General features: G+C 70.1%; 109 protein-coding genes, 2 pseudogenes and 2 riboswitches (2 of these 113 cut by a window edge). Of the genes and pseudogenes, 52 read left to right on the forward strand and 59 right to left on the reverse strand.

The window, feature by feature from the left end:
* On the reverse strand, positions 1-308 hold the 5' portion of the coding sequence (locus tag ACIPC1_RS11040; protein ID WP_402515515.1) for a nuclear transport factor 2 family protein. The gene continues 58 nt to the left of window position 1, outside the view; 308 of the gene's 366 nt are visible here — the first part of the coding sequence; the start codon lies at positions 306-308; its stop codon lies beyond the left edge, outside the window.
* 171 nt (positions 309-479) lie between these two features.
* Here ACIPC1_RS11040 and ACIPC1_RS11045 point away from each other — a divergent pair, with 171 nt between their 5' ends.
* Positions 480-773 carry a hypothetical protein gene (locus ACIPC1_RS11045; protein ID WP_402515517.1) on the forward strand — a complete coding sequence of 98 codons (294 nt, stop codon included), beginning with the start codon at positions 480-482 and terminating at the stop codon, positions 771-773.
* Between the two features lie 215 nt (positions 774-988).
* Positions 989-2,449 carry an aldehyde dehydrogenase family protein gene (locus ACIPC1_RS11050; RefSeq protein ID WP_402515520.1) on the forward strand — a complete coding sequence of 487 codons (1,461 nt, stop codon included), beginning with the start codon at positions 989-991 and terminating at the stop codon, positions 2,447-2,449.
* A gap of 49 nt (positions 2,450-2,498) precedes the next feature.
* Here ACIPC1_RS11050 and ACIPC1_RS11055 read toward each other — a convergent pair whose 3' ends face one another.
* The gene (locus ACIPC1_RS11055) at positions 2,499-4,253 is read right to left on the reverse strand and encodes an ABC transporter ATP-binding protein (RefSeq protein WP_402515523.1); all 1,755 of its coding nucleotides are present in this window, start codon (positions 4,251-4,253) and stop codon (positions 2,499-2,501) included.
* 276 nt (positions 4,254-4,529) lie between these two features.
* Between ACIPC1_RS11055 and ACIPC1_RS11060 the strand changes: the two genes are divergently transcribed.
* The 11 genes from ACIPC1_RS11060 (at position 4,530) to ACIPC1_RS11110 (ending at position 15,779) form a co-directional block, all read left to right on the forward strand.
* Positions 4,530-5,837, forward strand: a complete 1,308-nt coding sequence (locus tag ACIPC1_RS11060; RefSeq protein WP_402515525.1) for an MSMEG_0569 family flavin-dependent oxidoreductase — start codon at positions 4,530-4,532, stop codon at positions 5,835-5,837.
* A 10-nt stretch (positions 5,838-5,847) separates the two neighbouring features.
* The gene (locus tag ACIPC1_RS11065; protein WP_402515528.1) at positions 5,848-6,663 is read left to right on the forward strand and encodes an amidohydrolase family protein; all 816 of its coding nucleotides are present in this window, start codon (positions 5,848-5,850) and stop codon (positions 6,661-6,663) included.
* 79 nt (positions 6,664-6,742) lie between these two features.
* Positions 6,743-7,264, forward strand: a complete 522-nt coding sequence (locus tag ACIPC1_RS11070) for an MSMEG_0572/Sll0783 family nitrogen starvation response protein (protein WP_384379298.1) — start codon at positions 6,743-6,745, stop codon at positions 7,262-7,264.
* A 10-nt stretch (positions 7,265-7,274) separates the two neighbouring features.
* Positions 7,275-8,375 (forward strand): MSMEG_0568 family radical SAM protein, encoded by a 1,101-nt coding sequence (locus ACIPC1_RS11075; RefSeq protein WP_402515530.1) that lies wholly within the window; start codon positions 7,275-7,277, stop codon positions 8,373-8,375.
* A 3-nt stretch (positions 8,376-8,378) separates the two neighbouring features.
* Complete coding sequence (locus ACIPC1_RS11080) at positions 8,379-9,818, forward strand: MSMEG_0567/sll0787 family protein (protein WP_402515532.1); 1,440 nt, start codon at positions 8,379-8,381, stop codon at positions 9,816-9,818.
* Complete coding sequence (locus ACIPC1_RS11085; RefSeq protein ID WP_402515534.1) at positions 9,815-10,930, forward strand: nitrilase-related carbon-nitrogen hydrolase; 1,116 nt, start codon at positions 9,815-9,817, stop codon at positions 10,928-10,930. The genes ACIPC1_RS11080 and ACIPC1_RS11085 overlap by 4 nt, the downstream gene beginning before the upstream one ends.
* On the forward strand, positions 10,927-11,763 hold the full coding sequence (locus ACIPC1_RS11090; RefSeq protein WP_402515537.1) for a carbon-nitrogen hydrolase family protein: 837 nt from the start codon (positions 10,927-10,929) through the stop codon (positions 11,761-11,763). Before ACIPC1_RS11085 ends, ACIPC1_RS11090 begins: the two co-directional genes overlap by 4 nt.
* A 100-nt stretch (positions 11,764-11,863) precedes the next feature.
* On the forward strand, positions 11,864-12,943 hold the full coding sequence (locus ACIPC1_RS11095; protein WP_402515538.1) for an MSMEG_0565 family glycosyltransferase: 1,080 nt from the start codon (positions 11,864-11,866) through the stop codon (positions 12,941-12,943).
* 85 nt (positions 12,944-13,028) lie between these two features.
* Complete coding sequence (locus ACIPC1_RS11100) at positions 13,029-14,114, forward strand: S-(hydroxymethyl)mycothiol dehydrogenase (RefSeq protein ID WP_402515540.1); 1,086 nt, start codon at positions 13,029-13,031, stop codon at positions 14,112-14,114.
* The gene (locus ACIPC1_RS11105; RefSeq protein ID WP_384379318.1) at positions 14,114-14,743 is read left to right on the forward strand and encodes an MBL fold metallo-hydrolase; all 630 of its coding nucleotides are present in this window, start codon (positions 14,114-14,116) and stop codon (positions 14,741-14,743) included. The genes ACIPC1_RS11100 and ACIPC1_RS11105 overlap by 1 nt, the downstream gene beginning before the upstream one ends.
* Before the next feature lie 109 nt (positions 14,744-14,852).
* Positions 14,853-15,779: an SDR family oxidoreductase gene (locus ACIPC1_RS11110; protein WP_402515543.1), complete on the forward strand. Its 927-nt coding sequence runs from the start codon at positions 14,853-14,855 to the stop codon at positions 15,777-15,779.
* A gap of 2 nt (positions 15,780-15,781) precedes the next feature.
* Here ACIPC1_RS11110 and ACIPC1_RS11115 read toward each other — a convergent pair whose 3' ends face one another.
* Entirely contained in the window at positions 15,782-16,321 is a 540-nt protein-coding gene (locus tag ACIPC1_RS11115; RefSeq protein WP_402515544.1) for a hypothetical protein, read from the reverse strand.
* A 30-nt stretch (positions 16,322-16,351) separates the two neighbouring features.
* On the opposite strand from ACIPC1_RS11115, the gene ACIPC1_RS11120 reads away from it, so the two are divergent.
* Positions 16,352-16,474: a hypothetical protein gene (locus ACIPC1_RS11120; RefSeq protein WP_402515547.1), complete on the forward strand. Its 123-nt coding sequence runs from the start codon at positions 16,352-16,354 to the stop codon at positions 16,472-16,474.
* Between the two features lie 105 nt (positions 16,475-16,579).
* Here ACIPC1_RS11120 and ACIPC1_RS11125 read toward each other — a convergent pair whose 3' ends face one another.
* Positions 16,580-18,058: a pyridoxal phosphate-dependent decarboxylase family protein gene (locus tag ACIPC1_RS11125; RefSeq protein ID WP_402515549.1), complete on the reverse strand. Its 1,479-nt coding sequence runs from the start codon at positions 18,056-18,058 to the stop codon at positions 16,580-16,582.
* Between the two features lie 231 nt (positions 18,059-18,289).
* On the opposite strand from ACIPC1_RS11125, the gene ACIPC1_RS11130 reads away from it, so the two are divergent.
* Positions 18,290-18,985, forward strand: coding sequence for a L,D-transpeptidase family protein (locus ACIPC1_RS11130; protein WP_402515552.1), 696 nt, complete (start codon positions 18,290-18,292; stop codon positions 18,983-18,985).
* A gap of 94 nt (positions 18,986-19,079) precedes the next feature.
* Here the strand turns inward: ACIPC1_RS11130 and ACIPC1_RS11135 are convergent, their stop codons facing one another.
* Positions 19,080-20,279, reverse strand: coding sequence for a Gfo/Idh/MocA family protein (locus ACIPC1_RS11135; RefSeq protein ID WP_402515555.1), 1,200 nt, complete (start codon positions 20,277-20,279; stop codon positions 19,080-19,082).
* A gap of 218 nt (positions 20,280-20,497) precedes the next feature.
* Between ACIPC1_RS11135 and ACIPC1_RS11140 the strand changes: the two genes are divergently transcribed.
* Both ACIPC1_RS11140 and ACIPC1_RS11145 read left to right on the forward strand, forming a co-directional pair.
* Entirely contained in the window at positions 20,498-21,658 is a 1,161-nt protein-coding gene (locus tag ACIPC1_RS11140; protein WP_402515556.1) for an ROK family protein, read from the forward strand.
* 71 nt (positions 21,659-21,729) lie between these two features.
* Positions 21,730-21,918: a hypothetical protein gene (locus ACIPC1_RS11145; RefSeq protein ID WP_402515557.1), complete on the forward strand. Its 189-nt coding sequence runs from the start codon at positions 21,730-21,732 to the stop codon at positions 21,916-21,918.
* A gap of 129 nt (positions 21,919-22,047) precedes the next feature.
* On the opposite strand, the gene ACIPC1_RS11150 is transcribed toward ACIPC1_RS11145, so the two are convergent.
* Together ACIPC1_RS11150 and ACIPC1_RS11155 are read right to left on the reverse strand one after the other, a co-directional pair.
* Entirely contained in the window at positions 22,048-23,427 is a 1,380-nt protein-coding gene (locus tag ACIPC1_RS11150) for a S1 family peptidase (RefSeq protein WP_402515559.1), read from the reverse strand.
* Between the two features lie 130 nt (positions 23,428-23,557).
* The gene (locus ACIPC1_RS11155; protein WP_402515561.1) at positions 23,558-24,904 is read right to left on the reverse strand and encodes an NAD(P)/FAD-dependent oxidoreductase; all 1,347 of its coding nucleotides are present in this window, start codon (positions 24,902-24,904) and stop codon (positions 23,558-23,560) included.
* 268 nt (positions 24,905-25,172) lie between these two features.
* Here ACIPC1_RS11155 and ACIPC1_RS11160 point away from each other — a divergent pair, with 268 nt between their 5' ends.
* Complete coding sequence (locus tag ACIPC1_RS11160; protein ID WP_402515563.1) at positions 25,173-25,811, forward strand: HAD family acid phosphatase; 639 nt, start codon at positions 25,173-25,175, stop codon at positions 25,809-25,811.
* 56 nt (positions 25,812-25,867) lie between these two features.
* Entirely contained in the window at positions 25,868-26,254 is a 387-nt protein-coding gene (locus ACIPC1_RS11165) for a PPOX class F420-dependent oxidoreductase (protein ID WP_384379348.1), read from the forward strand.
* Between the two features lie 68 nt (positions 26,255-26,322).
* Here ACIPC1_RS11165 and ACIPC1_RS11170 read toward each other — a convergent pair whose 3' ends face one another.
* Positions 26,323-26,709, reverse strand: a complete 387-nt coding sequence (locus tag ACIPC1_RS11170; protein ID WP_402515564.1) for a Zn-ribbon domain-containing OB-fold protein — start codon at positions 26,707-26,709, stop codon at positions 26,323-26,325.
* 113 nt (positions 26,710-26,822) lie between these two features.
* Complete coding sequence (locus ACIPC1_RS11175) at positions 26,823-27,491, reverse strand: TetR family transcriptional regulator (protein WP_402516280.1); 669 nt, start codon at positions 27,489-27,491, stop codon at positions 26,823-26,825.
* 415 nt (positions 27,492-27,906) lie between these two features.
* On the opposite strand from ACIPC1_RS11175, the gene ACIPC1_RS11180 reads away from it, so the two are divergent.
* Both ACIPC1_RS11180 and ACIPC1_RS11185 read left to right on the forward strand, forming a co-directional pair.
* The gene (locus ACIPC1_RS11180) at positions 27,907-28,839 is read left to right on the forward strand and encodes an LAETG motif-containing sortase-dependent surface protein (RefSeq protein WP_402515565.1); all 933 of its coding nucleotides are present in this window, start codon (positions 27,907-27,909) and stop codon (positions 28,837-28,839) included.
* 237 nt (positions 28,840-29,076) lie between these two features.
* Positions 29,077-29,799 carry a transporter substrate-binding domain-containing protein gene (locus ACIPC1_RS11185; RefSeq protein ID WP_402515568.1) on the forward strand — a complete coding sequence of 241 codons (723 nt, stop codon included), beginning with the start codon at positions 29,077-29,079 and terminating at the stop codon, positions 29,797-29,799.
* Here the strand turns inward: ACIPC1_RS11185 and ACIPC1_RS11190 are convergent.
* Both ACIPC1_RS11190 and ACIPC1_RS11195 read right to left on the reverse strand, forming a co-directional pair.
* Positions 29,794-30,171, reverse strand: a complete 378-nt coding sequence (locus ACIPC1_RS11190; RefSeq protein ID WP_402515569.1) for a luciferase family protein — start codon at positions 30,169-30,171, stop codon at positions 29,794-29,796. The genes ACIPC1_RS11185 and ACIPC1_RS11190 overlap by 6 nt on opposite strands.
* A 146-nt stretch (positions 30,172-30,317) precedes the next feature.
* Positions 30,318-30,998: a DUF6445 family protein gene (locus tag ACIPC1_RS11195; RefSeq protein WP_402515570.1), complete on the reverse strand. Its 681-nt coding sequence runs from the start codon at positions 30,996-30,998 to the stop codon at positions 30,318-30,320.
* Positions 30,999-31,190: 192 nt separating this feature from the next.
* Here ACIPC1_RS11195 and rpmF point away from each other — a divergent pair, with 192 nt between their 5' ends.
* The 3 genes from rpmF to ACIPC1_RS11210 all read left to right on the forward strand — a co-directional run bounded on the left by rpmF (position 31,191) and on the right by ACIPC1_RS11210 (position 32,849).
* The gene (gene rpmF, locus ACIPC1_RS11200; protein ID WP_365443787.1) at positions 31,191-31,361 is read left to right on the forward strand and encodes a 50S ribosomal protein L32; all 171 of its coding nucleotides are present in this window, start codon (positions 31,191-31,193) and stop codon (positions 31,359-31,361) included.
* A 1-nt stretch (position 31,362) separates the two neighbouring features.
* Positions 31,363-32,325 (forward strand): ATP-binding protein, encoded by a 963-nt coding sequence (locus tag ACIPC1_RS11205; protein ID WP_402515572.1) that lies wholly within the window; start codon positions 31,363-31,365, stop codon positions 32,323-32,325.
* A gap of 131 nt (positions 32,326-32,456) precedes the next feature.
* Positions 32,457-32,849, forward strand: a complete 393-nt coding sequence (locus ACIPC1_RS11210) for an SCO5389 family protein (protein WP_384379371.1) — start codon at positions 32,457-32,459, stop codon at positions 32,847-32,849.
* 54 nt (positions 32,850-32,903) lie between these two features.
* Here the strand turns inward: ACIPC1_RS11210 and ACIPC1_RS11215 are convergent, their stop codons facing one another.
* Positions 32,904-35,318, reverse strand: coding sequence for a SpoIIE family protein phosphatase (locus ACIPC1_RS11215; RefSeq protein ID WP_402516281.1), 2,415 nt, complete (start codon positions 35,316-35,318; stop codon positions 32,904-32,906).
* Positions 35,319-35,649: 331 nt separating this feature from the next.
* Here ACIPC1_RS11215 and ACIPC1_RS11220 point away from each other — a divergent pair, with 331 nt between their 5' ends.
* Positions 35,650-36,330, forward strand: coding sequence for a peptidoglycan-binding protein (locus tag ACIPC1_RS11220; RefSeq protein WP_402515573.1), 681 nt, complete (start codon positions 35,650-35,652; stop codon positions 36,328-36,330).
* Between the two features lie 14 nt (positions 36,331-36,344).
* Here the strand turns inward: ACIPC1_RS11220 and ACIPC1_RS11225 are convergent, their stop codons facing one another.
* Together ACIPC1_RS11225 and ACIPC1_RS11230 are read right to left on the reverse strand one after the other, a co-directional pair.
* Positions 36,345-37,124: a glutathione S-transferase C-terminal domain-containing protein gene (locus ACIPC1_RS11225; RefSeq protein WP_402515574.1), complete on the reverse strand. Its 780-nt coding sequence runs from the start codon at positions 37,122-37,124 to the stop codon at positions 36,345-36,347.
* Positions 37,125-37,216: 92 nt separating this feature from the next.
* Complete coding sequence (locus tag ACIPC1_RS11230) at positions 37,217-37,282, reverse strand: putative leader peptide (protein ID WP_365443830.1); 66 nt, start codon at positions 37,280-37,282, stop codon at positions 37,217-37,219.
* A gap of 36 nt (positions 37,283-37,318) precedes the next feature.
* A riboswitch (SAM riboswitch) is annotated at positions 37,319-37,463 on the reverse strand.
* Positions 37,464-37,679: 216 nt separating this feature from the next.
* Positions 37,680-37,793, forward strand: a riboswitch (SAM riboswitch).
* 96 nt (positions 37,794-37,889) lie between these two features.
* Here ACIPC1_RS11230 and ACIPC1_RS11235 point away from each other — a divergent pair.
* From ACIPC1_RS11235 to ACIPC1_RS11255, 5 genes are all read left to right on the forward strand, one after another.
* Complete coding sequence (locus tag ACIPC1_RS11235; RefSeq protein WP_384379464.1) at positions 37,890-37,955, forward strand: putative leader peptide; 66 nt, start codon at positions 37,890-37,892, stop codon at positions 37,953-37,955.
* Positions 37,956-38,031: 76 nt separating this feature from the next.
* Positions 38,032-39,276 carry an LLM class flavin-dependent oxidoreductase gene (locus ACIPC1_RS11240; protein WP_402515576.1) on the forward strand — a complete coding sequence of 415 codons (1,245 nt, stop codon included), beginning with the start codon at positions 38,032-38,034 and terminating at the stop codon, positions 39,274-39,276.
* A gap of 18 nt (positions 39,277-39,294) precedes the next feature.
* Positions 39,295-40,683 (forward strand): NtaA/DmoA family FMN-dependent monooxygenase, encoded by a 1,389-nt coding sequence (locus ACIPC1_RS11245; protein ID WP_402515578.1) that lies wholly within the window; start codon positions 39,295-39,297, stop codon positions 40,681-40,683.
* On the forward strand, positions 40,680-41,876 hold the full coding sequence (locus ACIPC1_RS11250) for an LLM class flavin-dependent oxidoreductase (protein WP_402515579.1): 1,197 nt from the start codon (positions 40,680-40,682) through the stop codon (positions 41,874-41,876). The genes ACIPC1_RS11245 and ACIPC1_RS11250 overlap by 4 nt, the downstream gene beginning before the upstream one ends.
* A 15-nt stretch (positions 41,877-41,891) precedes the next feature.
* Complete coding sequence (locus tag ACIPC1_RS11255; RefSeq protein ID WP_402515581.1) at positions 41,892-43,019, forward strand: LLM class flavin-dependent oxidoreductase; 1,128 nt, start codon at positions 41,892-41,894, stop codon at positions 43,017-43,019.
* 61 nt (positions 43,020-43,080) lie between these two features.
* Here the strand turns inward: ACIPC1_RS11255 and ACIPC1_RS11260 are convergent, their stop codons facing one another.
* The 3 genes and pseudogenes from ACIPC1_RS11260 to ACIPC1_RS11270 all read right to left on the reverse strand — a co-directional run.
* Entirely contained in the window at positions 43,081-44,097 is a 1,017-nt protein-coding gene (locus tag ACIPC1_RS11260) for a hypothetical protein (protein WP_402515582.1), read from the reverse strand.
* A 171-nt stretch (positions 44,098-44,268) separates the two neighbouring features.
* Positions 44,269-44,553 (reverse strand): hypothetical protein, encoded by a 285-nt coding sequence (locus ACIPC1_RS11265; protein WP_402515583.1) that lies wholly within the window; start codon positions 44,551-44,553, stop codon positions 44,269-44,271.
* Positions 44,554-44,770: 217 nt separating this feature from the next.
* Positions 44,771-45,259: pseudogene (locus ACIPC1_RS11270) on the reverse strand (alpha/beta fold hydrolase); the annotation flags it as partial.
* Between ACIPC1_RS11270 and ACIPC1_RS11275 the strand changes: the two are divergent.
* Positions 45,247-45,462, forward strand: a pseudogene (locus ACIPC1_RS11275) (hypothetical protein); the annotation flags it as partial. The pseudogenes ACIPC1_RS11270 and ACIPC1_RS11275 sit on opposite strands and share 13 nt — an antisense overlap.
* On the opposite strand, the gene ACIPC1_RS11280 reads toward ACIPC1_RS11275, so the two are convergent.
* The 7 genes from ACIPC1_RS11280 to ACIPC1_RS11310 all read right to left on the reverse strand — a co-directional run bounded on the left by ACIPC1_RS11280 (position 45,429) and on the right by ACIPC1_RS11310 (position 51,853).
* A complete protein-coding gene (locus ACIPC1_RS11280; RefSeq protein WP_402515584.1) occupies positions 45,429-45,917 on the reverse strand; it encodes a GNAT family N-acetyltransferase in 489 nt (162 codons plus the stop codon). The pseudogene ACIPC1_RS11275 and the gene ACIPC1_RS11280 sit on opposite strands and share 34 nt — an antisense overlap.
* Positions 45,914-47,380 carry an MFS transporter gene (locus ACIPC1_RS11285; protein WP_402515586.1) on the reverse strand — a complete coding sequence of 489 codons (1,467 nt, stop codon included), beginning with the start codon at positions 47,378-47,380 and terminating at the stop codon, positions 45,914-45,916. The genes ACIPC1_RS11280 and ACIPC1_RS11285 overlap by 4 nt, the downstream gene beginning before the upstream one ends.
* Before the next feature lie 120 nt (positions 47,381-47,500).
* On the reverse strand, positions 47,501-48,235 hold the full coding sequence (locus ACIPC1_RS11290; RefSeq protein ID WP_402515588.1) for a 2OG-Fe(II) oxygenase: 735 nt from the start codon (positions 48,233-48,235) through the stop codon (positions 47,501-47,503).
* On the reverse strand, positions 48,232-48,750 hold the full coding sequence (locus ACIPC1_RS11295; RefSeq protein WP_384379401.1) for a methylated-DNA--[protein]-cysteine S-methyltransferase: 519 nt from the start codon (positions 48,748-48,750) through the stop codon (positions 48,232-48,234). The genes ACIPC1_RS11290 and ACIPC1_RS11295 overlap by 4 nt, the downstream gene beginning before the upstream one ends.
* An 88-nt stretch (positions 48,751-48,838) precedes the next feature.
* A complete protein-coding gene (locus ACIPC1_RS11300) occupies positions 48,839-50,329 on the reverse strand; it encodes an AlkA N-terminal domain-containing protein (RefSeq protein WP_402515590.1) in 1,491 nt (496 codons plus the stop codon).
* A 646-nt stretch (positions 50,330-50,975) separates the two neighbouring features.
* Positions 50,976-51,671 (reverse strand): nucleoside/nucleotide kinase family protein, encoded by a 696-nt coding sequence (locus ACIPC1_RS11305; protein WP_402515591.1) that lies wholly within the window; start codon positions 51,669-51,671, stop codon positions 50,976-50,978.
* Entirely contained in the window at positions 51,668-51,853 is a 186-nt protein-coding gene (locus ACIPC1_RS11310; RefSeq protein WP_402515593.1) for a hypothetical protein, read from the reverse strand. The genes ACIPC1_RS11305 and ACIPC1_RS11310 overlap by 4 nt, the downstream gene beginning before the upstream one ends.
* A gap of 146 nt (positions 51,854-51,999) precedes the next feature.
* Here ACIPC1_RS11310 and ACIPC1_RS11315 point away from each other — a divergent pair, with 146 nt between their 5' ends.
* The 3 genes from ACIPC1_RS11315 (at position 52,000) to ACIPC1_RS11325 (ending at position 55,376) form a co-directional block, all read left to right on the forward strand.
* Positions 52,000-52,152, forward strand: coding sequence for a hypothetical protein (locus ACIPC1_RS11315; RefSeq protein WP_402515594.1), 153 nt, complete (start codon positions 52,000-52,002; stop codon positions 52,150-52,152).
* Between the two features lie 141 nt (positions 52,153-52,293).
* Positions 52,294-53,034: an HAD family hydrolase gene (locus tag ACIPC1_RS11320; RefSeq protein ID WP_402515596.1), complete on the forward strand. Its 741-nt coding sequence runs from the start codon at positions 52,294-52,296 to the stop codon at positions 53,032-53,034.
* Complete coding sequence (locus tag ACIPC1_RS11325) at positions 53,031-55,376, forward strand: glycoside hydrolase family 65 protein (RefSeq protein WP_402515598.1); 2,346 nt, start codon at positions 53,031-53,033, stop codon at positions 55,374-55,376. The genes ACIPC1_RS11320 and ACIPC1_RS11325 overlap by 4 nt, the downstream gene beginning before the upstream one ends.
* Before the next feature lie 16 nt (positions 55,377-55,392).
* On the opposite strand, the gene ACIPC1_RS11330 is transcribed toward ACIPC1_RS11325, so the two are convergent.
* The 5 genes from ACIPC1_RS11330 to ACIPC1_RS11350 form a co-directional block, all read right to left on the reverse strand.
* Complete coding sequence (locus tag ACIPC1_RS11330) at positions 55,393-56,637, reverse strand: serine hydrolase domain-containing protein (RefSeq protein WP_402515601.1); 1,245 nt, start codon at positions 56,635-56,637, stop codon at positions 55,393-55,395.
* A 171-nt stretch (positions 56,638-56,808) separates the two neighbouring features.
* On the reverse strand, positions 56,809-58,185 hold the full coding sequence (locus ACIPC1_RS11335) for a CAP domain-containing protein (protein ID WP_402515604.1): 1,377 nt from the start codon (positions 58,183-58,185) through the stop codon (positions 56,809-56,811).
* Between the two features lie 74 nt (positions 58,186-58,259).
* Positions 58,260-58,571, reverse strand: coding sequence for a YkvA family protein (locus ACIPC1_RS11340; protein ID WP_402515605.1), 312 nt, complete (start codon positions 58,569-58,571; stop codon positions 58,260-58,262).
* An 85-nt stretch (positions 58,572-58,656) separates the two neighbouring features.
* Positions 58,657-59,037, reverse strand: a complete 381-nt coding sequence (locus tag ACIPC1_RS11345) for a hypothetical protein (protein ID WP_384379467.1) — start codon at positions 59,035-59,037, stop codon at positions 58,657-58,659.
* A gap of 307 nt (positions 59,038-59,344) precedes the next feature.
* Complete coding sequence (locus ACIPC1_RS11350; RefSeq protein ID WP_402515607.1) at positions 59,345-60,268, reverse strand: MurR/RpiR family transcriptional regulator; 924 nt, start codon at positions 60,266-60,268, stop codon at positions 59,345-59,347.
* Between the two features lie 275 nt (positions 60,269-60,543).
* Between ACIPC1_RS11350 and ACIPC1_RS11355 the strand changes: the two genes are divergently transcribed.
* Positions 60,544-61,689: a glycoside hydrolase family 88 protein gene (locus ACIPC1_RS11355; protein ID WP_402515609.1), complete on the forward strand. Its 1,146-nt coding sequence runs from the start codon at positions 60,544-60,546 to the stop codon at positions 61,687-61,689.
* 56 nt (positions 61,690-61,745) lie between these two features.
* Here the strand turns inward: ACIPC1_RS11355 and ACIPC1_RS11360 are convergent, their stop codons facing one another.
* The 3 genes from ACIPC1_RS11360 to ACIPC1_RS11370 form a co-directional block, all read right to left on the reverse strand.
* Complete coding sequence (locus ACIPC1_RS11360) at positions 61,746-63,056, reverse strand: RICIN domain-containing protein (protein WP_402515611.1); 1,311 nt, start codon at positions 63,054-63,056, stop codon at positions 61,746-61,748.
* Positions 63,057-63,077: 21 nt separating this feature from the next.
* Positions 63,078-65,225 (reverse strand): RICIN domain-containing protein, encoded by a 2,148-nt coding sequence (locus ACIPC1_RS11365; protein WP_402516284.1) that lies wholly within the window; start codon positions 65,223-65,225, stop codon positions 63,078-63,080.
* Between the two features lie 130 nt (positions 65,226-65,355).
* Positions 65,356-66,753: a ricin-type beta-trefoil lectin domain protein gene (locus ACIPC1_RS11370; protein WP_402515614.1), complete on the reverse strand. Its 1,398-nt coding sequence runs from the start codon at positions 66,751-66,753 to the stop codon at positions 65,356-65,358.
* A 304-nt stretch (positions 66,754-67,057) separates the two neighbouring features.
* Between ACIPC1_RS11370 and ACIPC1_RS11375 the strand changes: the two genes are divergently transcribed.
* Positions 67,058-67,702 (forward strand): TMEM175 family protein, encoded by a 645-nt coding sequence (locus ACIPC1_RS11375; protein ID WP_402515615.1) that lies wholly within the window; start codon positions 67,058-67,060, stop codon positions 67,700-67,702.
* 282 nt (positions 67,703-67,984) lie between these two features.
* Entirely contained in the window at positions 67,985-68,968 is a 984-nt protein-coding gene (locus ACIPC1_RS11380) for an aldo/keto reductase (protein WP_402515617.1), read from the forward strand.
* A gap of 176 nt (positions 68,969-69,144) precedes the next feature.
* On the opposite strand, the gene ACIPC1_RS11385 is transcribed toward ACIPC1_RS11380, so the two are convergent.
* Positions 69,145-70,176 carry a hypothetical protein gene (locus ACIPC1_RS11385; RefSeq protein ID WP_402515618.1) on the reverse strand — a complete coding sequence of 344 codons (1,032 nt, stop codon included), beginning with the start codon at positions 70,174-70,176 and terminating at the stop codon, positions 69,145-69,147.
* Positions 70,177-70,432: 256 nt separating this feature from the next.
* Here ACIPC1_RS11385 and tgmA point away from each other — a divergent pair, with 256 nt between their 5' ends.
* Both tgmA and tgmB read left to right on the forward strand, forming a co-directional pair.
* Complete coding sequence (gene tgmA, locus ACIPC1_RS11390) at positions 70,433-70,624, forward strand: putative ATP-grasp-modified RiPP (RefSeq protein ID WP_402515619.1); 192 nt, start codon at positions 70,433-70,435, stop codon at positions 70,622-70,624.
* Positions 70,625-70,639: 15 nt separating this feature from the next.
* Positions 70,640-71,596, forward strand: a complete 957-nt coding sequence (tgmB, locus tag ACIPC1_RS11395; protein WP_402515621.1) for an ATP-grasp ribosomal peptide maturase — start codon at positions 70,640-70,642, stop codon at positions 71,594-71,596.
* A 25-nt stretch (positions 71,597-71,621) separates the two neighbouring features.
* On the opposite strand, the gene ACIPC1_RS11400 is transcribed toward tgmB, so the two are convergent.
* The 3 genes from ACIPC1_RS11400 to ACIPC1_RS11410 all read right to left on the reverse strand — a co-directional run bounded on the left by ACIPC1_RS11400 (position 71,622) and on the right by ACIPC1_RS11410 (position 74,874).
* Entirely contained in the window at positions 71,622-73,232 is a 1,611-nt protein-coding gene (locus ACIPC1_RS11400) for a serine/threonine protein kinase (RefSeq protein WP_402515623.1), read from the reverse strand.
* Positions 73,233-73,343: 111 nt separating this feature from the next.
* A complete protein-coding gene (locus ACIPC1_RS11405) occupies positions 73,344-74,555 on the reverse strand; it encodes a 4-hydroxybenzoate 3-monooxygenase (RefSeq protein ID WP_402515625.1) in 1,212 nt (403 codons plus the stop codon).
* Positions 74,556-74,562: 7 nt separating this feature from the next.
* Positions 74,563-74,874, reverse strand: coding sequence for a hypothetical protein (locus ACIPC1_RS11410; protein ID WP_402515626.1), 312 nt, complete (start codon positions 74,872-74,874; stop codon positions 74,563-74,565).
* Positions 74,875-74,957: 83 nt separating this feature from the next.
* On the opposite strand from ACIPC1_RS11410, the gene ACIPC1_RS11415 reads away from it, so the two are divergent.
* Positions 74,958-75,752: an SDR family NAD(P)-dependent oxidoreductase gene (locus ACIPC1_RS11415; protein ID WP_402515628.1), complete on the forward strand. Its 795-nt coding sequence runs from the start codon at positions 74,958-74,960 to the stop codon at positions 75,750-75,752.
* A 26-nt stretch (positions 75,753-75,778) separates the two neighbouring features.
* Here the strand turns inward: ACIPC1_RS11415 and ACIPC1_RS11420 are convergent, their stop codons facing one another.
* From ACIPC1_RS11420 to ACIPC1_RS11465, 10 genes are all read right to left on the reverse strand, one after another.
* A complete protein-coding gene (locus ACIPC1_RS11420; protein WP_402515631.1) occupies positions 75,779-75,964 on the reverse strand; it encodes a hypothetical protein in 186 nt (61 codons plus the stop codon).
* Between the two features lie 235 nt (positions 75,965-76,199).
* Positions 76,200-76,550: a UBP-type zinc finger domain-containing protein gene (locus ACIPC1_RS11425; protein WP_402515632.1), complete on the reverse strand. Its 351-nt coding sequence runs from the start codon at positions 76,548-76,550 to the stop codon at positions 76,200-76,202.
* On the reverse strand, positions 76,547-78,034 hold the full coding sequence (locus tag ACIPC1_RS11430; RefSeq protein WP_402515633.1) for an ATP-binding protein: 1,488 nt from the start codon (positions 78,032-78,034) through the stop codon (positions 76,547-76,549). The genes ACIPC1_RS11425 and ACIPC1_RS11430 overlap by 4 nt, the downstream gene beginning before the upstream one ends.
* 19 nt (positions 78,035-78,053) lie before the next feature.
* On the reverse strand, positions 78,054-79,730 hold the full coding sequence (locus ACIPC1_RS11435; protein WP_402515634.1) for an FAD-dependent oxidoreductase: 1,677 nt from the start codon (positions 79,728-79,730) through the stop codon (positions 78,054-78,056).
* A gap of 127 nt (positions 79,731-79,857) precedes the next feature.
* Positions 79,858-81,108, reverse strand: a complete 1,251-nt coding sequence (locus tag ACIPC1_RS11440; protein ID WP_402515635.1) for a DUF4032 domain-containing protein — start codon at positions 81,106-81,108, stop codon at positions 79,858-79,860.
* 55 nt (positions 81,109-81,163) lie between these two features.
* Entirely contained in the window at positions 81,164-81,646 is a 483-nt protein-coding gene (locus ACIPC1_RS11445; protein WP_402515636.1) for an amidohydrolase family protein, read from the reverse strand.
* Positions 81,647-81,712: 66 nt separating this feature from the next.
* A complete protein-coding gene (locus ACIPC1_RS11450; RefSeq protein ID WP_402515639.1) occupies positions 81,713-82,510 on the reverse strand; it encodes an N-formylglutamate amidohydrolase in 798 nt (265 codons plus the stop codon).
* Positions 82,511-82,555: 45 nt separating this feature from the next.
* The gene (locus ACIPC1_RS11455; protein ID WP_384384723.1) at positions 82,556-83,008 is read right to left on the reverse strand and encodes a cyclic nucleotide-binding domain-containing protein; all 453 of its coding nucleotides are present in this window, start codon (positions 83,006-83,008) and stop codon (positions 82,556-82,558) included.
* A 214-nt stretch (positions 83,009-83,222) separates the two neighbouring features.
* Complete coding sequence (locus tag ACIPC1_RS11460) at positions 83,223-84,023, reverse strand: VOC family protein (RefSeq protein ID WP_402515641.1); 801 nt, start codon at positions 84,021-84,023, stop codon at positions 83,223-83,225.
* Between the two features lie 155 nt (positions 84,024-84,178).
* Positions 84,179-84,394, reverse strand: coding sequence for a DUF4177 domain-containing protein (locus ACIPC1_RS11465; protein WP_384384718.1), 216 nt, complete (start codon positions 84,392-84,394; stop codon positions 84,179-84,181).
* 218 nt (positions 84,395-84,612) lie between these two features.
* Here ACIPC1_RS11465 and ACIPC1_RS11470 point away from each other — a divergent pair, with 218 nt between their 5' ends.
* The 3 genes from ACIPC1_RS11470 to ACIPC1_RS11480 all read left to right on the forward strand — a co-directional run bounded on the left by ACIPC1_RS11470 (position 84,613) and on the right by ACIPC1_RS11480 (position 87,195).
* Positions 84,613-85,269, forward strand: coding sequence for a DUF6629 family protein (locus ACIPC1_RS11470; RefSeq protein WP_402515642.1), 657 nt, complete (start codon positions 84,613-84,615; stop codon positions 85,267-85,269).
* A gap of 274 nt (positions 85,270-85,543) precedes the next feature.
* Positions 85,544-86,215, forward strand: a complete 672-nt coding sequence (locus tag ACIPC1_RS11475; RefSeq protein ID WP_402515643.1) for a GntR family transcriptional regulator — start codon at positions 85,544-85,546, stop codon at positions 86,213-86,215.
* A 41-nt stretch (positions 86,216-86,256) separates the two neighbouring features.
* Entirely contained in the window at positions 86,257-87,195 is a 939-nt protein-coding gene (locus tag ACIPC1_RS11480) for an NADP-dependent oxidoreductase (protein WP_402515646.1), read from the forward strand.
* A gap of 48 nt (positions 87,196-87,243) precedes the next feature.
* Here the strand turns inward: ACIPC1_RS11480 and ACIPC1_RS11485 are convergent, their stop codons facing one another.
* Both ACIPC1_RS11485 and ACIPC1_RS11490 read right to left on the reverse strand, forming a co-directional pair.
* Positions 87,244-87,744 carry a DUF6174 domain-containing protein gene (locus tag ACIPC1_RS11485; protein ID WP_402515647.1) on the reverse strand — a complete coding sequence of 167 codons (501 nt, stop codon included), beginning with the start codon at positions 87,742-87,744 and terminating at the stop codon, positions 87,244-87,246.
* 296 nt (positions 87,745-88,040) lie between these two features.
* On the reverse strand, positions 88,041-89,942 hold the full coding sequence (locus ACIPC1_RS11490; RefSeq protein ID WP_402515648.1) for an AMP-dependent synthetase/ligase: 1,902 nt from the start codon (positions 89,940-89,942) through the stop codon (positions 88,041-88,043).
* A gap of 378 nt (positions 89,943-90,320) precedes the next feature.
* Between ACIPC1_RS11490 and sthA the strand changes: the two genes are divergently transcribed.
* Together sthA and ACIPC1_RS11500 are read left to right on the forward strand one after the other, a co-directional pair.
* The gene (sthA, locus tag ACIPC1_RS11495) at positions 90,321-91,724 is read left to right on the forward strand and encodes a Si-specific NAD(P)(+) transhydrogenase (RefSeq protein WP_402515651.1); all 1,404 of its coding nucleotides are present in this window, start codon (positions 90,321-90,323) and stop codon (positions 91,722-91,724) included.
* A gap of 49 nt (positions 91,725-91,773) precedes the next feature.
* On the forward strand, positions 91,774-92,529 hold the full coding sequence (locus ACIPC1_RS11500) for an SDR family NAD(P)-dependent oxidoreductase (protein ID WP_402515652.1): 756 nt from the start codon (positions 91,774-91,776) through the stop codon (positions 92,527-92,529).
* Positions 92,530-93,480: 951 nt separating this feature from the next.
* Here the strand turns inward: ACIPC1_RS11500 and ACIPC1_RS11505 are convergent.
* A complete protein-coding gene (locus ACIPC1_RS11505) occupies positions 93,481-93,954 on the reverse strand; it encodes a DUF5990 family protein (protein ID WP_402515654.1) in 474 nt (157 codons plus the stop codon).
* Between the two features lie 269 nt (positions 93,955-94,223).
* On the opposite strand from ACIPC1_RS11505, the gene ACIPC1_RS11510 reads away from it, so the two are divergent.
* Positions 94,224-97,610 carry a S8 family peptidase gene (locus ACIPC1_RS11510; protein ID WP_402515656.1) on the forward strand — a complete coding sequence of 1,129 codons (3,387 nt, stop codon included), beginning with the start codon at positions 94,224-94,226 and terminating at the stop codon, positions 97,608-97,610.
* Here ACIPC1_RS11510 and ACIPC1_RS11515 read toward each other — a convergent pair.
* The 6 genes from ACIPC1_RS11515 to ACIPC1_RS11540 form a co-directional block, all read right to left on the reverse strand.
* A complete protein-coding gene (locus ACIPC1_RS11515; RefSeq protein WP_402515659.1) occupies positions 97,577-97,909 on the reverse strand; it encodes a hypothetical protein in 333 nt (110 codons plus the stop codon). The two genes, ACIPC1_RS11510 and ACIPC1_RS11515, sit on opposite strands and share 34 nt — an antisense overlap.
* Positions 97,910-98,037: 128 nt before the next feature.
* Complete coding sequence (locus ACIPC1_RS11520) at positions 98,038-98,268, reverse strand: hypothetical protein (protein ID WP_402515661.1); 231 nt, start codon at positions 98,266-98,268, stop codon at positions 98,038-98,040.
* Between the two features lie 66 nt (positions 98,269-98,334).
* A complete protein-coding gene (locus tag ACIPC1_RS11525) occupies positions 98,335-98,883 on the reverse strand; it encodes an ATP/GTP-binding protein (RefSeq protein WP_384384768.1) in 549 nt (182 codons plus the stop codon).
* Between the two features lie 58 nt (positions 98,884-98,941).
* Entirely contained in the window at positions 98,942-99,334 is a 393-nt protein-coding gene (locus tag ACIPC1_RS11530; protein WP_384384677.1) for a DUF742 domain-containing protein, read from the reverse strand.
* On the reverse strand, positions 99,331-99,801 hold the full coding sequence (locus ACIPC1_RS11535) for a roadblock/LC7 domain-containing protein (RefSeq protein WP_402515663.1): 471 nt from the start codon (positions 99,799-99,801) through the stop codon (positions 99,331-99,333). The genes ACIPC1_RS11530 and ACIPC1_RS11535 overlap by 4 nt, the downstream gene beginning before the upstream one ends.
* Complete coding sequence (locus ACIPC1_RS11540; RefSeq protein ID WP_402515665.1) at positions 99,798-102,194, reverse strand: nitrate- and nitrite sensing domain-containing protein; 2,397 nt, start codon at positions 102,192-102,194, stop codon at positions 99,798-99,800. Before ACIPC1_RS11540 ends, ACIPC1_RS11535 begins: the two co-directional genes overlap by 4 nt.
* A gap of 347 nt (positions 102,195-102,541) precedes the next feature.
* Between ACIPC1_RS11540 and ACIPC1_RS11545 the strand changes: the two genes are divergently transcribed.
* Positions 102,542-102,724, forward strand: coding sequence for a hypothetical protein (locus tag ACIPC1_RS11545; protein WP_402515667.1), 183 nt, complete (start codon positions 102,542-102,544; stop codon positions 102,722-102,724).
* A 37-nt stretch (positions 102,725-102,761) separates the two neighbouring features.
* On the opposite strand, the gene ACIPC1_RS11550 is transcribed toward ACIPC1_RS11545, so the two are convergent.
* Complete coding sequence (locus ACIPC1_RS11550) at positions 102,762-103,571, reverse strand: SAM-dependent methyltransferase (RefSeq protein WP_402515669.1); 810 nt, start codon at positions 103,569-103,571, stop codon at positions 102,762-102,764.
* Between the two features lie 152 nt (positions 103,572-103,723).
* Between ACIPC1_RS11550 and ACIPC1_RS11555 the strand changes: the two genes are divergently transcribed.
* Positions 103,724-104,179 (forward strand): RpiB/LacA/LacB family sugar-phosphate isomerase, encoded by a 456-nt coding sequence (locus tag ACIPC1_RS11555; protein ID WP_402515670.1) that lies wholly within the window; start codon positions 103,724-103,726, stop codon positions 104,177-104,179.
* 36 nt (positions 104,180-104,215) lie between these two features.
* On the opposite strand, the gene ACIPC1_RS11560 is transcribed toward ACIPC1_RS11555, so the two are convergent.
* The gene (locus tag ACIPC1_RS11560; protein ID WP_402515672.1) at positions 104,216-104,902 is read right to left on the reverse strand and encodes a DUF2848 domain-containing protein; all 687 of its coding nucleotides are present in this window, start codon (positions 104,900-104,902) and stop codon (positions 104,216-104,218) included.
* 121 nt (positions 104,903-105,023) lie between these two features.
* Here ACIPC1_RS11560 and ACIPC1_RS11565 point away from each other — a divergent pair, with 121 nt between their 5' ends.
* From ACIPC1_RS11565 to ACIPC1_RS11575, 3 genes are read left to right on the forward strand one after another with little or no spacing between them, the layout of a single operon-like run.
* Complete coding sequence (locus ACIPC1_RS11565; RefSeq protein ID WP_402515674.1) at positions 105,024-106,379, forward strand: MFS transporter; 1,356 nt, start codon at positions 105,024-105,026, stop codon at positions 106,377-106,379.
* A 49-nt stretch (positions 106,380-106,428) separates the two neighbouring features.
* Entirely contained in the window at positions 106,429-107,232 is an 804-nt protein-coding gene (locus ACIPC1_RS11570) for a carbon-nitrogen hydrolase family protein (RefSeq protein WP_402515676.1), read from the forward strand.
* Entirely contained in the window at positions 107,229-107,573 is a 345-nt protein-coding gene (locus tag ACIPC1_RS11575) for a cupin domain-containing protein (protein WP_402515677.1), read from the forward strand. The genes ACIPC1_RS11570 and ACIPC1_RS11575 overlap by 4 nt, the downstream gene beginning before the upstream one ends.
* 81 nt (positions 107,574-107,654) lie before the next feature.
* On the opposite strand, the gene ACIPC1_RS11580 is transcribed toward ACIPC1_RS11575, so the two are convergent.
* Entirely contained in the window at positions 107,655-108,302 is a 648-nt protein-coding gene (locus ACIPC1_RS11580) for a GntR family transcriptional regulator (RefSeq protein ID WP_402515679.1), read from the reverse strand.
* A gap of 92 nt (positions 108,303-108,394) precedes the next feature.
* Positions 108,395-109,408: an endonuclease/exonuclease/phosphatase family protein gene (locus tag ACIPC1_RS11585; protein WP_402515681.1), complete on the reverse strand. Its 1,014-nt coding sequence runs from the start codon at positions 109,406-109,408 to the stop codon at positions 108,395-108,397.
* Positions 109,409-109,651: 243 nt separating this feature from the next.
* Here ACIPC1_RS11585 and ACIPC1_RS11590 point away from each other — a divergent pair, with 243 nt between their 5' ends.
* On the forward strand, positions 109,652-110,370 hold the 5' portion of the coding sequence (locus ACIPC1_RS11590) for an aldo/keto reductase (RefSeq protein ID WP_402515683.1). 247 nt of this gene lie beyond the right edge of the window; only the first 719 of its 966 coding nucleotides appear in the window; the start codon lies at positions 109,652-109,654; its stop codon lies off the right edge, out of view.

A 110,370-nucleotide genomic window follows, 5' to 3' on the forward strand; every position in this document is an offset into this window, starting at 1 on the left:
ATCATCGAGCTGGCCAGCACCTTCACGCCGTCCGGGTACTGACAGGACTCGGTGAAGGCGACCTGATCGCCCTGGACGACGCACCGCTCCAGCTTGTGGGTCATGTCCCGGCTGTAGACGTCGTTGAGCATGTCGGCGATCTCGCCGCGACCGTGTTTGACCATCGGATGACTGGGCTGGGTGTTGTGGTCGACGACACGGACCTCCGCGTCGTCCGCGTAGAGCGACAGCAGATCTGCCGCGCTCCGTCCTTCTATGCCCCGGCGTAGCGCTTCGGTGTCGAAGGCGGGGCCTGCCGCGGTGCCCATGATGACCTCCTTGAAAGGCCGCGGCCCAGCGAGGAGTGGGCCGCGAAGGGCCTCTCCTTCGAGACTCCTCCGTCCGGGGGCGCGCGGCAAGCGCAGCAGCAACTGTGAGCCTCACGGGTGAGCGGAGCGGAACGGCCGTGTCCGCCCGGGCCCGCAGCCGTTGCTGAAAGCATGATCTCAACACGACGTATTGTCGCCGCCGTTGGTCTCGCCGTCGGTGTCACGGGCCTTGCCGCGCCGATGGCGAACGCCGCCGTCTCCGAGGCGCCGAAGCCGCTGAACCCCATCGCCGAGCTCGACAAGCTCGCTGTGAGCGAAATTCCCGCGGAGTACCAGGCCGCGCTCCCGAAGGTCTCCAGGCAGCTGGCCGGGCTCAACCGTCTGAACGAGGGCCTCGACGAGTTGCACCAGGTGACCGATCTGGCCGCGCCCGTCACCGGCGTGCTCCCCGCCATTGAGCCGTAGTCCTCCGGCGCTCGACAGCTTCCGCTGCCCCCGGCACCCTGGTGCCGGGGGCAGACGCGTCTGCCCTTGACTTTCACGGAGCCCGGTCCGAGCATCCTACCTAGTAGGTTGGTGAAGTAGGATTCACGTGGCGAACACGTGTTGCCGCTGTGAGCGCTCTACTGATGTTGTTGACAACTGCGTACCGCTGTCGCTACGTACCGGAGGAACCCGCCATGGCCATCACCCGTGAACTGTTCATCGGCGGCAAGGATGTGCCGGCCGCCTCGGGCCGCACCGCCGAGGACATCAACCCCTTCACCGGCGAGGTGTACGCGACCGTCGCCGCGGCCGGTCCCGAGGACGTCGCCCGTGCCGTGGACGCCGCCGACGCGGCCTTCGCCGACTGGGCCGCGCTCGCACCCTTCGCACGCCGGGCGATCTTCCTCAAGGCCGCCGACCTCCTCGACGCCAGGGGGGAGGAAGTGGCCGAGCTGATGGCGCACGAGGCGGGCGGCACCCGCCCGTGGGCGTACTTCAACGTGGGTCTCGCCGCGAACATCCTGCGCGAGGCGGCAGCCGCGATCACCGCTCCGCGCGGTGAGGTGCTCAGCTCCCAGGAGGCGGGTGCGCTGGGCCTCGCGATCCGCGAGCCGCTGGGTGTCGTCGCCGCCTTCGCGCCCTGGAACGCGCCCGTCATCCTCGGCGTGCGGGCCGTCGCGGCTCCTCTCGCCGCGGGCAACACCGTCGTCGTGAAGCCCAGCGAGGACGCGCCGATCGCGTGCGCGCTGCTCGTCGCCGACGTGCTGCGCGAGGCCGGGCTGCCGGACGGTGTGCTGAACGTGGTCACCAACGCCCGTGAGGACGCGGCCGAGATCGCCGAGGTGCTCATAGCCGACCCGCGGGTCCGCGCCGTCAACTTCACCGGCTCCACCGGAGTCGGCCGGATCATCGGCGCGCACGCCGCCTCGCATCTCAAGCCCGCCGTACTGGAGTTGGGGGGCAAGAACGCGGTCGTCGTGCTCGACGACGCCGACGTGGACTACGCGGTCGACGCGGTCACCTTCAGCGTGTTCATGAACTCCGGCCAGATCTGCATGTCCGGCGACCGGATCCTCGTACACGAGTCGCTTGCCGAGGAGTTCACGCAGAAGTTCGTCGCGAAGGTCGCCCAGCTCCAGGCCGGTGACCCCGCTCACCCGCACACGGTGGTCGGTCCGCTGGTCAGCGCCGCCGCCGCACAGCGGGTCGCGGGGCTCATCAAGGACGCGGTGGCCAAGGGCGCCACGGTCCTCACCGGTGGCGGGGAACCGGAGGGCGCGGTGCACCCGGCGACCGTCCTCACCGATGTCACCAAGGACGCGGACATCTACTACGCGGAGGCGTTCGGCCCGGTCTGCGTGATCGAGACCTTCGCCGACGACAGCGTCGCCGTCGCCGTGGCCAACGACACCGACAACGGTCTGACCTGCGGAGTCATCACCGAGAACGCGACGCACGGGCTGGCCGTCGCCCGCCGTATCCGCACCGGCATCGTGCACATCAACGACCAGTCCGTCGCGGATGAGCCGCACGCGCCCTTCGGCGGCGTCAAGGCCTCCGGCTACGGGCGCTTCGGCGGTCGCTGGGGCCTGGAGGCGTTCTCCAACACCCGCTGGGTGACCATTGCCACGCAGCAGGCGCACTACCCGTTCTAGACGGAGGGGAGCGCGAGCCCCCGGGGCAGGTGCGCCGGGGGCAGGCCGGTCAGCCGACGGTGGCGAGGAACTGCGTGGCCGCCAGTTCCGCGTAGAGCGGGTCCCCGGCCACGAGTTCGCGGTGGGTGCCGACCGCGCGGACCCGGCCCGCGTCCATGACGACGATCCGGTCGGCCATCGTGACGGTGGAGAGCCGGTGCGCGACCACGAGGACCGTCGTCGTACGGGCGACATCGGCGACGGTGTCGCGCAGCGCGGCCTCGTTCACCGCGTCGAGCTGAGACGTCGCCTCGTCGAGAAGCAGCAGGCGGGGGTGGCGCAGCAGGGCACGGGCGATGGCGACGCGCTGCCGCTCGCCGCCGGACAGCTTGGTGCCGCGGTGGCCGACCAGCGTGTCCAGGCCGAGCGGCAACCGGGCGACGAGTCCGTCCAGACGTGTCGTCTTCAGCACGCGGGTGACGTCGGCGTCGTCGGCGTCCGGGTTGCCGAGCAGCAGGTTGTCGAGGAGGGAGCCCGACAGGACGGGCGCGTCCTGCTCCACGTAACCGATCGAGGAACGGAGCTCGGGCAGATCCCAGTACTCCAGCTCACGGCCATCGAACGTGATGACGCCCGCCTCGGGGTCGTAGAACCGCTCGATGAGGGAGAAGACGGTCGTCTTGCCCGCGCCGGAGGGGCCGACGAACGCCGTCATGCCGCGGGCCGGGACGGCGAACGTCACGCCGTGGTGGACGTACGGCAGATCGTCGGCGTACCGGAAGCGCACGTCGTCGAAGGCGAGGGCGGCGGGTTCAGCGCTGGGGGACGGCAGTGGCGCGGGCAGGGCGGCGGGCTCGGCGGGGAGCCGCAGGGCCTCCTGGATACGGGCGAGCGCGCCGGCGCCGGTCTGGTACTGCGTGATCGCGCCGACGAGCTGCTGGATCGGTGACATCAGATAGAAGACGTAGAGGAGGAACGCGACGAGCGTGCCGACGTCGATGGCGCCGGTCGCGACGCGGGCGCCGCCCACCGCCAGCACCGTGATGAACGCGATCTGCATCGCCAGACCGGCCGTGTTGCCCGCGGCGGCCGACCACTTGGCGGCGTGCACGCTCTGCCGCCACGACTCCTCGGCGGCCGCGTGGATGGCCTGCTCCTCGCGGCTCTCGGCACCGGAGGCCTTGATCGTGCGGAGCGCGCCGAGGATCCGTTCCAGTGAGGCGCCCATCACGCCGACCGCGTCCTGCGCCCGCTTGCTCGCCCGGTTGATGCGCGGCACGATCACGCCGAGGACGGTGCCCGCGCACAGGATCACTGCCAGGGTGACGCCGAGGAGCACGGGGTCGACCAGGCCCATCATCACCACCGTCGCGACGAGGGTGAGCCCTCCGGTGCCGAAGCCGACCAGCGAATCGGTCGTGACCTCGCGCAGCAGTGTCGTGTCGGAGGTGATCCGGGCCATCAGGTCGCCCGGTTCGCTGCGGTCCACCGCCGGTATGCGCAGCCGCAGCAGATACGACGACAGGGCACGCCGCGCGCCGAGCACCACCGACTCGGCGGTGCGCCGCAGAACGTACGAGCCCGTCGCGCCCACGGCCGCGTTGGTCACCACCAGCGCCGCCATGCCGAACAGCGCCCCGGTGATGGGGCGGTCGTGCGACAGATCGTCGATGAGTCCGCGCGCCACCAGCGGCAGCACCAGCCCGGTGGCCCCGGTCGTGAGGGCCAGCAACCCGCCCGCAAGGAGCGCCCATCGATGCGGTCGTACGTACCCGAACAGCAGGCGCCACGCGGGTGCCTCGGGTTTGGCTGCGGCAGTGCTCACGGCGCTCCTTGTGCGGGGTCTGTGCGGAGCATTCAGGCTACGTCGGTGAGAGGGGTGGACGGTGCGTGCGGCATCTCGGCGCCGTCAGGGAAGCCGATGGCCTTCACAGGGAATCTTGCCTGCCAGGCAACGAGTGAGGTTTTGGTAACGCCGCTTTGTTCCGGATGACGTCATTCCGCAATAGGCCGTGGCTGAAGTGGTTCCCACAAGCAGCGGCGAGGTGCGAGACCGGCAACGGTCGTCCCCGACAACCTTGCCCCGCGCATGGAGGACTTCATGCCTGAGCTGTACGGAACCCACTATCCGGTGGCGGTCGTCGGTGGTGGCCAGGCGGGACTTTCCGTCAGCCACTGTCTGCGCGAACGCGGTATCGAGCATGTGGTGATCGAGGCGAACAGGGTCGGCCACGAGTGGCGCGAGCGGCGCTGGGACTCCTTCAGCCTGGTCACCCCCAACTGGCAGTGCAGACTGCCCGGTCACCCCTACACGGGGCCCGACCCGGACGGGTTCATGGTGCGCACGGAGATCGTGCGCTACTTGGAGGAGTACGTCGCCCGCTTCCAACCGCCGCTGGTCGAAGGTGTGTCCGTCACCGGGCTGCGCCGCTCCCCGAGCGGCGTCTTCGAACTGGCCACCAGTGCAGGGGAGTTCACCGCCGATCAGGTGGTGGTCGCCACCGGCCCGTACCACACTCCTGCCGTCCCGCGGATGGGCGAGCGGCTGCCCGGCAGGGTCGAGCAGATCCACTCCTCCCGCTACCGCAACCCGGACCAACTCCCCGAAGGCGCCGTCCTGGTGGTGGGCACCGGACAGTCCGGCTGCCAGATCGCCGAGGATCTGCACCTCGCGGGACGCCAGGTCCACCTGGCCGTGGGCAGCGCACCCCGGGTGGCCCGCTTCTACCGTGGCCGGGACTGTGTCGCCTGGCTCGACGAGATGGGCCACTACGCAAAAGCCATCGACCACTTCGACGACGCGGCCGCCGTCCGGATGCGCGTCAACCACTACGTCACCGGGCGCGACGGCGGCAGGGACATCGACCTCCGTGCCTTCGCCCGTGACGGAATGCGCCTGTACGGGCGGCTGACCGGCATCGACGGCGGGATCCTGGAGTTCGCCGACGACCTCAAGGTCAACCTCGACCGGGCGGACGCCGTGGCCGAGGGCATCAAGGACGCCATAGACGTACACATCACGGAGCGGGGCCTGTCGGCGCCGGACGAGGCCCGCTACGTACCCGTGTGGGAGCCGACCGAGCAGCCGGCCGCGCTCGACCTGGCCGAGGCACAGATCACCTCCGTCATCTGGTCCACCGGCTTCACCCGCGACCACCGGTGGATCGAGATACCCGTCTTCGACGGCCGCGGCTACCCCATGCACTGGAGAGGCGTCACCAGCACCCCCGGCCTGTACTTCCTGGGCCTGCCCTGGCAGTTCTCGTGGGGCTCGGGGCGCTTCGAAGCCGTCGGCCGGGACGCCGAGTTCCTCGCCGGCCACATCGACGCCTCGCGCCGCCTCGCCGACGTCTGCGGCACCCTCACCGGCGCCCCCACCGAGCTCGCCTCCGCACTCCCCGTCGGCTGAAAGCACGGACATGGTCTTCGACGCACACCGCCACATCGGTGTCCTCCCCGCGTACCCCTTCTACGGCGGACCGCCCGTCAACCCCGACACCACCGCCCGCGCCACCGTCAAGCAGCTCCTCGCCGACCTCGACGCCGAAGGCACCGAACGCGCCCTGGTCCTCCCCAACTACGGCGTCCCCGACCCCGACATCGCCTTCTCCTTCAACGAGTTGGCCATCGAAGCCGCCCAGACCGACGACCGCATCAGGGCGGGCCTGTGGGTCTCCCCGCGTCCCGCGGACGAGCACCGCACCGCGCACGCCCTCGCCCTGGCCCGCGAGGACGGCGTACGCGCCCTCAAGCTCAGCTTCCTGCTCGGCGGACGCCCCACCGACCCCGAGTGCCGCCCGCTCCTGGACCGGATCTTCCACGAGGCCGCGCGCCTGGACCTCGTGGTGCATGTGCACACCTCGCCCGGCGCCGCCTCCGACATCGACGAGGTGGGCCACCTCGTCGACTGGTACGCCGATCAAGTCGCCGTCCACCTCGTGCACTTCGGCGGCGGGATGAGCGGCCACATCAAACTCGTGGGCTCCCGCTTCTTCGACTGGATCGAGTCGGGCAAGCGCGTCTACACCGACCTCTCCTGGGCCATCGGCTTCGCCCCGTACTGGCTGGCCCGGGAGATCGAGCACCGCGGTATCGGCCACGACCGGGTGCTCTTCGCCAGCGACCAGCCCTGGGGCGACTTCGCCGGCGAGTACGCCCGGATGACCGCCGCGGCCGGCGGTGGCGAACTCGGCGAGCGGGTCTTCCGGGACACGTTCGCCACGCTCTACGACTGACCCGCCCACCCCTCACCCACGTACGACCTTCTCCGACCCCGTACAACCCTCGCTCACCAACACGCCCAAGGAGACAGCCATGCCGGAAACCGTCGAACTCAGCGAGATCGAGCAGAAGTCCCTCACCGAGATCCCGCACCCCTCCCTCCCCGAGGGCACCAGCATCTACGGCGACACCAAGGTCTTCCCCGACTACAAGGCCGAGGACGGCGAGACGTACTTCACCCTCGTCCACGGCATCGCCCACGAGTCCTCGGTCTCCTTCGTCGCCGTCCTCCAGGCGACCCGCGCCCTGCGCAAGGGCTTCGAGACCGCCATCTACTTCTACGGCCCCGGCTCGCTGAACTGCCTTGCCACACGCGGCTTTCCGACCGTCGGCAACTCCGCCTTCCCGGGCGAGCACAACATCAACAACCAGCTCAAGACCTTCCTCGGGGAGGGCGGCAAGGTCTACTGCTGCCGCTTCGGGCTCTCCCTGCACGGAGCCCGCGAGGAGGACCTGATCGAGGGCGTCATCCCGACCCACCCGCTCGACGTCCAGGACGCGCTGATCCACTACGCGCGCAAGGGCGCCATCATCAACTCGACCTACCAGCTCTGAGGGGCAAGCCATGAGCGTTGGCACCGGTACACAGACGAGGGGGACGGGTCCGGTCGACGTCCGGATCACGACCCGCGCCGAACTCGCCCTCCACGGAGTCCGGTTGGAGGCTCCCGTACGGCGTCCCGACGGCGCCGGACCCAGCGACGACGGGCACGTCCTCGTCGACGGTGCCAACGCGGCGCTGCCCCGCAACCCCGACAGCCCCTACTCCGTCCGGGACGGCCGCGTATGGCTCGGCGACGACGACACCGGCCTGACCCTGACCGCCGTACAGCGCCCCAGGTTCTACGACCTGACCACCGCCGACGGCACCCCGTACGAGCACATCGCCCGTCTCCACGGCGCCGACGTCCTCGCCACGACCGTCGTACAGACCTGTATCCGCTATGCCGAGTCCGACCGCTGCCGCTTCTGCACCATCGAGGAGTCCCTGCGCTCCGGTGCGACGGTCGCAGCCAAGACCCCGGCGCAACTCGCCGAAGTCGCCGAGGCGGCCGTCCGGTTGGACGGTGTACGCCAGATGGTCATGACCACCGGCACGACCACAGGGCCGGACCGGGGCGCCCGCAATCTCGTACGGTCCGTGCGCGCCGTCCTCGAAGCCGTGCCGGGACTGCCCGTCCAGGTGCAGTGCGAACCACCCGGCGACCTGGTGTGGATCCGTGAGCTGCACGACGCCGGAGCGACGGCCATCGGCATCCATGTCGAGTCCCTCGACGACGCGGTACGGCGGCGCTGGATGCCCGGCAAGTCAACCGTACCCCTGGAGGAGTACGAGGCCGCGTGGGACGAGGCGGTCCGGGTGTTCGGGACCAACCGTGTCTCCACGTACCTGCTCGTCGGTCTCGGCGAGGATCCCGACGAACTCATCGCGGGAGCAGGGAGGTTGATCGACCGAGGGGTGTACCCGTTCGTCGTTCCCTTCCGCCCGATGGGCGGCACGCTGGCCGCTCGCGACGGCGCCGAGGCTCCCATCGCCGCGCTGTTGCAGTACGTCACCGAGGGCGTCGCGGCGAAACTGCGCGCGGCGGACATGAACGGCGCGGACCAGCAGGCCGGTTGCGCGGCCTGCGGGGCGTGCAGTGTGCTCAGGACGGCGGGTGGGTGAGCCGTGTACCTCGACGGATCGACGACGACCGTGCCCGTGGTGGTGGAGAGCGCGGAGGACATCCTCGCGCTGCTCGGCGACCGCAGCACACTCGCACGACAGCCCGGCTTTCACATCGAAGAGGCCTCGGACAAGAGCGAGTTGAGGGCCTACGGACGGCTGCGCCGGGACACCTTCGTCCACGAACAGGGGCTCTTCGCGGGCCATGACCTCGACGACCGCGACGACGACCCCCGCACCCTGGTCCTGATCGCCAGGGACCGTTCCGGCGCCGTCCTCGGAGGCGTCCGGCTCGGCCCCGTGGACGACGGCCCGGACCTCGGATGGTGGGCGGGCGGCCGGCTGGTCGTCGCGCCCGGCGCCAGGGGCCCGCAGGGGATCGGAGCCGCCCTCGTACGGGCCGCCTGCGCACGGGCGGAGGCCGCGGGCGTCCTGCGCTTCGACGCCACCGTCCAGGTCCGAAATCGCCTGCTGTTCAAGCGACTTGGCTGGCGGCCCGTCAGGGAGGTCGTGCTCGCGGACCGTCCGCATGTCCTCATGCGGTGGCCGATCGGCCGCATCGCCGCGCAGGCCGAGGCCACCAAGGCCCCGCTCGGCCCCCTGCTCCGCGCACTGACGCCGGCGCCACTCGGCTACGTGGGCGACGACGGCGCGCCTGTCGCCGGTACGGATGTGATCGCCGCCTGCGACGCGATCGTGCCGTCCATGGTCGAGCGGGACCCCGACTGGGCAGGCTGGTGCTCGGTCCTGGTGAATGTCAACGACCTTGCCGCGATGGGCGCTTCACCCGTCGGACTGCTCGACGCGGTGGGCGCGAAGGACGCCTGGCACGCGTCCCGGATCCTCGCCGGGCTCGGCCGCGCGGCGCGTGCGTACGGCGTCCCGGTGCTCGGCGGCCACACCCAACTCGGCGTGCCCGCCGCCCTGTCCGTGACCGCGCTCGGCCGCACCGACCACCCGGTGCCGGGCGGCGGCGGGCGGCCGGGGCACGCGGTGCGACTCACCGCGGACCTGGGTGGCGGCTGGCGCCAGGGCTACCGGGGGCGCCAGTGGGACTCGTCCAGCCACCGCCGCGGGGACGAACTCCGCACCATGACCGGGGCGGTGGCAGCGGTACGGCCCGCCGCCGCGAAGGACGTGTCGATGGCCGGGATCGCCGGGACCCTGGGCATGCTCGCCGAGGCGAGTGGCTGTGGCGCCGTGCTCGACGTGGCCGCCGTGCCGCGCCCCGCAGCGGCGACCATGGGGGACTGGCTCACCTGTTTCCCGGGCTTCGCGATGCTCACCGCCGACCAGCCGGACGCGCCACCCCTCCCCGCCGGTCCCGCCGCAGGGGCCCGCTGCGGAGAGCTGACCGTGGGACACGGGGTCGGGCTGCGCTGGCCCGACGGAGAGATCACCGAAGCCGTCACCGGACCGGTGACCGGAATGGGGACCGCATGAGTACCGACCGCATGGGCGTCGACGGCATGGATACCGATCGCGTGGCCGCCCGCCCGACAGGCGCCGACGGCATGAGCACCGATCGCGCGGGCGCCGACGGGGCGGGCGCCGAGCGCGCGGACACCGCTAGTACGAGCGTGAGCCGCATGAGTACCGACGGCATGAGCGTCGACGGGGCGGGCGCCGACGGCGCGATCACCGAGCGCACGAGTGCGAGCCGCGTGGGCACCCACCGCACAGCCGCCCACGGCACAGCCACCCACCGCACAGGCCCCCTTCGTATGGCCGCAGTCTCCGCCGAGTTCGGGCGGGACCTCGAGGAGGACTTCGCCGTAGTGGAACGGCTGATCAAGGAGGCGCGGGCCGAGGGCGTCGGGCTGCTCGCCCTCCCGGAGGCCTGCCTGGGCGGCTATCTGCTCAGCCTCGACGACTCCGCGTCCGACGAGGGCCCGCCCGCGCTCGCCCTGGACGGCCCCGAGATTCGCCGACTGGCCTCCCTGGCAGGGGATTTGACCGTCATTGCGGGCTACTGCGAGGCCGACGGCGACGCCCGCTACAACAGCGTCGTCTGCGTCAACGGCGACGGCGTGCTCGGCAATCACCGCAAGGTCCACCAGCCGCTCAGCGAGGACGTCAGCTACGCGTCCGGCGACCGCTTCCACGCCTTCGACACACCGGTCGGCCGGATCGGCATGATGATCTGCTACGACAAGGCGTTCCCGGAGTCCGCACGTGCGCTGGCGCTTGACGGCGCCGAGATCGGCGTCTGCGTCTCGGCCTGGCCGGGCGCCAGGACCCACGCCACGACGGACCTGGTCAACGACCGCTGGAAGCGCCGCTTCGACCTCTTCGACCGGGCTCGCGCCCTGGAGAACCAGATCGTGTGGATCTCCGCCAACCAGGCGGGTACCTTCGGGTCGCTACGCTTCGTCGGCAGCGCCAAGGTCGTCGACCCGGGCGGCGAGATCCTCGCCGACACCGGCGTCGGATCCGGTCTGGCGATCGCCGAACTCGACGTCACCCAGGCCCTGGAGACCGCCCGCCGCTCGATGGGGCACCTGCGCGACAGGCGCCCGGAAACCTACACGCACGCAGGAGCAGTCAGCCCATGAGCACCATCCGGATCGCGGCCGCCGCCGCCCACTTCGGCCGCGACCTGGAGTTCGACCTCGCACGCATCGCGAAACTCATCGATGACGCGCGTAAATCGGGTGCCGGACTGCTCGTCCTGCCCGACGCCGCGCTCGGCGGCTACCTCGCCGACCTGCGCCACCCCGACCCCGACGCCCTGCCGCCCGCGCTCAAGCCGGACGACCCGCTGATCCTCCAAGTCGCCCGTCTCGCCGCCGAGATGGTCGTCTGCGTCGGCTACTGCGAGGACGGCGGGACCGAGCACTACAACGCCGCCGTGTGCGTCAGCGGCGACGGCGTCCTGGGCCGTCACCGCAAGGTCCACCTCCCGGCCGGTGAGGTCGCCGCGTACGCGCCGGGCGACCGCTTCGACGCCTTCGACACCCCCGTCGGCCGGATCGGCATGCTCATCGACTACGACAAGACGTTCCCGGAGTCCGCCCGCTCACTGGCCCTGGACGGAGCCGAGATCCTCGCCTGCCTGTCCGCCTGGCCCACCAGCATCACCAACCGGGCCCCGCGCATGGCCCAGGACCGCCAGGCCAAACTCTTCGACCTGTACGACCAGGCACGCGCCGCCGAGAACCAGGTCGTCCTCGCCTCCTCCAACCAGACCGGCACCATGGGCGGCATGCGCTTCCTCGGCCAGTCCAAGGTCGTCGGCCCCGGCGGCGACATCCTCGCCCGCACCTGGGCCAAGGCCGGCCTCGCCGTCGCCGAGGTCGACGTCGCCGCGGAGATGGACCGCGCCCGCCGCGTCCTGCGCCACCTGGGCGAGCGCCGTCCGGCGGCGTATCGGGAGGTTTCTTCGTGAGGGTTGCCCTGCTCGGTGTCCCGGCCGGGACGGGCCGTGCGCGCCGTGTCCTGCGCCACCAAGGTGAGTGTCGTCCGGCCGCCCACCGGGAGGTTTCCTCGTGAGGATCGCCCTGCTCAGTTACTCCACCAAGCCGCGGGGCGGCGTCGTGCACACCCTCGCGCTGGCCGAGGCGCTGGCCGCGGCAGGCGAGGACGTCACGGTCTGGACGCTCGGCCGGGGTGGCGACCGCGGCTTCTTCCGGCCCGTGGATCCGGCCGTGCGTCTCCACATCGTGCCGTTTCCCGACGGCCCGCCGGACGAGACCGTCGGCGCGCGCATCCTGCGCTCCATCGCCACCCTCCGCGACGCCTTCGACCCGACCCCGTACGACATCGTCCACGCCCAGGACTGCATCAGCGCCAACGCGGCGGGCCGCTGCATCCGCACCGTCCACCACCTCGACCAGTTCACCACCCCCGAGCTCGCCGCCTGCCACGAACGGGCCATCGCCGAGCCGTACGCGCACATCTGCGTCTCACGGTCGGTCGCCGACGAACTGGCCGACGGGTGGGGCCTGAAGCCCGCGGTCATCCCCAACGGCGTGGCGTACGAGCGCTTCGCCACCACGGACCCGGCGGCGCGCGCGGCCTGGCGCTCCCGGCTCGGCCCCTACATCCTCACCGTCGGCGGCATCGAGCCGCGGAAGGGATCACTCGACCTGCTGGAGGCGTACGCCTCGCTGCGTACCGGACACCCCGGCGTACGGCTGGTGATCGCGGGCGGGGAGACCCTCTTCGACTACCGCGACTACCGCACCCGCTGGGAAGCCCGGGCGGTGGAGCTGGGCGTGCGGCCCATGGTCCTTGGAGCCGTCGCCGACGACGAACTGCCCGCACTCGTCGCCGCCGCCGACGCTTTCGCCTTCCCGTCCCTGAAGGAGGGCTTCGGGCTGGCCGCGATGGAGGCGCTCGCGGCCGGGGTCCCGTTGGTAGTCCGGGATCTACCGGTGCTGCGTGAGGTGTTCGGACCGGCCGCCCGGTTCGGGGACTCACCGCGATCCCTTGCCGCCGAACTCGGCCGGGCCCTCGACTCGTCCGATCCGGCCCGCGCCGAGGCCGGCCGGGAGCTGGCCGCCCGCCACACCTGGGCCGAGGCGGCCGCGCATCACCTGGCCTTCTACCGGTCGGTCACGCCGTAGGGTCGGTCGGAGAGCCTGTGCCTGATCGCCGGTCGGATCGGACGCGGGCTCCGAGGCTACGTCGACCTACGGAAGGCTGATCAACATGGCGCAGGAAGTACGGGGCGTGATCGCACCGGGCAAGAACGAGCCGGTGCGTGTCGAGACCATCGTCGTGCCGGATCCGGGGCCGGGAGAAGCCGTCGTTCAGATCCAGGCCTGCGGGGTCTGTCACACCGACCTGCACTACAAACAGGGCGGCATCAGCGACGACTTCCCGTTCCTGCTCGGCCACGAGGCGTCGGGCGTGGTCGAGTCGGTCGGCGAGGGCGTCACGGACGTCGCGCCCGGTGACTTCGTCATCCTCAACTGGCGTGCGGTGTGCGGGAATTGCCGGGCCTGTCTGCGTGGGAGGCCCTGGTACTGCTTCAACACGCACAATGCGAAGCAGAAGATGACACTCACCGACGGCACCGAGCTGTCACCGGCCCTGGGCATCGGCGCCTTCGCCGAGAAGACCCTGGTCGCCGCCGGACAGTGCACCAAGGTCGACCCGGCCGTGTCACCGGCAGTGGCCGGACTCCTCGGCTGCGGCGTCATGGCGGGCATCGGCGCCGCGATCAACACCGGGAACGTCGGCCGGGGCGACTCCGTCGCCGTCATCGGCTGCGGAGGGGTCGGCAACGCGGCGATCGCCGGGGCCCAGCTTGCCGGTGCGGCGAAGATCATCGCGGTCGACATCGACGACCGGAAGCTGGCGACCGCGTCGAAGCTGGGCGCCACGCACACCGTCAACTCCGCGCAGAGCGACCCGGTCGAGGCGATCCGCGAGCTCACCGGCGGTTTCGGCGCCGACGTCGTCATCGAGGCGGTGGGCCGCCCGGAGACGTACAAGCAGGCGTTCTACGGCCGTGACCTCGCGGGCACGGTCGTGCTCGTCGGCGTACCGACGCCGGAGATGAAGCTGGAACTGCCGCTGCTCGACGTCTTCGGGCGCGGCGGAGCCCTCAAGTCGTCCTGGTACGGCGACTGTCTGCCCTCCCGCGACTTCCCGTTGCTGATCGACCTGCATCTGCAAGGGCGGCTGGACCTGGGCGCCTTCGTGACCGAGACGATCGCCCTGGACGCGGTGGAGCCCGCCTTCGAGCGGATGCACCACGGCGACGTGCTGCGTTCGGTGGTGGTGCTGTGATGACCACGCGTATCGAACACCTCGTCACCTCCGGCACGTTCTCGCTCGACGGCGGCACCTGGGACGTCGACAACAACGTGTGGATCGTCGGGAACGACCACGAGGCGATCGTCATCGACGCCGCCCACGACGCCGACGCCATCGCCGAGGCGGTGGGCGACCGGCGCCTGCTGGCCATCGTGTGCACCCACGCCCACAACGATCACATCGACGCCGCTCCCGCCCTCGCCGAGCGCACCGGCGCCACGATCTGGCTCCACCCCGACGACCTGCCGCTGTGGAAGCAGACCCACCCCGACCGCCTCCCCGACGCCTGGCTCCAGGACGGCCAGGTGATCGAGGCGGCCGGCGCCGACCTGACCGTGCTGCACACCCCGGGACACGCCCCCGGCGCGGTCTGCCTGTACGACCCGGGCCTGGGCACCGTCTTCACCGGCGACACGCTCTTCCAGGGCGGCCCGGGAGCCACCGGCCGCTCGTACTCCCACTTCCCGACGATCGTCGACTCGATCCGCGACCGGCTGCTCACGCTTCCGGCCGACACGACTGTTCGTACGGGACACGGCGACTCCACGACCATCGGCGCCGAGGCCCCCCACCTGGAGGAGTGGATCGCGCGCGGTCACTGACCTCGACGCGCCGGAGAAAGACGACAGGAGATGTCCGGCTTCCGCGGGACCCTCGTAGGGACGCATGCGTGAAGGCATCGCGTGAGCGCTACGAGCACGGAGGTCGGACATGTCGGGGCCGCTGCAGAACACGCTGGAAGGCAAGGTCGCCCTCGTCGCCGGGGCGACGCGGGGCGCGGGACGCGGGATCGCCGTGGAGCTCGGCGCGGCCGGCGCCACCGTCTACGTGACCGGTCGCAGCACGCGCGGGGAGCGCTCGGAGTACGACCGCCCCGAGACCATCGAGGACACGGCGGAGCTGGTCACGGCGGCGGGAGGCCGCGGCATCGCGGTACCCACCGACCATCTGGTCCCCTCCGAGGTCGAGGCCCTGGTCGCCCGCATCGCGGACGAGCAGGGCCGCCTCGATGTCCTCGTCAATGACATCTGGGGCGGCGAGACACTTTTCGAGTGGGAGTCGACGGTCTGGGAACACGACCTCGACAAGGGCCTCAGGCTGTTGCGCCTCGCCGTCGAGACGCACGCGATCACCAGCCACCACGCGCTTCCCCTGCTGCTCCGCACCCCCGGCGGACTGGTCGTCGAGATGACCGACGGCACCGCCGAGTACAACCGGAACACCTACCGGGTCTCCTTCTTCTACGACCTCGCCAAGTCGTCCGTCCTGCGTATGGCGTTCGCGCTGGGCCACGAGCTGGGCCCGCGGGGAGCCACCGCCGTCGCGCTCACTCCCGGCTGGCTCCGCTCGGAGATGATGCTCGAGAACTTCGGCGTGACCGAGGAGAACTGGCGCGACGCCCTGAAGCGCGTCCCGCACTTCGGCATCTCCGAGACACCCTCCTACGTCGGCCGTGCCGTCGCCGCGCTGGCCGCCGACCCTGACGTCGCCCGCTGGAACGGCGACTCGCTCTCCAGCGGACAGCTCGCTCAGGTGTACGACTTCACCGACCGTGACGGCAGCCGCCCGGACGCCTGGCGCTACATGGTCGAGGTCCAGGACGTGGGCAAGGCGGCGGACGCGACGGGCTACCGCTGAGGTCACCCGCGTCCAGGGGGCGGCGGGATCTCCCAGTGCGCCGAGTGGCCGGGCGGGAGCGCCAGATCCCTGCGGACCGCCGCGTAGTACTCCTCACGCCCGGCGCGCTGGCGGTCCAGCAGGATCTGCCATGCCCCCGGATCGTGGACGCGCTCGCTGAGGAACCGTTCCATGTCGATGACGGAGAGGACCCAGACCCGCGCCTTGTCCACCACCTCCTGCGTGCCCAGCAGCAGCAGTGTCTCGCCTGCCGGGTCCCGGCCGACGGTGGCCTCGGCCAGCAGGGGAGCGGCGTCCTCGGGGGACAAGGGGTGCGGGTGAGGGTCGTTCCCGAGGTGGGAGGCGATGCGGTACGTCAGGGTGACGGCCTTCTTGAGGGACGTCGCGTAGTCCGAATACACCGCGAGCCGCCGTTCCTCCCAGCGAGCCGCCCGTTCGCGACGGAACCGGACCTGTTCGCCCCGCATGACGGCCAGATACGAGCCGAGAGCACCGACGACCACGCCGATCAGCGCCGGGAGTTGTTGTATGAACGCGGACATGAGCGCACGGTATCTGTCGCCCTGATGATCATGGCAACGCCGTCCGTCCCAACGGACGCTGACCTGGCCCAGGCGGAGAAGACGGCGGCGGCGATCCGGGAGCAGGGCGCGCGGGCCGAGGCGTTCCTGGGCGGCGTGGGGGAGCGGACGTAGGCCGAGGCGGCCGTCGCGTACGCCGTGGACACCTTCTGTGCGTGGACGGGGTCTGTCGGCGGTCAACACCGGTTTCCGCCAGGCGTTTCGGCAGCGGGGCGACGCTCAGGACCGTCCGACACCGCTGTGGCGCTTCAGGGCGTCGAACACCCGGCTCGTATCGGCCTCGGACGTACGCCAGTTGCTGAACGCCGCCCGCAGTGCGTGAGACCCGCCGTAGAACGTCGGCGTGACGACGGCTTCGCCCGAGGCGGCGATCGTCCGGGCGAACTCATGCACCCGCTCCTTGCCCGCGCCCGCGCCCGCGCCCGCGCCCGCGCCCGCGCCCGCGCCCGCGCCCGCGCCCGCGCCCGCGCCCGCGCCCGCGCCCGAATCCTCGGCGAGGGTGAAGCACACGACGTTGAGCCGGACCGGCGCGAGGAGTCTCAACCGCGGTTCCTGCTCGATGCGTTCGCCCAGGTGCCGGGCGAGTGCGACGTTCCGCTCGACGATCTCGCGATGCCCCTCACGGCCGTACGCCGTAAGCGCGAACCACGACGGCAGGGCGCGCAGCCGACGGGAGTTCTCCGGTGTGAGGTGGAGGAAGTCGGGGTCGCCGGTGGGCAGGCCGAGGTAGGGCGAGGCGTTGTGGAAGACCCGCACCTGGAGGTCCCGTCGGCGGGTGAACTGGACGGCCGCGTCGTAGGGGACATTGAGCCACTTGTGCAGGTCGACACAGACGGAGTCGGCCGCGTCGAGGCCTTCGACGAGATGGGCGTACGAGGGTGAGAGCGCGGCGAAGCCGCCGAACGCGGCGTCGACGTGCAGCCAGAAGTCGTACCGCTCCTTGAGCGCGGCGATGGCCCGCAGATCGTCGAAGTCGACGGTGTTCACGGTCCCGGCGTTCGCCACGACGATCGCCGGACGTCCGCCGAGCGCGTCGAGGGCGGCGGCGAGCTGCTCCACGTCGATCGCCTCGCGGTTCCCGGACAGCACGGGAACCGAGCGCAGCCGGTCCCGCCCGATACCGAGCACGGACAGCGCCTTGGTGATGCTGGAGTGAGGAGTGCCGGACAGCACGTCGATCGGACCGAGCGCACCGACGCCCTCCCGCGACACGGACACCCCCTGGCGCTCGCCGAGCCACTCCCGCGCGATGGCCAGGCCGACCGTGCTGGAGACGGTCGCCCCGGTCACGAAGGCCCCGCTGTGCTCCTCGCCCAGCCCGAACAGCTCGCGCAGCCAGCCCAGCGTCTCCCGCTCCAGCGCACTCGCGGACGAGTCGCCGCCCCCGGACGCGTTCTGGTCGTACGCGCTGGTCAGCCAGTCTCCGGTGAGCGCGGCCGGTGTCGCGCCGCCCGTGACGAAGCCGAGATAGCGCGGGCCGGCGGAGCCGGAGAAACCCGGGGCCCAGCGCTCGGCGAAGCGGGCCAGCGCGCCTTCGGCACCGGTCCCCACGGTCGGAAGAGGCTCGCGGTCGGGCGCCTTGCCGAGGTGTGCCACCGGACGGTCGGCCAGCCCGCTCACCTCCCTCGCGGCGAAGTCACGGGCGGACTGGAGGAGCTCGGGGAGCCGGTCGAGGTCGTCGGCGAGTGTGCGATTCATGGCGGCAGGGTAGGCGGACGGCACGCGAGAGTCCCGGTCCAATTGAGGGAAACTGGTCCGTGCCCGGCACGGCTCACGCGGGCGGTGGATCTGCTCGGGGGCTGCTCGGCGCCGGGCAATGTCACCGTTTCGTCGCAGCCTGACCAGCCGCTACAACGCACACCCCCCGACGCGGGTCTAGCAGTCGGACATCGCGAAAGATGCGAAGAGAACGCAAGGGAAAGGTCCGTCATGGGGGACATACGCAGACGCGGAGCCATCGCGCTCGGCATCACCGGACTGGTCGCGCCGCTGACACTCGTGCTGGGCGCGGCGCCCGCGCAGGCCGCGAGCTGTACGACAAGCGTCGGCCCGTACCAGAAGCAGGTGGAGAAGTTCCTCGGCCGCCCGGTCGACGGACGGCAGTCCACCGCCGACTGCAAGGCGATCCAGGCCTTCCAGAACAAGCACGGCATCACCCCGAACATCGGGTACGCGGGATCCGTCACCTGGGGCGTGATGGACCTGATGAACAAGCAGAAGGCCGTCGGCGACAAGCCCAACAAGGACGGCAAGTGCCCGGTCAACAAGGGCCGCATCGCCTGCGTCAACCTCACGCTCCAGCTCAGCTGGATCCAGGACGGCGACAAGCTCGTCTACGGGCCGGTCCCCGTCCGCACGGGCCGCAACAACTACGAGACCCGCACCGGGCTGAAGAAGATCTACTGGCGGGACATCGACCACGTCTCGAACATCTACGACGTGCCCATGCCCTACAGCCAGTTCTTCGACGGCGGCCAGGCCTTCCACTCGGTCGGCCTGAGCATGTGGAACCCGCCCGGCTCGCACGGCTGCGTCAACATGACGACGACCACCGCCAAGAAGTACTGGTCGCTGCTGAAGAACGGCGACGACGTCTACGTGTACGGCCGCAAGCCGGGCACCTGACGGCACCCGGCCCGACACGGGCCGAAGGTCACACCGGTCGAAGGTCATCCCGGCCCGAGACCGGCACGAAACCCGGCCCGAGACCGGCCGGAGCTCACGCCGGGGCGTCCCCGAAGTCCGGGATGTCCAGCCTGATCCCACCCTGCCGCGCGGACTCGTGCGCGACGATGCCCGGCAGGGTGTAGCGGGCGGCCACCCACGCGTTCACCGACGGCAGGGTCCGGGTGTTCACCGCGGTCACGAAGTCGTCCGCCAGGAAGTGGTGGCTGCCCTCGTGTCCGTTGTGGAGGTGGTCGAACTCCCGGGGCAGCCGTGTCCGGTCGTGCACCGGCGCCGACCCGGAGGTGAAGGCGGCCCGCAGCGCGGGTGCGATGTGCTGGAGCGAGGGATCATCGGGCGCCAACGTCGCCTTGGGCTCCAGGAGTTCGCTGATGTCCCGCACGCCCTTCTTGTCCTGCCACAGGGCCACCGTCGCGAGCTGCTCCATGCTCGCGTCCGTGCCGAAGAACCGGAAACGCGACTCCCTGATGTGCGAGGGATAGCCAACCCGCCGGAACTCGTTCGTGCGGAACGCGCCGCCGCCCGAGACCTCGAACAGGGCGGTCGCGTTGGAGAAGTCGTTCCCGAACTGGCTGATCTCCTCGTCGAACACACCGTCGCCGCGTTGGTCGCGCACCCCGATCGCGGACACGCTCACCGCGTGCGTCTGCCAGGCCCCGAGCACCCCGCCCACCGAGTGCGTCGGGTACAGGAGCGGGGGATAGCTGGCGGTCGCCTTCCAGTTCTCGCCGCCGCTGTACTGGTACGCCTCGTAGAACCCGAGGTCCATGTCGTGGACGTAGTCGCCCTCGGCGTAGAAGATCCGGCCGAAGGCGCCGTCGGCGATCTGGTTGCGGGCGTGCACCGTCGCCGGGTTGTACTGGCTGGTCTCGCCCATCATGTACGTCAGTCCGGTCGCCCGCACCGCGTCGATGATCGCCGCGATCTCGTCCTTGGTGATCGCCATGGGCACCGCCGAGTACACGTGCTTCCCGGCGTTCAGCCCCTGGAGCACCAGCGGCCCGTGGGTCCAGCGCTGGGTGAAGATCGCGACGGCGTCCACCGCCTTCGACTCCAGCATCGCCTCGTACGAGGGGAAGGTGCCCGACAGCCGTTCGGTGGCGGCGAGTTGCTCCGCCCGCTCGGGCAGGAGATCGGTCACGTACACATCGGCCACGCCCGGATGGGCGAGGAACAGCTTGGCGAACTGGCCCGAGAACTGCCCGGCTCCGACAATGCCGAGAGAGAACGTCATGCGGGTGACACCCTTCGCTGTGGTCGCCTGCTTGCGTGGGGGGCCGGGGCCGGCCCGCCGAGTAGGCAGGCCGCGACTCACCCCGGCTACTTACTTTCGACTCGGAAGAATCCTGGCGTCAAGAGTCGCGCAGATGTCTTTGCCCGACCTCGACGGGCGGCCTATGGTGACCTCGTTACTTCCAAGGCGAAAGAAAAACTTTGGGGAGTCGGACGTCAATGACCACACCTGTCGGCGGTTGGCCGCCGCTGAGTCCGGGTGAACGGGCGGTGGCGATCGAGGTACTCGTCCACGGTCCCCTGTCCCGCAGTGAGATCGCGCGCCGGCTGCACCTCTCGGCGGGCAGCCTCACCCGGCTGACCAAACCGCTGATCGAGTCAGGTCTGCTGATCGAGTCGGCAGAGGACTCCGTACCCCCCGAAGTGCGGCAGGGCCGTCCGTCCCAACCTCTGGCCGTCGTCGCCGAGTCCCGCTACTTCGCCGGATTCAAAATCACCGGGGACATGGTCTACGGCGTCGTCACCACCCTCAGGAGCGACATCGTCGCCAGGCAGGACCGTCCACTCACCACGCATGAACCGGGTCAGGTCGCCGACCTGCTGCGGGAGATGACGCAGGAGTTCGCCCGCGCCTTCCCTCGCCTCGCCGGAATCGGCATCGGCGTGGGCGGCCGTGCGGAGAAGCGCGCCGTCGTCGCCGAGTCGGCCTTCCTCGGCTGGAACGACGTGCCGCTGGCCCAACTCGTCGAGGAGCGAACGGGCTTGCCAGTCGTCGTCGAGAACGACGTGGCTGCCCTGATCGAGGCGGAGACCTGGTTCGGCGCCGGGCGCGGCCTCGACCGCTTCGTCGTCCTCACCATCGGCGCCGGGATCGGCTACGGCCTTGTCCTCGGCGGCAGGCGGGTCGCCTCCGCCGAGGACGGCAGGGGCATGGGCCGCCACTGGCCGGTGAACCCCCAGGGCCCGCTCACCCCCGACGGCGACCGGGGCAGCGCCGTCTCGCTGCTCACCATTCCCAGCATCCGCTACCAACTCCGCGCCGCCACCGGCCGAGACATGAGCTACGAGGAGATCCTCGCCGGCGCCGCAGCCGGTGACCCCATGGCGTCCCGGGTCGTCGACGAGGCGGCCCGCGCCCTGGGGACCCTGATCGCGCAGATCGCCAACTTCGCGATGCCGCAGAAGATCCTCCTCGCCGGGGAGGGCGTCGGACTCGTCGCCGTGGCGGGGTCACTGGTCGAGGAGACCGTCCTCGCCGGCCGCCATCCGCAGGCCGATCCGGTCCGCCTGGAGACGAAGGTGTCCGACTTCCACGACTGGGCGCGTGGAGCCGCGGTACTGGCGATCCAGGTGCTGGTCCTGGGGTCGGCGGAGGCGTGAGTGATGAGCTTCACGGTCCGGAATGTCGCTCGACGTACCTTTACTCACATCGCCTTCACGGCAAGGTCCGTATGCTTCACAACATGTCCACCACTCCTGAACCCGCCATCGAGCGGTCCGCCACCGAGGTCAATGAGGAGATCCGAGCCCTCTGGTTCCGTACCGGGGGGACGCTGAGCATGGCCGAGCGGCGGGAGTACCAGCGGCTCGTCCTGGAGTGGTCGGAAGCCGCCCCACACTCACCCACCCGGGCCGCGTGACGAGCCGGGCATCAGCCCCCGCACCCGCTGTCCTGTGTGAGCCGGGCAGCCCCCGCATCCGCCGTCCTGTGTGAGTCGGGCATCAGCCCCCGCACGGCGAACCACCCGCCGTCCCATGTGAGCCGGGTCTCACCCCCAACTCTGTGAGTACTGTCGCCGATAGCGACTGCGGTCCTGCTCCGTGCGGATGTAGCGGGTCGCCACCAGCGCGACGATACTTCCCGCGATGACCAGGAGCCCCGGGCCTATGTTCCTGGGATCCGTGAGGCGTGTGATGAGTGTCTCGGCGGCAGCCGCGCCGACCGACTCGACGGAACCCGGCGCGGCGGAGCCCGGCGCGGCAGCGGCGCCCTGTGGGGCCGCTGCGGACGGCGGGGTGGACGCCTGACCCGTGGGACTGCCGGAGGCCCCCGACTGGCCCGTCAGTGTCACACCGAGTTCCGTCAGCGCCGCGGTGACCGGCTGGAAGAACGTCGTACCGCCCGCGGTGCAGTCACCGTTGCCGCCCGAGGTCACGCCGAGCGCGATGCCCTCGGAGAACAACGGGCCGCCGCTGTCGCCCGGTTCGGCGCACACGGTGGTCTCGATGAGCCCCGAGACGGTGCCCTCCGGGTAGTTCACCGTCGCGTTCAACGCCGTGACCTGACCATCGCGCAGTCCGCTGGTGCTGCCGCTGCGGAAGACCCGCTGGCCGACGGTCGGATCGGCGACGCCCGTGATCCGTACGCCCTTTCCGCCGCCGATGGCCACGATGTTGTCCCCTTGCGGGGCCTGCCCGTTGGCGTACTGAACGAGTGAGTAGTCGTCGCCGGGAAAGGACGCGGTGATCGTCTGGCCGACCTGCTGTGTGCCCTGGTTGTCGGCGAACCACAGGGACCCGGCCGGCCCGCAGTGCCCGGCCGTGAGGATGAAGTCGCCCTGTGCGTTGGTCACGTTGAAGCCCGCCGAACAGCGGCCGCCGGTCGACAGAAGGGGATCGGCGCCGTTCAGCCGTGTGGTGAACGTGCCCTCGATCCGCTCCATGCGCACGGAGTCACCGATGTCCCCGGCCAGTGCCGTCATACTCGACCAGTCGGCGGCGGAGACCGTGCTGTCGGCCCGCACCACCACCTCGTTGTTCGCGTAATCGACGGCCCAGGCGGTTCCCGCCACCCGGGGCGCCGAACTCAGGGTCTGCGTCGCGGACTTGAGGGCCTGCATGCTGTGGTCCACGACCTTGGGGCGGGCGCCCGCCTTCTTCACCTCGGCCGCCGCGCCCGTGTCGGTCACCGCGACGACCGGCTGCCCGTCGGAAGCGATCCAACTCCCCGCCGTACGGGAAGCGCCCAGGGTGGAGACCAGCTCGGCCCCCCTGTCCGCGGCGGCCTGCGCCGAACTCTCCGTGGCACGCGACGTGTCGGACGGTTCGCTCGCCATCGCACGCGTCACCATCAGGCCCCCGAAGAGCAGTCCTCCGACGGCCGCGATCCGCGCCCCCCGTTGGACGATCCGTCGTCGTGCGTGCCTCATCCATGGGCTCCCGAAGCCGAACACCGCCGGCGTTCACCGCCGCCGGGGGCTCCGGTCGAGAGCCCTCCCTTCATACGTGCGTCCACGTCCGGGCGTTCACGGGTTCACCACGACCGTCAGGAACCGTGTGTCAGGCCCGAGTTCGGGCGGCCACCTCTTCCGGAGTCAGATACACATCGGTGTGCTCGAAGTCCCGCAGCGTTCCCTTGCGGTCCGCGAGGAAGCCGGTGCGGACGAAGTCGTCGCCCGCGACGGCGTTGAGGAGCCAGTTGGCGCCGGTACGGAAGCGGGCCGCGCCGGTGCGCAGCGCGTACAGGTGGTAGCCGCGGGCCACGACCTGAGCGGGCACACCCTTGAGGCCGACACCGAGCGGCTTGGACACCGCGTCGTGACCGCCGAGGTCGACGACGAGACCGAGGTCCTTGTGCTTGTACGGTGTGGCGGGCAGCCCGCTGAGCAGCGCCTTGAGGATCTTCGCCGCGTGCCGGCCCTGGCGGGCCGCGTGCTGGGCGGTCGGTACGCAGTAGGAGCCGTCGCCCTTGGCCAGGTCGGGCACGGCGGCCGCGTCCCCCAGTGCGAACACCCCGTCCAGGCCGGGCACCCGGAAGTCGGCCTCGGTGACGATCCGCCCGCGTACGGTCTCGGCGCCCAGCGAGTCGACGAGAGGGCTCGCCGCGACACCGGCCGTCCACACCAGCGTCCGCGAGGGCAGCACCCGTCCGTCGGTGAGGGTGATCTTGTCCTCGGTGACCGAGGCGACGGAGGTCTCCAGGGAGATGTGCACCCCACGCCGGCTGAGCAGGCGCAGCGCGCTCGCGCCCAGCTTGTCGCCGAGCTCCGGCAGCAGCTTGGGCGCGACATCGATCAGGTGCCACTTGATCAGGGCGGGGTCCAGACGCGGGTGGTACCGCTTGGCCGCCGCGCTGGTGAGCCGCTGCAGACAGGCGGCCGTCTCCGTGCCCGCGTAGCCGCCGCCGACCACCACGAACTGCAGTCGCGCCGCCCGCTCGTCCTCGTCCGGTGTGGCGGCCGCCAGGTCCAGCTGGGCGATCACGTGGTCGCGCAGATACACGGCCTGGGCCAGCGTCTTCATCCCGCGCGCCTCGTCGAGGAGGCCGGGGATGTCGAAGGTGCGGGTCACGCTGCCCGGCGTGAGCACCAGGTAGTCGTACGGCAGGTCGACGAGTTCGCCGGTGATCTTGTGGACGACGCACACCTTGGCCGCCGGGTCGATGCCGACCACTCCGCCCGGCACCAGTTCGGTGCGGCGCAGGATCCGGCGCAGCGAGGGTGCCACCGACTGCGGCGTGACGACACCGGCGGCGACGTGCGGCAGTAGTGGCAGGTAGAGCTGGTAGTCGTTCGGGCTGATCAGGGTGATCCGGGCGTCGCCGGGGGCGAGAGCACGCTCCAGCCCTCGCGCGGCCTCGACTCCGGCGAATCCGGCGCCGACGATCACTATGTTCGGTGCGTCCATCCGAGCGGCCTCTCTCCTTGTTCCGACACCGCGGCCCGCCGACCGCGAGCCCAGGCTCACACGGGACGCGCGCGCGTGCCACCCCACAACGGAGTGTGGAGATCGCGGCCGAGGGGCCCTTGCCGGGCGGTTGGGAGATTTTCTACCGAAGAGTAATTTCAAACTTGCCCCGCCGTACACAATGAGGCGTGATCATGTCAGGAGCGGCGACGGGGAAAGCTCGCTCGCCGCTTCTGCATGAGAACTTCTACGTGAAAAGGGGACAGGCATGACAGGACGCGTTGTGGGGCGCCGGATCGGCGCGGTGTCGGTGGTCGTGGCACTGGGGATCGGAGGGACGGTCACCGCCGCGGGGACCGCCGCCGCGGTACCCGCCCAGACGCTGGTGAGCGTGACGGCGGCGCAGGCCGACGTCGACTACGCCACCTGGCAGCAGGACGTCCAGGCCGTCATCGACCAGGCCACGCCCTATGTCGAGCAGCGCACCGCGCACGCCGACGGGAAGAAGCTCGCCCTCGTCTTCGACATCGACAACACCACGCTGGAGACGGACTTTCATCCCTGGTACGAGCTGCCCACCCCGGCGGTCCAGGCCTCGCTGGAACTCGCCGAGTACGCGAAGTCGCGCGGAGCCTCCATCTTCTTCATCAGCGCCCGCCCGGGCATCATCTACAGCCTGACGAAGTCGAACCTGACGTCCGTGGCCTACCCGGTCGACGGCCTTTACGTCCGCGACCTGCCCGACCTGTTCGCCGAGGTCAGCGCGTACAAGACCGGCAAGCGCGCGGAGATCGAGTCCCTGGGCTACACGATCATCGCCAACGTCGGCAACAACGACACGGACCTCGTCGGCGGTCACGCCGAGCGCACCTTCAAGCTGCCCGATTACGACGGCCAGTTGTCCTGAGGCCGGCTGCTTGCCCAACCGGGCTGTTTCCGGGTCCCGCTGCTTAGACTTCCGTCATGGACGAGGCCTCGCTGGACACGCTCGGTTCGGGCAAGTACGTGCTCATCACCAGTTACCGCAAGAACGGCACGGGAGTGGCGACGCCGGTGTGGGTGGTGCGGGACGGCCGGACGCTCGGCGTCTGGACACCCGCGGACAGCTGGAAGGTGAAGCGGATCCGTAACCGGGCCGACATCCTGGTGGGCCCCTGCGACGTGCGCGGCAGGCCGACCGGTGACCAGGTCCCGGCGACGGCCGAGATCCTCGACACGGCCGAAACCGCCCACTACCGCCGGCTGCTCACCCGCAAGTACGGCATCCTCGGCCGCATCACCCTCCTGGGCAGTCGGTTGCGGCGCGGCGAGAGCGGGACGGTCGGGATCCGCATCACCCCGGCCACCTGACCCACGCACGAGGACCCGGCGTACCCGGGTTCCGGGAGCGCCGGGGTCGGCAGACGGCCCGCCCGTCGTCAACTCCAGCCGCGATAGGGACCGTCGACGATCTGGAACACCGGCTGTCGGCGTATCGCGTCCTGGGCGGTGGCGAGTTGGACGCGGTCTCCCCTGTGAACGGTGGCGGGTGGGCCCATCACCCTGCCCTGGACGGTGAATCCCTCCGCCAGCTCGATGAGGGAGACGTTGCGCGCCGCCGGGGTGTTGCGGTGGACCACGTTGGAGTGGCGCACGACGCCCGTCCCCGTACTCGCCTCCGATCGCAGGTCACTGCCCGCGCAGACCGGGCACAGGAGCCGTTGGTACATCGCGGTGCCGCACCAGTGGCAGCGCTGGAAGAGGAGCGCGTGCTGGGCCGGGTTCCCTTGCGGCGGCGCGTCGACGCCCGCGGCGATGAGGTACACGATGTCGTCTCCCTGCGCTCGGCCGAAACCTGAGGTGCTCGGGTCCGCCCCGGCACGAGCCACAGAATATGACACTGAGTGCCGCCCGTAAAGACACTCGGTACCCTCGTGGGTCAGTTCTGCCCGAGCGTGGACTCGATCTCCTGGACGACGCGCCACATCGGCGCCCCCCGCCGGGAGATGACGACCACCACGTCCTCCTGCTCCTCGGTGGCCACGTCGTCCGCCGGGCCGCCGAAGGTGGCGCGTACGTATCCGAGCGCGTGATCCACCCCCGAGCTCGCGTCACCCCGGCCGTCCGCACGCAGCCAGGAGCGCAGGGCGTTGTTGTGCGCGGCGGCCACGGCGGCGGCTGCGACGTCGGCGCGCAGAGCGCCGTCCCGCCGGTCGGCGAAGCGCCGGTGGAGATACTCGGCCATGGCCCGTTCATAGCGCCAGACGACCGACAGCTCGTACGCGCGCAGGCCGGGGACCTTCTTGGTGAGGCGGTAGCGCTGAACGGAGAACGTCGGATTCTCCGCGTACATGCGCAGCACGAGCCGAACGGCGTCACACACCCGCTGCACCGGGTCGTCCTCGTCGGTCCCGGCGCTCAGGAAGGCCGTCATGTCCGCCAGGCAGCGCTCGTGGTCGGGAAAGACCACGTCCTCCTTGGAGGGGAAATAGCGGAAGAACGACCGTCGGCCGACTCCGGCGAGCGCCACGATGTCATCCACCGTGGTCTGCTCGTAGCCGCGCTCAAGGAAGAGCTGGAACGCCGCCGCGACCAGGGCGTCCCGCATGGGCGGCTTCGCGGTCGTCGACTCTGCGGCTTCTGGAGGCAGGGGTCCGTCGTTCATGAACGGGAAAGTAGCATCGAAGCGGCGAGATAGCACTCAGTGCGCTGCGACAGGGAACTCAGTACCTTGGGCGCACGCGACGCTCTCTCCTTGCGGTCCTGACGCTCCCCGGTCCGTTCGCCGATCTTCCGGACGTCAGAATTCCTCATGTGCCCAGAATGTGACGACCCGTGAAGTCCTCGTACGTTCAGCGAGGTTGACAGCCTCCATGCGCTGATCGACTATGTGGTTGACCTGTGGCCCATGTGACCAGTGCGCCCAGTGTTTCTTCGACCACTCACCCCCGGTGCGGCCCCAGGCTGCTTCGCGCTGCCGTGTTGCTGTCGACCGGGTCCTGCAACATCAAGATGGGATCTGCATGTCCATAGCGAGACGTGTCACCCTCCGCTGCCTGCTGGGGACGGGCGCGGTGGCGCTCGCCCTCTTGGCGTCGACGACCGGCGCCTGGGCCACCGGCACCCCCGGTGGCGACGGCTGGGACAAGACCGGCAGCGACTACAAGCCCGGCAAGGGTGCGGGTACGAAGACCGAGACCGACCGTTGCCAGTTCTCCCTGGACGGGACGAACTTCTACGACTCGGTCCGTGTCGACGACCAGACCCTCAAGCCCACCGACGACGGCAAGGTCCACATCAAGGTCCGTACCGCCGGTGACGCCGCCACCTGCACCGCCTCGCTCGCCTCGTACCGCGCCCACGGCTCCACCTTCAACACTTCCGGCGAACAGGTCTTCCACGACTTCGACACGGTCACGGTGAAGCCGGGCGGCACGGACTCCCTCGACATCTCGGTGCCCGACGTCGGCTGCTTCGCGCAGGTCGACCTCTACCGTGGCGCCGTCAAGTTCGACGGCCGTTTCGACGCGAACGACGGCTTCGAGCACGGTGACCTGCCCAAGGGTCCGGACCGCGCGGTCATCAAGGACAAGCTGATCGCGGCGTGGAACGGCGGCACGAAGGACTGCACGGCGCAGCCGCCGAGCACCCCGCAGACGCCGCCGGCCTCGACGCCCCCGGCTTCGACACCTGCCGCCGCCTCGCCGCCGGCCTCGACGCCGACCGAGCCGACACCCGCCGAGTCGACCACTTCGGCGACCCCGTCGGAGTCCGAGTCGACGACGCCTGCCGCTCCGTCACCCAACGGTGGCGGGACCACCGCGCCCGGCGACCTCGCGGAGACCGGCGGCGGCAACACCCTGCCGATCGCCGCCGGCGCCGCGGCCCTCCTCGCGGCCGGTGCCGCGATCACCGTCGTCACCCGCCGCCGACGCGCCACGGGCACCCGCGCCTGACGTACGGCGTCCCCCGGGCCCGACGGCTCCGAAAGGCCTTGGCACTCATGCTGTACGTGAGTGCCAAGGCCTTTCGCGTGTTCTGTACATGAGTGCCGTGGCCGTTCGTGTGCTCAGGCCTCCTCGGCCGTCGACCGAGCGGGGATCCCCGGACGTTGGACCACTCGTCGCCGAGCGTCCCGACCTCGCCGGGCGGGCCCGCGACGGTGGCCGGGAAGCGTGTCCTAAACTCCGCTCATGACGATCCCGATCGCCGCCCTCGCCCAGGACCTGGCTCCCCAGCGCGTGCTGCGGGCGTCGATCAACCTGGGCAATCCGGTCCTCGCCCAGGGCACCCCGACCGCGCCGACCGGCGTGAGCGTCGACATCGCGCGTGAGGTCGGTGCCCGGCTTGACCTGCCGGTGGAGCTCGTCTGCTTCGACGCGGCCCGCAAGTCGTTCGACGCGCTGCGGACGGGCCGGGCCGATCTGTGCTTCCTGGCCATCGAACCCGTACGGGAGGCCGAGGTCGCCTTCACCGCTCCGTACGTCGTGATCGACGGCGTGTACGCCGTGCCCCGGCACTCCAGCCTCACCACGGTCGCCGACGTCGACCGCGCGGGCGTACGCATCGGTGTGCAGCGCGGGTCCGCCTACGACCTCTACCTCTCCCGCACGCTTGAGCACGCGAGCGTGGTGCGCGGTGAGGACGGTATCGACGCCTTCCGCGCCCAGGGCATCGAGGTCGCCGCCGGGGTTCGTCAGCCGTTGACCGAGTACGTCGCGGCGCATCCCGAACTCCGGCTGATCGAGGGCCGGTTCATGCAGATCCGGCAGGCGGTGGGCACGACACCGACCCGACGGCCCGAGACCGTCCAGTTCCTGCGCGATCTCGTCGAGGAGCTGAAGGCCGACGGATTCATCGCCGACGCGCTGCGCCGCGCGCACCAGTCGGACGCTCTGCTCGCGCCGCCCCTATAGAGGCAGCGCCATGCCGCGGTGCTCGGTGCACGCCGGCGACGGCGCTTCACCCCGAGCCGGCCACGACTGGTGGGCGTACAGAGCGAAGCTCACCAGGGTCAGAAGGAGATCGATGTCCGAGTCGACTTCCAGACGTATCGTCACCCAGCGTGAACCGGGCACCATATGGACCGCGGGCACGTCCTTCAGGTAGCCCTCGAAACGGAGGATGGCCCGGGAGGTGAGATGCAGGTCGACGTCCTGTTCCGAATGGAAGTGGACGATCTCGGCCTGTTCCGAGCGCAGCGCCCGTCCTGTGCCGCAGCTCGGCAGGGCCGCGGCCAGGTCCGGCCAATTCGCCAGTCGCGTCATGGCGCGCAGGGCCAACGTCATGACTACATCATGACCCCCTCACCGGTTGGCCACCAGGATGTCGGACACCCGTAACTGGTACATACCGCCCGAACATCCGGAACTCGTCGCGAAATTGGGGCGAGTCGAATCCTCGGAGCGCTATGTGCCGCAGTGGCGTGGCATGTTCATGCCATCCAGAAGAAGACCGCCGTCATTCTCTTGTCCTCGATGGTGGAGCCGCAGTAGCCGCTGGCGCTGTGGATCAGGTTGGCGTTGTAGGCGAGCAGCCGGTTGTACCGGTGGGGTACGCGGATGTCCTCGACGAAGGAGTCCGGCGGGACGAAACGTGTACCCAGCGCGTCGATCAGGTTGTTGTGCGGCGCGGCCACCATGTTGCCGCCCAGCCTTCCGCCGGGCAGGCTCTGCCGGTAGAAGCTGGTGCCGCAGTCCTTGGGGACGGCAGGGTTGAGATAGAGCACCGCGGCATAGCGGCACAGCGAGCGGGAATCGGTGTGCGGGCGCGAATCCCCCTCGCCCTGGCCCACCACCTGGATGCAGTTGTGGTTGAGGGTGCCCCCGGAGGGTGTGCTCTGAAGCCAGAGTTCACGCGCCCCGGTGGCCTTCTTCACCAGTCGTTCCACACGCGACAGTTCGGCCGGTTCGAGCCCGGGCATCGTGCGAAGGCCGGGCCAGCTCTCCGAGGTGTACGGATGGCCCTTGACCCAGTCGTCCTTGGCGAGGCATCGGGCTCGGACGGCATCCGCGTCGGGCAGTACGTCGTCGAACACCCAGTAGTCCCGGTCGCGGGTGGGTTTCCGGTAGGGAAGGACCGGGAGAGTTGGCGTTCTCTGAGGTTGTGGGGGCATGCGGGAGACCATATAGACGGGAACGTCAGTGATCTCCTGCGATTTGGTCAACCTTCCGTCAACTCGGTCCGCCCGCGAAGGAGTCGGGGAGGGGTTGTCTCGCAGTGCCATGTCCTGCGGCGTCGGCTTGGTAATGGGATCCATGTTCATATAGCGTGAGCTTCGCCAGCCCACCCCTCACAGGAGACCGATATGGCCGTTCCCAAGCGGAAGATGTCCCGCAGCAACACCCGCCACCGCCGCGCGCAGTGGAAGGCCGCCCCGGTGCAGCTCGTCCCTGTCACCGTCGACGGTTCCTCGTACCTCGTACCGCAACGGCTTGCCAAGGCGTACGAGCGCGGGCTGCTGCGCCCGGAGGGCTGACGTGCGCGCTGCCTTCGTCGGGAAGGGCGGCAGCGGCAAGACCACGCTGTCGGCCCTCTTCGCCCGTCACCTCGCGCACTCCGGAGCGCCCCTGCTCGCCATCGACGGCGACATCAACCAGCACCTGGCCCAGGCCCTGGGCCTCGGCGACGACCGATCTTTCACCGCGCCGCCCCTCAGCGCACGGCTGGGCGAGATCAAGGACTTCCTGCGCGGCGGCAACCCGCGCATCACCTCACGCGAGGCCATGATCAAGACCACCCCACCGGGCCGTGGATCGCGCCTGCTGAGGCTCCTCGGCGACGACGCCGTGCACTCCCACCATGTCCAGGACGTGGAGGGCGTGCCCTTGATGGTCACGGGTGAGTTCGACGAGAGCGATCTCGGCGTGGCCTGCTACCACTCCAAGCTCGCAGCGGTGGAGCTGTACCTCAACCATCTGGTCGACGGACCCGGTGAGTACGTCGTCGTCGACATGACCGCGGGCGCGGACGCCTTCGCCTCCGGCCTCTTCACCCGGTTCGACATGACCTTCCTGGTCGCCGAGCCCACCCGCAAGGGCATCTCGGTGTACCGCCAATACCGCGACCACGCCGAGGAGTTCGGGATCCCGGTGGCGGTGATCGGCAACAAGGTCACCGGCGAGGACGACGTACTGTTCCTCAAGGAGCACGTCGGCGACGACCTCCTGACGTACTTTCAGCACTCCTCCTGGGTGCGATCCCGTGAACAGGGCCGCCCGCAGGGCGATGTGGAGCCGCACAACCTCCACGCCCTGAGCCAGTTGCGGACCGCACTGGACGCCCGGACCAAGGACTGGTCGGCCTTCCAGGAGCACGCCGTCGCCTTCCACCTCCGCAACGCCGCGGCCTGGGCCGACCGGGCCACCGGCAGCGACCTCTCCGCACAGATCGACCCGGGCTTCCGGCACGGCCCGACGGCCCTGGCGTCGAACCCCGCCTGAACGGGGCGAAGAAGCGCCACCACAGGCCATGCGGCGCGGCGGCACACGGCCCACGAAACCGCCGTACAACGCCCGCCGACGCACCATCACCGCACACCACCCGAACCAGCCGACGACAGGATTGCCTCTTCATGTCACTCGACGTCTCCCCGAAGCTGCTCGCCGAAGCCGAACGCGGTCAGGTCCGCGAAGGGGACTTCGTGGAAACCGTCCGTACGTCACTGCCGTACGCCTACGACCTCATCGCCGGCCTCGTCGGCGAACTGCGGGACGGGGCGCGGGAGTTCGCCGACAACCACACACCGCCGCCCTCGGAGAGGGAACGCGGGCAGCTGCTGCGGGCGCTGGCCAGTGACGCGATCCGCTCCAGCCTGGAGAGGCACTTCGGCGTCACCCTGGCCTTCATGAACTGCCACCGTGTCGCCGTCTTCCGCCCCGAGGCACAGGGCGGCGAGACCCACACCCGGTTCACCTCGCTGCGCTCGCAGATCCTCAACCAGTCACCGGAGTTCCGCGACTGCTGAGTCGGCAGGTGCGGGTGGTGGCCGCTCGGCGGAAGCGGCCTCCACCCGAGTACGTCAGACCGCCGGTTCCGTGAGGGACTGTTCCGCCCAGATGATCTTCCCCTCGGCGGTGTAGCGGGTACCCCAGCGCTGGGTGAACTGGGAGATCAGGAACAGACCGCGGCCCCCCTCGTCGGTCGTCTTGGGATGGCGCAGGTGCGGGGCCGTCGCGCCGCCGTCGAAGACCTCGCAGATCAGCGCCTGGTCGGTGATCAGCCGCAGCCGGATCGGGCCCGATGCATGCCGGATGGCGTTGGTGACGAGTTCGCTCACCACCAGTTCCGTGGTGAAGGCCAGCTCGTCCAGACCCCAGGTGTGCAGCTGCTGCGAGGTCGACTTTCGGGCCGTCGCGACGATCGCCGGGTCGATGGGCAGGTCCCAGGTCGCGACCCGCTCGGCCCCCAGCCGACGGGTCCGGGCCATCAGCAGCGCCACGTCGTCGTACGGACGCGTCGGCACGAGATCGTCCACGATGCGTCGGCACAGTCCGTCCAGCGGCTGACCGTGCGCCTCCAGCGCACGGCGCAGCCGCTCCCTGCCCGCTTCCGGATCACGCCCCGTACGGAGTGTGGAGATCAGACCGTCGGTGTGCAGCGCCAGCACACTTCCCTCGGCGAGGTGCAGCTCGACCGATTCGAAGGGCAGACCTCCCACCCCCAGGGCGGGGCCGTGGGGGAGGTCCGCGAAGGTGACGGTTCCGTCGGGGGTGACGATCGCGGGAGTGGGATGGCCCGCGCCCGCCATCGAGCACTGGCCGCTGACCGGGTCGTACACCACGTACAGACAGCTGGCGCCGACCGCCTGCATGCCGCTCGTACGGTCGTCGGCGCCGGTGCCCTCCTCCCGGGCGGCGCGGCTGACCAGATCGTCGAGGTGGGCCAGTACCTCTTCCGGCGTCAGGTCCAGATCGGCGAGGGTCTGTACGGCGGCCCGCAGCCGCCCCATGGCCGCCGCGCCGTCGATACCGTGGCCGGCCACCTCGCCCACCACCAGGGCCACCCGCGCCCCCGACAGCGGAATCACGTCGTACCAATCCCCGGCGAGACCGGTCAGTTCGTCCGCGGGCCGGTAGCAGGCCGCGACCTCCACCGCGTCCTGGTCGGGGAAGCGATGGGGGAGCAGATTGCGCTGTAGGACGAGGGCCGCGTCGCGCTCGCGGGTGTAGCGGCGGGCGTTGTCGACGCACAGGGCCGCCCGGCCGACGAACTCCTCGGCCAGGCTGAGATCGTCCGCGTCGAAGGGGTCCTGGCGGCTGCGGCGGAAGAACGTGGTGATGCCCAGAGTGACGCCGCGGGCGCGGATGGGCACGATCATCACGCTGTGCAGTCCGAGATCAAGGAAGGAGGCGGCGTGGCTCCCGGGGGTGGCCGTGGTCCACTCCCTGCCCAGCGGATCCAGCCGCTCCTCGCGCCAGGACTCGCCGTCCGTCAGACACCTGATCGGGGGAGACCCCGCCCGGTAGGAGGCCACTTCGCCGATCTCGACGGCGGTTTCCGGGAGCCCGCCCTGCACCGACCGATGCCCGGCGCGCCGCAGCGGCACCGTGTCCGCGTCGCGCCGTGGACCGGGCGCCGGCTCCCCGCCCTTGAGTACGGATTCCAGCAGGTCCACGGCGACGAAGTCGGCCAGCCCCGGCACGGCGACATCGGCCAGTTCCTGCGCGGTCTGCATGACGTCCAGGCTGCGCCCGATGTGCTCGCCGGCCCGGTCGAGCAGCGCGAGCCGCCGCCGGGCGCGGTAGCTCTCGCCGATATCGACGACGGTGTAGTACACACCTATCGGGTGACCGTCGTCGTCCTCCAAACGGATGAACGACATGGCGTGGGAGGTCTCGCGGTGTGGCGCTGAGCTCACGCGGCCCACGTGCTCGTACGCGACCACCGGCTCGCCCGTCTCGAGCACCCGGCGCATCTGCGCCTCGATCCGCTCGGTGTCCAGGCCCGGCTGCACATCGGCGAGCCTGCGGCCGAGGCGTTTTTGGGCCGGGCCCCCGCCGAACTGCTCCAGTGCGGGGTTCGACCAGACGTACCGCAGCTCCGTGTCCACGATCGCTATGCCCACCGGGGAACGCGAGGTGATCCGCTCCAGCACCGAGCGGCTCATGTGCCAGCCGGCGCCGTCGGCCAGGTCCGCGAGCAGCACCACCCAGCGTGCCGGGCCGTCGCTCGGCCGTAGGGGGACAACCTGAACCATCAACTTCAACGGGTGCCCGTCCCGGTGTCGTGCGGACAGCAGGCCCGCCCAGCCGCCGTCACCGCGGCACCGCTCGGCCAGTTCCGGGAGCCGCGCCGCGTCCTCGGGGATCAGCAGGTCGGCGGCAGGCCGTCCCAGCGCGTCCCGGGCCGCGTACCCCAGCAGCCGTTCGGCGTCCGCGGTCCAGCTGGTCACCGCCATACGGGCGTCGAGCAGCAGTGGCACGGCGTCCGTCATGTCGAAGCGCTGCCGGGCCGACACGTCCCGTTCCTTGCTCGAAACCACCGCGACCCTCTCCGCTCTCCGAAGGTGGTCTTACCCGCTCGCACCCATTCTTCACGTTGTACGACTGTCGCGCGGGCTTGGACTTGTCGCACGGCGGGACGCACGGAGGCCGAGGAGGGTTACGTACAGTGACGGGTCACGTGCCGCGTCCGTCCGTCCGCCCGTCCATCCATCCGTCCCGTCCGTCACGGAGTCGGCCGGCAGTGGTTGAACTCCCGTGCCGGTGCCTCCGTATCTCTCCACGGGGATGGCGGGAGACCGCGTCGCACGGAAGGAGAGCAGTGTGTCGACACCGCCCGAACGCGAGCAGCCCATGCGCCGCCCGGCACTCGAACCCACCTACGTCCAGCAACGCCGCCGGACGGAGGCCCTCGCGGAACTGGTGAGGGAGTTCCGTGAGGATCAGCAGGCCGTCGGCCCGGACGAAAGCCCTGAGTCGATCAGATGGTCGTCGGCGCACCTGGGCGAGACGGAGGAACTGACGCCCGTCCTGGCCGGCGAGAACTATGCCGCTGGCGGGGAGGCGGAGCCGGCGGCACCGCCCATGCGTGAACCCGGGCCCGAGCGTGCCACCGGTCCGCGCCGGGCCACGGTCGTCGGTGCGGTGGCGGCGGCCGCGCTGGTCGGATTCGCCCTGGCCATGCTGCTGCCCGACGGTGACGGCGGATCGCGGACCGGTGCCGCCCCGTCCGCCACGGCACCCGTCGCCCAGGCCCCTTCCGGCGCCGCCGAACCGGACGGCATCGGCACCCTACGGGAGGGAGACCGCGGCCCCGACGTGACGGAACTCCAGGAACGGCTCCTCCATATCCCGGACGTGTACCAGAGCGGCGTCACGAGCGGAACCTACGACCCCACACTCACCGAGGCCGTGGCCCGCTTCCAGCTCTGGTACGGGATCCGGGGCGATGAGACGGGCGTCTACGGCAACGACACCCGGGCCGCCCTGGAATCCCGTACGTGACGAGCACTCCTGACCTACAGGTGCCGATGGAAGGCCGGGTGGGCGTCGAGACGTCGCACATAGTCCTGGAGGAGCGCGTACGAGGACAGGTCCTGGGCCGCTTCGAGTGGGACGAGGGCGACCCACAGGTCCACATCGGCCGCGGTCAGTTCCTTGCCCAACGCATAGGGACCAGCGGCGAGTTGACCGTTCAGCAGGTCGAGGGCCGCCGACCGTTCCTGCGGCGGCGCACCCGGGGTGACATCCCGGTCGAGGAGGTCGCGCAGGGCGTCGATGTCCGCGGCGAGTTCCGCCGGGCGGAGCGGGGAGTGACAGGATCCGGCGCGGTCGGCGAAGAGGTCGCCGAGGTCGCGCAGGATGTCGGGCGTGTGGTTGCTGACTACGCGTCCGCTCCACCGGTCGCACAGCGCGGGGGCGGTCAGCGGACCGTCGTAGTGGTGCCAGGTGGCCTCGTACGCCCCGCGCAGTGAGGCGAACGCGGAGGGGGTGTCGGCGGGGAGCGCCAGCAGAGTGGTGGCGACCGAGTCCTTGAGACCCAGCAGGCCGTGGGTGATGGAGACCCGCAGCGAGAGGGGACAGTGTGCGGACAGATACAACTCGTAGCGGTGCGGGGCCGGGTAGAAGCCGCCGGCGAGACCCACTCCGATACGGCTGCGGAAACGGTGCGGGCGGGCGGACGGGGTGGCGGCGATCCGGGGGTGGGGGACCGCGTCAAGTGAGCTGGGAACGCACGGAGTCGGGGTACACGTGCTGGACGTACCGGAGTTTGAGGCGTGCGAGATTGTCTCGGACATGACTCTCCATGGGACGAGGAGGCCACGGCCACCTTGTGGGCACCGCGGCGGGGCGGAGTGACTGCGCTACGTACCGGTCCGGATCGCTCGGACTAGTAGGCGCTGGAGACACGCAACAGATCGATGTGCAGGCGTCTCGTCAAACCGCTGTTGGCCATTCCCACCTGTCCCACCCTCGGGGCCCGCGAGACGCGAGACCACGCTTGTCCCACCGCACCGGCGGAACCCGGTCGTCACCCGGGGCACCCCGTCGCGGTGGAAGGGTTGCCTGCCAGCGGGCCGGGGCCGATGACCTCACGGGCAGGAGAACCTGCCCCAAGGGCGCTGACAATCGTGACCGTCCCCGTCAGTGTCGGTGCGCTCCGTGAGGCCGTCAAGAAGGCCTCCGGCGCGGTCTCACCAGGTGGTCATTCGGCGTGCCTCAGGCTGGACAGGAGGCGTGGAACAGATTGCGCGGCCCGGTGGTTGTCGCTCCTGAGGACGCGCGGCGGTGTGAGCACGACCATGATCCCCGGGCATTGCGCACCGCTGTGGCCTCCCGTAGCGTCCCCAGCAGGTTATGAGCGTCAGCGTCAAGCCCTGGCTTGCTGACCGGCAACCCTCCTCCGCGGCGGGGTGCTCCAGGTGACGACCAGGCGGTACCCGTCCCGGGTTCCGCAAGCGCGATGCCGGCGGCCTCCAGCCCGCCGAGCCGGAAGGGCGGAGGTGACGGACGTGCAGCCCGTGCCCCGTCTTCGTGTCCCGGTTCTCGCCCCGCGCCGTCGCGTGCACCTGTACTCCCGGCCGCACATCGACCTCCAGCGCGTGGCCGGCGCGCTCTGTCGTCCCTGACCTGTCACCCCGCCGCCGCACCCTCCCAGTCGAGGCCCGGCGATCTCACACGGTCGATCAGGAAGGCACCCCTTTCGTGTCCTCGTCAACGTCGTTGCCCTCATCCTCTTCCTCCACCGCCGCACTGCACCTGGCCGTCGCCCTCGACGGCGCGGGCTGGCACCCGGCAGCCTGGCGTGATCCGGTGGCCCGCCCCCAGGATCTGTTCACCGCCTCGTACTGGACCGACCTGATCACCGAGGCAGAGCGCGGCCTGCTCGACTTCGTGACCATCGAGGACGGACTCGGCCCGCAGTCCGCACGCCTCAGCGAACCGGACGCACGCACCGACCAGGTACGCGGTCGGCTCGACGCCGTCCTCATCGCAGCTCGTGTCGCGCCGCTGACCAGCCACATAGGGCTGGTGCCGAGCGTGGTGACCACCCACACGGAGCCCTTCCACACATCCAAGGCCATCGCCACCCTCGACTATGTGAGCACCGGCCGCGCGGGCCTGCGGGTGCAGGCGTCCGCGCGGCAGAACGAGGCCGCTCACTTCGGACGCCGGACGTTTCCGAAGCTCCGTATCGAAGACCTGGAGACCCCGGCTCTACAGGAGTTGATCGTCGATCTCTTCGACGAGACCGCCGACTACGTCGAGGCGGTGCGCCGGCTGTGGGACAGCTGGGAGGACGGCGCGGAGATCCGGGACGTCACCACCGGCCGCTTCGTCGACCGCGACAAGCTGCACTACATCGACTTCGAGGGCAAGCACTTCAGCGTCAAGGGCCCGTCCATCACACCCCGCCCGCCGCAGGGTCAGCCCCTGGTCACCGCACTGGCCCACGAGTCCACGACGGGCGCGCCGTTCCGGTTGCTCGCCCGCAGCACCGACATCGGGTACGTCACTCCGCACGACGTCGAAGAGGCGCGTGCCATCGTCGCCGCGGTCCGCACCGAACAGGAAGCGGCCGGACGCGCTGAGGAGCCCCTGCACCTCTTCGGTGACCTGGTGGTGTTCCTGGACAACGACCCCGCCGCCGCGGTGGACCGGCGAGAGCGTCTCGACGCCCTCGCGGGCTACCCGTACACCAGCGACGCCCGGGTGTTCACCGGCACCCCCGTACAACTGGCCGATCTGCTCCAGGAGTTGCGGGAGTCCGGGCTGACCGGCTTCCGGCTGCGTCCGGCCGTCGCCGGGCACGACCTCCCGGCGATCACCCGGGGCCTGGTCCCCGAACTCCAGCGCCGCGACGCCTTCCGGCACTCGTACGAGGCCGACACCCTGCGCGGGTTGCTGGGGCTCGCCCGCCCCGCCAACCGCTACGCCGCCCACGTCTGAGCCGGAGGGACCTCACTCATGAGCAAGTCAACGGACAAGCCGCTCAAGCAGATCCACCTCGCGGCGCACTTCCCCGGCGTCAACAACACCACCGTGTGGAGCGACCCCGAGGCCGGCAGCCATATCGAGTTCAGCTCCTTCGCGCACTTCGCGCGGACCGCCGAACGCGCCAAGTTCGACTTCCTGTTCCTTGCCGAAGGGCTGCGACTGCGCGAACAGGGCGGCAAGATCTACGACTTGGACGTCGTCGGACGGCCCGACACCTTCACCATCCTCAGCGCACTCGCCGCCGTCACCGAACACCTCGGCCTGACCGGCACCATCAACTCCACGTTCAACGAGCCCTACGAGGTGGCCCGTCAGTTCGCGAGCCTCGACCACCTCTCCGGCGGGCGCGCCGCCTGGAACGTCGTCACCTCCTGGGACGCCTTCACCGGTGAGAACTTCCGCCGCGGCGGCTTCCTCCCACAGGACGAGCGGTACTCCCGGGCCAAGGAGTTCCTGGCCACCACCCACGAACTGTTCGACTCCTGGCGAGGGGACGAGATCGTCGCCGACCAGGCGAGCGGCACCTTCCTGCGGGACGCGCAGGCCGGAGCCTTCGTGCACAAGGGGCAGCACTTCGACATCGAGGGGCAGTTCAACGTGCCGCGCAGCCCGCAGGGCCGCCCGGTCATCTTCCAGGCCGGAGACTCCGACGAAGGACGCGAGTTCGCCGCCGCCGGCGCGGACGCGATCTTCAGCCGGTACAGCACCCTCAAGGAGGGCCAGGCGTTCTACACGGACGTCAAGGGCCGCCTCGCCCGGCACGGTCGCACCCACGACCAGCTGCTGATCCTGCCCGCCGCCACCTTCGTCCTCGGTGACACGGACGCGGAGGCGGAGGAGATCTCCCGTGAGGTGCGGCGCCAGCAGGTCAGCGGCGCCACCGCCATCAAGCACCTCGAGTTCGTCTGGAACCGCGACCTGTCCGCGTACGACCCGGAAGGACCGCTTCCCGACATCGATCCGGACCCGGGCGAGCACACCATCGCACGGGGCCGCGCCCAGGTGCGGATGTACCGCGACCCGCTGGCCACCGCCCGGGAGTGGCGGGAGCGTGCGGCCGCCAACAAGTGGTCCATCCGCGACCTCGTCATCGAGACCGGCAACCGTCAGTCGTTCGTCGGCTCCCCGGCCACCGTCGCCGAGACCATCAACGACTTCGTCCAGGCGGATGCCAGCGACGGCTTCATCCTCGTCCCGCACATCACTCCGGGCGGCCTCGACGGCTTCGCCGACACGGTCGTCCCGCTGCTCCAGGAACGCGGCGTCTTCCGCACGGAGTACGAGGGCACCACCCTGCGCGATCACCTGGGCCTGGCCCACCCCGACGCCGACGCGCCGGCCGTACAGGCCGCGTCATGAAGTTCCTCGCCATCACCCTGATCGTGCACGCGCCGGACCCGGTGACCGGCGTGCGGAAACCCACCAACGCGCGCTTTCGTGAGGTCATCGACAACGCGTTGCTGGCCGAGGAGTTGGGCTTCGACGGTTTCGGTGTGGGGGAGCGGCACGAGCGGCCGTTCATCTCCTCCTCGCCGCCCGTCGTACTCAGCCACATCGCGGCGCTCACCTCCCGGATCCGCCTGTTCACGGCGGTCACCACGCTCAGCCTCCTCGACCCGGTGCGTGCGTACGAGGACTACGCGACCCTGGACCACCTGTCCGGCGGACGGCTGGAGTTGATCATCGGCAAAGGCAACGGCACCGCCCAGCGGGAGTTGTTCCACGTCACGCCCGAGGATCAGTGGGACCGCAACGCCGAGGGCTACGAGGTGTTCCGGCAGATCTGGCGGCAGGACAAGGTGACCGCCGCGACCCGCTTCCGTCCCGAGCTGCACGAGGCCGAGGTGTGGCCCCGGCCGTTCCAGCAGCCCATCCGGGTTTGGCACGGGAGCGCGACCAGCAAGGAGTCGGTGGACCTCGCCGCCCGCTACGGCGATCCGCTGTTCTCGGCGAACGTCACCAACACCATCGAGCCGTATGCCGAGTTGATCCGCTACTACCGGGAGCGCTGGGAGCACTACGGCCACGACCCGGCCCGGATCGCGGTCGGTGCCGGGTCGGCGGGCTACCACGCCGCCCGTACGTCGCAGGAGGCGATTGCCGCCTACCGCCCGGTCTTCGAGGGGCAGTTGGCGTTCCAGAAGAGGCTGGGCCTGGAGCCGGTGTTCACGACCCTGGAGGACTTCGTGGAGCGCAGCTCGGCGCTGATCGGCAGCCCCCAGCAGGTGATCGAGAAAGTGCACCGCTATCACGAGCAGTTCGGGCACACCGTGCTGCATCTGCAAGCCGACGCGAGCGGGCTGACCGGAGCCCAGCACCGGGCCTCCCTCGAACTCTTCCAGTCCGACGTCGCGCCCGTGCTACGACGGGAGATTCCTGATCCGCCGTTCGCGTGGGGCCCGGTGTTCGCGGAACCGTCGGCGGGCACGGGTACACCCGAGTCCCAGCCGGAGCCCGAATCCGAGCGCGTTTCCGGGCCGGTGTCAGAGCGCGTATCCGAGTCCGAATCCCCGTCCGTACCAGAGCGCGTATCCGCGCCGGCCGACCGCTGAGGAGCACTCGTTCCCATGTCCGACATCCCCCTCGGCGTCCTCGACCTCGTCCCGGTCTCGTCCGGCTCCACCGCGGCCGAGGCGTTGCGCAACTCCATCGACCTGGCCCGGCGGGCGGAGCAGTTCGGGTACGCCCGTTACTGGTTCGCCGAGCATCACCTGAACCCGGGCGTGGCCGGCACCTCTCCGGCGGTCGTCCTCGCCCTGACCGCCTCCGCGACCTCGACGATCAGGCTGGGCTCCGGTGCCGTACAGCTCGGTCACCGCACCGCGCTGTCCACGGTCGAGGAGTTCGGCCTGATCGACGCGCTGCACCCCGGGCGCCTTGACCTGGGGCTCGGGCGTTCCGGCGGTCGCCCGCCGGCCGGGCCCGCCGCGCCGCTGCCGACGGCCACCCCGGTCGTCGACGGCCTGGCCCCGAACGGGCTGCGGATTCCACCGCGGTTCTCCTTCGAGCACCTGCTCGGCTCACCGCGCGTCGGCCTCCAGATCAAGCTGCTCAAGCAGCCGAACGCCGAGTCGCAGGACTACGGCGAGCAGATCGACGACATCCTCGCGCTGCTGGCCGGCACCTACCGCACGGCGGACGGCGTCGAGGCGCATGTCGTCCCGGGCGAGGGAGCCGACGTACAGGTGTGGATCCTGGGCAGCAGCGGGGGAGAGAGCGCCGAGGTCGCGGGCCGCAACGGCCTGCGGTTCGCGGCGAACTACCACGTCAGCCCCGGGACCGTACTGGAGGCGGCGGAGGGGTACCGGGCTGCTTTCCAGCCGTCCGAGGTACTCGACAAGCCGTATGTCAGTGTCTCCGCGGACGTCGTCGTCGCCGAGGACGACAGCACCGCCCGCGAACTCGCCACCGGCTACGGCGCGTGGGTTCGCAGCATTCGTACGGCCGAGGGTGCCATCGAGTTCCCGACTCCGCAGGAAGCGCGCGCCCACGTCTGGACCGACGCGGACCGGTCACTTGTCCAGGACCGCGTCGACACCCAGTTCGTCGGCTCCCCGGCCAGGGTCGCCGACCAGCTGGAGCAGCTCCAGGAGGCCACCGGCGCCGACGAGTTGCTGATCACCACCATCACCCACGGCCACGCCGACCGGGTGCGCTCCTACGAGCTGCTGGCCAAGGAGTGGCGGCGCAGGTGACACCGCATGCCCGGCGTCGGCCTGTCCGCTGGGCGGGCCGACGCCGGGCAGAGCCTGCGTTTCAGCTCCCGAGGGCGGCGAGGGCGGGCCGGAAACTGGAGGCTGCACCGGACACCGATCGGGGCGTGGTCCAGCCGGAGCCGTTGAACAGGCTCCACAAGACCTGCTCGCCCTGGGTCCCCCGCCAGGTCATATAGGTCGAGCTGCCGTAGACGGCGAGCGCCGGACCGACGTCGGTGGTCGCGTAGGGGACGACCTGGGGTGTCGTCCAGACGTTGGGGGAGGACGGGTAGGCCTGGCTCCACCAGATGCGCTGGTCACCCGCGACACCCTTCCACGCCAGGTGTACGCCCCCGCCGGGCGGCCCGGCCAGCGCGACCCCCGCGGAGGTGGAGGCGCCGGGGATGGGCTGCGGGACGGTCCAGGTGTTCTGGCCGGTCGAACCGCCCAGGTACTTGTTCCACCAGACCGCCTGGTCGCCTTCGACGCCCTTCCAGGCCATGTAGGGCTCGCCGTAGCCGATCTTCCGGACCGCCAGGGCCGGGCCGAAGCTGGAGCTGGCGCCGGAGACCGCCTGTGGCACGGTCCAGCCGCCGTAGTAGCTGTTCCACCAGATCTGCTGGTCTCCCGAACTGCCCTTCCATGCCATGAAGACACCGGCGTAGGGGGCCAGGGCGGGGCCGACGGTGCTCAGGGCACGGGGTACCGGCTGCGCCCCGGACCACGTATTGCCGTCGAACCAGTTCCACCAGATCTTCTCGTCGCCCGCCACGCCCTTCCATGTCATGAACAGCGGTCCGCTCGCCTGCCCCGCCAGAGCGACTCCGGCGCTGCTCGCGGCGCCGGGGACCGGCTGCGGAGTGCTCCAGCCGCTTCCGCCGTTCTGCAGACTGTTCCACCAGACCTGCTGGTCACCGGTGACGCCCTTCCACGCCATGAAGGTGCTGCCGGCGCCGAGGTCGGCTGTTCCACTGCCCAGTGCCGTTGCGGGTGAGGTGATGCCGGCGAGTCCCGCGGCCGCGACGGCCGTCCCGCCCAGACGCAGCATGCTTCTTCGGCTCAACGATTCCTGCGACATTGCCAACTCTCCTGTGTGCATAGGGAGAACATCGAAGCGTGTGCCGGGCCCGTGCTGATCGACTATGGCAGGTGCTCAGGTCACGCCGCCAGGACCGTTCCACTGAGTGGGCCAACCCGGCTTTTCCCGACATTCGGAGAGCGGTATGCGACAAGATCGCCTGGGGAGGCTTCAGCCGACGAGCTCGCGTGCGAGCGTGGCCACTTGCTCCACCTCGATGAGGAAACCGTCGTGACCGTAGGGGGATTCGATCACCCGGAGGCTGTCGGCCGTGGGGATGCCCGCGGCCAGTTCCGCCTGCTGGGACAGGGGATAGCGGCGGTCGCAGTCGACGCCGGCGACCAGGGTTCTGGCGGTCACCCGGCGCAGGGCGGCGCTCGTTTCGCCGCGGCCGACGTCGTGCGTGTTCATCGCCACGGCCAGCGTGACATAACTCCCGGCGTCGAAACGGTGCACGAGCTTGGCGGCATGGTGGTCGAGGGAGGACTCGACCTGGTACCGGCCCCCGTTCCACGGGTCCTCCGTGCCTGGGACGCGCGGCCGAAGCGGACCCGCAGTTGCGGCTCGCTGCGATAGGTGACGTGCGCGAGGCGCCGCGCCGGGCCGAGTCCTGCGTGCGGGCCCAGTCCGGGCCCCGCGTCGTGGTAGTCACCGTCGCGCCAGTACGGGTCGCTCCGGATGCGTGCAACTGGATGTTGGCCCAGGCGATCTGCTCCGCGCTCGCCGCGGCCGTGGTCGCGAGCAGCAGGAGGGCGTCCGTGCGCTCCGGATACGAAACGGCCCACTCCACGGCACGCATCCCGCCCATGGACCCGCCGATCACCAACGCCCAGCGGTCGATGCCCAGCGCGCCGGCCAAGTCGGCTTCCACCACGACCTGGTGACGCTGCGTCAGATACAGGGAGGCGCTGACCCAGTGGCCTCCGCCGGGGCTCGGTGAAGACGGCCCGGTGCTGCCCTGGCAGCCGCCGAGCACGTTCGGAGCGACGACGAACCAGCGGTCCGCGTCGAGCGCGAGACCTTGCCCGATGAGCCCGTTCCACCAGCCGGACGTCGAGTGACCGGGCTCGGCGGGCCCGCTGACGTGACTGTCGCCGGTGAGCGGGTGCAGCACCAGCACGGCGTTGGAACCGTCCGGCGCCAACCGATCTGCCGGGCACACTCTCCGACTTCGCCGACCTGGTGGTCCCCGAACTGCGCCGCCGCGGCCTGTTCCGTACGCAGTACACGGGCACGACCCTGCGCGAGCACCTCGGTCCGCCACGACCGTCGTGGCGTGGCTGGCCGATGTCGAACGGGCGGTGGCTGAAGCGCTTTGGCGCAACAGGCCGTCAACGAGACGGCGGCTCAAGCGCCTTGGTGTAGCAGAAGCAGAACGGGTTGCCGTCGTACGGGGCGTACGGCGGCACCTGCTGCCAGCCCTCCCGTACGTAGAGCGCCTGAGCCTCCGGCTGGAACTCACCCGTCTGCAACCACAGGCGCTCGATGCCGAGCCCGAGCGCGGAGGACTCCACCGCCGAGAGTGCCTCCTTGGCGAGACCCCGGCCGCGATGGTCGGGATGGACGAACACCCGCTTCACCTCGTGACGGTCCGGCAGCCTGCGCAGCGAGGCCGTGGCCACGGCCACCTCGTCCGCGTACGCCACCCAGGTGACGACGATCTCCTCGGCCGTCGGCTGGGGCGGCCGGACGCGGCGGTGGGCGACCGGTGCGTAGCGCGGGGCCAGTTCGGCGGACATCTGCTCGCGGAGCAGGGCCGGGGACGGCGCGTCCCAGTCCTCGGTCACCCAGCGGACGGTGGTGGTGGGCGGCAGGGTCATGACGGTTCCTTGTGAACGGGTGCGGGCTGGCGGTGTGCGGAAGCCGGGAGGGCGGGCGGGCCCCGTCGGTCCGTGAGGCGAGGGCGCAGCAGTGACAGGGCGACGGCCACGGTGAGCAGACCCGCACAGAGGAGCGTGGCGTGGGCAAAAGCCGTACGGGGCAAGCCCGTTGCCCCTGATGTGCCGCGCAGATAGCTTCCGGAGACGGCGCTGAGGGCGACGGCGGCGGCGATGCGCTGGGCCATCTGCAGAATGCCGCCGGCCACTCCGGCGGCCTCGGCCGGTGCGTGCTGGAGGACCTGGGCCTGGTTCGGGGCGATGGTGAGGCCGGCGGCGGCGCCCGAGAGCAGTTGCACGGCGGCGAGCACCAGGGGGAGTGCGGTACGCGGGGCGCTGACGGTGGCCGCTGCCCCGGCCAGCAGCGCGAGGATCCCCAGGGCGAGGCCGGCCGTGACGGTGTGCGGTCCCAGGTGGCGCACGACCCGCCAGGCCACGGCCGAGGTGACTCCCATGGCGACGGCGGACGGAAGCGTGACCGCGGCGGCGGTCAGCGCGGAGAGCCCGAGTCCGCTCTGTAGGAACATGGTCAGGACAAGCGTCGCGGCCAGCGAGGACCCGAAGCTCGCCATCGCGATACCCGTCCCGAGCGTGTACGGGAGCGAACGCGCGAGCGCCGGATGCACCAGCGGGGCTCGCCCGGCCCGTACCCGCAGCCGCTGCCCCACGGCGAAACAACCGGCCAGGACGAGTGCGGCGCCGGCCCACAGCGCGGCAGCCCGGCCACTGCCCGGGGTACTGATGAACGGCAGCATCAGAGCGAGGGTCAGCGCACCCGCCCACATCAGCCCCCACCAGTCGAGCTGACTCCGCCTGCCGGTCCGTCGTGTCGCCGGAAGCCAGCGGAACGCGAGCCACAGGGTGAGCAGCCCGCAGGGGGTGTTGAGGAGCAGGCACAGCCGCCACCCCGGTTCCGGGCCGAAGGCCGCGACCAGGGCGCCGCCGAGGGCTGGTCCGAGCGCGGCGGCGACACCGCCGGTGACCGCGTACAGTCCCAGCGCGCGGGCCCGGTCCAGGCCGCTGAAGACGTCCTGAAGGGTGCCGATGACCTGGGAGTTGACGAGACCGGCCCCGGCGCCCTGTACCAGTCGCGCGACGATCACCATGTCCGGCCGCCCACCGGTGGCGGCTACCACGCCGCACAGCACGAAGGTCGAGAGCCCTACGAGGAACAGACCTTTGCGACCGCGTACGTCACCCAGGCTGCCGCCGGGAACCAGCATCAGACCGAAGGTGAGCGAGTACCCGGCGACGATCCACTGCACGTCGGTGGGACCGGCCTCCAGCGACTGGCGCAGCGCCGGCACCGCGATGTTGAGGACCGACTGGTCGAGCAGAGTCGTCACCCCTGCCGCCATGCACGCCAGCAGCACCCGCCGGGCGGCGCGATCTTCTCCCGGGAGCATGCGCACATGGTCACACCGGCGGTCGGCCCGTGTCTCCGGCTGCGGCTGCCTGTTCGCAGAACAGAAACACCGCGTTCGCAAGCCGAGAGCGGGGCGGCGCGGCCGGGCCGACGGGTGGCGTCACGCGGCGTCGTGGAAAACGAGGCCCAGCGTGTGACGGCGCCCGGAGTGGACGGTGCTCACGCCGTGCCGCATCGGGCCGCTGGACCAGCCCCGCCGGGAGGCCACCGGCCGGTCGCGGGTCGTGAAAATCAGACCGTGCCCCTGCGGCAGGGTCGTGGCGGAACCCCGCGACTGCGCACGGGGACGCTGCTCGGTCATCAGGAACTCGCCGCCGGTGAAGTCGACTCCGGGGGAGTCGAGGCCGACGACGACCTGGAGGGGGAAGAGCATCGGGCCGAACACATCGCGGTGCAGGGCGTTCCAGTCGCCGGGCCCGTAACGCAGCAGGATCTGCGCGGACTTGGCCTGCCCGGCCGCATGGCACATCGCCAGCCACTCCTCCAGGCTGTCGGGCCAGGGCGCGGGCTGCCCGAGCCGGCCGGCCCAGTCGCGCGCGATCGGCAGCAGGCGCGGGTAGAACGCCGCGCGCAACTCCCTTACCACATCGGGTAGTTCGTGAGTGAAGTAGCGGTACTGGCCGGAGCCGAAACGGTGCCGGGCCATGTCGACGGTCGTACGGAAACGGTCGGCGTCGTCGTACAGGGCGCTGATCTCGTGGCACTCGTCGGGCGACAGCAACGGGCCGGTGAGCGCGCTGCCGTGCTCGTCGAGCTCGGCGGCCAGCGCCTTCCGGTCACCGGCCCCGACGCGGTCGGCCAGGTGCGCCACTGCCGTTCGCGCTGTGCGGGTCATGACGACACGGCAGCGGCCGGGCGCACCTTCTCCAGGTCCAGGAGCCGCTGCTTGCGCTCCATACCGGCCGCGTAGCCGCTCAGCGCGCCGTTCGCGCCGATCACGCGGTGACAGGGGCGCACGACGAGCAGCGGATTCGCACCGATGGCTGTGCCCACGGCTCGTACCGCGGCCCTCGACGCGCCGATCCGCGCGGCGATGTCGCCGTAGCTGAGGGTGGTCCCGTACGGAATGACCTCCAGGGCCTTCCACACCCGTTGCTGGAACTCGCTGCCACCGCTGACGTATTCGATGTCGAAGTGGGTCAGCCTGCCCTCGAAGTAGGAGCGCAGCTGGGAGGCGATCTGGGCGAAGGCGTCCGCGTCCTTGATCCAGCCGTCCCGGACGACGGCGGCGGATTTCTGGCCGGGCATCGACAGCGAGGCGAGCGCCGTGCCGCCCTTCGCCGTGGCCGACTCCTCGCCCACGAGCAGGAGTTCACCCAGCGGGCTGTCGATCGTCGTGTAGACCGTCATCAGTCATGTCCTGTCTTGAGTATCCGTTCATCTCTTCCACCTCCAACAATGAGGTGTGCCGAGCGCAGAAGCTGGCGGGATTCGGACGTCACGCTTCGGCAGGCCGGAGCCGGTCGGCGGCAGCGTTCCAGAAGTGGTGCATGGCGTAGGTGCGCCAGGGCCGCCAGGCTTCGGCATCGACCGGATCGGCGCCCGCCCGGCGCATTCCGGCCTGGACGGCCAGGTCTCCGGTGAGCAGGACATCCGGGTCGCCCAGGGCGCGCATCCGGATGTAGCCGGCGGTACGGGGGCCGACGCCAGGCAGGCCGAGCAGCGCCTTCTCGGCCTCGTCGCGGTCGGCGCCGGCGTCGAGGCGCACGGTGCCGTCGGCGAGCGCCCCGGCGACCGTACGCAGGGTGTCGCGGCGTGCGTCGGGCATGCCGAGCTCTTCGAGCGACGCCTGCGCGAGGTCGTCGGCCGTGGGGAAGACATGCGTGAGCCCACCGCTGGGCACCGCGAGGGGCTGCCCGTACGCGGCGACCAGCGCACTGCCGAGCCTGCGACCGGCGGCCACGGAGACCTGCCCGCCCAGCACCGCACGGACGGCGAGTTCGTGCGGGTCGGCGGAGCCCGGAGCGCGCAGCCCGGGCCGCAGCGCGACCAGCGGCGCGAGCGCGGCATCGGAGCTCAGCCGCTCGCCGACCGCGTACGGGTCGGCGTCCAGGTCGAACAGCCGCCGGATCCGCTGGGTGGCCGTGGTCAGGTCGCGCAGATCACCGAGGTGCAGATGGCAGGTGAGCCAGCCGCCCTCGCCGAGCACCTCGCCGACCTCTGCGATACCGCTGCCATGAGGGAGGTGGAGGGTGCGCCGGTACGTCCGCCCGCCGCGCTCGCCGGTGAGTTCCTCGACGCCGGTGACGGCCCGCTCGCCGAGGTGGTCGAAGACCTCGGCGGCCGCGTACGGGCCGCGGTGCGCGAGCCGCAGCGGCACCCCGCCCGCCCCGTTCGCCGTACCGACCGATCCGTAGCGTGCGGACCGGCCCGGTTTCGCCGCGCGCAGCCCGCTGGGGGTGACGGCGTAGATCTCCCGGACGGTGTCATTGAACTGCCGCACGCTGGCGAACCCGGCCGCGAAGGCGATCTCCGCTGCCTGCAGGGTCGTGGTCTGGAGCAGGATCCGCGCGGTGTGGGCCCGTTGTGCCCGGGCGAGCGCGATCGGTCCCGCGCCCACCTCGGCGTTCAGCTGCCGCTGCACCTGCCGGGCGCTGTAACCGAGGCGCGCGGCGAGCCCGGCGACGCCCTCACGGTCCACGACACCGTCACCGATCAGCCGCATCGCACGGCCGACCGCGTCCGCGCGGACGTTCCACTCGGCCGAGCCGGGCACCGCGTCGGGGCGACAGCGGCGGCAGGCCCGGAAACCGGAGCCCTGCGCGGCGGCCGCGGTCGGGAAGAAGCGCACGTTCTGCCGCTTGGGGGTGGTCGCCGGGCAACTGGGGCGGCAGTAGATCCCCGTCGTGGACACGGCGAAGAAGAACTCGCCGTCGAACCTTGCATCGCGGCTGCACACCGCCTCGTACCTGCTGTCGTCGCTCGTCACCCTTCCACTGTGGGCCACGACACGGCGCCCCGCTGGCGGAAATCGGACAGCACGCTGATGGCGACGCACGCGTGCAGGGCGCTGCGCTCCGGGCGACCACAGCGGCACGCGTGCGAAGCCCCTACGCGCAGGCGTCCGGCGCGACCCTGGACGTGAAGCTCGCGCAGGTCACGCACCCGCGCTCACTGTGGCCGACGGGAGCTTCGACGCCGCCGACACCTGGCGCGACGACATCGCGTGCTGCGGGCGCCCCGTCAAGCGCGGCAGCGGCTCGTCGACCCATCTTCCTGATGGTGTCCAGGTACCGACGACGGCGACCCTGCGCGCAGGACCGCGAAGGCCGACGTGACCTCGGCGCGCGACCTGCGCCTCACGCACCCGCCCACGGGGAGCATGGACCACTTCGCCGCGCGCGCAGCGCACCCAGGAACAGGTGGCCTTCGCCCCGGCGGCCGACCCACCTGGCTGCGGCAACCCGGACGACGGCCGGCGCCCCCTCGTCACCTCCACGGCCCCCGAAGCGACCCCGGCGCTCCTGGCGTACCGCCCGACCTCCACATCTTCGCCGTCCGCTACGGACCAGCGGCCCCCTTCACCCAGGCTTTCGAGCACACCCCGGCCGGACTCACGGCCCGCACCGAGACGTTCACCGCGCTGATCGGCGATCCTGCGGGCGATGCGCGTGGGGAACCCGAGCTGGAGGTCCACCTCCGCTGACCGCCGCGCCCACCACCAGGTCGGCGCGGTCCCGTGTCGCGGCGATCAGATCGGCGTTGCGCTGGTCCGTGCCGAGAACCCATGCCAGCGCCGTGTCGTGGTCCTTGCCGAACTCCTCGTGCCGGGCCACGAGACGGCGTACGCGTTCGGCCTCGTCGAGCTCGCAGAACCAGACCTCGTCCAGTTGCGCGCGCACCCGGGTCCAGGCGTCGTCCCCGAGTAGGAGGTAGTTGCCCTCGGTGATGACCAGGCGGGCGGTGCGGGGGACGGGGACGGCTCCGGCGATGGGCTGTTCGAGAGTGCGTTCGAAGCCGGGTGCGTAGACCAGGTCGTCCTCGTCCTCGCGCAGCCGACGGAGCAACGCCGAGTACCCCGCCGCGTCGAACGTGTCGGGGGCACCCTTGCGATCGCGGCGGCCCAGGCGGTCCAACTCGGCGTCCGCCAGATGGAACCCGTCCATCGGTACGTGGGCGACCCAGGCGGGCCCGTCACCGTTCAGCTCCCCGACCAGACGCTCGGCGAGTGTGGTCTTGCCCGCTCCGGGGCTGCCGGTGATGCCGAGAAGGGCGCGGTGTCCAGGACGTACGAGGGAAGCGGCGCGCGTAAGGAGGTCGGCGAAGGTCACGGGCGCTCCCGCCGTGCGGCACGCGGCATCCGTACGACCGCCATCCTGCCGTACAGATCGACCGCCGTCCGGTTCGGCGGCGCCCCGTCCTCGTTGTCGCCCCGCAGCAGCCGGTCGGCGAAGGCCGGCACTCTCGGCAGGAGGATCAGTCCGGGCAAGGACATGAAGACGGCGAAACCCATGGCCTCAGTATCGGGGACGAGCGGTGGATTCCGGCCACTCCGGCGACGTCGGACGCCTCTTCCCGGCGTATTCGCCTTATGCTGGTGCGACTGTTGAATCTTGGTCAATATCCGGCACCGCAGCGGCCACCCACGGGGAGAACATCATGTCGCAGCAGAGCCCCGCGCTCGCCCCCCAAAGCTACCGGGCGTACTTCGACCACCTGCTCGGCTGCCAGAAGTGCAGCACCCCACCACGGCGTTGCGACGACGGCACCGCGCTGTACCGGACCTACCGGGCGGACCTGAAGAAGTCCTAGGTCCTGTCGTCACATTCCCGTCGTCGCCCGCGAGGCAGGCGGGAATGTGACGACAGGACCTAGCTAGAGGGACCCGGCCGCCCCGCGGCCGTGTGGCGTGCGCCACCCCGTGGTCTTCGCACTTCGGGGCACACTGCCCGTATGACAGAGCAGCTTGGTCTTCCGAAAGAAATCCTGGCCTGCCTCTTCGATCTCGACGGGGTCATCACCAAGACGGCCGTCGTCCACGCGGCTGCCTGGAAGCGGACGTTCGACGAGTTCCTGCGGTACCGCGACGGCGACGGATTCCGTCCCTTCGACGACGCCGACTACAACGACCATGTGGACGGACGCCCGCGGGCCGACGGCGTTCGTGCCTTTCTCGCCTCGCGCGGCATAGAACTGCCCGAGGGCGCAGCCGACGACCCGCCGGACAGGGCGACCGTCCAGGGCCTGGGCAACCGCAAGAACAACCTGCTCCTGGAGCTGATCCGCAGCGGCGGTGTCGAGGCGTACGACGGCACGCTGCGCTATGTCGAGGCGGTCCGCGCGAGCGGACTGCGGACCGCGGTCGTCTCCTCCAGCACCAACTGCCAGGACATCCTGCGCGCGGTGGGCGCCGAGTCCCTCTTCGAGGTCAGGATCGACGGCGCCGTCGCCGCCGAACGCAAGCTGCCGGGCAAGCCGAAACCGGACACCTTCCTGGCCGCGGCGCGGGACCTCGGAGCCGATGCGTCGCAGGCCGCCGTCTTCGAGGACGCGCTGGCCGGCATGGACGCGGGCCGCTCGGGCCACTTCGGCTACGTCGTCGGTGTCGACCGAGTCGGCCAGGGAGCCGCGCTTCGCGCACACGGCGCGGACATCGTCGTACGGGATCTCGCGGAGCTGGGGGCGAACGCGTGATCACTCACACGGCCTACGCTGTCGAACCGTGGGCGCTGCGCGAGCACGTCCTCAACCTGGACGTGCTGCCGCAGAGCGAGTCGGTGTTCGCGCTCTCCAACGGCCATGTCGGCTGGCGCGGAAACCTCGACGAGGGCGAACCGCACGGCCTTCCCGGCTCCTACCTGAACGGTGTCCACGAAGTCCACCCGCTGCCGTACGCCGAAGCCGGATACGGCTACCCGGAATCCGGCCAGACGGTCATCAACGTCACCAACGGCAAGATCATGCGACTGCTCGTCGACGACGAGCCGTTCGACCTGCGCTACGGACGGCTCCATTCCCACGAGCGCGTCCTCGACCTGCGCACCGGGCTGCTCACCCGGAGCTGCGAATGGACCTCCCCGGCGGGCGACACGGTCCGCGTGCGCTCCACCCGGCTCGTCTCCTTCACACAGCGCGCGATCGCCGCCATCTCCTACGAGGTGGAGGCCGTCGACTCCCGGGTCCGTGTCGTCGTCCAGTCGGAACTGGTCGCCAACGAACAACTGCCGGGCCGCAACGGTGACCCGCGGGCAGCGATCGTCCTGGAGGCTCCGCTGAAGGGGGAGGAGCACTTCGCGGAGAACGGGCGGCTGAAACTCGTGCACCGCACCCGGCGCAGCGGACTGCGGGTCGCCACCGCCGCCGACCACACCGTCACGGGACCCGAGCCGACCACCACGAGCAGTGAGAGCAGCGCCGACATCGCCCGCCTCACCGTCACCTCCGTCCTTGAACCCGGACAGAAGCTGCACGTGGAGAAACTCGTCTCGTACGGCTGGTCGAGCACCCGGTCCCTGCCCGCCCTGCGGGCGCAGGCCGACGCGGCGCTCGCGTCGGCCCGGCACGGCGGCTGGCAGGGCCTGGTCGACGAACAGCGGTCCTACCTCGACGACTTCTGGGCCCGCGCGGACGTCGAGGTGGACGGCGACGAGGAGATCCAGCAGGCCGTCCGGTTCGCGCTGTTCCACGTCCTGCAGGCCGGGGCCCGCGCCGAACAGCGTGCGATACCGGCGAAGGGGCTCACCGGATCCGGATACGACGGCCACGCCTTCTGGGACACCGAGACCTTCGTGCTGCCGCTGCTCACCTACACCGCGCCCGGCGCGGTCGCCGAGGCACTGCGCTGGCGTCAGAGCACCCTGCCCGCCGCCCGCGAGCGGGCGGTCCAACTCGGCCTGCGCGGCGCGGCGTTCCCCTGGCGGACCATCGAGGGCTCGGAGGGTTCGGCGTACTGGCCGGCCGGAACCGCCGCCTTCCATGTCAACGCCGACATCGCCGACGCCGTCGTGCACTACACGACCGTCACCGGCGACAAACGGTTCGAACGCGACACCGGGGTCGAGCTGCTGGTGGAGACGGCACGCCTGTGGCGCTCGCTGGGCCACCACGACCACCAGGGCGGTTTCCACATCGACGGGGTGACGGGCCCCGACGAGTACAGCGCCGTCGCGGACGACAACACGTACACCAACCTGATGGCCCGTGCGAACCTCCTGGCGGCCGCGGACGTCTCCGAGCGCCACCCGCGCAAGGCGGAGTCCCTCGGGGTCGACGACGAGGAGAGCGCCGCCTGGCGCGACGCCGCGGGCGCCATGCACATCCCCTACAACGACGAACTCGGCGTCCACGAACAGCATGCCGGGTTCACCGGCTACCAGCGCTGGGACTTCGCCGCCACCCGCCCCGACCAGTACCCGCTGATGCTGCACTTCCCCTACTTCGACATCTACCGCAAGCAGGTCGTCAAACAGGCCGACCTGGTGCTCGCCATGTACAAGTGCAGCCCCTACTTCGACGACGAGCACAAGGCCCGCAACTTCGCCTACTACGAGCCGCTCACCGTCCGCGACTCCTCCCTGTCGGCCTGCTGCCAGGCCGTGATCGCGGCCGAGGCCGGGCATCCCGGGCTCGCCTACGACTACTTGGTCGAGGCCGCGCTGATGGATCTGCGGGACCTGGAGAACAACACCCGGGACGGCCTGCACATCGCCTCGCTCGCCGGCACCTGGATGGCCCTGGTCGCCGGCTTCGGCGGACTGCGGCACCACGGCGAGACCCTGGCGTTCAAGCCGCGGCTGCCGGAGCGGTTCCACCGGCTCGCCTTCAACCTGCAACTCCTCGGCCGTCGCCTGCGGGTGGAGATCGGGCCGGCCACCGCCACGTACTTGCTCCTGAGCGGCGAGCCCCTGGAGATCCACCACTACCGCGAACCCGTCACCCTCGACCCCGACAAACCGCACAGCCTCCGCATCCCGGCTCCCAGGCTGCGCCCCGCCCCCGACCAGCCATTGCACCGGCAGCCGAACAGTCACGGGTGAGGCGCAGCCGTCGGCATCAGTCGCGGGCGATGTTCGGCGCGATGTCCTCGTAGCGCTCCACCTGCGCCGCGGTCGCCGTGCTGCGCGCTGCGGCCGTGGTCTGCGGTTTGCCGCAGAAGGCGGATTCCAGTGTGCGGCTCATGGTGGTGAGCACTGTGGAGTTGTTCGAGGTGTTGGCGAGCGCGGTGACGCTGCGCTTGCCGTCCTTCGAGGTGAACGCGTATGTGTAGTAGCCCTGGACGGTTCCCGTGTGCCCGTACACGGAGACACCGCACGACAGGTCGCGGCGGCGCAGGCCCAGGCCGTAGCCCTGGGTGCTGTTCACCGGCGTCCACTGCTGCATCTGCGCGAGCTGGGCGGCGGACATGAGCTCGCCGCCGAGCAGCGCGGAGAAGAAGGTGTTCAGGTCGCGGGTGCTGGAGATGATCGCGCCCGCGCTCTGCGCCCAGGAGAGCGTCTGCTCGGTGGAGTCGACCAGGGCACCGCCTTCGTCGGGCGGGAGGTAGCCGTTGGCGTGGCGGCCCGCGATCGCCGTGTCGGGGTGGACGTACGACGTACTGGTCAGCTTCAGCGGCGTGATGATGCGCTGCTGGTACTGCGTGCTGACGGACTGCCCGGTGAGCTTCTCGATGAGCATGCCCCCGACGACGAAATTGGTGTTGGAGTACGAATAGGCCGCGCCCGGCGCGTTGGTGAGCGGCTTCTCCAGGGAGAGGTCCACCAGGTCCTGGTAGCTGAACACCTTGTTGCGTACGGCCTCGAAGCCCGGGACCGTCTGCGCGAACATGTCGTTGGTGTAGTCGTACAGACCGCTGCGGTGGCTCAGCAGATGGCGCACGGTGATCCGGTCGTCGGGCAGCAGCCCCGGAAGATAGCTGTTCACCGAGGCGTCCAGGGCGAGCTTGCCCTCGTCGACCAGTTGCAGCAGCACCACGGCGGTGAAGGTCTTGCTGACGCTTCCGACGCGGAACCGGTCGCTCGTGGTGAGGGCCCGTCCGGTGACCCGGTCGGCGTCTCCCTCGGACAGTCGGTGGACCGTGCCGTTGTCGTCGACCCGCACCATCGCCCCGGGTGCTCCCTGAGCCAGTGCCGTAAGCAGCACCTCGCGCAGCCCCGCGTCGTCCGGCGCCGCCAACTCCTCTGCCGCGAGGCTCGCTTCACGCCCGGTGCCGGTGGGGGCCGCCGCCTGCGCGGGCACTGCCAGGAGGGACACCAGAACCGCGCCCAGCGCCGTACTCATGCCCACTGTTCCTGAGACCATCTGCATTCTTCTCCCGATCTGTCACGGCCGGTGCGGATTCCCGGCCCGGCACCGCGCCGCGGAGCGGGCGTCGGCATCATTTCTACGCACCGGAGGGCACGCGGGTTGCATTGCCCACGAGGGAATCAGAAACAGTGAACCGAAAGGGGTGAGTTGGAGCAGACGGGAGTGTCAGGCGCCGAAGAGCTGCGTCCAGTAGGTGCCCATCCTGCCGCCGCCGGCCAGGCCTATCCCTATGTGGGTGAAGGCGGGCTTGAGGATGTTGGCGCGGTGGCCGGGGCTGTTCATCCAGCCGAGGACCACCTCGGCCGGGGAGCGCTGGCCGCAGGCGATGTTCTCTCCGATGCTGCGGCGGGTGCTGCCCGCGGCGGCGGCCCGGTCCCAGGGCTGGGTGCCGTCGGGGGAGGTGTGGGAGTAGAAGGCGCGGGCCACCATGTCGTCGCTGTGCGCCTGCGCCGCGTTGGTCAGCAGCAGGTCGACCGCCAGGGGCCGCAGACCTGTCGCGGTCCGTTCGGCGTTGGTGAGCGCGACGACCTCACTCGCTGTTCGCGCCAGCTCGCCGGGGCTGAACGGCCGTGCCCACAGCGCCGTCCAGTACAGATCGCCGGAGCGGTCGGCGACGTAGGCGAGGCCGGCCTGGCTGAACGCGGGCTCGCACAGTGTGCGCCGGGACTGCTCGGTCGACAGGCAGTACTCCACGAACTCGTCCGGCGTGCGCGGGCCGGAGACCAGGTGCTCGCCGACGGTGAGATACGCGTATCCGGTCGAGGTGACGCGCTGGTACACGGAGGTGCCGTCCGGGCTCTCGGAGCTGAGGACCCCGCGCGCTGCCATGTCGGAGGCGTGGACGCGGGCCGCGGCCGCCAGCCGGGCGTCGAGGGACACCGGCGGAGAACCGGCCCTGGCGCGTGCGGAGTTCACCAGGCCGAGAAAACCGTCCGTGTCGGGCACGGAGTTCACCCGCCCGGCCTGCCCGTTGGAGTAGGGCGCGGTGTTCACCTGCCTGGCCTGCCCGTTGGAGTCGGGCACGGTGTTCCCCCGCCCGGCTGCTCCCACCGGCGCCGAGGTGTCCTCGGCGACATCGACCCCGAAGTCCCGGGCTATGCCTGCCAGCCCGTCCGCGTACCCCTGGCCCAGCGCGCGCAGTTTCCACGCGCCGCCGCGCCGGTAGATCTCGGCGAGCAGCAGCACGGTCTCCCGCTGCGGACGCGGCGGGGTGAAGCGGGCGAGGACGCGCGAGCCCGGTCCGGTGACATACAGGGTGGGCGCCGGCAGCCGGGCCAGTGGAATCGCTGGGTCGGCGGAGCTGATCACCACGGTGACGCGGCCGGCCCCGGCCCGCAGTGCGAGGGGATCGATGGTGAGCTGCTCGCCCTGGAGCCGCGCGCCGGACGCGGTCGGCTGGTTGTAGAACACGAAGTCGCTGTCGCCGCGCACCTTTCCGCCGTCATCGGTGATCAGCGCACTGACGTCGAAAGGGCCCGGCACCCGAAGGGTCAGGATGCCGCCCGGAAGGGGCACGTTGCCCCCGGGAACCAGCTCGGTCATGGTGCCGCCCCGTCGACGTAGGGATCCGGAACGGCCTTCGACGAGGGCATTCGCGCCAGGGGGCCGTCGGATGGTCAACGGTCCGACGGCGTGCCGGGGTTCCCGTCGACGCTCGGACGGTCACCTGTTGCCGGGCGCATCGACCGCAGGGCCAGCAGGAGGACGCCGATGTCGTCCAGGTAGACGGGGTCGGGCAGCAGATCGGCCGGGAGCACGAGATAGACGACGGCGCCCCAGAAGACCCAGCGGGACCCGGCAGGAAGCCCGGCTCGGCGCAGCTCGCGGCGGGCACGGACGAGCCGGACCAGCAGCGTGATCGCGACCCCGAGCGCAGCGGCGCCCAGGATCGCGACGATGACGATGATCGTCCAGGTCGTGGAGTCCATGTGTCCGTCCAGAGCGCTCGGCGGGCCGTTGCTCCTTCACGTCTTCCCGCTCGGGCCCTTCCTATCTCGCCGGGCCGGGCCGAACTCAGGTCCGCGCGGTGTTGCCGTCCACGAGCGCCTGGCTGACGGCACGGATGCTGCGGGCGATGTGCTGAAGCTGCAGAACCTCCGCCGCGTACAGCTTGATGGTGTGCTCGATGACGCCCTCGTGCAGGCCGAGGGCGGGCAGTTCGGCGCGGGCGGTCTGCAGGGCGGTGCGGGCGACCCGTATCTCGTGCTGCACCTGGATCTGCGCGTGGCGGGCCAGCAGCACGGGGTGCTTGATCAGCGCGGGATAACTCGCGTATCGGGTCGGCACCAGCTCGCGCAGCCATCTGACCGCCGAGCGCTCCCAGTCGAAGCTGCCTGGGGTCTTGACCTGGCACGGCCAGTCCGAGGTGATCGGTGAGTACGTCGTCAGGGCCATGTTCATCGCTTCCGGGTTACGTCGGCGGGGGAGGTCGGTGCGGCCCCGGTCTAGGGGATGGCCGGGGCCGCCACCATGGCCACCCGGGACCCAGGGCGGGTAGGAGCGGAGAGCCCCGGGTGGACGCGAGCAGTATTTATATATACCGCCGGTTACGCAAGAACATGAAAAAATTCATGCAGGATTTAGTGTGAATAGTCCGGTTATGTGATGTTTTTGGAATGATCCACGGACTCGCGGAAGAGGCTCGGAGTTCGCGGAAGAGCCTCAGCCCTGCGCGGCTGAGCCTCAGCCGTACCCGGGAACCTCAGTCCTTGAGGAAGAACTGGTGCTGCTCGGCGACCTGCTCGTACTCCTCCAGGCGGGCCTGCGTCCGCTCCGGATCGCCGTCGGTCATGGCCTGGAGCAGTGCCGCCGACATCACGACGGGCGCCGCGTAGGAGTCGAAGACGAGGCGCGAACCGGTGCCCGTGGCGAAGGTGACGTCGGCCTCGTCGGCCACCGGGCCGAGCGCCAGGTCGGTGATCAGGGCCACCCGCAGGCCCGCGCTGCGCGCCACCCGTACAGCGGTGAGCGTCTCCTGGGCATGCCGGGGCATGTCGAATGCGAGCACCCAGGTGCCGCCCGCCTCGCGGGACTGGAGCAGCGCGTCGTAGGCGACACTGCCGCCCCGGGTCACCAGCCGCACATCCGGGTGGATACGCCGCGCGGCGTACGCGAAGTACTCGGCCAGTGAGACGGAGATGCGCAGCCCCAGCACGGTCAGCGGTGCCGACTTCGACAGCGCCCGGCCGACACTGATCACCTGGTCCGGATCGGCGAAGTCCCGCCGCAGGTTCTCCAGATTCTGGATCTCGGCGTCCACCGCCGCCTGCAACTCGTTGCTCGTGGCTTCTGCCGGGGTGCCCGGCGCGCTGCCGAGGGTGCTGAGCGCGATCGACTGGAGCTTCTCCCGTAGCGCGGGGTAACCACTGAAGCCGACCGCCGCGGCGAAGCGCGTCACCGAGGGCTGGCTCACGCCCACGCGCTCGGCGAGGTCGGTGATCGACAGGAACGCCGCCTCGGTGATGTGCTCGATCAGGTACTGCGCGATGCGCCGCTGTCCGGGGGAGAGCCGGGTCCCGTCGAACAGCTCTCTGAGCTGGGACGTGGGAGCCGCGCCGGTCTCCGGGGCGGTATTCCCCGAGGTGATGGCGGATGCCTGCGCGCGTGCCTGCTGCGGCGATGGCACGGATGTGCCTCCTTCGTGTCCCACAAGCACTCAACATAGCTCACGGACCGTGTTGGACCGGGTGGGTGGCACCGGGCGTGACATGGGCGGTTCCCGTTCACCGCAAGCATCGAGAGGGCGCCGTGACGTAGGCCTCTCCGTGTCACTTCGTTCTGCCCGCTGAACATGGTCGGAGAGTTGAAGTCCCCTCATATCGCGGCTACTTGACGACGAGCCATGGACACCGCGTGACCCGGGAGCCGAGGATGTAAGCCCCATCCGTAGGAGTTGTTCATATGCATAGACGACGCCTGCTCTCCGGCGCGGCCGCCCTCACCGCCTCCGCCGCTCTCGTGCCCTCACTGCCGGGCACCGCACAAGCCGCCCCGGACGCCGTCTCACCCGTGCTGCCGTCGAAGGCCGAGATCACCACCGTCCTGCGGCGCGTGGCCGACCAGTGGATCGCCACCCACACGAACTCCGGCGACAACGGCTGGGCCAACGCCACGTTCTTCAGTGGCCTGCTCGCCCTCCAGCGCCTGACCGGCAGTGCCCGCTACCTCAACTACGCCCGGAGCTGGGCGGAGAAGCACGCGTACGGCCTCGTCGGCGGAGTGACAACCCGCCACGCCGACAACCACAACGCCGGACAGGCCTACCTCGACCTGTACGCACTGGAGCCCGACGCGGCGAAGCTCACCGCCATCGAGACGTCGCTGGCGCGCATGGTCTACACGGACCAGCCCGCCAAGAACGACGACTGGTGGTGGGACGACGCCCTTCACATGGCGATGCCGCCCTTCGCCCGGCTGGGCGCCCTCCGCCAGGACGCCCAGTACTGGGAGAAGCTGTACGCCCTCTACAACCACACCAAGCGCATCGAGGGCGGCCCCGGTCTGTACGTCGCCGGCACCGGCCTGTGGTACCGCGACAAACGCTTCCTGCCGGGCGGAATCCTGTCCCCGACGGGCAAGCCGGTCGTGTGGTCGCGCGGCAACGGATGGGCGACGGGCGCACACGTCAAGACCCTCAAGGCCCTCCCGTCCACCGAGCGGCACACCGCCGAGTACCGCGACACCCTGATCCGGCTGGTGACAGCCCTGTCCGGCGTGCAGCGCACCGACGGCTTCTGGAACGTCAACCTCGCCGACGCCGCCCATCTGCCCGGCCCCGAGACCAGCGGCACGTCCTTCTTCCTCTACGGCACGGCCTACGCGGTCGCCGCCGGCCTCGTCGACCGCGCCACCTACCTCCCGGTCGCCGCCCGGGCCTGGAACGGCTTGGTCGCCACCGCCGTTCACGCCGACGGCTTCCTGGGCTACGTCCAGAACGTCGGCGACCGCCCGGAGTCCAGCCAGCCCGTCACCTACGACTCCACCGCGAACTTCGGTGTCGGCGCCTTCCTGCTGGGCGGCACCGAAGTCGCCCTCCTCGCGACCTAGGACATGACGGTGCCCCCGCCGCTGGTATGCGGCGGGGGCACCGGTGTGCCGATCGGTCAGGGCTGTGCGGTGAGCGTGAAGCTCTGCGCGGTGGAGCCGTTGCAGGTGAGCTGGGTGAGCTGCACGCTGTTTGTCGCGGCGGTTGGCGCAGTCAGGCACTTACCGCTGTGGCGGGCCGTGAAGTGGTAGCGCCCGGTGCTTTCCTTCACCGGAAGCCACTGCTGGTTCTGCCCGCTCGAGTAGGTCCACAGCTGGAGCCCCGCGTTGTCGGCTGTCGATACGCCGGCCACGTCGATGACCTGTTGCGGACTGGTGCGGATCCCGGCCTGCCGGTAGCCGCTGTCGGTCGAGCGGAACTGGAACTGCTGTGCCTGTGTGCCGTTGCAGGCGTACTGCTGGATCGCGGTTCCGTTCGCCGTGGCGGCCGAACGGGCGTCCACACAGGTGCCGTTGCCGGCATTGGTCAGCGAGTACCAGGCGGTCTCGGAGACCGAGTCCGCCGGCGGGGTCGTGGTCTCGGCCCCGCCCAGCCACTTCAGCCCGTCCAGCACGAGCTGGTTCTGTGTCGCGCTCGCAAACGTCGAGGACAGACGCGTGTTGGTGTCGTAGTTCATCGCGTTGTGCCCGAAGTTCGCGTACAGCATCTTGTACTGCGTGTTGGTCCACACGATCGGGTAGTCGCCGCTGTACCAGGTCTGGGCCGGATCGGTGCCCACCGGGAAGGTGCTGGGGTCGAGCGAGGCCAGGACCTTGATGTTCGCGTTTGTCCGCAGGTTGTTGGACCAGCTGTACCACTCGCTGACCGACGAGGTGAACGTCGCCGGCAGGTTCTTGGTGGCCGCGTGCGTACGGTCGTCCACCTTCAGAACCTCGGAGGTCGGTCCCCAGGTGTTCGTCGCGAAGTTACCGCTGCCCAGGAACGTGTTGTAGTACCAGGGCCACGCCGACGCGTTGGTCGTGAAGGCCGCGACATGGAAGCCCAGCCAGGCGCCGCCACCCCGCATGTACGTCTCGAACCCGGTCCGCTGGGCGGCGGTCTGCGGCAGGTCGTCGAGGAACAGCACGACCTGGTACGCGTTGACGCCGCCGTTGGCGAGCAGGTCCCAGTTGTTGCTTGAGGTGTAGGTGAAGCCGTTCGCCGCGGCCTGCTGGGGGAACCAGACGTTCGCTTCCTTGACGAAGTCGATGTGCGCGGCGTCCCAGGTGCCCGTGTAGAGCGCGAGCACCTTGAACGGGGCTGCGGCGACGCCCGCCTCGGCGGCGCTGCTCGCCTGAGCGGCGGGTGGTGCCGCCAGGCCGAGCAACGTCGCCAGCAGGACGAGAACCTTCAGGGCCGTACGTGCCGGACCGGAACTGCTGATACGCATGGACGATCCTTTCCGAACGCGTCAGGGGTAGCTGACGAGGTTGGCCACGTTGGTGGTGGAGTTGGACGGACCGCCGTTGCTGTTGACGACATGCCGGATCGTGCCCACACCACCCAGGGAGACGGTCACCATGTTCGTCAGGCGCGTGCCGCCGTTACTCGGCACCTCGTAGGCTCTCTCGGCCGCGACCGCCGAGTTGACGTTGAAGTAGCAGTAGCTGCCGAGCCCCCACGCCTGATGGCTGGTGACGGAGTCCGCGACCTTGTAGGCGGCGTAGCCCTGCGTCGAACCGTTCATCCAGGAGGCCTGGTTGGGCGGGTCGTACGGCATCTCGTTCTGGTAGAAGTACGTTTTGCCGCCGTTGCCGTTCCAGATGGTCTGGTACTTCTGGTAATGCTCGACGAACAGGCCGTACATCGTGACGTTGTCGCCGTTCACGATGAGCCCGGTATCCGCGGTGTTGGTGGTCCAGCCGACCCCGGTTCCGTGGTCCGCGCGCCAGATCCACATGTGGTCGCCGATGACGTTGTCGCTGTTGACGACGAGGCTGGTGGTCGCCTTGCCCACGGCCGCGCCGCCGACGCGGAAGTACACGTCGTGCAGGGACGTCGGGTCGGTGGTGTGCGTGGCGGTGGCGCCGGTCGGGCCGACCTCGAGCAGCGTCGGCGAGTTGGTCGTGCCCGCGTCGAAGAGAACGCCCGCGATCTTGACTCCGTCGACGTCGGCGACCTTCATCGCGGTGACGCCGTTGTCGGGAATGAAGGTGGCGAGGCCCAGGCCGAGAACGACCGTGTCCGCGCGGTTCACCTGCAGGGTCTGGTCCAGGTGGTAGACGCCGGGAGTGACCAGGAGGTTCTTGCCCGCGGCCAGTGCGGCGTTGATCTGCGAGGCGGTCGAGCCGGCCTTGACGATGTAGAACTGGTCGATCGGGAGCGAGCTCCCGGAGGTGCTGCCGCTCGCCCAGCTGGTTCCCGTGGAGTTCGACCGGAGGCTCGGCACGAACACCTGGTAGTTGCCGGCGCTGTCGACGTACAGGAACGGCTTCTCACGCGTGGTCGGGCTCTGCGCCACCGTGGTGTACGGCGGGCTGGGGAAGCTGTTGGCCGGCACACCCTGGCTGCCGACGAAGACCATGTTCCAGTTGGAGCCGGTCCAGCTGCCGAGCTGCGAGTTGCGCGTCAGCCACTGCTGCTGGCTGCCGGAGTTCACCTGGCCGTCGATCTTCGTGTCGGCCATGTAACCGCCGCTGGACCAGCCACCGTCGTCCAGGGCGAGGTTGCCGCGTACGTGCATCCGCCGGTAGGACGAGGCCTGGGACACGGCCCAACGGTCGCTGCCGCTGGTCGGGTTGACCGAGAGGTTCTCGGCGCCGCGCCAGAAGTTCTGGGTGGCGTTGCCCTGGAACCAGTCGGCCTCGGCGTGCACCGCACCGTTGATCGTCACCGAGTCCGGGGACAGACCCAGGCCGAGGACCTGCGTGTAGAACCCGACGTTGACGTCGGCGCTGTAGGTGCCCGGCTTGAACATCACCGCGTAGCGCTGCGAGCCGAACTGGTTGGTCTGCTGCTGCTGGAAGATGGAGTCCAGCCGGGACTGGATGGTCGCGGCCGACATCGACGGGTCGAACACGACCACGTTCGCGCCGAGGTCGACTCCGTTGGACGGCGGCGGGGTCACGGCTGCCACCTGGAACCGCTGGGCCGCCGACCCGTTGCACGTGTACTGGACCAGCTGCACGCCGTCAGCGGTCGACGCGCTGGGCACGTCCAGGCACTTGCCGCTGTTGCGGTTGACAAAGTGGTAGTTGCCCGAGCCCTCGTCGACGGGGAGCCACTGCTGGTTGTTGCCGCCGCCGTACGCCCAGAGATGGAGGAGGGCGTTGTCGACCGTGGAGTTGTCGCTCACGTCCACGACTTGGCTGGTGCTGTTGGCGTTGCCGATCCGCACATAGCCGTCGCTGGTGGCGGTCAGACTCCACTGCTGGGCCGTGGAGCTGTTGCAGGTGTACTGCTGCACCACGGTGCCGTTCGCGGTTCCGGCGGAGGCGGCGTCCAGACACTTGCCGCTGCCCCCGTTCACCACGGTGGCCAACCCGGTGGGCAGCGCGGTGGCGGCCGCGACCGCCTGGTCCTGCGAGGCGATCGTGATTCCGGTGACGGTGCTCGCCATGAGGGCGACCGCGATCACCAGTTTCGGTATCCGGCGGCGGCCGGATTCTGTGCTGCGTCTGAGCACGACTTCTCCTGATGCGGGTGGGGGGTGGGAAGGGGGTCGGAACAGAGGGCGCGGACCGGGTCCGTCAGCCGGTGTACCTGGCGAAGATGCTGGTGAACTGCCAGGCGGTCTGGGACACACCCGAGCAGGTGTCGTCGTTCGGGTAGCTGCCGGAGCAGGGCCGGTCGCGGTTGACCGACCAGAACGTCAGCCGCGCCAGGTGGTGCTGCTGCGCGTAGGCGAGGATCGTCTCGAAGTTGGCGGGGGTGACCGTCTCGTTGACGTCGGTGATCCCGTTCATGGACGAGATGCCCATGCCCCGGTACGCCTGGTCGTCGGTGTATCCGTAGGCGTTCTTGAGCGCCGTCTTGAGGCCCTCGGCCGCCTGAACGGTGAGCGTGCCCATGTTCTGGCCGGCTCCGCCGAAGTCGAACGGCATGATCGTCCAGCCGTCCACGGTGAGACCGGACGCCGCGGCCCGGTTGATCAGGCCCGTGTCGGGGCCGGTCTGCCCGGAGCCGATGGTGACGTACACCTTGATGCCCGGGTTGTTGGCCTTGATGGTCTTGAGCGCGTCCACGGTGCGCTGCTGGACCGTCGTGTTGCTGTAGGCGTCGGCCTCGATGTCGATGTCGATGGCCTTGAGCCCGTAGGCGGTGATGACCTTCTGGTACGCGGCAGCCAGTTCACTGGCGGTGGAGCAGGAACTCTCCAGCTTGTTGCCGCTGTAGCCGCCGAACGACGGGATGACGTCGCCGCCGCCGGCGCGCACGGTGTTGATGGTCGTCTGGTCGACGCCACCGGTGAGCGCGCGGCCGCCGTCCCACTGCGGGTTGCAGTAGCCGTTGCTGAGGACGAAGGCCAGCGTGAACCACTTGACGCCGGTGGCGTTCATGACCGTGGTGGGGCTGGGCGGGCTGCCCCAGCCGTTGTAGATGTACGGGGCGACGGCCATCGGGGCGGAGGTGGTGGGAGGCGGGGTCGTGCCCCCGTCGGCGGCGGGCGCGGTCCACTTCTGGTTGGCGGCGCCGCCACACGTCCAGATCTGGACGGGGGTGGCGTTGGCCGAGCTGCTGCCCGTGACGTCGGCGCACTTGTTGGACTGGGTACCGATGATGGCGCCGGCCGAGGAGACCGTCCACTTCTGGTTGGTGCTGCCTGCGCAGTCCCACAGCTGAAGCTTGGCGCCGTCCGTGGTCGAGTTGCCGGTGACGTCAAGACACTTGCCGAGGGCGCGTATGGTCCCGTCGGAGCCGCGCGTCCACTGCTGGGCGGCGGTGCCGTTGCAGTCGTAGATCTGTATGGCGGTGCCGTTTGTGGAACTTGCCCCGGCGACGTCCAGGCACTTGCCTCCGAGACCGGTGATGGTTCCGGTGGCGGCAGCGGCGGGTGCGGCGCTGAGGGCAGTGGCCGAGAGAGCGAGCATTGCTGTGGCGAGCGCGGTGCGTAGCGCGGTGGAGTGCACGAGGGATCGTCTGGGCATCACGGCGATCACAGCCCTTCAAAGGTGGCTGATGAGTGGGGGGTTCACGTTCATGAACGACAGGCGTATTCGTGGGACGCTGGTGATCGGTGAACCTATTGGTCTGGTCCAGACACGTCAAGACGTAAAATCAAGATGTGAAATAAGGGGGCCTTGAAGCGGAGTCCCGGTGCGAGGAGTTGAACGATCCACGGTGGCCCGTGGTATCTCATGACCTCACGGATGTCACCTCGCGCCAGGGCACGACTCGGCCCCGACGACGCCAGCTCACCCACCCACCAACGACTGCCAGTGGTGCTGCCCCATGAACAACCGCACGTTCCAGCTCCCGCGCCGCGAAACCGTGATCGGTCCGGAGCGACTCCTCTTCTTCGGCGACGCGGTCTTCGCGATCGCCATCACCCTGCTGGCCCTTGACATCACCGTGCCCGAGGGACTGGCCGACTCCGAGGTCGCTGCGGCGTTGCGGGACGCCGTGCCCAAGATGGGCGCGTACCTGCTGAGTTTCGCCGTGATCGGCGTCCTCTGGCAGGTACAGCACGCGTTGTTCCGCCTGGTCGGGACGCTCGACCGCTACCTGCTCAACCTCTACCTCGCCCAGCTCGCCGTGGTCGCCGCGCTCCCGTTCCCCACCCGGCTCATCAGCGAGTACGGCGGGACGACCGCGGCCACCGCGTTCTACGCCGCGACGATCGCCCTGGCCGTCGGGCTGCTCGGCGGGATGGCGGCCCGCCTGCTCGCGCAGCCGTCCCTCGCCACCACGGACACGGAGCCCGCTCGCGTCAGGGACTCCCTCTGGCGGAGCCTGTCGATGATGGGCGTCTTCGCCACCTCCATCCCGGTGGCCTTCGCCTCCCCGACGGCCGCCAAGTACTGGTGGCTCCTGGCGGTCCCCGCGCGCTGGCTGCTGCGGGGCACGAAGACGCCGGACCGGCCCCACACGCCGTGAGGTCAGCGGCTCGGCCGGGAACTCGGTGAACGAGACTCGCGAGGGTAGGGCCGTCAGAGCTGCGGCCCGGCGCCGCGAAGAGCCTGTCCGCCGCGTGCGACGCGCAGGCTCACAGCCCGACGACGGTGATGTCCTCGACCCCGGTTGCGGCACGCGACCGGGGTCGAGGGTCTTCGTCTCTTGAATGGATCGGTCATCTGATCCGTACTCTCCGCGGCCGCACAAGGTGTGGCCGGTCGGGTGGCGGCCTGCGCGCGGCCGGGGAGATGTCAGACTTACGGCATGGACGAGCGCGCATTCGGCAGGTCAGGTCAGCAGGCTTCGGTCATCGGTCTCGGCACGTGGCAGTTGGGCGCGGACTGGGGCGATGTGAGTGACCAGGACGCGCTGGCCGTACTGGAGGCGGCGGCCGAGTCGGGTGTCACCTTCTTCGACACGGCCGACGTGTACGGCGACGGGCGGAGCGAGCAGACGATCGCGACGTTCCTGCGCGGCAGGCCGGACCTGCATGTGCTGGTCGGGACGAAGATGGGCCGCCGGGTCGAGCAGATCCCGGAGAACTACGTCCTCGACAACTTCCGCGCCTGGAACGACCGTTCCCGGCGCAACCTCGGGGTCGACCGCATCGACCTGGTGCAGCTGCACTGCCCGCCGACCTCGGTCTACTCCTCGGACGAGGTGTTCGACGCCCTCGACACCCTGGTCGAGGAGGAGCGGATCGCCGCGTACGGCGTGAGTGTCGAGACGTGCGAGGAGGCTCTGACGGCGATCGCCCGGCCGAACGTGGCGAGCGTGCAGATCATCCTCAACCCGTTCCGTACGAAGCCCCTGCGGCAGGTGCTTCCGGCGGCGCAGGAGGCGGGTGTCGCCGTCATCGCCCGTGTTCCGCTCGCTTCCGGCCTGCTCTCCGGCAAGTACACCAAGGACACGGTCTTCGCGGCGAACGACCACCGGACGTACAACCGCCACGGAGAGGCCTTCGACCAGGGGGAGACCTTCGCCGGCGTCGACTTCGCGACCGGCGTGGAGGCGGCGACCGAGTTCTCCGCCCTCGCCCCGGAAGGCGTCACCCCCGCCCAGCTGGCGCTGCGCTGGATCGTCCAACTGCCCGGCGTGACCACGGTGATTCCGGGTGCCCGCAACCCCGGGCAGGCCCGCGCCAACGCGGCGGCGGCGCAGCTGCCCGAGCTGCCGCAGAAGACCCTCGACGCGATCGAGGACCTCTACGAGCGGCGGATCAAGGAGCAGGTGGAGGGGCGCTGGTAGCCGCTGCTGCCGGGCCGGCAGGCGAAGGCGGCAGTCACTCGGCGTCGAACTCCCGGGTCCTGGACGGTGATTGCCCACCCACGGAGTGAGCCTTCGACTCACTCGTCCGACCTGGCTCGGTGATCCCGTGGCCCCCGCGAGAGAGGTCCGTATCTCGCGGGGGCCACGGGCCCAACTCACCGCTGGGGAGCCGCGCTTCGAAGTGCCTGGATGCACGAGCCGATCGCCTGCTGGAGCTCTTCCAGACGCTGCACCATGTCGTCCTCGTAGATGTCGTCGGCGTCATCGAAGGTGAGCTCCTCGAACACCTTCGTGGCCTTCTGTAGGCTGCTGTAGAACTTCGTCCGGCGCTCCTGGACGCGCAGTTCGGGATCGGCCTGCACGGTCTCGACCACCATGTTCTTCATGGTGTCGTACGCGTCGCTCGCCCACTCGCCGGTGTCCTCGCCCTCCTCCAGCTCATCGAGGAGGGACAGGTGCCGTTCGGCTTCGGAGCGCAGTTCGGCCGGGGCGTCGAGGGTCTGCCCGGCCGGGGTCCTGATCTGGCCCTTCTCCGCGATCTGGCGCACATAGCCGATCCGGTCGGCCGCCCTGCTCTCGGTGGCGACCGCCTTCTTCAGCTCGTCGGTGCGGGCGATGTCCCGGGCCAACTCGGCCTGGAGCGCCGGGTCCTCCTTCAGCCGGTCGAGGAGCGCGTGCCGCGCGGCCTGGGCGGTGGAGGGGTCGGCGAGAATCGCGGCCCGGAGCGCGGTGGGGTTCTCGGCGACCTCAAGGGCCTTGGTGGGCCGGATGCCCTCGGCCTCGGCGGCCGCCGAGATGGCGGTGCCGCGCTCGGACGTGGCGCTGGAGCGGGAGACGTAGTACGTGTGCCAGACGTCGGCGTCCGGGAGTTCGACGTCCTGGCCCGGGGCCAGTCCTTCGAAGTGCGGGACGAGACCGTCGTCGGCCGCCTTGTCCCATGCCTTGTAGTAGCGCATCACGCGCTCGGGCGAGCATCCGGCCAGCTCGGCGAACTCCTTCGCGGAGACCTTGGGCGTCTCGTCCGCGGACTGCCCGCCGGGGCGCACACTGCGCGCCACCTTCAGGGCGAAGCCCCAGCCGCCGGTCCGCGCGTAGGCCCCGAAGTCGCGTGCGTCACGCGAGACTTCGGGGTCCAGTGCGGCGCGGAGCACGGCGGATTCCTCGGACGGGGCAATGGCTACGGTCACCGGGAACTCTCCTGGGTAAGGTCGGCGTTTAGATCACTGAGGATGAAGCTTTGGCCGAAGCTTCGGCGGGATACGGACAAGAGCCACACGAGTAAATCGGAAACAAGCGGACACACAAGTAAAACCGAAACGAGCAAGCCGGAATCGACGCGATGTGATGACCTTCACCCCGATGTGGCGGAAAGTGATGAATTCCTTACGGTCGTGAGACGTACGGGTGGGCGTAGAGCATCGTGAGACCGCGGGAGGATCTTTCGTGCGACCGTTCACACTCAACTACGCCCTGCCCACAGGGCGGTCGGCCGTGACAGCCGCGTACCACTTCGACGTATCACTCCAACTGAACGTGCTGCCCGACGGCCGCCCGGCCGTCAGCGATCGTGCGCTCCTCCTGGCCTCGGGAACCACGACGTCCACCGCCGGATCCCAGACCCACTTCGACGACTGACGGCAGCCCGCGCGCATGACGGTACTCATTCTCACAGCCGACCAGGACGTCACCGCCGACATGGTGGTGGCCAAGCTGCACGAACAGGGCGTGCCCATGGTGCGCCTGGACCCCGCCGACGTGCCGGGCAAGGCGGTACTGTCCGCCGACTATGCCCACGGCGACTTCGACGGGTATCTGTCGGTCAACGGCCATGTGCTCAGCATGGGAGGCCTGCGCTCCGTATGGGTGCGCAGGCCGGGCGAGCCGGCGGCCCATGCAGCCGATCCCTCGCCGTGGCTCACCGCCGAGACCCGGCAGGCCCTGTTCGGCATGCTCTACTCCGCCGCCACCCGTTGGATGAACCACCCGCGCAGCGCCGAGCAGGCCCGGCACAAACCCTGGCAGTTGCGGATCGCGCACAGCAGCGGCTTCGCGGTGCCGCCCACCGTCATCACGACCGCTCCACGGGTCGCCCAGCAGTTCGTCCAGGAGTACCGCGACGTGGTGGTGAAGTCGGCATCGGGTCCGCCGCCCGGCGATCCTCCGGGGGCCCTGCCGACCACACTGATCGGCCCCGACGCGGACTTCTCCGGCGTCGCGGCCGGACCCGCGCTGCTCCAGCAGTACATCCCCAAGCGCGCCGACATCAGGCTCACCGCGATCGGCTCCCGCCTGTTCGCCGCCCGCAAGACCGCCGAGCCCGAACAGGTCGACGGGCGTTTCGGTGAGACCGGACACCTCTGGGAGCCGGTCGCGGTGCCCGGCCGTATCGCGCGCGCCGTCCACGAGTACCTGACCTTCACCGGACTCGCGTACGCCGCCTTCGACTTCGCGGAGGACAAGGAGGGCCTCTGGTGGTTCCTGGAGGGCAACCAGGGCGGCCAGTTCGGCTTCGTGGAGCTGGAGACCGGCCAGCCCATCGCTGAAGCGGTCGCGCTGTGGCTGTCGCAGCGAAGACCCGATGGCCTCAGCCCCGCGGCACGAAGATGAGCCGTGCCCGCGTCGGCTCTCCGCGTTACTCCGAGGCTTCCTTGAAGGACTTGAAGAAGGCTTCCAGCGCCGCCTGATTGGCGCCGTCGTCCCAGTCGTCGGCCGGCGTCGTCCAGCGCAGTGAGTAGCCCCGGCTGTCGCCGATGAGGAATCCCCGGCCGAGTGTGCGCTCACGGACCCCGTCGGACACGGAGATCCACTCCATGTCGGCACCCTCGTGGCCGCGGTAGTCCACGGCGCGGATGTCACCCAGGCGCTCGTAGCCGACGGAGTCGCTCCGCAGCGACGGCTCCAGGTCGGCCCAGACCTTGACGGGGTCGGGGCCCAGCCGCGTGCTGTAGGTGACGGCCAGCGTGCGCGGATCCCCGCTCGCGCCGAAGGTGACGCGGTAGGAGCGGTCGTCGGTCCTGTTGGTCCCCAAGGGTTTCCAGCCCGTGGGGAGGTCGATGGAGAAGCCCTCGGGCGAGTTGTACGTGGCGAAGCCGGCCGTCTCCTCGGCGGTGGGGGAGGGAGAGGCCGGGGGCGACGATGGCTTCTGGGGCGTGGTGGCAGAACCGGTGGGCGTCGCGGACGGGCTGCCGGAGGCCGGCCGCGAAGGCGCGGGGGCGGTCGGCGAAGGTGCGGATCCGGACGCCGAGGTGTCGCCGTCGGGCAGTCCGCCCGCCGCGGTGAGCACCACGAAGCAGACGACGGTGACGGCCAGCGCCCCGCCCACCAGAACCGGCCGTCCGACCGGTCCTCCGCGCAACGTCCGCCCCGCCCGCCGGACAACTGCGCCGGTGTCCCGGAAGAGCGGCAGGCTCTCTGTGGGCGTCGAGTCGTCGAGGTCCTTCTTGAGGATGCGCGTCAGTGCCTCGCGCACCACGGGCTCGGGCACCCGTTCCAGGTGATCCCTGCGCAGGAGTCCCTGGATGGCGGGGCCGAGCGGTCCCGCGTTCAGCGGCTGCCGGATGGGCAGCCGCTCCACGGCACGGAGCGTGGCGAGAAGCCCGCCCCGTTCCCGGATGGCCGGCCGCCCCTCGACCATCGCGTACATGATGGCGCCCAGCGCCCAGAGATCCGCCGCTGGGCCGCCGGCCTCGCCGCGTGCCTGTTCCGGGGACGCGTACGACGGGGCGGTGACGCGCGGTGAGGAGGTGTCCCCCATCAGGCCGAAGCCGCTCACCGTGACGCCGCCCTGTTCGTCCACGCAGATCTGCCCGGGGCTGAGGTCGCCGTGTGTCTGCCCGTGCCGATGGGCCGCGGAAATGATGTCGAGAAGCCCGAGGCCGATGCGGGCCGTGCGGACGTAGTTCAAGGGACCGTTCACGAGGATCCCGCTCAGCGGTGCGCCCGCCGGCCGCTCGGTGACCGTCCACAGGAAGCCGTTGTCCTCGATCACGTCGACGACGCCGGGCACCTTGCCGGGGCAGACCAGCCCCATGCGCTCGGACTCGCGCAGGACCCGGGCGGCGGTACGGTGCCCAGCCTGACCGCGCAGATGGTCCGGTAGCCGCGACCGCGTCAGGGCCACCGGGCGCCCGAACTCGACGTCCTCGCCGTGCCAGCCGACGCGGCCCTCCTCCCGGTGGACGACCGCCAGGAGACGGTATCGTCCGGCGACCAACTCGTCCGTGGGGCCTTGCACCTTGACCATGCTCATCCCTCGCTGCGCACCGGGCTCTCACCTTTCCCGGAAGTACGGAGGGGGTGACGTTGAGTGTTCAACGGGAGACGGCTCCGTACATACGTATTTTTCGGGACGGGCTCACCCCACGCTGTACTTGCCGATGTAGGAGTTGGCGAAGGTGGCCGCGGCGACGGGCGATCCGAGGATCCGCCGCAGCCGGGCACCCGCGGATCCGGCCCGGAAGGGATCGCCTGACGACGGCCCGTGCAGCAACTCCGCGAACCACCGCGAGAACTCCTGGTACTCCCAGACACGTGTCAGACAGGCCGCCGAGTAGCCGCGCAGTCCAGCGCCGTCGCCCCTCCCGAAGTACCCGATGAGCCCGTCGGCCAGGAGCAGCGCGTCGTGGAGTGCGAGGTTCATGCCCTTGGCGGCGATCGGCGCCACGAGGTGGGCGGAGTCACCCGCCAGGAACAGCCGCCCGTACGCCATCGGCTCCACGACGTAGCTGTGCATGTCGAGCACCCGCTTCTCGATCAGCGGGCCCTCGGCGAGCGGCGGGGCGCCGGTGACCGCCAGCCGCGCGTGGAGCTCCGACCACACGCGGTCGTAGGACCAGTTCTCCGGGTCCTCGCCGGGCGCGACCTCCAGGTAGTAGCGGGTGACCTGGGGGCTGCGGGCCATATGGGCGCCGAATCCGCGCGGGTGGACACCGAAGACGACACAGTCGGAGGACGGCGGCGCCTCGGCCAGGAGTGCCAGCCATGAGACCCCGTAGTCGTACCGCGCGACGGTGCCTCGGTCGGGCGTCACATAGGTGCGGGTCACACCGCGTGCGCCGTCGCAGCCCGCGATGATCTCGCAGTCGATACGCCGCCGTTCGCCCGTCACAGGGTCCGTGTACAGCACCGAGGGCAGGTCACCGTCGATGCCGTGCAACGCCACATCGCGTACGCCGAAACGGATGTCGCCGCCCCGGACGTCGGCGTACTCGCGCACCAGGTCGGTCACCAACAGCGGCTGCGGATAGACGAAATGGTGGTCCCCGGTCAGCTCGGCGTACCGGAACCGGTGACGCTCGCCGCCGGTCCGGAACTCGCACTCACTGTGCGGCTGCGCCCGCTCCACGAGCCGGTCGGCCAGCCCCCGCTCCCGCAGCGCGCGCACCGCCCACTCCTCGATGAACCCCGCTCTGGGCCGCTGTTCGATGAACTGGCGGCTCTCGGTCTCCAGGACCACGCAGTCGACGGACGCGGCCCGCAGGATGTTGCCGAGGGTGAGACCGGCCGGTCCCGCACCGACTATGACGACGGGGACGCGCTGCACGGGGGTGGAGGTGGGGGAGATCACCCGAACATTATGACGATGCTCCGTCAGTGCCGGACACCTCCCCCCAGAGCCGTCCGAGCACGCTCCAGCCGTCGGCCCGCGCCACGAACTCCCAGCCCCCATGCGGCACTTCGTACACGAAGAACCCCTGGTCCGACCGCACGAACAGGGCCGCGCCCGCAGCCGTCACGGCCGAACCGGCCGCCGCCGACACAGGCACCTCGGCCGTCGCCCCGACCGGCACCCGTACCGAGATCCGGCTCGTCCCGTCGACGAGGGACCACGCGACGGGGGTGGCGGGGCGGTGGCGTCTGCCGGGTCTGTCCGGCGGCGGGCGCATCGCATGCTCATCCACGGGTATTCGCCGATGATCGTACGGGGAGGACTTGCCCCGGCCCGCCGACACGGCAGTGGAGTGTGCTGATGCAGCTGAACCTCGAAGGACGGACCGCGCTGGTCACCGGCTCGACGCAGGGCATCGGGGCGGCGATCGCTGTGGGCCTGGCGCGGGCCGGTGCCCGGGTAGGTGTCAGTGGCCGGGACGAAAGCCGGGTGGGGGAGGCTGTCGCGCGGTTCGCGAAGGAGGCCCCGCAGGCGCGCTTCGTCCCCGTGGCCGCCGACCTCGGCACCGCGGACGGAGCGGACAGGGCCCTGGAGGTGCTGCCGGACGTGGACATCCTGGTCAACAACCTGGGGATCTTCGGCGCCCAGCCCGCGCTGGAGATCACCGATGACGAGTGGCGCCGCTACTTCGAGGTGAACGTCCTCGCGGCCGTCCGCCTCACCCGCGCCTACCTGCCCGCGATGATGGACCGGGGCCGGGGACGCGTCCAGTACATCGCCAGCGACTCCGCGGTGGTGATCCCCGCCGAGATGATCCACTACGGCATGTCCAAGACCGCGCTGCTGGCCGTGAGCCGCGGATTCGCGAAGGAGGCCGCTGGGACGGGCGTCACGGTCAACTCCGTCATCGCGGGACCCACGCACACCGGTGGTGTGGAGGACTTCGTCTACGAGCTCGTGGACCGTTCCCTGCCCTGGGACGAGGCGCAGCGTGCCTTCATGCGGAAGTACCGCCCGCAGTCCCTCCTACAGCGGCTGATCGAGCCCGAGGAGATCGCGAACATGGTCGTCTATCTGAGCTCGGACCAGGCTTCGGCGACGACCGGGGGCGCTCTGCGGGTGGACGGCGGCTACGTCGACTCGATCCTTCCCTGAGGCCCCTCCCCGGGCGACCGGGTTGGTCAGTCCGGGCCCATGCCGTCGATGCCATGGGGTCGCTCGCCGGGTTCGTGCGAGACCTCGGGCGGGAGGAAGGCCCCTGTGTCACGTAGTTCCCGCACGATGTCGACGAGCGCGGCGACGGCGGGGTCGGCGGTGTCGCGGCGCCGGACGAGGCGATGGTCGGCGTAGGGGCTCGGGTCGGTCAAGGGGCGGTGGACGACTCCGGCGCAGGGCCTGGCCGCGGCCGCGCCGGCGAGGGTGAGGCCGATGGCCGAGCCGCTGAGGACCAGGGGGAGGAGAGGAGCCGGTCCAGTCGGACGACGCGAGTTGCCCGACCGGCGCGGAGTTCGTCGACGGCGGCGGCCATCTCCTCGGGCCCGTCCCCTCCGCGAAGGTGTGACGTCGCGGACCGCGACACCGCGGTCGGGTCCCATCCGCCCGTCAGCCCAGTACGTTCATCCAGTTCGCCGGAACACGCCCCGCGGGCCCCGGTGTGGGCTGGTCCGTGGGATGGCTCTGCGGGGGAGCGAGGTCGGGACCCGACTCGTACATCTCGGAGGATTCGTAGTTCCAGAACCACTCCTCACCGGGCTCGAAGCTCCGGACGATGGGATGGCCGGAGGTCTTCGCGTGCTCGGTCGCGTGCTTGGCGGGCGAGCTGTCGCAACAGCCGATGTGCCCGCACTGGGCGCAGCGCCGCAGGTGGACCCACCATCCGTCGACGGCGTCGCAGTCGCCGCATCCGCTACCGCTCGGCGGGACGCTCGGGTCGATTCCGGCGGGCACGGTCATGACGGCTCCTCGGGTGTGTTGGCGTCCACTGACGTGTCGGGGTCCACCTGCGCGTCGGTGTCCACGGCGTTCAGCGGAAGACGTACCTGGAAACGTGTGTCACCGGGGACGGAGTCCACATGGAGGCTTCCGTGGTGCTTGTTGACGACGATCCGCCAGGAGATGTCCAGGCCGAGGCCTGTGCCCTCGCCCACCGGCTTGGTCGTGAAGAACGGGTCGAAGATGCGGTCGCGGATCTCCGCGGGCACCCCGGGCCCGGTGTCGCGGAACTCGACGAGCAGTTGGTCGCCGTCGAGTGAAGTACGTACGGTGAGTTCGCCCTCGCCGGCCATCGCCGAGACGGCGTTGTCGATGAGGTTTGTCCACACCTGGTTCAGCTCGCTCGGATAGGCGGGGATGTTCGGCAGCGTCCGGTCGTACTCCTTGACGACCCTGATGGCGGAGCCGATCTTCCCGGAGAGCATCATCAGGGTGCTGTCCAGCAGTTCGTGCACATCGGCGACCTGGTAGGGCGCCCGGTCGATCTGCGAGTACTGCTTCGCCGCGTCGACGAGGTGGGTGATCCGGGTCGTGGAGTCCTGGATCTCGTTCATGAGGAGCTCGGTCTCCACGGTGTAGTTGAGCCACCGGATCGCGCCCTCGAGGGTGTGCTCGTCCACGGCCGCGGCGACCTGGTCGAGCCAGTCGGTGTCCAGACCCGCCTGCACGAAGGTCGGCGCGAGCTGCCAGCCGCCGGCGATGTCGTGGTCGTCGAACCAGTCGGCGAGAGCGTCCTCCCGGTCCGAGGCTTCCAGCGGGCTGAGCGGGGTGGCCTTGGCGACCTGGTCGGCGGTGCGCTCCTGGAGCTGGACGAGCGCTTCGAGCGTGTCGCGCTTGTAGGGTCCCGCCGCGATCACACCGAGCTTGTGCCGCATCCCGGCGACCCGGTCCCGTAGCGCGGAAGTGGCCCGGACCGCCGCCGCGGCGGGATTGTTGAGCTCGTGCGTCAGCCCGGCGGACAGTGAGCCGAGCGCCTGTAGCCGCTCGCGCTGGCTGATGGTCCGCTGGGTGTTCTGGCTGCCGAAGAACATGCCCTCCAGCAGATGGACGGCCATCGGGAACCAGTCCCGCAGGACCGCGGCGAACACCTCGGCGGGCAGGATGAAGAACCGCGAGGGCTCGGTGACCCGCAGGGAACCCCGGTAGCTCTTCTCGTCCGGACCGCCGCCCAGGTAGGCCTGCATGGCCCCCGCGTACACCCCGACCTGCGAGCTGCGGTTGGTCTCCACGTCGTCGCCGCCGACCCGGCGCGACATCACGAGACTGCCTTCGAGGAGGACGAAGAAGCAGGTGGCTGGTTCGCCCTCGCGGTACACATAGCCGGGCTCGAACAACTCCACACGGCCCTCACGGCACAGCCGGTCGAGCTGGCCGGCGTCGAGCTTCTCGAACAGGAACAGCTTCGAGAGCTCCTCGATACTGCACGGCATCGGCTGTCCGCTCACGACTGCTCCAGATATCCGCTCATGACTGCTCCAGATAACGGTGTACGAGCATCACGGCCATGGCTCCTTCTCCGACGGCGGACGCGACCCGCTTCGCGGACTCGGCACGCGCGTCCCCGGCCACGAACACGCCGGGCACATTGGTCTCCAGGTGGTACGGCGGCCGGTCCAGCTCCCAGTCTGCGGGCGGCTGCCCGTCCAGGGTCATGTCCGGCCCGGCCATGATGAATCCGCGCGTGTCCCTGAGCACGGTCCCCTCGAGCCAGTCGGTGAGCGGGGCCGCCCCGATGAACACGAAGATCCACTGCGCGTCGACGAGTTCGGTGTGCCCGCTCTCCACATCCCGCAGCGTCAGCTGTTCCAGGTGGTCGGAGCCGTGCGCGGCCTCCACGACCGTGCCGGGGCGCACGCTGATGTTGGGCGCGTCCGCGATCTGCTGGATCAGATAGGCCGACATCGAGGCGGACAGGGACGAGCCGCGGATGAGGATGGTGACGGACTTGGCGCCGCGCGCCAGGAACATGGCGGCCTGCCCGGCCGAGTTGGCCCCGCCCACGATGTACACGTCATGGCCCTGGCAGGCTGCCGCCTCGGTGAGCGCGGACCCGTAGAAGACCCCGCAGCCGGTCAGATCCGCCAGCCCGGGCGCCTCCAACTGCCGGTACGACACTCCCGTCGCCAGGATCACGGAGTGCGCGGTGATCGCCGAACCGTCCGAGAAACGGATCGTGCGCGATGCCCCGGTGACGTCAAGGCCGATCACCTCGCGCGCGGTCAGGATCTCGGCGCCGAACCTCGTCGCCTGCCGCCGTGCGCGGTCGGTGAGCTGTGCCCCGGACACCCCGTCGGGGAAGCCGAGGTAGTTCTCGATCCGCGAGCTCTGCCCCGCCTGGCCCCCGGTCGCCGACCGTTCCACCAGTACGGTCCGCAAGCCCTCGGACGCGCCGTACACGGCCGCTCCGAGCCCGGCGGGCCCGCCGCCGATGACGACGAGATCGTAGAAGTCCTCGGTCGGCGTCGTGGCCAGCCCCACCAGGGCCGCCAGATCGGGGTCCTCGGGCTCCACCAGCGACGTACCGTCCGGTGTGATCACCAGCGGCAGCCGCTCCCCGTCCTGCCCGGCGGCGGCCAGCAGCCGTACACCCTCCGGTGTGTCGGACGAGTACCAGCGGTAGGGCACCTGATTGCGGGCCAGAAACTCCCGGACGCCCGACGAGCGCGCCGACCACCGGTGCCCGACCACCTTGCAGACCCCCACGGGCCGGTAGTCGCTCGCCCGCCACGCGTCCAGAAGATCGTCCACGACCGGGTAGAGCTTCTCCTCGGGCGGATCCCACGGCTTGAGCAGGTAGTGATCGAGGTCGATCACGTTGATCGCGTCGATCGCCGCGTTCGTGTCCGCGTAGGCGGTCAGCAGCACGCGCCGCGCGCCCGGATAGACGTCGATCGCCTGCTCCAGGAACTCGATGCCGTTCATCTGCGGCATCCGGTAGTCGGCCAGGATCACCGCCACCTGGTCGCCGCGGAGCTTCAGCTCCCGCAGTGCCTCCAGGGCTGCCTCCCCGGACTCGGCGCGCACGATGCGGTGCGCCTCGCCGTAGCGGCGCCGCAGGTCGCGGGCCACGGCGCGCGACACCCCGGGATCGTCATCGACGGTCAGAATGACGGTCCGCGCTGGACTGGCGGCCTGTGCCATATGTCTCCCACCCCGAGCAGGTCAGTGTCGTCCCGGCCGGGCCGTACGCATGCCTTCGCGGGCCGCTCGGCCGGTACACCCCCTAATCGTATGTACGATCGGTCCCCTTTGCTCTGCAACCGGGTTCTCAGGCGGGCGGCACAGGGGTGTCCGCCCGCGGCGGCAGGGTCTCCCGGACCTTGGGGAGGATGTTCGTGACGTAGTCGTCCACGACCGTGTCGAGATCGATGTCGTGCTGAGCGTGCTCGGACAGGTACCAGCGGTGTTCGAGGAGCTCGTGGTACAGCTCGGCCGGGTCCATCGAGCCGCGCAGATCCAGCGGCACGGCCCGGACCGTCGGACGGAACACGTCCCGCACCCAGCGGTGGGCGAGGACCTCCGGGCGGGCGGCGAGCGGGTCGCCCGGTGCGTAGTCGTCCTGGGTGGCCATCCAGCTCTCCAGGTCGTTCAGCAGCCGGCGCGCCTGGTTCTCCTCGGTGTCGAGGCCCGTCAGGCGCAGCAGCTGGCGCTGGTGGTGGCCCGCGTCGACGACCTTGGGGACGAAGGTGACGGTGTCACCGTTCGAGGAGTGCGCTATCTGCATCTCGGCGACGTCGAAACCGAGGTCGTTCAGGCGCCGTATGCGGCGGTCGATGTAGTGGTGCTTGCCCGCCGGGTACACCGACGTGCGGGTCAGTTCGTCCCACAGCCTCTGGTAGCGCGCGCAGATCTCGGTGCCGAACTCGATCGGGTCCACCGAGGGGTGCAGGGCTCCGGCCGCCTCCAGGTCCAGCAGCTCGCCGCTGATGTTGACCCGGGCGAGGTCGAGGTCGTACTCCCGCTGTCCGTTGCTGAGCTGGGGGTGCAGATCGCCGGTCTCGGCGTCCACCAGGTAGGCCGCGTACTCCCCGGCGTCCCGGCGGAACAGGGTGTTGGACAGCGAGCAGTCGCCCCAGGCGAACCCCGCCAGATGCAGTCGCACCAGAAGCACCGCAAGCGCGTCCATCAGCCGGTGCATGGTGGCGGGCCGCATCGTCGTCTCGAACATCGACCGGTACGGCATCGAGCCGCCCAGATGCCGGGTGATCAGCACGGGTTCCAGGGGCGCGGCCTGGGCGTCCGTGCGCCCGGTGACCACGGCGAGCGGGTCCACCGCCGGGATGCCGAGCCGGTCCAGACTGCGCAGCAGCTCGTACTCGCGCACCGCGGGCCGCTCGGCGAGTTCCTTGACGGCCACGACCTCGGTCCCGGCGCGCGCGTAGCGCACCACGTGCCGTGAGATGCCGCGCGGCAGTGGGACCAGATAGTGCTCGGGCCACTCCTCCAGGGGCAGCTGCCAGGGCAGTTCGAGCAGGAGCGCGGGGTGCTCCGGATTGGTGGCGCTGATCTGCAAAGCCATCGACGGGCTGCCTCACCTCAGGGACCTCAGGGTTGAACGCGTCCGGCTCCAGCATCTACGAATGATCGTCGAGGCGGAAGACGGAGCGGGCGTCGGCCGACAGGAACAGTACGGTCACCTCCTCGTCGAGGTGCAGGTCAGGCAGGTGCTCCAGGGTCTGACCGGGGGTGATCATCGGGTAGTTGCTGCCGACGAGGACCTTGCGCCGCCCCCGGCCCCGCAGGTACTCCACCAGCTTGGGCGGGTAGCGGCGGGCCGTGTAGGCGCTGGTGTCGATGTGTACACCTGCGTGTTTGTCGGCCACCGCGATCATCTCCGTGGGCCATGGGTAGCCGATGTGCCCACAGACGATGGTCAGTTCGGGGAAGTCGAGCGCGCCGCTCATCAGTAACGACGTCGCACGATTCGTCGACCGGTCCGAGGGACGGCTGCGCGGGGTCGCGAGCCCCTGGCCCGTCCAGCGGCGCAGTGACGCGAACATCTCGTGGTTGGAGCGACGGAGTGTGGGGTGCTGCCTCCACGCGTCGACGACCGGCATGATCCCGTGCCCTCCCTGAGCCGGCGGCTAAGCGATTGCTTACACCGACCCTGGTGCGCCGGACGGTCACCTCGATACGGCGTCGACGAGCGTGGTCAGCGCCGACACCACGCGGGTGAGCCCCGGACCCACGGGACCTCCGGGCTCACTCATGTACGTGTCCCGCCGGATCTCCACCATCAGGGCCGTGACCTTCGGCTCCCGCTCGTAGAACCGCAGCGGCACGTACGTACCGGAGAACGGGCTGTCGATCCCCACACCCCCGACGCCCGCAAACGCCTTCTCGGCGAGCGTGAGCAGTTCGGGCGGCGTGTGGAACTCGTCGGTGCCCAGACAGACCGGCGGCCGGGGACCGTCACCGTGCAGCTCGTAGGGCAGCCGGGCCGTCGGATACGAGTGGACGTCGATGATCACGGCTTGCCCGGTGGCGGCCAGCCGCTCCGCCACCGCGTCCGTCATCGCCCGTGCGTACGGGTGGAAGTAACGGTCGATCAGCGTGTGCGGGTCGGCGCCGGCGGGCCGCAGCGGCGCCCGGTGCGTGGTGCGCGTGTAGACCGCGCCCATGCCGACGGCCAGCATCTCCTCCCGTTCGTCGGGGAAACGCTCGGGGTCGATCACCAGCCGGGACAACCGGTTGACGAACCGCCACGGCGCGACATCGGCGGCCGCCGCGACCGCCGCGGCCAGTTCCGCGGTGTGCGCGTCGGTGATGTGGTCCAACTCGCGCTCCAGCGCCGCGTCGTCGAGCACGATGCCGTCGCGTACCGGCGCCGGGATCTCCCGTGCGGAGTGCGGCACATGAAGGATCACCGGGGAGTCGGCGGCGCCGGGGATGAGGTCGAAGGAGTCCGGGGTCTCGTTCATATGAGATTCCTACACGGTGTCCCTCCCGCACGGTGGCGTGTCACCTCACCTGCCACCGCCGTGGCGCGCGTAGTGCTCGATCAGCGCAACCCGGGTCGTTTCGAGCCGGTGGGCGAGGATGGCGGCGATCGTTCGTGTCAGGGACAGCTCCAGCGTCGCGTCGGCGTCGCAGAGGGCGCGTACCTGCCCGGCATCGAACTCATAGCCGCGTACGGGACTGAAGGCCTCGGCGCCGAAGTCCCACCGGTGCGGCGGGAACAGCCAGGACCAGCCGAGCAGATCGCCGGGCCCCAGCGTCGCGACGGAGATGCGCCTGTCCGCGACGACCCGCTGGTACAGGGAGACCGTCCCCGAGCGCACCACCCAGAACCGGTCGGCAGTGCCGCCTGCCTCGAAGATCCTTCCGTCCGCCGGGAAGGAGACCTCGCGCGCCAGGCTCATCAACCGCTCGCGATGGTCGGGGGAGAGGGCGGGTAGGAGCCGGAGAGCAGTGGGCATCGCGGACCTCCATCGCGCCGCCGAGGGGGCCGCGGGGGTCCGGCGGCGCCTGTCGTACCGGTTGAATCCCGTCACCCTCTATTGGAGCCTGATCCGGGGCTGCCGTCGCGTCGTGGGCGAGGAGACTTTGTGCGGACGCGCCACGCCCCCTGCGGGGTGGCGGCACCCCGGTCCCCGGGACGCCCCACGCACTCCCGGCACGGACATCCCCCGGCTACAGGACGGCCCTCGATGTCACCGTGAAGCGCGCTCCGTCGGGATCGGCGAGGACCGCCTCCATCGAGCCGACCCCTTGCTGATGGGCGGTGCCGCCATGCGCTCGCGCGGCCCGGGCACAGGCCTCCACGTCGGAGACGGCGAAGTGGACCTGCCAGTGCGGCCTGAGCGTGGGGTCGGGCGCCGATCCCAGCGCGCCCGAGTAGATACGGGCGATGACGTCGCCCTGGCTGCGCAGCACGACCTCGTTCTCCTCGTAGTGGACCTCGCAGCCTCCGGAGGTCGAGGAACCCCAGCCCAGGACCTCTCCGTAGAAGATGGCCGCGTCGAAGGCGTCGCGCGTGTGCAGCCGTACGAAGGCGGGTGCCGCGCGGCGCCAGGTCTTCCAGCCGGCCACGAGCTCACCCTCCCAGATGCCGAAGACCGCGCCGTCCCGGTCGGCCAGCAGCGCCGCCCGCCCCGGCGGGAACGAGATCGGCCCCACCGCGGTGGTACCGCCGCGCTCATGGCTCCGGGCCACCGTCTCGTCCGCGCTGGACACCGCGAAGTACGGGATCCACGCCACGGCCGTCCGCCAGAGCGAGGTCACCCCGGCGACCCCGGCGACCGGCACCCCGTCGAGCACGGCGATCCTGTACTGGTCGTCCAGCCTGCTCGGCTGCCACTTCCAGCCCAGTACGGCGTGGTAGAAGCTCTCCGCGACCGGCAGGCCGCGCGTGGTCAGACTGACCCAGCACGGCGCGCCGAACACCGAGTGACTGGAGACGACCTCTCCGGGCAGTGTGCTGTCGCTCTTCATCGCCGTACCGTCCTGACGTCACCGGCCGGTATCCGCCCAGCGGTCGTAGGCCTCCCGCGCCGGAAGGCCTACGACGGCATCAGTAGCGCCTGCGGATCCGCTGTCCCATCAGCACCAGCATCCCCCGGCTCGGCGTACGGCGCACCCCGCGCCGGCTACTGGCGAGGGCGCTCCAGCGTCAGGAGCAGTCCCTCCACGGCGCCGGGGCCTATCCGGCCCTTGACGTCGGCGGACGTGATCGCCTTGAGCGCCCATCCGTCCTCGGCGTGCTTGTTCAGAACCTTCTCCAGCTTGCCGCTGTCCAAGGCGTCGCCGATCAGCGATTCCCGGAAGGTGACGACCTTGTACTCGTATGTATAGGGGGTGCTCATGGCTACGGTGCTCTCCTGCGCTTCGATTGGTGTGGCCGGGGCCCAGCCAATCACTGTTCGCGGCCGGAACACAGCGGCGAGCCTTCCCGCACGGAGTACCGGGCGCGAGGAACGAAACCCCGGGGGGCTGTCGTGTCACCGACACCCATCTGATCATGGCGCCGTAGCTTGTGCGCTGTAAGGGCGGATTCCTACGACGGCGGACCAACGGTGACGCAATGTGTTGGAGTGCGACGGCCGATCTGGTAGCCGGTACCTGTATCGCCGCGGTCGGCGTGGCCTGTGTGTCACGCGTGCGCAGGCCCGGCGATCTCCCACTGGCCGCACTGCCGCTGCTCCTGGGGGCGCATCAGATCATCGAGTCCAAGGTGTGGGACGCGGGCGGGGGAACGGGCCCCGCCACCGTCGCCTGGGCCGTCATCGCCCTTCCGCTGCTGGCGGTGTGGGTACCGGTGGCTGTGCTGTGCGCCGCGCCTCGACACGCCAGCAGCCGTCTGCTGATCCCGCTCGCCGTGGGCCTGGTGACCGCCGCCATGTTCGCGTACGCGCTCGCCGTCCGTCCGGTCAGGGCCGAGATCCGCGGCCACACCGTCGGCTACTTCGTCGATCTGTCCCACGCGGAGCTGCTCATCGCCGGGTACCTCCTCGCCACCGTCGGATCCCTGCTGCTCTCCGGCGACCGCGGACTGACCCTTTTCGGTGTCATGGTCGCCGTGGGCGCGCTGATCTGCTGGGCGGTGTGGCAGATGGAGTTCGTCTCGACCTGGTGCGCGTTCGCGGCGGTGTGGTCGGTGGTTCTGTTCGGGTGGGTGCGCGGGCGTCCTCCCCAAAGAGACCGGCGGGCCTACGGCATGGCACGCGACAGCCACAGCTAGGTCCTGTCGTCACATTCCTGTCGTCACATTCCCGTCGTTTCGCCCGGAGGGCGGCCTCGCGGCGTCAGGTGCGTGCGCCCGGTGCGGCGAGAGGGCGTGCATGGCGTCGCGAGGCAGACGGGAATCTGACGACACGGCAAATCCACGCGGCAGGGCGCCCGGGGAGTGAGGGATCCGCCGACGTGACGGTCGAGCTCACTCACTGTCGGGGGTGTCGTAACTGCGGTTGCGGCCCACTAGATTGAGGAGACGAGAGACGCCAACGGAGGCCGGGATGCTGTTCGACGGGCTGCCGCACGAGTCAGTACCCAAGGTGGAGCGCCCGGTACCGGTGCGCGAGCAGGTGTACGAGGCGCTGCGGGAGCTGATCGGTTCACAGTCGCTGCGCCCTGGCCAGCACCTGGTGGAGAGCGAGCTCGCGGGCCATCTCGGGGTCTCCCGGCAACCCGTACGAGAGGCGCTGCACCGGCTGAACTCCGAAGGGTGGGTGGACCTTCGCCCGGCCCAGGGTGCCTTCGTCCACGAGCCGACCGGGGACGAGACCGATCAGCTCTTCGATGTCCGCGTCGTGCTGGAGACCGAGGCGGCGCGACTGGCCGCGGTCGGCTCCTCGGGCGGGGGACTTGAGCGGCTGGACGAGCTCTGCGCGACGGGCGAGGCCGCGGTCAACGCCAACGACGTGGAGACGGCGGTGATCGCCAACGCCACCCTCCACGCCTGTGTCGCGGAACTGGCCGGGAACGCGGTGCTCGCGGAGCTGGCTGCCCATGTCGAGCAAAGGGTCCGCCGGTACTACACACCGATCGTCCATGAGGCCTGGGCGGAGCATCGCGAGCTGATCGCGGCCATCGCCGCCCGCGACGAGGTACGCGCCCAGCAGGTCATGCGTGCCCACACCGTGGACGCCAGGACGCGCTTCCCCCCAAGGACCGGGCAGTTGACGTAGCTGATGGTGTGCGTGGGGTGCCCTGCTGACGAGGAGTTCTGATGTCCGACCGTATGCATGCCATCGTTCAGTCCGCGTTCGGCGGTCCCGAGACGCTCGTCCACAAAGAGACCGATGTGCCGGAACCCGGCCCGGGGGAGGTGCTGTTGCGGGTCGCCGGTGCCGGAGTCAACCCGGGTGACACGGTTCTCCGGTCCGGACGTGTGCCGGGGCTTGTCACCCTGCCGTGGACGCCGGGCAACGACGTGGCCGGCGTCGTCGAGCGGGTGGGCGAGGGCGTGACACGTTTCGTGCCGGGCGACGAGGTGTACGGCCTGCTGCCGGTCTCGCGGCGCGGCTCGTACGCCGAGTACACCGCCGTACCGGCCGCCGTGCTGGCTCCCAGGCCGAAGAATCTCGATCTGGTGCACGCCGGCGCCGTGCCCCTGGTCGCGTTCACCGCCTGGCAGGCGCTGGCCGTGCTGGCCCGGGTCCGGCCCGGCGACCGGGTACTGATCCATGCGGCGGCAGGCGGCGTCGGCCATGTCGCGGTGCAGCTCGCCAAGGAACTCGGCGCGCACGTCATCGGCACCGCCCGCGCGGCCAACCACGAGTTCCTGCGCGGTATGGGCGCCGACGAACTGATCGACTACACCGCCACCGACTTCCGGACCGCCGTGGCCCCGGTGGACACGGTGGTGGACCTGGTCGGTGGGTCCTACGGGCCGCTCTCCCTGGATGTCCTGCGGCCCGGCGGTCTGCTCATCGGCGCGTCGATCGACCCGGGAACGGACGAGGCGCAGGCCGAGGCCCGTGGTCTGCGCTATGTCTGGGTCACGGCCGAGCCCTCCGGGGAGGTACTGGAGCGGGTCACCGAACGCATCGAGGCGGGTCGGCTGCGGGTCACGGTCCAGCGCACCTACCCACTGGCCGAAGCCGCCGCCGCGCACCGCGCGATCGAGGAAAGGCGCACCACCGGCAAGATCGTCCTCGTGCCGTGAACAGGGCGCGCCTGTCCAGTTCCTGACGGACGGTGCCCGGGACGCGGGTCAGCCGTCGGCCGGCTCGTAGGCGGTGATGACGTACAGGGCTTCGTCGTCGATTGTGTTGCTCTCGTGGTCGAGAAAGATCCGGACCGGGTGCCCGTCGGGTGCGTACTCCGCTTCCGCCTTGTCCGCGTTGTCACGCCGGGCGCGCTCCAGCTTCTCCAACAGCCTGCCGATGGTGGGTACTTCACCGAGTGACTGCTCCGCCACCCACCGGCCGCTCTCGTCGAGTCCCACGGCTTCTGTCACCTTGCCGTTCCGGACCGTCACCCGGAACGTCCCGATCAGACTCCGTTCCCCTTCACTCGACGTCATGGTGTAGACGTACGAGGCGGGCTCCTGCCAACGGGTTGTGCTCCGTTCCGCTGAGGGACTCGTCGCGGCCCTCCCACCGGATCCGGAGGACGTCGAGGCCTCGGATCCGCAAGCGGCGGTCACGTACAGCAGCCCCCCGATCAGCGCGGCGGCGGGCAGGTACCGTGAGATGACACGTCGGGCGGGCATGGCGGCAGTCCCTTCGAAGACGGCTACCGCTATGACGTCGGTCCGCCGGGGAACGTTCGGGTGCCGTACGGCCGCGAGTCGGCGGCGCCGGCCATGGGGATTCCCGCCGACGGTGGTGGCACCGGTACCAGGACCGGTGGTCCTGCTCACCGGAGGGATCTGGTTGCCGCGGCTCCCTCGGCGCAGAGTGTTTCCATGAACACCACGAAGCAGCCGGAAGTCAGGAGCCGCGTGACCCCGCTGAGGTCACTTCTGGGAAGCAGGTACGTCCCACGCCGTGGCGGAGCGCGTCCTGTTCACCGGAACACGTTGTCGGAGTCGTCCCAGATCGACGACTCGCTCTGCACGTACTCCCGTGGAACGCGCGAGGACGTCTGATACATCGCCTCGATCTCGGGGGCGAACCGCTTCGCGATCGCGTCCCGGCGCAGTTTCATCGAGGGCGTCATCAGTCCGTTGGTCATGTCGAAGGCCTCCGGGAGGACGCGGAACACCCGGATCGACTCCGTACGGGACACGGTGGAGTTGGCGGCGGCGACAGCCCGTCTGACCTCCTCGCGCAGTTCGTTCTCCTCGCGGGCGTCCCGGACCGGGGTTTCGCCCTTGGCCCGGGACGACTGCCAGTGCGCGACGAACTCGGGATCCAGCGTGATCAGAGCCCCCACGCAAGGCCGGTTGTCACCCACGACCACCGCTTGATGGATCAGCGGATGCGCGCGCAGACGCTCCTCAAGGGCCGCGGGGGCCACACTCTTGCCGCCGCTCGTGATGATGATGTCCTTCTTGCGGCCGGTGATGGTCAGATAGCCCTCGTCGTCGACACTGCCGATGTCACCGGTGGCCAGCCAACCCTCCGGGAATGAGGCCTCGGTGGCCGGGGCGTCGTTGATGTACCCCTGGAATACCGAGGGGCCCCACACCAGAATCTCCCCGTCCTCGGCCACATGGATGTTCGTGCCCGGGAGAGGGCGGCCCACGGTTCCGAACTTCTCCCGTCCCACCGGATGCATGGTGATGCCGCCACTGGTCTCGGTGAGCCCGTATCCGTCGTGGATGGAGATCCCGATTCCTGCGTAGAAGAGGGCCAGTTCACGGTTGAGGGGCGAGCCGCCGGACACCCCGCCGCACACCCGTCCGCCCAGTGCGCCGCGCAGCTTTCGGTAGACCGCCTTGTCGTACAGGGCGTGCTGCAGCTTCAGGTCGTAACCAGGACCGGGCCCCGTACCCAACCGCTGGCGTTCGGCGGCCGCGGCGAAGTCCTGCGCGGTGCGGACGGCACGCTCGAACAGCGGTCCGCGCCCGGCCCGTTGGGCCGAACGCAGGAAGTTCTTGTAGATCTTCTCGAAGACGAACGGCACCGCGCACAGATAGGTGGGCCGGAAGGAGAGAAGGGCCGCCGAGAGCGCCTCGGCACGCAGATCCGGTTCGTGTGCCATCAGCATGCCGCCACGCATACAGAGGCTCTGGATCTCGAGGCCGTACACGTGGGAGAACGGAAGGAAGGCGAGCATGGAGGGCTGCTTTCCGGGAGGAGCCGCCGTGTGTCTCCAGCCGTCGATCAGCGTGTCGACGGGGCTGGCCAGGTTGCGATGGGTCAGGGCGCAGCCCTTGGGCTGTCCCGTCGTGCCGGAGGTGTAGGCGACGACCGCCGTTGAGTCGGGCAGCACGATCCGGCGCAGCGAGTCGACCGTTGCCGCCGGTATCGCACGGCCCCGCTCGGCCAGCTGTGCCAGGGCCCCGGCGTCCAACTGCCAGACATGGCGCAGGAACGGGAGCGTGGCACACGCGGAGCCGACCGTCATCACGCCCTGCTCGTTCTCGACCACCACACCGACACAGTGGGCGTCCTTGAGGATCCACTCGACCTGCTCGTGCGAGGAGGTCGGGTAGATCGGAACCACTTCGGCTCCCACCGACCACAGCGCATAGCCGAGCACGGTCCACTCGTAGCGCGTGCGCGCCATGATCGCGACCCGGTCGCCCGGGCGTATCCCCGACGTGACGAATCCCCTTGCCAGATCGACCACTTCGTCCCACAACTCGGCGGCCGTCACCGGGTTCCACGTCGAGGACGAGGGGTCGGAGCGGCGCGCGATCTGTGCGAGCTCCGGATTACGGCGAGCGGTTTCGAAGAGGCTGTCGGCGAGTCCCCCCTGCATCACCGCCGTAACGGGTGGGGGAAGTTCGGACTGGTGCATGCGCCGCTCCGGAGTTCTCCTCGACGCGGCCTCACCGAGAGACGCTGGAGCCGAGGATCCCTGAATCTAGCCCACACCGACGACGCCCGTGCGGGATTCACCGAGCAGCCCGCCGGCCGATGGATTCCGCGTGACCGGGAGGACGCCGACCGGTGACCGCTGCCCAGCTCAACCAGCCGCCCGGTGCTCACTCGACCCTGTCGACGGTGCCCGTCAAGTGCGTGCGCCGGCCGGCCCGAGGGAGCTGACGATCGCTCTCGGAACCGGCGCGGAGAAGGGGCCTGAGCAGGGCCGGACACCGGAGTTGCCCGCACGCCCGGGGAACCGTCACCCGTTCACCCTTTCGGGAGAGGGCTTCGGGCTGACACACTCCGGAGGGTGCCTGACTTCGACATGCTTGTCATCGGTTCCGGTCCGGGCGGCCAGAAGGCCGCCATCGCCGCCGCCAAACTCGGCCGCAGGGTCGCCGTCATCGACCGTCCGGACATGGTCGGCGGAGTCTCCATCCATACCGGAACCATCCCCTCCAAGACGCTGCGCGAGGCGGTCCTGTATCTCACGGGGCTGACCCAGCGCGATCTGTACGGCCAGAGTTACCGCCTCAAGGAAGACATCACCGTCGCCGACCTGACCGCGCGCACCCAGCACGTGGTCGGCCGCGAGGTCGACGTCATCCGCAGCCAGCTCTCCCGCAACCATGTCTCCCTCTTCGCGGGCACCGGCCGATTCCTGGACGACCACACCATCGGCCTCAAGGAAGTGAACGGCCACGAAAGGGAGTTGACCGCCGAGCACATCGTCATCGCCACGGGAACGCGTCCGGCCCGGCCGGCGACCGTCGAGTTCGACGAGCAGACGATCCTGGACTCCGACAACGTCCTGAACCTGGAGCGGGTGCCGCGCTCCATGGTCATCGTCGGGGCCGGTGTGATCGGCATGGAGTACGCCTCCATGTTCGCCGCCCTCGGTAGCAAGATCACGGTGGTCGAACAGCGGCCCGGGATGCTCGACTTCTGCGACGTCGAGGTGATCGAGTCACTGAAGTACCACCTGCGGGACCTCGCCGTCACCTTCCGGTTCGGGGAGACCGTCGCCGCGGTCGAGCGGCACACCCGGGGCACGCTCACCATCCTGGAGAGCGGCAAGAAGATCCCGGCGGACGCGGTGATGTACTCGGCGGGCCGGCAGGGCCTCACCGACGAACTCGACCTGGACAAGGCGGGCCTGTCCGCCGACCGGCGCGGCCGGATCACGGTCGACGAGCACTACCGCACCGAGGTGCCGCACATCTACGCCGTCGGTGATGTCATCGGCTTCCCGGCGCTGGCCGCGACCTCGATGGAGCAGGGCCGTACGGCGGCCTACCACGCCTGTGGCGAGCCGGTGAACCGGATGCACGACCTCCAGCCGATCGGCATCTACACCATTCCGGAGATCAGCTTCATCGGCCGGACCGAGGACCAACTCACCGAGGAGCGCGTGCCGTTCGAGGTCGGCATCTCCCGCTACCGGGAACTGGCCCGGGGCCAGATCATCGGCGACTCGCACGGCATGCTGAAGCTCCTGGTCTCCCCGGACGACCGCAAGCTGCTGGGGGTGCACTGCTTCGGCACCGGCGCCACCGAACTCATCCACATCGGCCAGTCCGTGATGGGCTGTGGTGGCACGGTCGACTACCTGGTCGACGCGGTGTTCAACTACCCGACGCTCGCCGAGTCCTACAAGGTGGCCGCCCTGGACGCGACCAACAAGATCCGGCAGATCGACCGGCTCAGGGACTGAACCGAGAGGCCCGGGGAGGGGCGTACAGGGGCTGGCTATGCTCTCGGCCATGCCCACAGCCATGGTGACCGGAGCGACAGCGGGAATCGGCGCGGCCTTCGCCCGGCGGCTGGCCGCGGACGGTTTCGGACTTGTCCTGCTCGCCCGGGACGCCGAACGCCTCGAACGGGCCGCGGAGGGGTACCGCGCCGCCCACGGGGTCGACGTGGAGATCCTCTCCGCTGACCTCGCGGCCGAGGAAGGACTGCTCACGGCGGAGCAACGGGCCGCTCAGGGCATCGACCTGCTGGTGAACAACGCCGGCTTCGGCCAGCGCGGCGACTTCCTCGACACCGACCTGTCCGAGGAACTCGCCATGCTCCGGGTGCACTGCGAAGCCGTACTGCGCCTCACACGTGCCGCGTTGCCCGGCATGGTCGAGTACGGGCGCGGGGGCGTCGTGAACGTCGCGTCGGTGGCGGCGTTCTTCCCCCGCGGCACGTACAGCGCCTCCAAGTCGTGGGTCGTCACCTTCAGCGAGAGCCTCCGCCAGGAGGTGAGCGGCAGCGGCGCCCACGTGATGGCCCTGTGCCCGGGCTGGGTGCGCACCGAGTTCCACGAGCGTTCCCGGATGGACACCTCGGGAATCCCCGACTCCCTGTGGCTGGACGCGGACGAACTGGTCGCCGCCGCGATCCGTGACTTCCGCCGCGGTGTCCCCGTGAGCATCCCGGACGCGCGCTACAAGGCCATCGCCGGGCTCGGCCGGCTGCTGCCCCGTCGGCTCGGCGCCCGACTGTCCGCCGGGGCGGGCAACCGCCACTGACCGGTTCGTACGGGCGTCGTGTCACGGTGATGGACCGATGCCGGGCCGTCCGGACGGCGTCGGAGGCGCTCCCGGCCTTCTCGATCACCACCGGTCAGGGTCCGCCCAGCAGTTCACACAGCTCGGTACGAGGGCCCCACCTCGGTGCAGCCCTCCTCGGTCACGGCATCCGGCCCGCTCCGGCCGCTGTCGATCGTGTGCGGCAGGGGCAACTCCCGAGGTGGCTCTGACGGACCGGACAGGTCCTGGCACTCCAGCCGCAGATCGTGCTCCTGGATGAGGGGCCACCGGTCGGTAGTCTGCCGGTATGGGTGGACCCTGGCATGAAGAGCAGTTGATCGCGGACGGCTTCGAGCCTGCGTACGCCGTCTTGGATTGGTAGGACGGGCCGCGTAAAGGGCTTTCCGTTGTCCATGGCGTCCCGCACTACTTCGAGGGTTGGGACTACGACCCCGCCAACGCGGCCGACGAGTACGTCGTGTGGCCCGCGCGCGAGGCGGCAGTGGCGATGGAGCGCGAGTCGTGGGCGATCTTCGTCAGGTACGAGGTTTCTGACGCCGGGAGGGAGGGGCATCCGGGGACCATCGCCATCCGGGGAACGGGGGGATCGATGCCCGTTACGACGAACTGGAATTGATCCTCGTGCCCCACCGCCAGGCGCCGGACGGTGCCCGGCGGCTTGTGGGCGAGGTGCGGTTGGACGACGGAGACCGCTACCGGCCTGACGGGGGCGACCTCTGGTTCCGGTGGCGCCCGAGCAGGTGAGGCCCCGTCGATCATCAGGTGCGGTGTGGACAACGAGTGCTCATGCGGCGGCCACCTCGGACGCGGAGACAGTGCGTGCCGGCCGGCAGGACGGCTTCGAGGATCTGATGAGCCGGTCGGCTACTTCCTCCGGGTCGAACCCCGCCGCCGGGCAAGGCAGTTGGTCCGCGGGCTGCAACTGGAGTCCTAGGCGGCCGACCCGGCGGTCCACGTGATGTGCGGGGGCTCGACGCGTGCGCACAGCGGTCCGCCGTGCGCGTCGGAGAGGCCGAGGCGTCCGACCAGCAGACCGTCATGCGCGGCGGCGGCGAGCACCTCGGCGGGAATGGCATCGATCATCAGCTTGGCGCGGCGGAACATCGAGAAGACGCCCGACTCGTCGACGGTGCCCCATGACAAGTAGATGAAACGTCGGCCCAGACGGTCCTGCACGTAGGGGCCCTTCACTTCGGTGCCGGTCGGTGAGGCGGCCGTGGAGCACTCCAGTGTCCAGGTCGCCGAATCGGCGTCGCCGGGCTGCGGGTCGAGGAGTTCCGCCGGGCGGTCGCGTCGCTGTACCGCGACGTGGACGTTGGTGCGGGTCACGGTGTTGCTGTCGGCCGGGGCCGCGGGGGAGCAGGTGAGGCCGGGCAGATCGTCGGCGTCGATACGGATGCGCATCCGCCCATTGTCCCTCCTTCGTCCGACCCTTTTCTACTTCTTCGCGAAGAACGCGGCTATCCCTTACCGGTAATGCGGCCCGCTTCAATTTCTTTTCACAAAGTGGAAACATGCCGATGGGTTTACTGAATTCGATGGGGGAGTGGCCGTTTTATCTCAACTGTCCGTGATCAGAAGCCTGTTGAGCGAACGCCCCTGTCATGCTCATACTGTGTGATCGGGGGCCCGATGGGGTTTCCTTTCACGTTGACTTCGTCAGGGGCACGGAATTGAATAGACAGCCGAGCAGCAGACCGCGCCGAATACGCGCCATTTCGGTCGCCGCGGCGTCGGCCACGGCACTCGTCGCCGGACTGGTCGTGACCCCGGCCGCCGCGTGGGGAAGTGCGGCATCGGCCGCGCAGACTGCCACATCCGAGACGCTGACGGAATCGGACGCGAGCACCGCGCAGAACTGGATCACCCTCGTCACCGGCGACCGGATCGCCGTCGACGGCGAGGGCGAGCCGGTGTCCGTGGAGCGCCCGGCGGGCCGCGAGGACATCCCCATCCAGATCGAGAGCGTCGAGGGCCACACCTACGCCGTACCCGCCGACGCCGAGCGCCTGGTCCAGCAGGGCCGGGTCGACAGGCGGCTCTTCGACCTCACCACGCTCAGCGAGCCCGCATATCTGGCCCAGCAACGCGACGGCCTCCAGCTCATCGTCACCTATCAGGGCGCCCGCCCCGCCGCGCGGCAGGACGTACGCACGGCGGGCGACAACGAGCTGCGGCGTACCTTCAGCTCGCTCGACGCCGACGCCGTGACCACGCCGACCGACGACGCCACGGCCACCTGGGACGCGCTCACCAGTGAGCCCGCCAGCGCCGCCCCGTACCGTACGACCGCGTCCGGGATCGACGCCGTCTGGCTGGACGACATCCGCCAGGCCGACCTGGACAAGAGCGTGCCGCAGATCGGCGCCCCGACGGCCTGGCAGGCCGGCTACAACGGCGCGGGCACGACGATCGCCATCCTGGACACCGGAGTGGACCAGACCCACCCCGACCTGGCAGGCCAGGAGATCGCCGAGAAGAACTTCTCCTCCTCACCCGACTCCAAGGACCGCTACGGCCACGGGACCCATGTCGCGTCCACCGCCGCCGGTACGGGGGCCAAGTCCGGTGGGAAGTACACGGGCGTCGCACCGGGCGCGAAGATCCTCGACGGCAAGGTGCTCAACGACTACGGCTCGGGCGCCACTTCCGGGATCATCGCCGGTATGGAGTGGGCCGTCGCGCAGGGTGCCAACGTTGTCAACCTGAGTCTGGGCAGCCTCGACTCTCCGGGCATCGACCCGCTGGAGGAGGCCGTCAACCGGCTCTCCGCCGAATCCGACACGCTGTTCGTCGTCGCCGCCGGCAACTCCGGTGTCGGAGCGGGCACCGGAACGATCGGCTCGCCCGGCAGCGCGGACGCCGCCCTGACCGTCGGCGCCGTCGACAAGAGCAACGTTCTCGCCTCCTTCTCCAGCCGTGGCCCGCGCATAGGCGACGGAGCGATCAAGCCCGACGTGACCGCGCCCGGTGTGAACATCGGCGCCGCCGCGGCCCCGGACAGCAACGTCGCGAAGACGGGCACCCCCGTCGCGGACGGCTATGTGGCCATCTCCGGGACATCCATGGCCACGCCGCATGTCGCCGGCGCCGCCGCCATCCTGGCGCAGGAACACCCGGACTGGACCGGCGAGCAGATCAAGTCGACGCTGACCGGATCGACCGTCTCCGGTGGCTACACCCCGTTCCAGCAGGGTTCCGGCCGCATCGACCTGGCCCGGGCCATCGACCAGACCGTCACCGCCGAGCAGAACTCGCTCTCCTTCGGCCGGCAGGCCTGGCCGCACACCGACGACGAGCTCCTCACCAAGGACCTCACCTACCGCAACGAGGGCACCGAGCCCGTCACCCTCGACCTGTCCGTGGCAGCCACCGGCCCCGACGGCAAGCCCGCGCCCGCAGGCGTGTTCACCGTGGAGCACACGCAGCTGACGGTGCCCGCCGGCGGCGAGGCATCCACCACCGTCAGCGCGGACACCCGCGTCGGCACGCTGGACGGCGTCTACAGCGCGTACGTCACGGCGAGCGGCGGCGGTCAGAGCGTGCGTACGGCGGCAGCCGTGGAGCGCGAGATCGAGTCGTACGACCTGACCTTCGAGCAGATCGGCAAGGACGGCAAGCCGGCCACGAGCTACAAGACCCACTTCGTGGGCGTCGGCGGACCGGGCAAGGGCCGTTGGGGCGATCTGGGCAATGTGTCCGGCACCGACACCATCCGGCTGCCCAAGGGGCGCTACTTCGTCAGCACCTCCTTCTACGTCTACACAGGTTCCACCTGGACGGGCGCGGACGTGATCAACCAGTCCAACCTGCAGCTCGACGGCGACACGAAGGTGACCGTCGACGAACGCACCGCCAAACCCGTCGACATCACCCCGCCCGATCCGAAGGCCACAGCCCTCTCGGCGTACGTCGGCGCGGAGATCAAGACGCCCGAGTACTGGACCAGCTCCGCGTGGCTTCTCGGCAACTTCAAGACCTTCACGTTCGGCACCGCGCACCTCGGAGCCGACGCCGCCCCCGGTGAGCTCCAGCAGCGGATCCAGGCAGTTTTCCTGAACGACGCGGACGCATCCGAGTACCACTTCGCGTACCAGGCGGCGGGGACGCGGTACGCCGACGGCTTCGTCCGCAGCCCGAAGGCCGCCGAACTGGCGAAGATCTCCACGCGGCTCGGCTCGGCCGTCCCGAACAAGCGCGCCTACCTGCTGGTGGGGGCCGACACCGGCAACGGAGCGACCGGGGCCGAGTACATCGTCAACCGCAACCTGCCGTACGAGGCGGCGGTCTATGTGAACACCGACAACGGCACCAAATGGCAGCTGGACTTCCGGCGGTACGACACCGCGACCGGCCTCTTCGAAGCCCAGTACCTGGCCCCGTACGCGGTGTACGAGGCGGGCAAGAGCTACCAACGTGCCTTCGGTATCGGTGTGTTCGGGCCGAACCTCGGTACGGGACAGGGGCTGTTCCGCACCGGTGACACGATCACCGGCACGGTCCCGCTGTTCGCCGACAGCGACGGCAACTCCGTTCCGTTGACGTACGCCTCGGCGGGGACCTCGCTCATCAGGAACGGCACCGAGATCGGCACCAGCGACGGTCCGCTGACCGGCACCGCGTCCTTCACGGTCCCGGCCCGCTCCGCCGCGTACCGGCTGACCACCACGGCCACCCGCGCCGCGGGCACCCCGGTCTCCAGCAAGGTCACCGCCAGCTGGACGTTCCGCTCGGAGAACGTCGCCGAGAAGACCGCGCTGCCCGTGTCGGTGGTGCGCTTCGCCCCGACGCTCGCGGCGGACAGTACGGCCACCGCGGACTCGACCCTGAAGATCCCGGTGACCGTGCAGGGCGCGGACGCCGGCAAGCAGCTCGCCGCGCTGTTCGTCTACGTCTCGTACGACGAGGGCGCGCACTGGAGCCTGCGGCCGGTCATCGCGGGCAAGGTCACGGTGAAGACCCCGCAGACGGGCGGCAGTGTGTCCCTGCGCGCCAAGGCGGTCGACAAGCGAGGCAACACGGTGGATCAGACGATCCTCCGCGCGTACACGGCCCGGTAGTCCCGGTAGCCGGGAATCCGACGCCAACCCCGCTCCCGCGCAGCGCTACGGCCTGTGCGGGAGCGGGTTTGCGTAGGCGAGCTCGAAGAACCGGCGATGAGGCCGGAGTTCAGGTGGGCCTCTCCTTGTACGGCGGTGTCGTCGGCCCGCGAGGCCAGCGCAACCACCTGCGCATGGCTGAGGTCCGGGCGAAGGGCGAGCGCCGAGTCGACGGCGATGTCCGCGATGGCGATCAACCGGTCGATCAGCTCGGCGGGCAGAGCGGGGTTGGCGGCGAGCCCGCACAGGACTGGGTGCACAGGGGCATCCTGCCCGGATGCTGATCGAAACGCCCGTGGATTTCGGTGCCCCAGGCCGAGGCGCTTCGATCTCGTCGAAGGAGCGACAGGCTCGGGGCTGTGCCAGGGAGAGGGCGAAAACCGCCTCCTCATGTCGGGCGGGGTACGCCCAAGAGGGCGTCGGAGGGCACGGCCGGCCGCTCGTGAGGTACGTCCGCCGGGCCGGCCCGGTCACCGTCCACGCGGGCCGCAACTGCGTCCGGGTCAAGGGCGCGGTGCACGGCGAAGATCCTGAAGTGGTCGGGCGTCGCCCCGGTTACCGTCCAGCAGGACACGTCGAAGGCGGAGCCGCCGGCCCGCCACGAGGTGAAGATCGACATCCGTGAGGCCACGTCAGTGTGGCAACAGTGCGGTCCAGGGCTGCCGTCCCGGACCGCACCGCTGTGTCAATGGCGGATCGGGAGCGGCACGCGACCGCCCATCAGCCGGTTGACGAGGGCGAGCAGCAGATCCCGGCTCGCCCCTCGTTCGCGCAGGTCGCCCATGACCACGGGGACGGCCGGGTCGAGGTCGAGTGCGTCCTTGACCTCCGACACGGTGCGGTCCTGCAGTCCGTGGAAGCAGTTGACGCCCACCACGAAGGGGACGCGGCGGCTCTCGAAGAAGTCGATCGACGCGAAACTGCTCTCGAGTCGCCGGGTGTCCGCGAGGACGACGGCACCGAGGGCACCGTGCACCAGGTCGTTCCACATGAACCAGAAGCGTTCCTGACCGGGGGTGCCGAAGAGGTACAGGACGAGCTCGGAACTCACCGTGATCCGGCCGAAGTCCAGCGCTACGGTGGTGGTGGTCTTGTCCTCCACTCCGTCGAGGTCGTCCACCCCGAGGCCCGCGACGGTCAGCTGCTCCTCCGTGTTCAGGGGCGGGATCTCGCTCACGGAGCCGACCATGGTGGTCTTGCCGACGCCGAACCCGCCGGCGATCAGGATCTTCATCGCGGCGGGTGCCGTGGCCGTCCCCGCCTCCGACACCGGTACCCCGGTCTGCTGTTCGTCAGAGTCTGAGTAGGGCATCCTTCACCGCCTGAAGAAGAATCAAGTCCGGTTCCTCGCCGGCCACCACCGTGAGCGGTGGCCGGATCGCCACTCGTCCGATGCCGAGCAGGTCGTCGACGAGGATCTTTGTGACCGCAATGGGCTGCCGGAGCATGGCGGAGACCTCGGCGAGCGCCACGGGCGTGCGGCACTGCTTCAGAATCAACCGGTGTTCGGGTTGCAGGCTGCGGTCGCCCTGCTGGTCGCCGAGGCCGGAGACAGTGGCGATCACCGTGATGAGGGTGAGGTCGCCCCGCACCGAGACGGTACGCCCCTGGGTGATCGTGTACGCCCTGACCAGGCTTTCCTCGGAGTCATCGTCGTCCGCCGCCGCGTCGGCCCAGTGTTTCACTCACGTCCTCCCCCCGTTCCTGCCACGCCGGAGCGGGAGGATCCCCAGTCCTGCGCAAGCCCCTGGACGACCCGTACTTCGGTGCCCAGATGCTGTCCCACTTGCTGTACGAGGGTGTCCATGGCTACGGCCATCAGCTCCGCGTCCACCTCCTGGTCCGCGACGACCGCCAGGTGGGTGCCCCGGCCGGCGGAGCTGATGAACAGCCACAGTTCGTCGAGTTCGATGATCAGCTGGCGGACCGCACCACCGCCGAACACCTCGCCGACTCCGCGCGCCAGGCTCTGCTGCCCGGTGGCGATGGCGGCCAGGCGTTCGGCGTCGACCCGGGCGATGCTGCTGGACTGACTGACGACCAGACCGTCGTCGGACAGCACCACGGCGTTCCGGGTGCCCGGGACCTGGTCGACCAGACGATCGAGCAGCCAGTCGAGGTCAGAGTTGGTGGCAGTGCTTCGCAGAGTCATCGTCCGTCTTCCTTCCGGGTCCGTTCGGGTCCCGGTGCGGGATCGTCGCGTTGGTGTTCGGGGGTGTGTCTGAGCCGGGCGGCCCGGGACTGGCGTTGGAAGGCGCCGACAGTGGCGCCGGGGCGTGCCCCGTTCCGACGGGGCAGAGGCTGGGCTTCGGCCGTGTCCGTGTACGGCACCTCGGGGTGCGCGGGGGGAGGCTGCCGGAGTTCGCTGGCGAGGCTGGCCTGCCGTACCCGCCGGGGCAGTGGGTCGTTGGCCTGCCTCGGAGCCGGAGCCGGAGCCGGAGCCGGAGCCGGAGCCGGAGCCGGAGCCGGAGAGGAAGCGGGAGTGGGTCGGAGCTGCGGCTCGATCCAGGGACCGACGAGCGGACGGGTGAACTCCCCCCGGTCGCCGGGCCGGAGCCGCGGCCGTGGATCGGGGTGGGTGTCCGCCTGGGCGGGCGTGCTGTGCAGCGCGAGCTGGTCGGGGTAGGTATGGAAGGCGTCGGTCGAGATGTCCTCCGACAGCGGTCCCCCGTCGGTGATCAGCTCCCCGGGCACCAGGACGACCACCCGCGTGCCCCCGAAGGACGAGGGCCGCAGCTCCACCTTGAGACCCAGGTTGGCGGAGAGCCGGGCCACGACGTACAGGCCCAGCCGGGCGTCGTCGGCGCGGGACATGACGTCCATCCGGGGCGGCTCGGCCATCAGCGCGTTGGCCGCGTCGTACTGCTCGGACTCCATGCCCACGCCGCGGTCCTCGATCTCGATCGCGACGCCACGGCTCACCTGGGACACGGTCACCTCGACCGGCGTCGGCGGCTTGGAGAAGGACACCGCGTTCTCCATCAGCTCCGCCAGCAGGTGTGCCACGGGACCGACGGCGCGCTCGGACAGCCAGGCCTCGACGTCGATGTCGATCCGGATGCGGCGGTAGTCCTGCACCTCGCTCTGCGCGGAACGCAGGACGTCCAGCAGCAGTACGGGCCTGCGCCAGCGGCGCTGCGGCTGTCCGTTGCCGAGGATGACCAGGTTCTCCTCGTAGCGGCGCAGCCGGGCCGCCAGGTGGTCGAGGTCGAAGAGACCTTCGAGGACCGCGGGGTCCTCGTGCTGGCGCTGCATCTCACCGAGCCGCCTGAGCTGCATGCCGATGAGCAACTGGGTCCGCCTGGCCACACGTTGCAGCAGGCGCTCGAAGCCGCGGTACAGCTCGACCTCTCGTACGGCGGTCTCCAGGGACGAACTGCGGGCCTGGTTGAGGGCCTGGCCGAGCTGGCCGAGTTCGTCGTCGGCGTGACGGATCTCGGGGAGTTCGGCGTCGGTGTCGACCTTCTCGCCCCGGCGCAGCCGCTCCACCATGTCGGGCAGCCGGGTCTGCAGTTCCAGGGCCTCCGAGCGGAGCGCGAAGATCCGCAGGCGCAGGATTCCGGTCAGCCGCAAGGTGAACAGGAGCAGCAGCAGCACGGCCGCCGCGCTCGCGGCGGCTGTGATGATCAAGGTTTGCACCAGGCCGCCGAGTTCGCCGTTGGTGACGGCGTCGAGGTCGGAGGCGACCGCGTCGCCGGCCTTCTCCAGCTCGGGCGTGATGTCGGTGCGGACCTGCTGCCACTGCTCGCCGACCGAGGCGGCCACGGGGGTCCGGCCGGCCTCGTCCTCCTTTTTGGTGCTGAGGAGGCCCGCCTCGATCTGGGCCTTCTCCTTCCAGTCGGCACTGGCGAGCACGCTCTCGTAGGACTTGGCCAACTGTGCGGGCAGCTGCGCCACGATCTTGTCGTCGTAGATGTGCCGCTGGGCGCCGATCGCTCCGGCGAGCTGGAGGCGCTGCTCACTGGTGAGCCGGCCGCTCGCCACCCCGGAGGCGATGATTGCGTCCTCGCGCGAGATCATCTCCAGGCCCCACGCGGCGTTGAACGTCGGCCGGCTGAGCTCGGCCTGTTCGCCGAAGCCCACGTTGCTGAAGCCCTCGAACATCTCCAGGTCCCAGGTGATGATCTCGGTGTAGTCGTCGAAGGTCTGATCCGGATCGGCGGATCCCTGGTCCAGGGCGTCGCGCTGGTCGGGTAGTCGCCGCATGGCCTGGTCGAGCTTCCGGAACGTTTCGTCAAGATCCTCCGGTACGGAACCGGACAGCGCGTCGAGGCGTCGGACGGCTGTGTCGGTGAGCCCACGCTGACGCGTCAGTTCGGACCGGTCCGCCGGGGGGTCCGACAACGCCATCGAGGTCAGCCGTCGCTCCGTCTGCGCGGCGGAGATGACGCCGAGAAGCGGCTCAGTGAAGCGCTCTGTCGACCCCTGCCGGTCGTGGACCTCACGCCACTCCCCGTACTGCTGGGCCGAGTCCGTCGCTGCCAGGGCGACCAGGACGAGGCAGGGCACCAAGGCGAGTGCGAACAGGATCGTCCGCAGCGACATCCGGCGCTTGGGAGCCGTCTCTTGACCTGGCGGACGGCTCTCGGGTGGTGAGGTTCGTGCGTGGAGTGCCACTGGGGTCCCCGGCGTGTGAGTGATGACGGACCGTGCCTGGAAGCGGTGGTCCGAGTCATGGCAGGGGGGAGCCTACAGAATGGATAAACGATCTCAATACGGTTCGGCTGAATGGTTCATTGACAATATTCCCCGAAGGGACATTCCTACGGCGCGTCTCTCTCACAGCGGCCGGACGCAGCCCACCGGGCGCTCCCCGCCGAGCTGGACGTAAAGGGTGGTGTCCGCGGGGCACTTGGCCCGTACGGTGCTGGCTCCACGAGGCGTGGCTCCTGTTGGAGGACCACGTCGTCCAGCTCTGGACACCGAAGATCAAGGCAGTGGGAGACCAGTTCAGGGCGACGGCCGGCAAGTTGCCCGAAGCCAAGCCGGAGTTGGCGACAACCTCCTGTGTGCCGTCCGGCGAGACCGACGTGCCGAACCCGGCCCCGAAGACCAGGACCCTGAGCGCTCAGTGAGTGCCGCGGCCGAGGAGGACAGCTCGTCTCTGCACGGTCAGGGTTTCCGGGCAACGGCACCGAACTGCGGGAGCGCGGGGGGCGATTCGTCCTTGGCGTGCCATTGCGAGCAGGAGACGATTCCCGGCGTGATCAGGTCCAGGCCGTCGAAGAAGGAGGTGACCTCCGCGCGGCTGCGGGCGGTGATCGGCGGGGTGGCGTTCTTGTTCCAGAAGTCCATGGCCTCGACGTTGCCCTCGCCGCCGAGGTCGGCGTCGGTGGTGGGGTGGGTCAGGGCGAGGTAGCTGCCGGAGGGGACCGCGGCCATGACGCGGCGCACGATGTCCTGCGCCTGGCCGGTGTCGAGGACGAAGTTCAGGATGCCGAGCATCATGACCGCGACGGGCCGGTCGAGGTCGAGGGACGCCGCGGCGCCCTGGACGATGGCGTCCGGTCGGTGGACGTCGGCGTCGATGTAGTCGGTGATGCCCTCCGGGGTGCCGATGAGCAGGGAACGGGCGTGGACGAGCACGATGGGGTCGTTGTCGACGTACACGATCCGCGACTCGGGCGCGACGCGCTGGGCGATCTGATGGGCGTTGTCCATGGTCGGCAGTCCGGTGCCGATGTCCAGGAACTGCCGTACCCCGCGGTCGGCGGCCAGGTACGTGACCGCACGCCCGAGGAACTCGCGGTCGGCGCGGGCCACGTCCCGGATGACCGGGAACATGGCGGCGACCTGGTCGCCCACCTGCTGGTCGACCTCGTAGTTGTCCTTGCCACCGATCCAGTAGTTCCAGACCCGGGCGTTGTGCGCCACCGAGGTGTTGAGCCTTGACGATCCGTCCGGGCGCCCGTTCTCATTCACGTCTTCTCCTCTCCGTACACCCGCGAGATGTGCTGGGCGAACCTGCGGCGGCAGTGGGCCGTCGCCGCCGTGCTGCCAGTTGATCACGCCGAGGAGTGTCTGCGGCAGAGGTCCGAAGACATCCGCCTCATCGGCTGCGTAGTCTTCGAGGCATGCGGATCTCCGTTTCCTCGGACATGGACGAACCAGTGGCCCGGCACCTCGTCACGGAGTTGCGCGGTCGCGGCCACGAGGTGCTGACGCACGGGGCGCTCAAGCCCGGTGACAGCGCCCAGTGGGCGTTCTGCTCGGAGGCGGCTGCCCGTGAGGTCGCCGCCGGGACCGCGGACCAGGCGATCGTCTGCTGCTGGACCGGCACCGGCGCCTCGATCGCCGCGAACAAGGTGCCGGGGGTACGCGCGGCCCTGTGCACGGACGCGTACACGGCGGACGGCGCACGCCGCTGGAACGACGCCAATGTGCTGGCGCTGAGCCTGCGGCTGACCTCCGAGCCGCTGCTCAAAGAGATCCTCGACGCCTGGTTCGCCGCCCGGGCCGGCGGCGACGCCGACGACCTGGAGAACGTGGCCCACATCGGACGCCTCGACCTCGGCAGGTCCGGCCCGTAGCGGAGCGCTGGCCGCCGCTACGGGTCTCCGGCGCCCTCAGCCAATCGGTTCGGGCATCGGAATCACGTCGTAGGCCAGCTCGATCGTGTGGCCGGTCGCCGGGTCGCCCAGCTCCACGCGCCAGGTCTCGGCGAACTGGTCCACGTCCTCGGTCATCGGGATGGTCCCGGAGATGAGGACGGTGCCCGGGGTCAAGTCGCCCCGGGAGCGCAGCACTTCGGCCCAGTAGCCCGGAGTGAGCAGCTCGGCGAGCGTGCCGTTCTGGATCTCGGACTCCTTGCCGGCGTGGGTGACCCAGGCCCGCAGGGTGAGCTCGTCGAGGCGCGTCTCGACGTCGGCCAGCTTCCAGGCGCGGCGGGCGAGCACGTCCGGGCCCGCGTTCTTGCTCCAGGCGACCCCGTGCACTTCGAGATCCCGGTCGGTGTGGTCGCAGGCGGCGCTGAGCAGCAGTTCTCCGTCCGCGGCGACGATCAGGGCCCACTCGGCCTCGCCGGAGGTCCGGGCGTGCTGGGCGGCGACCGTGTCGGTCTGCTGGGCGAGGTACGGGGAGACGGGATAGAGCGCCGGGGTCACGGACGGCGCGGGCACGCCGAGCTCGGCCAGCTCGGCGACGTGTGCGGCGACGTCCTGCTGGCGCCGCCCGGCGTATCCGGCGTTGAGTACCTGCCGGACATCGACGTCACGGGTGGAACCGTCGGGCAGTTCGAAGGTCAGCACGGCCACGGGAACTCCTGAAAATGTCGGTTTCGAAGCGGTTAACTTCCGGCGCAGGGGTTGCGCATACGACCTGTATACAAGAAGTATGCCGAAAGGTCGACGTCCCCCGACGCAAGGAACAGGCAGCATGCAGCACACCCAGCAGGCCATGGAAGCGCCGCCGCCGGTCCGCTCCGGCATCCGCCGCGCCTTCTTCGCCAGCCTCACCGGCACCTCCCTGGAGTGGTACGACTTCGCGGTCTACTCGGCCGCCGCGGCCCTGGTCTTCGGCGACCTCTTCTTCCCCTCCAAGGACCCCCTCACCGGCACCCTCCTGGCGTTCTCCACCTACGCCGTCGGCTATCTCTCCCGTCCCCTCGGCGGTTTCGTCTTCGGCCGGCTCGGCGATGTCATCGGCCGCAAGAAGGTACTCATCGCCACGCTGATCCTCATCGGCGCGGCCACCTTCCTCATCGGCCTGCTGCCCGCCTACGGCACCGTCGGTATCGCCGCACCCATCGCCCTGGTCGTGCTGCGCTTCGCCCAGGGTGTCGGCGTGGGCGGCGAGTGGGGCGGCGCGGTCCTGCTGTCCAGCGAGTTCGGTGACCCCCGCCGCCGCGGCTTCTACGCCTCCGCCGCACAGGTCGGACCGCCCGCGGGCAACCTCCTGGCGAACGGCGTCCTGGCCGCCCTCGGCGCACTGCTGACGGAGGATCAGTTCCTGTCCTGGGGCTGGCGCGTGGCGTTCCTGCTGTCCGGTGTCCTGGTCGGTTTCGGCCTGTGGATCCGGGCCAAGCTGGAGGAGACCCCGGTGTTCAAGGCGATGCAGGCCGAACAGAGTCGGCCCGAGGCGCCGGTCCGCGAGGTGTTCACCACCCAGCCCCGCGCCCTGTGCGCGGCCATCCTGTGCCGGGTGGGCCCCGACGTGCTCTACGCGATGTTCACCGTCTTCGTCCTCACCTACGCCACCGGCGAACTGGGCATGGCGCGCGGCTCCGCACTGGCCGCCGTACTCATCGGCTCCTCACTCCAGATCTTCCTCATCCCGCTCGCCGGAGCGCTGTCCGACCGGGTCAACCGGCGACTGCTGTACGGCTGCGCAGCCGTGGCAGCGGGCGTGTGGCCGTTCGTGTTCTTCCTGATGACGGACGGCGGCAGCTGGCCCCTCCTGGCGATCGGTGTCGTCGTGGGCCTGGCCATCCACTCCGTCATGTACGGGCCGCAGGCGGCCTTCATCGCCGAACAGTTCTCACCGCGGCTGCGCTACACGGGCTCCTCGCTGGCCTACACGCTCGCCGGCCTCATCGGCGGCGCGGTCGCACCGCTGCTGTTCACCGCCCTGCTGAGCTCGTACGACAGCTGGGTTCCGCTGGCGCTGTACATCGCCGTCGCCGCGGCCGTCACCATCGCCGGCCTCTCGCTGGGAAGGGACGCGGACGACGCCACGGACGAGGAGATGGCACGCGTCGCACCCGCTCCCGAGGCCGCGGCCGAGGTTTCCTGATCCCGCGCCGATCCCCGCCCGCATCCGTCCCGACGCAGAAAGGCCGCCCGTGCGTATCGCCCTGAGCCAGTTCACCAGCGGACCCGAACCCGACAAGAACCTCGCACTCATCGAGGACGACACCCATCGCGCCGCGGCCGCCGGAGCGCATGTCGTCGTGTTCCCCGAAGCATCGATGGCCTGCTTCGGTACCCCCTTGGCGCCGCTCGCACAGCCGCTCGACGGCCCCTGGGCGGACGAGGTCCGCGCCATCGCCGCCGCGGCCGGCATCGTCGTGGTGGCGGGCATGTTCACCCCGGCTCCGCACGGCCGGGTGGCCAACACCCTGCTGGCCACAGGACCGGGCGTCGAGGCGGCGTACGACAAGATCCATCTGTACGACGCCTTCGGCTACACCGAGTCGGACACGGTCGCCGCGGGCTCGCGGATCGTCACGATCGACATCGACGGCGTACGCATGGGGCTGGCCACGTGCTACGACGTGCGCTTCCCCGAACTGTTCCGGGCGCACGCCGACGCGGGCGCCGTAGCGACGCTGCTGGCCGCGTCCTGGGGTGCCGGGCCGGGCAAGCGCGAGCAGTGGGAGCTGCTGGTCCGTGCCCGCGCGCTGGACGCCACCCTCTGGGTCGCGGCCGTGGACCAGGCCGACCCGGCAGCCGGGGGAGTGGCCCCGCAGTCCTCGGCGCCCACAGGCATCGGGCACAGCATGGTGGTCGGCCCCGACGGGACCGTACGCGCCGGCCTGGAGGCGGAGCCGGGCCTGCTGATCACCGACCTGGATGTCGACGAGGTCACGGCGGTCCGCAAGAAGACGTCAGTGCTGGCCAACCGTCGTCTGGGGCCGGCCTCATGAACAAACCGGAGCTTGAGTTCCACCTGCCCGCGGGGCCCTGGACAGCGCCGGCCGGTGCCGCCGAGGGGATCGAGGAGCGCGTCCTCGCCGAGGACCCGACCGGTGCGCACCGCACCGCGCTCGTCCGGTGGGCGCCGGGCACCGACACGTCCGCCGACGGCGTGACCCGGCACGACTTCTGGGAAGAGGTCTGGATCCTCCAGGGCGACCTGCACGACCTCACCCTTGACGAGACGTTCCCGCAGGGCTCGTACGCCTGCCGCCCACCGGGAATGCCCCACGGCCCCTGGACGACGGCCGAGGGCGTCACGATGCTCGTCTTCACTTACCCACAGGTGTGACGCCTACGGCCGCTGGACAACGGCCGAGGGTGTCACCGTGCTCGTCTCACCTACCCGCAGGAGTGACCCGCTCGCCGCTGCCTAACCGGCGAGCAGCACCTTCAGTGTCGACTGCAGATGACTGTCGATCGCGGCGCACGCGGCCGTCGTGTCACCGGCCGCGAGCGCGGTGAGGATGTCCTGGTGCTCATGGAGCACGGCCTCCTGGCGGCCGTGCTGGTTGTAGAGCGCCACCACCCCGGCCCTGACCTGACGGCTGCGCAGCCCGTCGTAGTGCCGTTCGAGCAGTGCGTTGCCCACGGCGGCCACGAGGGTGGAGTGGAAGAGGTGGTCGACGGCGATGAACTCCTTGGCCTGGTCGGGACCGTTCAACTCCCGCTGCCGCTGGAGGAGTTCGCCCAGCTCCCGCAAGGGGGCCCGCTCCGCGCCGATGACCTGCTGTGCCGCATACCGTTCGACGATCCCGCGCAGCTCCATCAGCTCGGAGATCTCCCGGCCCGACAGCGGCGCCACACGCGCACCCCGCTTGGGCACCAGCTGTACGAGATCCTCGGCAGCGAGCAGCAGCAGAGCCTCCCGGATGGGGGTGCGTGACACCCCGATCCGGTCGGCGATCTCCTGCTCCGAGAGAAACTCTCCCTGCATCGCCGGATCCGTCAGCACCGTGTCCTTGAGGTACGCGTACGCCTTCTCCCGACCGGACGCCACCACTACCCCCAGAGATCGCATACACCTTGTATACGGAAGCTACCACGGGGCCGCGGCGGTGTGTCGGCCTCGCGCACACCTGGTCCGAAGCCCCGCGCCGTCCGTTGGTGGATCTAGGCGGGAAGCAGTGCAAGTACCGCCACGACGGCCCGATGGTCCGTACCCGGCACCGTGCGCTCGCCCACGGAGACCCCCACCAGACCGGAGCCGTGCAGGACGTGGTCCAGCTGGACCAGCGGCGGCACGACCGGAAGGCCGACCGGCCAGGTGCGGGGCCATCCGTGGCCGAGTTCGGCATGGGTGTCGGTGAGCCCGGACGCCAGCAGCCCCCGCATCGGGGCGTGGTCCAGGGAGGCGTTGAAGTCGCCGAGGAACACGGTGTCGGGGCCGCTGCGCCGGGCCAGGGAGGCGAGGGCGGTCATGTCCCGCGTCCAGCGGTCCGCGTCGCCCAGCGGGTAGTACGTGTGCACGGCCACGAACTTAACGGTGCGTCCGGCGACGGTGATCTCGGCGGTGGTCTGGGGCCAGGCGGTGTCGGAGTCCGTCGCACCACCATGGGACAGCGAGCGCCGTGAGTAGATCGAGGAGTCGTACTCGGGGTGGAGTTCGCGGTACGGCATCAGCGCGCCCAGACCCGCTCTGTCCAGCGCGGCCACCCCGGCGGACGGCAACTGCTCCAGGGCCAGCACGTCGATCCGCTCGGTGCGGACCAGCTCCACCACCGCGCGCGGATCGGCGCCGCCGACATCGGTGTTGAGGGTGGCGACCCGCAACACCGCCGCGCCCGCCGGAACATGGCGGCTCTCGGGGACGAACCGCGGCACCAGCAACCCCGCCTGGACGACCACCAGAGCCGCGACGACCGCCACCGCCCACCGTGAGCGCAGAGTGGGGACGGCGACCATGACGCCCAGCACCAGCACGCTGAGCACGGCCGAGTACGGGAAGAGCACCATGGGCACCGCGAGCGGCGTTCCCGCATCAAGTCCCGTCAGCCGTACGAGAAGCAGCCCGGCGGGAGCGCTGAGCACGAGCCCGCAGCCCAGCAGCCCCCACGTCCGCCCGCGCCCCCCGCGTGTCCGCCGCGGGTCGTCGGCGCGCAGGGTGCCCGCCACCGTGCCTGTCATCCGTCTCCACCCTCGATTCGCGCCCGGTGGGACGGCAACGATCACCGGCCTCCCGGGACGGGGACGACGGAACGGCGCGTACGGTTCCGGCCGCCGACGGCTGCCGCCAACGACCCTCTTTGGGCTTTCGCACGAAATGTCCGACTCTCCCTTGTCGTTTCGAAACTGGCAGTTTAGTTTTGTTATGTGGGGAGGGTGCTCCGGACCCGCGGGGTCCGGTCTCCCCGACGCACTGGAGGAACGATGCATTCCACGAAACTCAGGACGAGCAAGCTGGGCGCCACCGGCATGGAGATCACCCGGGTGGGTGTCGGGGCGTGGGCGATCGGCGGAGGCGGCTGGGAGTTCGGCTGGGGTCCGCAGGAGGACGACGAGTCGGTGGCCGCGATCCACCGGGCGCTGGAACTCGGGGTGAACTGGATCGACACCGCGGCCGCCTACGGCTTCGGCCGTTCCGAGGAGGTGGTCGGCCGGGCGATAGCGGGCCTGACCGAGCGGCCGTACGTGTTCACCAAGGCGTCACTGCTCGACGACGGCACCGGCCGCGTCCGCCACAGCCTCAAGCGGGATTCCGTCCTGCGGGAGGCCGAGGCGAGCCTGACACGGCTCGGCGTCGACGCGATCGACCTGTATCAGATCCACTGGCCGATCCCCGAGGAGGACATCGAGGAGGGCTGGTCGGCCCTGGCCGAACTGAAGGAGCAGGGGCTCGTCCGCCACATCGGCGTGTCCAACTTCGACGTCGGGCAGCTGCGCCGCATCCAGGCGATCGCGCCCGTGGAGACCCTCCAGCCGCAGTACTCGCTGGTCGACCGCGAGATCGAGTCCGAGATCCTGCCCTTCACCGAACACGAGGGGATCGGCGTCATCGTCTACTCGCCGATGGGCTCCGGCCTGCTGACCGGCGCGATGACGCGCGAGCGCATCGAGCAGCTTCCGGCGGACGACTGGCGCGCCCGCGA

The sequence above is a fragment of the Streptomyces sp. NPDC087263 genome, from assembly GCF_044744645.1.
GTDB lineage: Bacteria > Actinomycetota > Actinomycetes > Streptomycetales > Streptomycetaceae > Streptomyces.

Excerpts from the sequence above, each read along its gene's own strand:
- ACIPC1_RS11345 (WP_384379467.1), bottom strand. The coding sequence starts at position 59,037 with ATGGCCCTGACGACGTACTCACCGATCACCTCGGACTGGCCGTGCCAG.
- ACIPC1_RS11340 (WP_402515605.1), bottom strand. The coding sequence starts at position 58,571 with ATGGACTCCACGACCTGGACGATCATCGTCATCGTCGCGATCCTGGGC.
- ACIPC1_RS11460 (WP_402515641.1), bottom strand. The coding sequence starts at position 84,023 with ATGAAGAGCGACAGCACACTGCCCGGAGAGGTCGTCTCCAGTCACTCG.
- ACIPC1_RS11190 (WP_402515569.1), bottom strand. The coding sequence starts at position 30,171 with ATGACGTTGGCCCTGCGCGCCATGACGCGACTGGCGAATTGGCCGGAC.
- ACIPC1_RS11355 (WP_402515609.1), top strand. The coding sequence starts at position 60,544 with ATGCATAGACGACGCCTGCTCTCCGGCGCGGCCGCCCTCACCGCCTCC.
- ACIPC1_RS11120 (WP_402515547.1), top strand. The coding sequence starts at position 16,352 with ATGGCAACGCCGTCCGTCCCAACGGACGCTGACCTGGCCCAGGCGGAG.
- ACIPC1_RS11555 (WP_402515670.1), top strand. The coding sequence starts at position 103,724 with ATGCGGATCTCCGTTTCCTCGGACATGGACGAACCAGTGGCCCGGCAC.
- ACIPC1_RS11455 (WP_384384723.1), bottom strand. The coding sequence starts at position 83,008 with ATGCCCACTGCTCTCCGGCTCCTACCCGCCCTCTCCCCCGACCATCGC.
- ACIPC1_RS11505 (WP_402515654.1), bottom strand. The coding sequence starts at position 93,954 with ATGCGCATCCGTATCGACGCCGACGATCTGCCCGGCCTCACCTGCTCC.
- ACIPC1_RS11105 (WP_384379318.1), top strand. The coding sequence starts at position 14,114 with ATGACCACGCGTATCGAACACCTCGTCACCTCCGGCACGTTCTCGCTC.
- rpmF (WP_365443787.1), top strand. The coding sequence starts at position 31,191 with ATGGCCGTTCCCAAGCGGAAGATGTCCCGCAGCAACACCCGCCACCGC.
- ACIPC1_RS11125 (WP_402515549.1), bottom strand. The coding sequence starts at position 18,058 with ATGAATCGCACACTCGCCGACGACCTCGACCGGCTCCCCGAGCTCCTC.
- ACIPC1_RS11150 (WP_402515559.1), bottom strand. The coding sequence starts at position 23,427 with ATGAGGCACGCACGACGACGGATCGTCCAACGGGGGGCGCGGATCGCG.
- ACIPC1_RS11485 (WP_402515647.1), bottom strand. The coding sequence starts at position 87,744 with ATGCCCGCCCGACGTGTCATCTCACGGTACCTGCCCGCCGCCGCGCTG.
- ACIPC1_RS11565 (WP_402515674.1), top strand. The coding sequence starts at position 105,024 with ATGCAGCACACCCAGCAGGCCATGGAAGCGCCGCCGCCGGTCCGCTCC.
- ACIPC1_RS11520 (WP_402515661.1), bottom strand. The coding sequence starts at position 98,268 with ATGTCGATCTTCACCTCGTGGCGGGCCGGCGGCTCCGCCTTCGACGTG.
- ACIPC1_RS11210 (WP_384379371.1), top strand. The coding sequence starts at position 32,457 with ATGTCACTCGACGTCTCCCCGAAGCTGCTCGCCGAAGCCGAACGCGGT.
- ACIPC1_RS11525 (WP_384384768.1), bottom strand. The coding sequence starts at position 98,883 with ATGAAGATCCTGATCGCCGGCGGGTTCGGCGTCGGCAAGACCACCATG.
- ACIPC1_RS11215 (WP_402516281.1), bottom strand. The coding sequence starts at position 35,318 with ATGACGGACGCCGTGCCACTGCTGCTCGACGCCCGTATGGCGGTGACC.
- ACIPC1_RS11140 (WP_402515556.1), top strand. The coding sequence starts at position 20,498 with ATGACCACACCTGTCGGCGGTTGGCCGCCGCTGAGTCCGGGTGAACGG.
- ACIPC1_RS11440 (WP_402515635.1), bottom strand. The coding sequence starts at position 81,108 with ATGGCTTTGCAGATCAGCGCCACCAATCCGGAGCACCCCGCGCTCCTG.
- ACIPC1_RS11475 (WP_402515643.1), top strand. The coding sequence starts at position 85,544 with ATGCTGTTCGACGGGCTGCCGCACGAGTCAGTACCCAAGGTGGAGCGC.
- ACIPC1_RS11130 (WP_402515552.1), top strand. The coding sequence starts at position 18,290 with ATGGGGGACATACGCAGACGCGGAGCCATCGCGCTCGGCATCACCGGA.
- ACIPC1_RS11540 (WP_402515665.1), bottom strand. The coding sequence starts at position 102,194 with ATGTCGCTGCGGACGATCCTGTTCGCACTCGCCTTGGTGCCCTGCCTC.
- ACIPC1_RS11465 (WP_384384718.1), bottom strand. The coding sequence starts at position 84,394 with ATGAGCACCCCCTATACATACGAGTACAAGGTCGTCACCTTCCGGGAA.
- ACIPC1_RS11490 (WP_402515648.1), bottom strand. The coding sequence starts at position 89,942 with ATGCACCAGTCCGAACTTCCCCCACCCGTTACGGCGGTGATGCAGGGG.
- ACIPC1_RS11045 (WP_402515517.1), top strand. The coding sequence starts at position 480 with ATGATCTCAACACGACGTATTGTCGCCGCCGTTGGTCTCGCCGTCGGT.
- ACIPC1_RS11310 (WP_402515593.1), bottom strand. The coding sequence starts at position 51,853 with ATGGGTTTCGCCGTCTTCATGTCCTTGCCCGGACTGATCCTCCTGCCG.
- ACIPC1_RS11315 (WP_402515594.1), top strand. The coding sequence starts at position 52,000 with ATGTCGCAGCAGAGCCCCGCGCTCGCCCCCCAAAGCTACCGGGCGTAC.
- ACIPC1_RS11155 (WP_402515561.1), bottom strand. The coding sequence starts at position 24,904 with ATGGACGCACCGAACATAGTGATCGTCGGCGCCGGATTCGCCGGAGTC.
- ACIPC1_RS11115 (WP_402515544.1), bottom strand. The coding sequence starts at position 16,321 with ATGTCCGCGTTCATACAACAACTCCCGGCGCTGATCGGCGTGGTCGTC.
- ACIPC1_RS11435 (WP_402515634.1), bottom strand. The coding sequence starts at position 79,730 with ATGGCACAGGCCGCCAGTCCAGCGCGGACCGTCATTCTGACCGTCGAT.
- ACIPC1_RS11160 (WP_402515563.1), top strand. The coding sequence starts at position 25,173 with ATGACAGGACGCGTTGTGGGGCGCCGGATCGGCGCGGTGTCGGTGGTC.
- ACIPC1_RS11280 (WP_402515584.1), bottom strand. The coding sequence starts at position 45,917 with ATGACCCTGCCGCCCACCACCACCGTCCGCTGGGTGACCGAGGACTGG.
- ACIPC1_RS11380 (WP_402515617.1), top strand. The coding sequence starts at position 67,985 with ATGGACGAGCGCGCATTCGGCAGGTCAGGTCAGCAGGCTTCGGTCATC.
- ACIPC1_RS11425 (WP_402515632.1), bottom strand. The coding sequence starts at position 76,550 with ATGACCGTGCCCGCCGGAATCGACCCGAGCGTCCCGCCGAGCGGTAGC.
- ACIPC1_RS11100 (WP_402515540.1), top strand. The coding sequence starts at position 13,029 with ATGGCGCAGGAAGTACGGGGCGTGATCGCACCGGGCAAGAACGAGCCG.
- ACIPC1_RS11500 (WP_402515652.1), top strand. The coding sequence starts at position 91,774 with ATGCCCACAGCCATGGTGACCGGAGCGACAGCGGGAATCGGCGCGGCC.
- ACIPC1_RS11320 (WP_402515596.1), top strand. The coding sequence starts at position 52,294 with ATGACAGAGCAGCTTGGTCTTCCGAAAGAAATCCTGGCCTGCCTCTTC.
- ACIPC1_RS11065 (WP_402515528.1), top strand. The coding sequence starts at position 5,848 with ATGGTCTTCGACGCACACCGCCACATCGGTGTCCTCCCCGCGTACCCC.
- ACIPC1_RS11250 (WP_402515579.1), top strand. The coding sequence starts at position 40,680 with ATGAAGTTCCTCGCCATCACCCTGATCGTGCACGCGCCGGACCCGGTG.
- ACIPC1_RS11110 (WP_402515543.1), top strand. The coding sequence starts at position 14,853 with ATGTCGGGGCCGCTGCAGAACACGCTGGAAGGCAAGGTCGCCCTCGTC.
- ACIPC1_RS11375 (WP_402515615.1), top strand. The coding sequence starts at position 67,058 with ATGAACAACCGCACGTTCCAGCTCCCGCGCCGCGAAACCGTGATCGGT.
- ACIPC1_RS11470 (WP_402515642.1), top strand. The coding sequence starts at position 84,613 with ATGTGTTGGAGTGCGACGGCCGATCTGGTAGCCGGTACCTGTATCGCC.
- ACIPC1_RS11165 (WP_384379348.1), top strand. The coding sequence starts at position 25,868 with ATGGACGAGGCCTCGCTGGACACGCTCGGTTCGGGCAAGTACGTGCTC.
- tgmB (WP_402515621.1), top strand. The coding sequence starts at position 70,640 with ATGACGGTACTCATTCTCACAGCCGACCAGGACGTCACCGCCGACATG.
- ACIPC1_RS11050 (WP_402515520.1), top strand. The coding sequence starts at position 989 with ATGGCCATCACCCGTGAACTGTTCATCGGCGGCAAGGATGTGCCGGCC.
- ACIPC1_RS11260 (WP_402515582.1), bottom strand. The coding sequence starts at position 44,097 with ATGTCGCAGGAATCGTTGAGCCGAAGAAGCATGCTGCGTCTGGGCGGG.
- ACIPC1_RS11335 (WP_402515604.1), bottom strand. The coding sequence starts at position 58,185 with ATGACCGAGCTGGTTCCCGGGGGCAACGTGCCCCTTCCGGGCGGCATC.
- ACIPC1_RS11445 (WP_402515636.1), bottom strand. The coding sequence starts at position 81,646 with ATGCCGGTCGTCGACGCGTGGAGGCAGCACCCCACACTCCGTCGCTCC.
- ACIPC1_RS11075 (WP_402515530.1), top strand. The coding sequence starts at position 7,275 with ATGAGCGTTGGCACCGGTACACAGACGAGGGGGACGGGTCCGGTCGAC.
- ACIPC1_RS11195 (WP_402515570.1), bottom strand. The coding sequence starts at position 30,998 with ATGCCCCCACAACCTCAGAGAACGCCAACTCTCCCGGTCCTTCCCTAC.
- ACIPC1_RS11090 (WP_402515537.1), top strand. The coding sequence starts at position 10,927 with ATGAGCACCATCCGGATCGCGGCCGCCGCCGCCCACTTCGGCCGCGAC.
- ACIPC1_RS11400 (WP_402515623.1), bottom strand. The coding sequence starts at position 73,232 with ATGGTCAAGGTGCAAGGCCCCACGGACGAGTTGGTCGCCGGACGATAC.
- ACIPC1_RS11135 (WP_402515555.1), bottom strand. The coding sequence starts at position 20,279 with ATGACGTTCTCTCTCGGCATTGTCGGAGCCGGGCAGTTCTCGGGCCAG.
- ACIPC1_RS11070 (WP_384379298.1), top strand. The coding sequence starts at position 6,743 with ATGCCGGAAACCGTCGAACTCAGCGAGATCGAGCAGAAGTCCCTCACC.
- ACIPC1_RS11480 (WP_402515646.1), top strand. The coding sequence starts at position 86,257 with ATGTCCGACCGTATGCATGCCATCGTTCAGTCCGCGTTCGGCGGTCCC.
- ACIPC1_RS11185 (WP_402515568.1), top strand. The coding sequence starts at position 29,077 with ATGACGATCCCGATCGCCGCCCTCGCCCAGGACCTGGCTCCCCAGCGC.
- ACIPC1_RS11085 (WP_402515534.1), top strand. The coding sequence starts at position 9,815 with ATGAGTACCGACCGCATGGGCGTCGACGGCATGGATACCGATCGCGTG.
- ACIPC1_RS11415 (WP_402515628.1), top strand. The coding sequence starts at position 74,958 with ATGCAGCTGAACCTCGAAGGACGGACCGCGCTGGTCACCGGCTCGACG.
- ACIPC1_RS11225 (WP_402515574.1), bottom strand. The coding sequence starts at position 37,124 with ATGTCCGAGACAATCTCGCACGCCTCAAACTCCGGTACGTCCAGCACG.
- ACIPC1_RS11145 (WP_402515557.1), top strand. The coding sequence starts at position 21,730 with ATGCTTCACAACATGTCCACCACTCCTGAACCCGCCATCGAGCGGTCC.
- ACIPC1_RS11175 (WP_402516280.1), bottom strand. The coding sequence starts at position 27,491 with ATGCGGGACGCCCTGGTCGCGGCGGCGTTCCAGCTCTTCCTTGAGCGC.
- ACIPC1_RS11060 (WP_402515525.1), top strand. The coding sequence starts at position 4,530 with ATGCCTGAGCTGTACGGAACCCACTATCCGGTGGCGGTCGTCGGTGGT.
- ACIPC1_RS11290 (WP_402515588.1), bottom strand. The coding sequence starts at position 48,235 with ATGACCCGCACAGCGCGAACGGCAGTGGCGCACCTGGCCGACCGCGTC.
- ACIPC1_RS11580 (WP_402515679.1), bottom strand. The coding sequence starts at position 108,302 with ATGCGATCTCTGGGGGTAGTGGTGGCGTCCGGTCGGGAGAAGGCGTAC.
- ACIPC1_RS11285 (WP_402515586.1), bottom strand. The coding sequence starts at position 47,380 with ATGCTCCCGGGAGAAGATCGCGCCGCCCGGCGGGTGCTGCTGGCGTGC.
- ACIPC1_RS11245 (WP_402515578.1), top strand. The coding sequence starts at position 39,295 with ATGAGCAAGTCAACGGACAAGCCGCTCAAGCAGATCCACCTCGCGGCG.
- ACIPC1_RS11575 (WP_402515677.1), top strand. The coding sequence starts at position 107,229 with ATGAACAAACCGGAGCTTGAGTTCCACCTGCCCGCGGGGCCCTGGACA.
- ACIPC1_RS11330 (WP_402515601.1), bottom strand. The coding sequence starts at position 56,637 with ATGGTCTCAGGAACAGTGGGCATGAGTACGGCGCTGGGCGCGGTTCTG.
- ACIPC1_RS11410 (WP_402515626.1), bottom strand. The coding sequence starts at position 74,874 with ATGCGCCCGCCGCCGGACAGACCCGGCAGACGCCACCGCCCCGCCACC.
- ACIPC1_RS11255 (WP_402515581.1), top strand. The coding sequence starts at position 41,892 with ATGTCCGACATCCCCCTCGGCGTCCTCGACCTCGTCCCGGTCTCGTCC.
- ACIPC1_RS11450 (WP_402515639.1), bottom strand. The coding sequence starts at position 82,510 with ATGAACGAGACCCCGGACTCCTTCGACCTCATCCCCGGCGCCGCCGAC.
- ACIPC1_RS11295 (WP_384379401.1), bottom strand. The coding sequence starts at position 48,750 with ATGACGGTCTACACGACGATCGACAGCCCGCTGGGTGAACTCCTGCTC.
- ACIPC1_RS11365 (WP_402516284.1), bottom strand. The coding sequence starts at position 65,225 with ATGGCGAGCACCGTCACCGGAATCACGATCGCCTCGCAGGACCAGGCG.
- ACIPC1_RS11360 (WP_402515611.1), bottom strand. The coding sequence starts at position 63,056 with ATGCGTATCAGCAGTTCCGGTCCGGCACGTACGGCCCTGAAGGTTCTC.
- ACIPC1_RS11370 (WP_402515614.1), bottom strand. The coding sequence starts at position 66,753 with ATGCCCAGACGATCCCTCGTGCACTCCACCGCGCTACGCACCGCGCTC.
- ACIPC1_RS11180 (WP_402515565.1), top strand. The coding sequence starts at position 27,907 with ATGTCCATAGCGAGACGTGTCACCCTCCGCTGCCTGCTGGGGACGGGC.
- ACIPC1_RS11535 (WP_402515663.1), bottom strand. The coding sequence starts at position 99,801 with ATGACTCTGCGAAGCACTGCCACCAACTCTGACCTCGACTGGCTGCTC.
- ACIPC1_RS11585 (WP_402515681.1), bottom strand. The coding sequence starts at position 109,408 with ATGACAGGCACGGTGGCGGGCACCCTGCGCGCCGACGACCCGCGGCGG.